The sequence below is a fragment of the Nocardia sp. NPDC005825 genome, assembly GCF_040630175.1.
Taxonomy (GTDB): domain Bacteria; phylum Actinomycetota; class Actinomycetes; order Mycobacteriales; family Mycobacteriaceae; genus Nocardia.
Genome location: NZ_JBEXXC010000005.1, coordinates 115,344 through 230,686, shown reverse-complemented (window position 1 = coordinate 230,686; position 115,343 = coordinate 115,344). Strand labels below are relative to the sequence as shown.

The following is a 115,343-nucleotide window of genomic DNA, read 5'->3' as shown; positions in this document are numbered from 1 at the left end:
TTACCCATGTCCCGTATCTTACTCAAAAGTAAGTTCCACGGAAGTGTCGTGTCGTATCGGTCATCGGATCGGCCGGCGGATTGCCTCGCCGCGCAAAACCAACCGGCTGCCAGTTATCTGGGAAGGCTGCGCCGCGAGCGCGGCTGGGAGCCGGTGCCACTCGGACCGGCTATCGGGGACAAATAGGAGCTCTCGACATCATGCGTATTCGCACCGCGGTGGCCACCGTCGGCATCGCACTCGCGGGGGCGGCCGCCGCCACCGCATCCGCCGGCTCGGCCGCCGCCTTCACGCCGTACTCCAACCCGGGTGAGGGCATCTTCCTCGGCGTGGACCTGACCCACGACGAGACCGTGGCGCTGTCCAACACCTGGATCCCGGCGGCCATCACCCAGATCAACGGCGGTCACAATATGATCGCCCCCGATCCGACCTACTCCGATCTGGTGGTCGACGGCCGCCCGCACGGGAGCATGACCCAGGTCGTCGGCGAGGCCGCCGACGTTCCGGGCGGACAGGTCGGGCTGTACCTGGTGGATCCCGCCCGGTTCCGCGGCGGCAACTTCCTGCTGATCCAGGATCTCGGCGGCTGGGACTATTACCTGCGCCACATGCGCGACAACTGAGGGTGAAATGGCCGGTGCGCGAACCGAATTCCGCACCGGTCCCCGCAGGGCCCGAGCCGGGGGGCTCGACCGGGTGTGACCAGGGCCATTGGCTCGGGGGCGGGGGAGGGGGCGATTTGAAGTGGGGCGGGGGCTCGAGGCATACTGTTCGGGTTGCCCACACCGGGTTGCGTCTTTTCCGTTGGATCGGCGCTGGTGGTGGGTGAGTAAGACCCAATTTTGCACCCCGCTGATTTGCGGCGTGGGTGCGTCCGGAACACTGTTCCGAGGCTTGTAAGGATTTTGGTCCGGGGCCGAGGAATGAGCGGCGGCGCGACACGCCCGACCGCGTGGACCGGATGAACCATGACAGATGAACAGCGGCGATGGATCGGGCCCGAGGGCTCAGGTCGTGTGGTGGCTGATGCGTCTTCGTGTGTTCGGCAGTGCAAATGAGGGTGGTTCGGGAGCGAAAGCTCCTGGGCCACAACGCAAGCGGAGAAAAGGACACTCAGCGTGGCGGGACAGAAGATCCGCATCAGGCTCAAGGCCTACGACCATGAGGCGATCGACGCGTCCGCGCGCAAGATCGTCGAGACGGTGACCCGTACCGGTGCCCGCGTGGTCGGCCCGGTGCCGTTGCCCACCGAGAAGAACATCTACTGCGTCATCCGGTCGCCGCACAAGTACAAGGACTCGCGCGAGCACTTCGAGATGCGTACGCACAAGCGGCTTATCGACATCCTCGACCCGACGCCGAAGACGGTTGACGCCCTGATGCGTATCGACCTGCCGGCCAGCGTCGACGTCAACATTCAGTGACGGGGACTTCGAATATGACTGACAACAAGAGCCGTCCGGCCGCGGGCATCCTGGGCACCAAGCTCGGCATGACCCAGGTCTTCGACGAGAAGAACCGCGTCGTTCCCGTGACCGTCGTCAAGGCGGGCCCGAACGTCGTTACCCAGATCCGTACCCAGGAGCGCGACGGCTACGCCGCCATCCAGGTCGCGTACGGCGCCATCGACCCCCGCAAGGTGAACAAGCCGGTTTCCGGTCAGTTCGCCAAGGCCGGTGTCACCCCTCGCCGCCACATCGCCGAGCTGCGCGTCGCCGACGCCGCCGCCTTCGAGGTCGGCCAGGAGATCAACGCGGATGCCTTCGAAGAGGGCAGCTACGTCGACGTGACCGGCACCTCCAAGGGCAAGGGCTTCGCGGGCACCATGAAGCGCCACGGTTTCCGTGGTCAGGGTGCCTCGCACGGTGCGCAGGCCGTGCACCGTCGTCCGGGTTCCATCGGTGGTTGCTCCACCCCGGGCCGTGTCTTCAAGGGCATGCGCATGTCGGGCCGTATGGGTAACGACCGCGTCACCACGCAGAACCTCTCGGTCCACAAGGTGGACGCCGAGAACGGCCTGCTGCTGATCAAGGGCGCGATCCCGGGCCGCACCGGCGGCATCGTGATCGTCAAGAGTGCAGTGAAGGGTGGTGCCCGGGCATGAGCACCGAGACCAAGACCAACCTGACGCTCACGGTCAAGGCCGCTGGCGGCAAGACCGAGGGCACCGTCGAGCTCCCCGCGGAGATCTTCGACGTGACCGCGAACATCGCGTTGATGCACCAGGTCGTCGTGGCCCAGCAGGCCGCGGCTCGCCAGGGCACGCACGCCACCAAGACCCGCGGCATGGTCCGCGGTGGTGGCAAGAAGCCGTACCGCCAGAAGGGCACCGGCCGTGCGCGCCAGGGTTCGACCCGTGCGCCGCAGTTCGCCGGCGGTGGCACCGTCCACGGCCCGCAGCCGCGTGACTACACCCAGCGTCTGCCCAAGAAGATGAAGGTCGCCGCGCTGCGTGGCGCTCTGTCGGACCGGGCTCGCAACGAGCGCATCCACGTGATCACCGAGCTGGTGGCGGGTCAGACCCCGTCGACCAAGGCGGCCAAGTCCTTCCTCGCCGAGCTGTCGGAGCGGAAGAACATCCTGGTCGTCGTCGGCCGTGAAGATGTCACCACGTGGAAGAGCGTGGCGAACCTGCAGGGTGTGCACCCGATCGCCCCCGACCAGCTGAACACCTACGACGTTCTCAAGAGCGACGAAATCGTGTTCTCGGTCGAGGCGCTCAACGCCTTCGTGCACGGCCCCGCCGAAGCTGCACAGGAGGAGAGCAAGTGACCACCATCGCCGACCCGCGCGACATTCTGCTGGCGCCGGTGATCTCCGAGAAGTCCTACGGACTGATCGAGGAGGGCACCTACACCTTCATCGTGCACCCGGATTCGAACAAGACGCAGATCAAGATTGCTGTCGAGAAGGTTTTCGGCGTCAAGGTGACCAGCGTCAACACCGCCAACCGTCAGGGCAAGCGCAAGCGGACCCGCTTCGGTTACGGCACGCGTAAGAGCACCAAGCGCGCGCTCGTCACCATCTCGGCCGATAGCAAGCCCATCGAGATCTTCGGAGGCCCGGTCGCGTAAGCGGCGGGGACTTCAGAAAGGCAGAAGAACTCATGGCAATTCGTAAGTACAAGCCGACAACCCCGGGCCGCCGCGGTGCCTCGGTCTCGGACTTCGCCGAGATCACCCGCTCGACCCCCGAGAAGTCGCTGCTGCGTCCGCTGAGCAAGACCGGTGGCCGTAACGCGCAGGGTCGCATCACCACTCGTCACAAGGGTGGTGGCCACAAGCGTGCCTACCGTCTGATCGACTTCCGTCGCCTGGACAAGGACGGCATCCCGGCCAAGGTCGCTCACATCGAGTACGACCCGAACCGCACCGCCAACATCGCGCTGCTGCACTTCGCCGACGGCGAGAAGCGCTACATCATCGCGCCCAAGGGCATCGCCCAGGGCACGAAGATCGAGTCGGGCCCCGGCGCCGACATCAAGCCCGGCAACAACCTGCCGCTGCGCTCGATCCCGACCGGTACCACGGTGCACGCCGTGGAGCTGCGTCCGGGTGGTGGCGCCAAGCTGGCTCGTGCCGCGGGCATGTCCATCCAGCTGCTGGGTAAGGAAGGCGCCTACGCCGTCCTGCGTATGCCCTCCGGTGAGATCCGTCGTGTCGATGTGCGCTGCCGCGCCACCATCGGCGAGGTCGGCAACGCCGAGCAGTCGAACATCAACTGGGGTAAGGCCGGCCGTATGCGGTGGAAGGGCGTTCGCCCGACCGTCCGTGGTGTGGTCATGAACCCGGTCGACCACCCGCACGGTGGTGGTGAGGGTAAGACCTCCGGTGGTCGCCACCCGGTCTCCCCGTGGGGCAAGCCCGAGGGCCGCACCCGTAAGCCCAACCGTCCCAGCGACAAGCTCATCGTCCGCCGCCGCGGCAAGAAGCGTTAAGGAGGAGGTTAGACATGCCACGCAGCCTGAAGAAGGGCCCGTTCGTCGACGAACACCTCCTCAAGAAGGTGGACGTCCAGAACGAGAAGGGCACGAAGCAGGTCATCAAGACCTGGTCGCGTCGTTCCACCATCATCCCCGATTTCATCGGCCACACGTTCTCGGTCCACGACGGCCGCAAGCACGTGCCGGTGTTCGTGTCGGAGAACATGGTTGGACACAAGCTCGGTGAATTCGCGCCGACCCGCACGTTCAAGAGCCACGTCAAGGAAGATCGGAAGAGCAAGCGGCGATGAGCACTGAAACTCAGAACCCGACCGCGCGCGCGACCGCCAAGCACGTTCGCGTGACGCCGATGAAGGCGCGTCGCGTCGTGGACCTGGTCCGTGGCCGCAGCGTGCAGGACGCGCTGAACATCCTGAAGTTCGCGCCGCAGGCCGCGAGCGAGCCGGTTGCGAAGGTTGTCGCCTCGGCGGCGGCCAACGCCGAGAACAACCTCGGCCTCAACCCGGCCACCCTCGTCATCTCGACCGCGTTCGTCGACGAGGGCGCGACCATGAAGCGTTTCCAGCCGCGTGCCCAGGGCCGCGCGTTCCGGATCCGCAAGCGCACCAGCCACATCACCATCGAGGTCGAGAGCGTGCCCACCGCCGGCGCTGCCACTCGTAGCCGCCGGAAGGGAGGGGCAAAGTAAATGGGACAGAAGATCAATCCCCATGGCTTCCGCCTCGGTATCACCACCGACTGGAAGTCGCGTTGGTACGCGGACAAGCAGTACGCGGACTACGTGAAGGAAGACGTCGCGATCCGCAAGCTCCTCGCCACCGGCATGGAGCGGGCCGGCATCTCGAAGGTCGAGATCGAGCGCACCCGTGACCGCGTGCGTGTGGACATCCACACCGCGCGCCCGGGCATCGTGATCGGCCGTCGTGGCGCCGAGGCCGACCGCATTCGCGCCGAGCTGGAGAAGCTCACCAAGAAGCAGGTTCAGCTGAACATCCTCGAGGTCAAGAACCCCGAGTCGGACGCTCAGCTGGTTGCTCAGGGTGTTGCCGAGCAGCTGTCCAACCGTGTGGCGTTCCGTCGCGCGATGCGCAAGGCCATCCAGTCGGCCATGCGTTCGCCGAACGTCAAGGGCATCCGTGTGCAGTGCTCGGGCCGCCTCGGTGGCGCCGAAATGTCGCGCTCGGAGTTCTACCGTGAGGGTCGCGTGCCGCTGCACACGCTGCGCGCCGACATCGACTACGGCCTGTACGAGGCGAAGACCACCTTCGGCCGCATCGGCGTGAAGGTCTGGATCTACAAGGGCGACATCGTCGGCGGCAAGCGCGAGGTCACCGCTGTGGCCCCGTCCGGCCGCGACCGTGACGACCGCCCGCGTCGCGAGCGTCCGAGCCGCCCCCGTCGCAGCGGTGCCCAGGGCACCACCGCGACCAGCACTGAGGCCGGCCGCGCCGCCACCGCTGTGGCGGAGGCTCCGGCAGAGAATCAGGAGGGCTGACCTATGTTGATGCCCCGCAAGGTCAAGCACCGTAAGCAGCACCACCCCGGCCGTTCCGGCATGGCGAAGGGCGGCACCGCGGTGACGTTCGGTGAGTACGGCATCCAGGCTCTCGAGCCGGCCTACGTCACCAACCGTCAGATCGAGTCCGCTCGTATCGCGATGACCCGCCACATCAAGCGTGGCGGCAAGGTCTGGATCAACATCTACCCGGACCGCCCGCTCACCAAGAAGCCGGCCGAAACCCGCATGGGTTCCGGTAAGGGTTCGCCGGAGTGGTGGATCGCGAACGTCAAGCCCGGACGCGTCATGTTCGAGCTGTCGTACCCGACCGAGGAGATCGCTCGTGAGGCCCTGCGCCGCGCGATGCACAAGCTCCCGATGAAGTGCCGGATCGTGACCAGGGAGGAGCAGTTCTGATGGCTACCGCCAACCCGACTGCAGAGCTCCGCGAGCTCGACAATGAGGCGCTCGTCGCCAAGCTGCGCGAGTCCAAGGAAGAGCTGTTCAACCTGCGCTTCCAGATGGCGACCGGTCAGTTGCAGAACAACCGCCGCCTGCGCGTGGTCCGCCACGAGATCGCGCGCATCTACACGGTCATGCGCGAGCGCGAGCTCGGCCTGGCCTCCGGTCCTGAAGGCAAGGGAGACGCCGCATGAGCGACGTAAAGGGCCCGGCCAAGACGCCGGCCAACCAGGAGGAGCGGGGCCAGCGCAAGACGCGCATCGGCTACGTCGTCTCCGACAAGATGACCAAGACCATCGTGGTCGAGCTGGAAGATCGCGTGAAGCACAAGCTTTACGGCAAGATCATCCGCACCACCTCGAAGGTGAAGGCTCACGACGAGAACGAGATCGCCGGCATCGGCGACCGCGTGCAGCTGATGGAGACCCGTCCGCTGTCCGCCACCAAGCGGTGGCGTCTGGTCGAGGTCCTGGAGAAGGCCAAGTAGCCTGCTCCATGACTTGAACCAAGTCATTGATCACCGGTCCGCTTCCCTGTGGGGAAGCGGACCGGTGTGTTTTCTGGGGAGAATGCGGGAACCGCTTGCCATTCGGGAAGCGGTTCCTTTCTTTTTGTCCGGGTACTGGCCGGTAATGCCAAACGTGGACGAGTGTGACCAAACTGAAACCCCATATGTCCAAATGGAATTGGCGTGTCGCCCGGCAAAAGCGTTAGCGTGTACGAGCTATGAGGGATGCTGCGACAACAACTTCCGGGGCTTGGCGGATCGACGACCGGACCGCGGTGACTTTCCGCGACGCGGCCGTGGCCTGGTCCCTGGCCGCCCATGAGGTCCTAGCCGAATGTGCTTCCGGTTACGGACATTTCGTCACTGTGAACGAGTTGGCCGAGCGCGTGCAGGAGATGTCGGGCATTCGCACCGACGCCCCGACTCGCACCTGGATGGACGCCATCCTGCGCAAGGTCGCGCGGCGCTGCCACAATGCCGGCGAACCGCCGCTGACCGCCCTGTGCGTCAAGCAGAACCACAAGGTCAGCGACAGCTACAAGTACGTGCTGGAACTCGCGCACCTGCCGGTTCCGGCCGACCTCGAGGTCCATGCGGCCTATGCCCGCTGGCAGTGCTACGCGGCCTACGGCGCGGACATCCCGACCGACGGCGGCATCCCGCCGCTGATCCCGCGCAATGGCGGCGCCCCGCGCCGGGTGACCGCCACGGCCCCGGCCTCGGCCGCCAAGCCGGAGCCCGAGGCGCGCAAGGCCGTCTGCGTCAACTGTTTCACCGAGCTCCCCGCGAACGGCGTCTGCTACTACTGCTGACCCGTTCTCTGCATCCTCGAAAGCCGAAGGCCCGCTCCCTGATTGGGGCGGGCCTTCGGCGTTTCGTCGGTCGACCGGCTACTTCGGTCCGAAGAGGTTCTTGGGCGGACGGTTGGAGGCGGCGCGGCGCGCGGCGTCCTTCTCCTTGACCCGGTCGGCTTCCTTGCGGACGGCCACCAGGTTCTCGCGTTCGCGGACCAGCCATTCCGGCGGGTCGGCGAGGAGGGCCGTGATCTCCTCGGCGGTGAGCGCGTCGGACACCCCCGCGCGGCCCAGGCCGGAGTTGGAGATGCCGAGTTTCCGGGCCACCACGTCGCGCGGGAACGGGCCGTTGGCGTACAGGTCGGTCAGCCACTGCGGCGGGTTGGCGCGCAGTTCATCGAGCTGAGCGCGGGTGATGGGTGAGCTCTGGAACTCCTCCGGGGTAGCCGGGAGGTAGATGCCGAGTTTGTTCGCCGCGGTCAGCGGCTTCATGGTCTGGGTGTTCTTGTCCGGGCTCACCGGTCCAGCGTATCGGGCGGGTGGAGAGAACCCGCTGGCCGGTGCAATAACCTGGACCCCATGACAGGTCAGGGCCGGTTGGAGTCCATCGACGTCACGCGTCTGCGCTGGTTCGTCGCGGTTGCCGAGGAATTGCACTTCGCCCGGGCGGCGCGTGGCCTGGGCATTTCCCGGCAGCGTTTGAGCGGCACGGTCATCGAGCTGGAGGAAGAGCTCGAGACCAAGTTGTTCGTGCCCGGCGCGCAGCCGACCCAGCTGAGCGAGGACGGTCGCGCGGTGCTCGAACAGGCCCGAGCGCTCATCGCGGCCGCGCCGCCGGAACCGGTCGCCGCGCCGGAGGCGGTGGATCGCCTGCGCGTCGGTTTCGTCCCGGGCGTGACCGTCACCAAGTGGGAGCGCATCTGGGGTGAGCGTTTCCCCGAGGTCGCCCTCGACCTGATCCCGGTTCCGATGAAGGAGCAGGAGACGGCGCTGCGCACGGACGCGGTCGACATGTGCTTCGTGCGCCTGCCCATCGACCGTGACGGCATGAGCGCGATCCCGCTGTACCGCGAGGTCCCGGTGGTCGTGGTGCCCAAGGATCATCCGATCGCCCTGTTCGATCAGGTCGCCACCGCCGATCTGGCCGACGAGCGCATGCAGGACGCCGCCGACCTGGACGACGCGGCCATGACCATGGAACTGGTGGCCGCGGTGAGCGGCGCCGCCATCGTCCCGCATTCGATCGCCCGCCTGCACCACCGCAAGGATCTGGTCTATCGCACGGTCACCGATGTGCCCGAGACCGAGATCGCGCTGGCCTGGCCGGCCGCCGCCACCACCGAGCTGGTGGAGGAGTTCGTCGGCGTGGTTCGCGGCCGCTCCCAGCGCAGTTCCCGTTCGCCGTCGGGTCAGCAGCCGGACAAGCAGCAGTCCGCGCCGAAGCGCAAGCCCGCCCCCGCGAAGAAGCCCGCGGCCGCGGCCAAGTCGAAGCAGGGGGCCGCGCGGAAGCCGGGTAAGCGGCGCGGTCGCTGACCGGTTCGGGGGTCGACCTGGAGAAATCTCAGGGTCGACTCAGGGTTGCTCTATACGTATACGTCTACTTATAGTGGCGTAAGGCGGCGTTCCGCCGTCGGGTATCGCTGAGATCGATTGCGGCGCACCGGATGTGAGATCCGGGGTGTCGTGTCGTACACGCATGCCCATATAAGCATCTACGAATGATTCGGAGCGTCTCATGGCCCTCGAAATGGACAAGCCCGACACCGACCTGGTCCCGGATCCCCTGCCCGAGGGCATGCGCGAGATCACCCTCCGCGTCGGCCCGGGCGGCCGCCGCACCCAGCGTTTCGTCGGCCGCCCGCTGGCGGACGGTCGCCACGTCACGGGGGAGGGCAGCGAGACGGTCCAGGTCTTCCTGAGCCGCAAGGGCAAGCTGGTCGTGCACCGCCATTACCTGGAGTGGACCGACTTCGCGCAGGCCTCCAAGGATGTCGCGCGGGAGCGCAAGGAGGAGTTCCTCACCGTCCGAAAGAATTCCGACCAGTCGGATCTTTCTCTGATGGCGGACTGGCTCAAAGGATTCGGGGGGTGGCGAGAATTCCTTCAATTGGATAAGGATGGATACGGCGACTTCACCCTCGACATCGTGGATTCGCTGGGGGAGTTGCGGGATCGTATTCCCGCCAAGGTCTACCGCGTCGTCGCCGACGTGCTGGAGAACCCGGCCTCGCAGGTCCTCGACATCTGAATAGCGCGGCCGAACCCCGAAAGGACTTCTCCCGCATGTTCTCCCGCTTGGGACGCTTCGTCGTCCGATTCCCGTGGCTGGTGATCGGCGCCTGGCTCATCGCCATCGTGGCGGTGGTCGCCACCGCACCGAAGCTCACCGCCACCACCGAACAGTCCGACTTCCTGCCTTCGCACTACGAATCCGTCCAGGCGATGGAGTTGCAGCAGAAGGCCTTCCCGAACAGCAACACCCCGGCCGCGCTGATCGTCTTCGAGCGCTCCGACGGGGCGCCGCTGACCGACCAGGACGCGGCCACCATCGCCGCGACCGCCACCAAGCTGTCGGAGCGGAACATCAAGGACGTCACCGGCGTCCAGGCCCTGCCGCCGTCGGAGACCAAGGCCATCGGCGTGGTCGCGGTCGGCATGACCAAGCAGACCGACGCGGCGGCCAAGAACCAGACCGATGCGGTCAAGGCGCTGCGTGACGCGCTGAAGGAGCAGGTCTCCGGCACCGATCTGAAGGCCGGCGTCACCGGCACCGCGGCCCAGATGCTGGATCAGCAGGACTCCAGCCAGAAGGGCCTGGCCATCATCGGCATCGCGACCGTGGTGCTGATCCTGGTGCTGCTGCTGGTCATCTTCCGCAGCCCGATCATCGCGTTGCTGCCGATCATCGTGATCGGCATGGTGTCCGCGCTGGCGAACGGCGTGATCGCCGCGGCCAGTGCGGCATTCGATCTCAAGATCGACAACTCGGTGCAGTCGCTGCTGGTCGTGGTGCTGTTCGGCGTCGGCACCGACTACATCCTGTTCCTGATGTTCCGCTATCGGGAGCGCCTGCGCGCCGGTGAGGACCCGAAGACGGCCATGGTCAGCTCGGTCACCCGGGTCGGCGAGGCCATCACGTCGGCCGCGGCGGCGGTGATCATCGCCTTCGGCGCGCTCACCCTGTCCACCCTGGGCATGTTCCGGTCCATGGGTATCGCCCTGGCCATCGCGGTGGCGGTGGCGCTGCTGGCGGGCCTGACCCTGGTCCCCGCGATCGTCTCGCTGCTGGGCACCAAGGTGTTCTGGCCGTCGAAGGCGTGGCAGACCGAGCCCGAGGGCGCGCGGTTCCGGGCGGTCGGCAATGCGCTGGGCAAGCGTCCGGCGGTGTTCGCCGCGGTCTCCGGCGGCGTGCTGCTGGTGCTGGGCGTCTTCGCGCTGGGCTTCAACCCGACCTTCGATCTGAGCTCCGGCTCGACCTCCAACGCGGCCGAATCCACCGTGTACGGCAAGGAATTGCTCAAGGGCATGCCTGCGGGCAGCACCCAGCCGTCGCAGGTCTACCTGCGGGCCGAGCAGGGCACGCTGAACCAGGGCGAGCTCGACACCTTCCGGGCGGCGCTCACCGGGGTGAAGGGTGTGGGCCAGGTGTCGCCGGCGACGCTGTCGAAGGACAGCGCGGTGGCCGAGTTCCAGGTGACCCTCGCCGACAAGCCGGAATCCGATGCCGCGCTGGACACCGTGAAGGGTCCGCTGCGCGATACCGCGCACAGTTCGGCCCCGGCCGGGACCACCGCGGTGGTGGGCGGTATGACCTCGGTGTTCGTCGACTTCCAGCACGCCATGAACCGTGACTACATGGTGGTGTTCCCGGTCGCGGGCATCCTGATCATGATCGTGCTGGCGTTGCTGCTGCGCAGTGTGGTCGCGCCCTGGTACCTGATGGCCTCGGTGTTCCTGGGCTTCGCGGCGACGCTGGGTTCCGCGGTGCTGGTGTTCCAGAAGATCCAGGGTGAGCAGGGTCTGATCTTCCAATTGCCGTTGATCATGTACCTGTTCGTGGTGGCGCTGGGCACCGACTACAACATCCTGATGGTGGCCCGTTTGCGGGAGGAGGCCCGGGAGGGCAACGATCCGCACACCGCCGCGGCGCTGGCGGTGCGGCACACGGGTCCGACGGTGGCGGCGGCCGGTGTCATTCTGGCGGGCACCTTCGCCTCGATGATGCTGGCGGGCAATTCGGTGCTCTCCCAGATGGGTTTCGCGATCTCGCTGGGTATCACCATCGCGGCGTTCGTCATGGCGATGTTCTTCACCCCCGCGGTGACGGCTCTGGTCGGCCGCTTCGCCTGGTGGCCGGGGCACGGCGGGGATGCCGAGAACCCGCCCGTGTGGGATGCCGAATGGTCGGAAACCGATGTGGTGAGCGGGCAATCGCGCCACTGAGTTTCGAATAGGTATCCGAATAGGCTGGCCCGCTTCTCCTTTCGAGAAGCGGGCCGCTTCGCTGATACCGTCTTCGTCAGTCGATTCCCGGTGGCAGTGGGATCGCCTGGTGAGGGGATAAATGAATGAGTAAGTCCGACAGTGCTGTTCAGGAGGGGGCCTGTACCGGCAGCGACCGGTATACGGAGGGCTTCCAGGTATTCGAGCAATGGCAGTTGCGGCGATACCACAATGAGCGTCATCTGAAGCATCCGGTTCGCAGTCTGCGTCTGGGCTGGCGGTACCTGACGCTGAGTCACTATTTCGGTGCGGTGCCGCCGATTCGGCTCTGGTGGCGGTCCCGTTTCGGCGGACCGCGCGCCTTGCCCGACTTCACGTGTGTGGGAGCACTGAAGAGCGGAACGACCGATCTGGCAGCCTATTTGATGCAGCATCCGAGCGTGGTGGTGCCGCTGACGAAGGAGATCGGCCACGGTTTTCCGGCCGCGTGGGGGCCGTACCTGCCGACCGAACGGGAGAAGGCCGCGGTCGCCGAGCGCACCGGCCGGGCGCTGGTGGGGCATTTCGATCCGCTGCTGCACGATGTGCCGCTGATCGACAATCTCCGCGAGTCCAGCCCGGGCGCGAAGGTCGTCATCATGCTGCGTGATCCGGCGCGGCGGGCCTATTCGCACTACAAGTGGGATCTGTTCCTCAGTGGTGAGAACGGTTTGCGCAGTGGGCGTTACGGCGAGAACTTCGGCGAGTACGTGTCGCTGGCGCTGGGGGCCTTCCCGGGTCCGCCGCCGCCGACCATGCTGCCGACCATGCCGATGCTGGCGGCCGGGATCTACGTGAATTCGGTGCGGCGCTGGCTGGATACCTACGGCCGCGAGAACGTGCATGTGGTCGCGGCGGAGGACTTCTTCGCCGATGTGTCCACGACGGTGTGCGGCATCCACGAGTTCCTGGGGCTGCCCGCGGTGGAGCCGGAGTTGCACGCGGAGGTGGTGAACCGCAATCCGCTGGAGTATCCGCCCGCCGAGGCCGAGTCGCTGGCCCGGTTGCGGGAGTTCTACCGCCCGTACAACGACGAGCTGTTCGAGTTGCTGGGTCGGGATCTGGGGTGGAACCACCCGGCCTGAGCTGGTCTGACAGAAACACGTTTCACTTTTTTCGCGAAAGTGCCCCGGGGTGAACTGGACAACCGATACAGTTCGGCTCGACGCACAGACTCGGTTCGGCGTGGCCCAACCCGCCGAACCGACCCCGGGCCGGCTGACCATAATCCTCTGTTCCCAGGTCAGCCGGCCTCCTCTTCTTTTGCCGGAGGGGCCGCCGCTAGCGCACGGTCACGTGCCACACCACCGCGGCGGCCAGCGCGCCCGCGCCGTTCACCGCCCAGTGCAGCGCGATCGGCGCGAGCAGGCTCCCGCTGCGCCGCCGCAGCCAGGTGAAGACCATGCCCGCCCCGGCCGTGGCCAGCACCGCGAGCCCGATCCCGAGGATCTGCCCGGCCGGGCCGCTGCCCAGGAATCCGGTGAGGCCCTTGTTGCCGCTGGTCAATCCCAGTGACGAGGCAATGTGCCAGAGCCCGAACAACATCGACCCGGCGGCGAACACGCCGCGCGCGCCGACCACGCGATCCAGGGTGCCGTGCAGCACGCCGCGGAAAGCGAGCTCCTCCGGAATCGCGGTCTGCAAGGGGATGACGATCATGGACGCGATGAGCGCGCCCGAGACCGCGGCGTAGCGGTCGTTCAGGAAGAACGGCCGGGTGATAGGCAGGGCCGCGCCGATGGCCACGGCCGCCAGCACCACGCCCACCGCCGCCAGCGCCCAGACCGAGCCGCGCCGCCACTGGGAGGGGGAGAGTCCCAGCTCCGCCCAGCCCAGTCCACGACGCCGGACCATGGCCACCAGCACCACCGCGGCAATCGGCACCGAGAGGATGCTGGCCCACTGGTTGGTGAAGTGCGCGATGAGGTTGGTGCAGGTCAATACGACGACAACGACGGCAACGTCCACGTAGGCGTGCAGCTTGTGGCCGGGCGGGGTGGGCGCTTCCGGCGGTGTCACCGCCGCGCCGTTATCGTTTCGAGACATCCCGGCCAGTGTACGAGCGAATTCTTGGAATCCGCTTCGATTGTGGTTAATCGCTCGCCCAGCCCGCGGGGTCGTCCCAGGCCCGCAGGGTGCGCGCGGTTTCGAATCGCCGGGGCTCGCGGGTGACGGGGTCGGGGAACTCCAGTGCCGACGCCAGCAACTGCAGCGGCCGCGTGTAGTCGTCGACCGGCTTGTCGGTGAGATCCGGGTAGAAGTCGTCGCCCAGGATCGGGATGCCGAGGCTGTTCATATGGATGCGGATCTGGTGGGTGCGGCCGGTCCGCGGGCGCACCCGGTAGCGGCCCAGCCCGTCCCGGTGGTCGAGGAGTTCGATCAGCGTCTCGGCGTTCGGCTCGCCCTCGGTCTCGTAGGCCTTGAGCACCTGGCGTTCCTTGACGATGCGGCTGATGACCGTGCGCGGCAGCGCCAGATCGGGATCGAAGCGCGCGATGGCCTCGTACTCCTTGTGGACCAGGCGCTTGTGGAACATGGTCTGATACGCCCCGCGCCGAGCCGGATTGATGATGAAGAGGACGAGTCCGGCGGTCACCCGGTCCAGCCGGTGCGCGGGCACCAGATCCGGCAGGTCCAGTTCGCGGCGCAGTTTCACCAGGGCGGTCTGCAGGATGTGCTGGCCGCGGGGGATGGTCGAGAGGAAGTGCGGCTTGTCCACGATCAGGATGTCGTCGTCGCGGTGGACGATGCCGATCGGGAAGGGGACCTCGGTCTCCTCGGGCAGATCGCGGTGGAACCACACCGCGCCGCCGGGCACGTAGGGGGTGTCGAGGGCGATGGGTCCCGCCAGGTCCACGATGCCGCCCTCGCGCAACAGTTCGTCGATGCGTTCGGGCCGGACCCGGGGCAGCCGCTCCACGAGGTGGTCGCGGATGGTCGCCCAGTCACCCTCCTCGGGTAGCCGCAACCGGGCCGGATCCAATCCGTGCCGCTTCGGTAGCGGTGGTTGCTGCCTGCGTCTCACCCCGGAAACCCTAGCCCCCGGGTATGTCCGGTTTGCGGGGTACGGTGGGCCGACGCCTGGAATGTCCGGGTCGGCGCAGTGATCGGGGGTCTCGTGTATCCGAACGACCAACAGCCTCAGGGTGTGCCGGGCCAGCCCGGTCAGCCGCAGCCGGGCCAGTACGGCTATCCGCAGCCCGGGCAGCCGGAATACGGCCAGCCCGACTACGGCCAGCCGCAGCCCGCGTACGGGCAGCCGGATTACGGTCAGCAGGCCGCCTACGGTCAGCCCGACTACGGCCAGGCTCAGCCCGTGTACGGCCAGCCCGCGTATCAGCCGATGCCGCCCGGGTATCCGGTTGCGCCGCCGCCCCCGCAGGGCACCAACGGTTTCGCCATCGCCGCGCTGATCTGTGGTCTGCTCGGCTGTACCAGTCTGCTCGCGATACCGTTCGGGATCATCGCGCTGAATCAGATCAAGCAGCGCAATCAGGGTGGCCGTGGTCTCGCCATTGCCGGCCTGATCATGGCGGGGTTGTGGTTGGTGCTTTCCGTCCTGCTTGTTGTAATCGGCGCGGTGACAGATTCGAACACCACGGCATCGCAGGACAATACGACCCGCACCTCGGCCCTGTCGGATTCGCCGACCTCCATCTCCATCGACGAGGTGAAGACCGGTGACTGCGTGCAGACGGTGGAGGAGAACAACCACATCCGCAAGGTCACCGTGCTGCCCTGCGATTCCCCGCACGACGGCGAGGTGATCACCCAGGTGCACCTGCCGGGTTCGTGGCCGGGTTCGGGTGACGCGTCCTTCGACAAGGCGAGCGAGGCCTGCCAGGTGCAGTTGGACAAGCTGCTGGCCTCGAGCCCGGTGGTCGACAAGCTGGAGTCGTTCATCCTCTATCCGGCGAACGAGACGCAGTGGAACAAGTCGAACGGCCGCGCGACCTGCATGGTGCACAACGCGGACGGTTCGAAGCTGACCACGAAGGTGCCGCGCTGACCCTCGGTGTGGTCGTCAAGCAAAAGTTAGCCTAACCTATCTTCTCGTCGGTGTTCGTGGGAGCGCCGGACGGATGAAGGTGGAAGGCGGACTGATGACGGTCGAGTCACCGCCCGCGGTCGAGGCGGGCCCCGAGCCGAGCGGGCCCGACGCGAAGGCCGAGGCGAAAGCGCGGCGGCAGGCAGAAGCCGCCGCCCGCAAGGAGATCCTCGCGCCGGTGCGCGGGCCGCTCACGGCCGCCGGACTGATCGTGGCCGTGGCCGCCGTCTGCTCGGTGGTCCCGTTCCTGCTGATCGTCTCGGCCTGCCGGGAACTGCTGCGGGAGGTCCCCGACACCGATCGGGTGTGGCGGCTGCTGCTGATCGCGGTGCTGGTCCTGGTGGCCCGCGCGATCCTGCAGGCGGTCGCCTTGACCTGGTCGCACGCCGTCGACGCGCGCTATCAGCTGACCCTGCGCCGACTGCTGGCCGACAAACTGACCCGGGTGCCGCTGGGCTGGTTCGGCGCCCGCGCCTCCGCCGACGTGAAGAAGTACCTGCAGGACGACGTCGAGGCGCTGCACTACCTGGTGGCGCACGCGCGCCTGGACTTCATCGGTTCGGTCACCGCTCCGCTGGTGACCCTGGTGTACCTGGCCACCGTCGACTGGCGGCTGACCCTGGTCCTGCTGATCCCGCTGATCGTGTACGCGCTGTGCATGCGCGCCATGCTGGACGAGCCCGGCCGGGAGCGGCTGCTCGCCTACAACGCCGCCGAACAGCGCACCCGCGCCGCCACCGTGGAATTCGTGGACGGCATCCAGGTGGTGCGGGCCTTCGGGCGAGCGGGCAAGGCGCACAGCGAGTTCCGCGCGGCCGTCGAGGAGCAGACCGACCGGCTGCGACGGCTGAAGCTGCCCGTCATGACGGTGCAGTCGATCTCGGACACCGTGGTCTCCCCGGTGTTCGTCATGCTGCTGGTCGTGGTGGCCGGGCTCGCGGGTGTCGGCCTGGACTGGCTGGAGCCCCTCGACCTGCTGCCGTTCCTGCTGGTCGGGCTGGGCCTGGGCAGTTCGCTGCTGGGCCTGGGCTACGGCACGCAGGCGCTGCGCACGGCCGGTGACGCCGCGCTGCGGCTGCACGAACTCATGCAGACCCCGGAATTGGCCTCCGGCGCCGGGGAATCCGCGGCGCCGGACGCGCCCGCGGGCCTGATCCGTTTCGAGGGCGTGAGCTTCGGCTACCGCGCCGATCATCAGGTGCTGCGCGGTGTCGACCTAGAGCTCGCGCCCGGCACCATGACCGCCCTGGTGGGCCCGAGCGGCTCCGGCAAGTCGACGCTGGCCAAGCTGCTGCCGCGCTTCTACGACGTGGACAGTGGCCGGATCACCATCGGCGGCAAGGATATTCGCGACATCCCGAGCGCGGAGCTGTATCGCACGGTCGGCTTCGTCTTCCAAGATGTGCGCCTGATCCGCGGCACCATCGCCGACAATCTGCGCCTGGCCCGCCCCGAGGCAGACGTGGCCGAGCTGGAACGCGCGGCCCGGGCCGCCCGCATCCACGACCGCATCACGGCGCTGCCGCGCGGCTACGACTCCGAGATCGGTGTGGACGTCGTGCTGTCCGGCGGCGAGGCGCAGCGGCTTTCGATCGCCCGCACGCTGCTGGCCGACACCCCGATCCTGGTGCTGGACGAGGCGACCGCCTTCGCCGACCCCGAATCCGAGGCCGCGGTCCAGGACGCGCTGGCCGAGCTGGTGGCGGGTCGCACGGTCCTGGTGATCGCCCACCGCCTGCACACCATCACCGGTGTGGACCGAATCCTGGTGCTGGAGAACGGAACCCTGGTCGAACAGGGCGATCATGCCGGCCTGCACGCCGCCGGCGGCCTGTACCAGCGGCTCTGGGAAATCAACGCGGCCGCCCTGGCCGATGTCGCGGCCACCGACCGTCCCGCCGCTCCGGTTCGCGCCGATGTCGAGGAGGCCCTCCGATGATCCGCAAGGTGCTCGGCCTGGTGCCGGGCGAATTCGCCACACTGACACCGCGATTGCTGCTGGCCATCGTGGCCCAGGCGCTGTCGCAGGCGGCCGCGTACGTGCTGCTGGTGCCCGTGCTGAAGGCCCTGTTCGCCCAGGATCTGGGCCGGGCCTGGTGGTGGACGCTGTGGCTGGCGCTGGCCGTGGCCGGGGTCGTGGTGTTCGGCTATCTGCAGTCGGTGCTGGGCCTGCGGGTCGGCGTCGGTATGCAGCACGGCCTGCAGGCCCGGCTCGGCGATCATCTGAACGCGTTGCCGCTGGGCTGGTTCGACGATCGGCACGCGGGTGAGCTGTCGCGGGTGATGGTCGAGAACGTCCGCGAGGTGCAGGGCCTGATCGCCTATCTGCTGGCGAAGATGCTGACCGGCGTGCTGGTGCCGCTGGGCGTCGCGCTGGGCATGTTGTTCGTGGACTGGCGGATCTCGCTGGCCATGCTGGTGACCGCGCCGGTGCTGTTCCTGGTGAACCTGTGGGCCAACCGTTCCTATGTGACGGCCGACGAGCGCATGCACGAGGCCGCGGCCGAGGCGAACGCCCGGGTGCTGGAATTCGCTCAGGCGCAGCCGATGCTGCGTTCGCTGGGCGCGGTCGGCGCCGGTAACCGGGCGCTGGACGCGGCCCTGGCGCGCCAGCGCACCGCCGCCAACGGCATGCTCGTCGCGGCGGTGCCCGGTCTGATCGGGTTCGCGCTGGTGGTGCAGGCCGTCTTCCTGGTGCTGGTGTACCTGGTGGTGGGCCGGGCCACGGACGGCGCGATCTCGGCCGCCGCGGCGATCGCCCTGATCGCGGTGAGCGCGCGTTTCATCGAGCCGTTGACGCAGGCCGCCCAGCTGGGTGGTGCGTTGCGCACGGCCGCGGCCGCCGCCGATCGGGTGAGCGCGCTGCTGGCGGAACCGGGACTGGCGCAGCCGGATTCCCCGGTCGAGCACACTGCCGCGCGGGTGGAGTTCGACGGCGTCACCTTCGGTTACGGCCCGGGCAAGACGGTCCTGGAGGACATCTCGTTCACCGCCGCTCCCGGCACCACGACAGCCATCGTCGGTCCCAGTGGCGCGGGCAAGTCCACGCTGCTGCGTCTGGCGGCCCGGTTCCACGACGCGGATTCGGGCCGGGTCTCGGTCGGCGGCCACGATGTCCGCGACCAGCCCGCCGAGTCGCTGCTGAGCCGGTTGGCACTGGTCTTCCAGAGCGTCTACCTCTTCGATCGCTCTGTGCTGGAGAACATTCGGGCGGGCCGTCCGGACGCCTCCGATGACGAGGTCCTCGCGGCCGCGCGCACCGCGCGGGTGGACGAGATCGCCGAGCGCCTGCCCGACGGCTGGCAGACCGCGGTCGGGGAGGGTGGTTCGGCGCTGTCCGGCGGTGAGCGCCAGCGGGTTTCGATCGCGCGCGCCCTGGTCAAGGACGCCCCGATCGTGCTGTTGGACGAGGCGACCAGTGCGCTGGATCCGCACAACGAGGCGGCCGTGGTGCGCGGTGTGCACGAACTCACCCGGGGCCGCACGGTGCTCGTGGTGGCGCACCGGCTGGCGACCATCGCGCACGCCGACCAGATCCTGTTCATGGAGGCCGGTCGCATCGTCGAACGCGGCACCCACGCGGAGCTGATCGCTCTCGACGGCCGTTATGCCTCCTTCTGGAGCGAGCGCACCCGGGCGTCGGGCTGGCGTCTGGCTCCGGTCTCCGCGTAGTCGAAAGGCCCCGGATTCCCTTGGAGTCCGGGGCTGTTCGCGTGGGCGTCCGATCCGTGTGTTCTGTCCGATCTTTTGGTCTCGGGCGCTTCGCAATGGGTGGCGAGCAAGATAAGGTAAGGCTATGCAAACCTAAATTGGTTGGCGGGTTGTGCGAGGCAGGCAACAGTTGAGCAACTGGGACGGAGAACCGGTGGAAACACTTCTGGTGGTCGGAGCGGGGCCGAAAGCCCTGGCGGTAGCGGCCAAGTCGCGGGTGCTGCGGGACCTGGGCCTGCCCGCGCCGCGGGTGACGGTCGTCGAAGCTCAGACGGTGGGCGGCAATTGGCTGCCGACCGGCGGCTGGACCGACGGCCGGCACCGCCTGGGCACCAGCCCCGAGAAGGATGTCGGCTTCCCGTACCACTCCACCTGGGCCCGCGGCCGCAACCGCGAAATCGACGAGGCCATGCGGGCATTCAGCTGGACCGCCTTCCTGGTCGAGCACGGCACCTACGCCGAGTGGATCGACCGCGGCCGTCCCAGCCCGCAGCATCACGTGTGGGCCAAGTACTTGCAGTGGGTGGCCAAGCGCTGCGATATGGACCTGGTCCAGGGTTCGGTGACGGGCATCGCCGCCGCGGCCGACGGCTGGCTGGTCTCGGTCGCCGACGCCGACGGCGGGGTCGACGAGATCGATTGCGACGCCGTCATGATCACCGGTCCCGGCCGCAGCGACCGCGCCCTGGCCCAGCATCCGAAGGTGCTCAGCATCTCCGAGTTCTGGGAGCTGGCGGGCCGCCGCGAGCTACCGCCGTCCTCGCGCGTCGCGGTGATCGGCGGCGGCGAGACCGCGGGTTCGGCGCTGGACGAGCTGGTCAACCACGACATGCTGACGGTCTCGGTGATCTCGCCCAAGGCCACGCTGTACACCCGCGGCGAAAGCTATTTCGAGAACTCGCTCTACAGCGATCCGACCAAGTGGGCCGGGCTGGGCATGGCCGAGCGCCGGGATGTCATCCGCCGCACCGATCGCGGCGTTTTCTCGGTGCGCGTGCAGGAGAGCCTGCTGGGCGACAACCGGGTGCATCACCTGCAGGGCCGGGTCGTGAGCCTGGCCGAGCAGGACGACCGGGTGGCCCTGACCCTGCGCAACGATCTGCGCCCGGATCAGGTGCACACCTTCGATCTGGTGGTGGACGCCACGGGCGGGCAGCCGCTGTGGTTCCTGGATCTGTTCGATTCCGCCGCAACCGATCTGCTGGAGCTGGCCGTCGGCGGCCCGCTCGAGCACGGGCGGCTGGAGGCGGCCATCGGTTACGACCTGGCGGTGTCCGGGCTGGACGCCAAGCTGTATCTGCCGAATATGGCCGCCATGGCGCAGGGTCCGGGTTTCCCGAATCTCAGCTGCCTGGGCGAGCTGTCGGACCGGATCCTGCAGCCGGTGGTGAATCCCGCTCCGCGCTACCGGATCTCGGGCAGGTCCGCCGCGGTCCGCGGCAGCGTGTAGAGCGAGATCCGACGGTCCGGTCGAATGTCGAAGTCGCCGAGGTGCTGCCACCCGATCTTCTCCAACGCCTTCCGCATGGGGGCGTTGCGGTGATCGGGTTCGCACAGCAGCCGGCGGCATGCGGGTTCGGCCGCCAGGACCGCCCGGCCCAGCTGCCGCATCCAGTCCGACATGACGCCGCGGCCCAGCAGATTGGTGTCCGCGGTGGCGATGTGGAAGCCCATGTCGTGGGCGTCGGCGTCGTAGAGGCGGGCGATCTCGTCCTTGGCGGGCCGGTACAACTCCACATAGGCGACCTCGCGATTGCCGAGGTCGGGCCGGTCGAGTGCGGTGAAGTCGTATTCGAGAACGCAGGGGCGGGAGAAGGTTCCGGCCAGCTGGGTCGCGCAGTCGAGGCGGCGGCGGTCGGCGTCCCAGGCCTGTTCCCAGGTCTCGAGCAGGTGCGGCCGGTGCATCCATTCGGTGATGGTCTCCGGATCGCCGGATTCGACGTCCACCAGGCGCAGCGTGAACGGCGCGGGGAACTCGGGCACCACGGGTGCGGGGGCGCGGCGGATGTGGTCCGGAAGGTCCGTGAGTTCGCGCGCGAGGACGTAGGTCGTCCGGTTCATCGCTGTGGCGCTCCGTTCGTCGGTTAGCTTGATCACCCTGGTTGGTAAGGCTAGCCTATACTAACTAGGCGGTGTTACGGTTGCCCGGACATTGCAAGGGGGACAAGCAGAACCGGCGGCTGATGCGGTCGGGTGGGTCGTAGGAGAGATGCGGACATGGCACGGGAACTCGGCTGGATCAGGCAATTTCAGGCCCCGAGTGCGGATTCCGCGCCACCGCTGCTGATCTTCCCGCACGCGGGTGCGGGCGCTTCGGCCTACCGGGTCTTCGCCAAGAAGATGGCCGCGGAGTTCGATGTCGTGGTGTTCCAGTACCCGGGCCGCCAGGACCGCGCCCGCGAGGCCGCGGCGGAGACGCTGCCGGACCTGGCCGCCGGAGCCTTCGCGGCCTTCCGGGAATCCGCGCACGACTCGGGTGCGCCGCTGACCATCTTCGGCCACAGCATGGGCGCGATCGTCGCCTTCGAATTCGCCCGGCTGGCCGAGGCCGCCGGGTTGACCGTGCGGTTGCTGGCCGCCTCCTCGGCCGCCGCTCCCGCGCGCATCGCCGATCTGCCCAATCACCCCACCGACGACGAGGCGCTGCTCGACCACATGTCGGCGCTCAACGGCACCGGCGCCGAGGTGCTGGGCAGCCGCGACGTGCTGCGCATGGCGCTGCCGGTGATGAAGGCCGACTACCGCGCCTTCGACGCCTACTCCTGCCCGGCCGAGGTCGCCGTGGAAGCCCCCATTCACGTGCTCGGCGGCGACGAGGACGAATTCGTCGCGCCGCGTGACCTGTTCGCGTGGGAGGGCCACTCGCGCGCGGGCATCCGGGTCACCCTGTTCGCGGGCGGCCACTTCTATCTGGACCAGCACGTGGACGGCATCGCCGAACTGCTCGTCGCGGAGAAGAGTGTCGTCGCGTGACCGGCGTGGACTCCGGCGATCCGATCGTGATCGTCGGCATGGGTATCGAGGCGCCCGGCGGCGTGGACACCCTCGCGGAATTCTGGTCGGCGCTGGCCTCGGGTCGCGAACTGCTGGGACCGTTCCCGCGGGACCGGGACTGGCCGCTGGCGGAACTGCTGGGCCTGGGCGCCCAGGACGGCTGGGGCGCGGTCCCCGACGCGGGCGGCTTCCTCACCGGCGCGACCGAGTTCGATCCACTGTTCTTCGGCATCACCCCGCGCGAGGCGGTCGCCATGGACCCGCAGCAGCGGGCCGGCATGCGGGTGGCCTGGCGGGCGCTCGAGCAGGCCGGGATCAATCCCGCCACGGTGGAGGGCGATTCGGCGGGCTGCTGGATGGGCGTCTCCGTGATGGAGTACGGGCCCCGGGTGGCCTCGGTCAACGAGCACAGCGGCTACCGGGTCACCGGGACCGCGCTGGGCGCGGTGGCCGGGCGCATCTCGCACGGGCTGGGCCTGACCGGGCCCTCGATCAGCGTCGACACCGCGTGCGCGTCCGCGCTCACCGCCGTGCACCAGGCCGCCGCCGCCATCCGGGCGGGCGAGTGCGAGTGGGCGCTGGCGGGCGGCGTGTGCGTCATGGGTTCGCCGGGCGCGTTCTACGAGTTCTCCAAGAACAACGCCCTGGCCTCCGACGGCCACTGCCGCTCCTACGCCGCCGACGCCACCGGAACCCTCTGGGGTGAGGGCGCGGGAGTCGTTGTGCTGGAACGGGAATCGCGGGCGCGGGCGCTCGGGCACCGGGTGTACGGCCGGCTGCTGGGCTCGCGCGTCAACCACAACGGCAAGGGCGCGCCGATCGCGGTGCCCAGCGCGGCCGCGCAGGAACGACTGATCCGCGACACCCTGGCGGTGTCCGGCATCACCGCCGGGCAGGTCGGGCTCATCGAGGGCCACGGCACCGGGACCCCGGTCGGCGACCCGCTCGAATTGGCCGCTCTCGCCGCGACGTACGGCGTCGAGCGCGCCGACACCCCGCGTCTGGGCTCGGTGAAGTCCAATGCCGGTCACGCGCAGGCGGCCTCGGGTCTGCTGGCCCTGATCAAGGTGCTGCTGGCCGGGATGCACGGGCAGATCCCGCCCACCCTGCACGCCGAGCGCCCGACCGGCGAAATCGATTGGGGCGCCACCAGTCTGCGGCTCGCCACCGAGCTCGAGCCGTGGTCCGCCGTGGACGGTGTGCGCTACGCGGCCGTGTCCTCGTTCGGTGTCGCGGGTACCAACGCGCACGCCCTGGTCGCCCTGCCCGAGCTGGAGGAAAGCGATGTGTAGCCACCGGCTGCCCGATGGCAGCATCCCCGTTCTGCTCTCGTCCGACACCGCCGACGGTGTGCGCGCCGAGGCCGCGGGCATCCTGGACTTCCTGGAGTCGCGGCCCGCGGTCACCCCGGAACGGGTGGCGGACATGCTGTTCCGCACCCGCACCGCCCGCCGGTACCGGGCGCTGGCCATGGTCACCGGACGCGAGGAACTGCTCGACGCGCTGCGCGCCGTCGCCGCCGGGACCGCGCACGCCGCGGTGGTGGCGGGCGAGGGTCCCGCCACCGCGCGCCGGATCGGTTTCGTGTTCCCCGGCCAGGGCAGTCAGCGCCCCGGCATGGGCAAGCTGTACTACGAGCTGTCCCCGGCCTATCGGGCGGCGGTCGACGAATGCTCGGGCCTGCACGCCGAACGCTTCGGCCACGACCAGCCGCTGCACTACCTGCTCGGCTCCGAGGGGCAGTACCAGGACACGGTGTGGGAAGTGCAGCCCGCCTTGATGTTCCACATGGCCGGTCTGGCCGCCATGTGGCGGGCCGCGGGCGTCGAGCCCGCCGCGACCGTCGGGCACAGCCAGGGTGAGCTGGCCGCGGGCGCGGTCTCACGGGTGATGTCGGTGCGTGACGCCGTACTGGTGGTCACCCATCGTGCGCGCCTGGTCGAGCGGCTGTCCCCGCGCGGGTTCTCCATGGCCGTGCTGGCCATGGATCGCGAGGACTGCGAGGCGCTGCTGGCGCGGAACTCCGGCTGGGCCGAGCTGTCGGTGGTCAACGCCCCGCACATCATGGCCATCTCCGGTGACCGCGAGACCATCACCGATATGGTCGCCGCGGCCACCGCCCAGGGCCAGTTCGCCCGCGAGATCGGTGTCGCCTACCCGGCTCACACCTCGATCGTGGCCGAGTTGCGCGAGGACTTCGAGGGCTTCCTCGGCGGCGAGATGAGCAGCGCGACCTTCCTCGACACCGAGATCCCGTGCTACGGCGCGACCTTGGGCGCGCCCATCACCGCCGACCTGATCCAGGAACAGTACTGGTACTGGAACCTGCGCAACCGCGTCCGCTTCGACCGCGCCGTGGTGGCGGCGGCCCGCGACGGCATCGACACCCTCATCGAGGTCGTCGAGCATCCGGTGCTGCAGCTGGCCCTCCAGGAAAACCTCACCCTGGTCCCCCCGGACCCGGCCCGCAGCCCCCGCGACTTCAAGGTCCTCGGCACCTCGCTGCGCACGGCGACCACGCTGCGCGAGTTCACCCGCAACCTGGCAGCCGTCGCGGTCCACGACCTCGGCTACGACTGGAACGCCCTGCGCACCGACGCCGCCCCGGCGCTGCCGCTGCGCGACTTCCCGCACACGGTCATGAACCCCAAGCGCCTGTGGGCGAACCCGGGCTACGCCCCCGACAAGGTGACCGCCCCGGCCCCGGCCGTGCCGAAACCCCAACGCCTGGTGGAACAGTGGACGCCGTGGGAGCGCCGCTCCCTGACCGCCCCGCGCCGCCTGGCCTTCGTCGACCCGAGCGGCCGTTGCGCCGATCGGCTCGCCGCGTTGCTGACCGCCGCCGATCGCTACGGCGCGACCGCTACCGTGCTGAACCCGGCCGGGCCCGCCTCCGGTGGCGACTCGGCTACCACGCCGGACTCGAACGCGTCGGCCGAATCCTTCGACAGCGTGGTGGTCCTGTGGCCCGCGCTGAGCGAGGACTCCAGCGCCGGCGCCATCGCCGAGCTGAGCGAGTTCTTCGCCGGGCGAGCCTGGTTGCCCGCGCTGGACGCGCTGCGCCCGGGCGGTGACTGCTGGCTGGTGACGGTCGGCGGCGAGCACGTGGTGCCCGAGGACCAGCTGCCGCAGCTGTTCCACGGCGCGGTGGCCTCCGGATTCCGGTGTGTCGGTGTGGAGAAGCCCGGCGTGCTGTTCCGGCACCTGGATCTCGCGGCCGACGCCGGGACCGCGGAGTCGAATCGGATGGTGGCGGCGCTGCATACGGCCGGTGAGCCGGAGGTCGCGCTGCGCGGCGGGAAGGTCTTCGCCAAGCGCCTGGTGGCCGACGAGTCCGAGCCGGGCGCGGCCGCCGATCTCGATCACGTGCTGATCGTGGGCGGCACCGGCAAGCTCGGCCTGCTGTTCGCGGAGCATTTCGCCCGACAGGGCGCGGGCCGGGTCACCCTGGTCAGCCGGTCCGGCGAATCCGGTGCGGCCGCCGCGGATGTGGCGCGGGTGCGGGCCGCCGGAGCCACCGAAATCGTGGTCGAGGCCTGTGACGTGAATGCCGCTGCCGACGTGGCGCGCCTGGTGTCGAGGCTGGGGGAGCTGCCGGTGAGCCTGCTCGTCCACGCCGCCGTCAACTACGTGGACGCGGGCATCGAGGAGATCACCGCCGACATGGTGGCCACGGCCGCCGCGTCGAAGGTGCTGGGCCTGGAAGCCGTGCTGGACGCGGTGCCGTTGAGCGCGACCGGCCGGGTGCTGCTGTGCTCGTCCATGGCGGCGACCCTCGGTGGGCGCGGGCAGATCCTGTACGCGGTCACCAACCGGATGCTGGATGTGCTCGCCCGCCGGGTGCGGGAGCGCGGCATCGACTGCTCGTCGCTGGAGTGGGGCCTGTGGAGTGTCGCGGGTCCGCTGGACGAGGCGGGCATGGCGCGGGTCGAGGGCGCCGGGGTCTTCCCGATGCGTCCCGCCGACGCCATCGCCGCCGGATTCACCGGGCAGCCGACGGACGCCATCGTCATCTCCGCGGACTGGCCGTTCCTGCGCGATGTCATGGGCGCGTTCGGTCAGGCGTCGGTGTTGTCGGAAGTGCCGGAGCCGGAACCGGTCCCGGTGATCGTCGCCGCGGAGTCGGAAGCGCCCGTCGTGGCCGAGGCCGAGGCCGTCGCGCCGGAGCCCGTCGCTCCCGCCGCGTCCGCATCCGTCGTGGCCGACCGTCCGCTGGCGGATCAGGTGCTCGCCGAGCTGGAACGCGTCATGGGCATCGACACCGGCGACAGCATCGACCGTTCGGTGCCGCTGGTCGCCCTGGGCCTGGATTCCTTGCAGGCCTTGGACTTCCGCAAGCGCGTGCAGGCGTCGCTGGACCGGGATCTGCCGGTCGCCGCGATTCTCGGCGGCGCGTCACTCGACGATGTCGTGCTGCTCATGGCAGCGAACACCAACTAAGGGCTAGGGGCCAGATTTCATGTCAGACACCGATGCCACCGTGGCCGGAACCTCCGTCGCCGACCGCCGCCGGGAACTGTTGCGGCGCAAGCTGGCCGAGCAGGGCCTGGCCGTCGGCACCGCCGCCCCGGCGCGCCGTACCGCGGCGGGGGAGCGGCGGCCGCTGTCGGCCGGTCAGCGCCGCATGTGGTTCCTGCAGACCCGCGATCCCGAGGACACCACGCTGAACATCTGCGTGGCGTACCGGTTGACCGGCGCGCTGGACGAGGAGCGGCTGCGGCAGGCGGTGGCGTCGGTGTTCGCCCGGCACGACGTGCTGCGCACCACCTTCGGTGTGGACGAGAACGGTGAGCCCTTCCAGGTGTTCACCGACGAGATCACCCTGCCCTGGCAGTCGCACGATCTGACCGACCTGGCCGAGTCCGCCCGCGAGGTGCGGGTGGAGGTGCTGGCCCGCCGCGAGTTCGGCCGCCCCTTCGATCTGGCCACCGAACTGCCGCTGCGGATCACGCTGGCGCGCACCGGAACCCGGGAGTGGGTGCTGCTGCTGTCGGCGCACCACGGCTGCTGGGACGACGACGCCTGGGGCGTGTTCTTCACCGACCTGAACGCCGCCTACAACGGCGCCGCGCAGGCCACCCCGCCCGCGCAGTTCGTCGACCTCGAGGTCCTCGACGCCCCCGCCGACGACGAGGCGGACATCGCCTACTGGCGGAACACCCTGCGCCCCTTGCCCGAACCGCTCGAGCTACCCGGCGCGGCCGTGGCCGCACCGTCCAAGCGCGCCGACCGCTGCACCGTGGCGCTGCCCGCCGACCTGCTCGACCGGGTGGACGCCTTCGCCCGTGAGCACGCGGCCAGCCCCTTCATGGTGCTGCTCGCCGGGTACGCCGCGCTGATCCAGCGCTACACCGCCGCCGAGGACTTCCTGGTGTCCATCCCGGTCACCAACCGCCGCTCGGCCGCCGCCGAACAGCTCATCGGCTACTTCGGCAATACCCTGCTGCTGCGCGAGACCTTCGCCCGCACCGAGACTTTCGCCGGTCTGCTCGAGTCCACCAAGCGCACCTGCCTGGACGCGTTCGCGCATCAGGCCGTCGGCATCGACCGCGTCGTGCGCGAGGTGAACCCGGAGCGGGTCGCCGGTCGCGACGGCATGGATCAGCTGGTGCGCCTGGGCTTCAGCGTCCGCAAGAGCGCCGACGGTTTCGCGCTGCGCGAGGTCTCCACGGTGCAGCTGGACGAGCTGGGCGCGCCGACCGCGCAGGTGCCGCTGGCCCTGGCCGTCGTCACCGAGAGCGCGCACGGCGCGGTGCTCGAGGCCGAGTACCAGGTGGACGTGCTGTCCGAGCCGCTGGTGCGGCGCATGCTGGAACACTTCGTGCGCCTGCTGGATCGGGCGCTGAGCGCGCCCGCCGCCCGCCTCGCCGACCTCGACATGCTGGGCGGCGACGACCGCACCACGATCCTGGAGCAGTCGCGCGGCGCGCAAGTGCCCTCGGACGAGACCACCATGGTCGACCTGTTCGAGGCCGCCGTCGCCGCCGGACCCGAGACCCTCGCCCTGGTGTCGGACGACACCGAACTCACCTACGCCGCCCTGAACCGCCGCGCGAACCGCCTGGCGCACTGGCTGATTCGTGAGGGCCTGGGCGGCGAGGACATCGTCGCCCTGCGCATGAGCAATTCGGTCGAGTTCATCGTGGCCGTCTACGCCGTGCTCAAGGCGGGCGCGGCCTACCTGCCCATCGACCCCGCCTACCCGGACGACCGCATCGACTACCTGGTCGCCGACGCCGCCCCGCGGCTGGTGCTGGGCCGGGTCGAGCTCGACGCCGCGGAGGAGGCCGCCGCCGGGCTGCCCGACACCGACCCCTCCGACGCCGACCGCGTCCGCCCGCTGCTGCCGGCCAACCTGGCCTACGTCATCTACACCTCGGGGTCGACGGGCAAGCCCAAGGGCGTCCCGGTCTCGCACGCCGCGATCGCCGAGCATGTGGTCAGCTTCACCGCCGAATGGGGCATGACGTCGGAAGACGTGCTGCTGCAGTCGTCCTCGGTGTCCTTCGACGCCTCGCTGCTCGACATCTTCGTCACCCTCGCGCTGGGCGCGCGCCTGATCGTGCCCAAGCCGGAGGCGTTCCGCGACATCCGCTACGTCGCCGACCTGATCACCCGCCGCGGCGTCACCGTGCTGCACATGGTGCCGTCCATGCTCAGCACCTTCCTGCTGCTGCCCGAGGTGAGCGAGTGGCGGGCGCTGCGTCACGTCCCGGTCGGCGGCGAGGCGCTGCCGGGCGAGGTGGCCGACAAGTTCGCGACCGTCTTCGACGCCGAACTGCGCAACCACTACGGCCCGACCGAGGCCGTCGTGTGCGCCACCCATCAGCCGGTGTCGGGCCCGCAGGGCACCGGGATCGTGCCGATCGGCGTCCCCAATCAGAACGTGCACGCCTACCTGCTCGACGAGGCCCTGCAGCTGGTGCCCGCCGGTGTGGTCGGCGAGATCTACCTGGGCGGTGCGCAATTGGCGCGCGGCTACCTGGGCCGCCCGGCCCTCACCGCGAGCCGTTTCGTCGCCGACCCCTTCACCCCGGGCGCGCGTCTGTACCGTTCCGGAGACCTGGCTCGCCGCAACGAGTTCGGCGAGATCGACTTCGTCGGCCGCGCCGACGAGCAGGTGAAGGTGCGCGGCTTCCGGATCGAACTCGGCGAGGTGGAGTCCGCGCTGGCCGCGCACCCGACCGTCGGCCACTGCGTGGTCGTGGTGACCGAGGATCCGGCAGTCGGCGCCCAGCTGGCCGCCTACCTGGTGCCCGCCGCCGGCGCGACCGTGGACGTGGAGCAGGTCCGCGCCCAGGCCGCCGCCGCGCTGCCGGAGTACATGGTGCCCAGCGCTTTCGCCGTGATCGACGAGATCCCGCTGACCGTCAACGGCAAGCTGGACAAGCGCGCCCTGCCCGCCCCGGCCCCGGCCGTGGAGCGCGTGCACCGCGCACCCGCCACCGCCACCGAGCGCCGCCTGTGCGGGATCTACTCGCACCTGTTCGGCGTCCCGGTCGTCGGCGCCGACGATTCGTTCTTCGAGCTGGGCGGCCACTCGCTGCTGGCGGCCCGCCTGGTCGCGCAGATCCGCGCGGAGTTCGGTGTCGAGCTGGATGTGCGGATCGTGTTCGACACCCCGACCCCGGCCGGTCTCGCGGCCGGTCTGGTCGCGCGGTTCCGTGACGAGTTCGGCATCGACCTCGACGCCATGGACGACGAGGACGAAACGGCCGAGCCGGTCGAAACCGTGGTCCCCGCACCGGTTTCCGGCCGCCCCGCCGTCACCGAGCGGGAGCGCCCGGAGCGGCTGCCGCTGTCGTACTCGCAGCTGGCCATGTGGTTCCAGTACCGCATGGAGGGCCCCAGCGCGGTCGGCAACCTGCCCTTCGCCGTGCGTTTCGACGGCGGCCTCGACATTCCCGCGCTGCGCGCCGCGCTCACCGACGTGGTGGCCCGGCACGAGGCGCTGCGCACCGGATTCGGTGAGCAGGACGGCATTCCATACCAGGAGATCCGGGCGGCCGGGGAGGTCGCGCTCGAGGTGACCGGTGTCGACCCCGAACTGCTGGCGGACGAACTCGCCGAGATCGGCCGCTACGCCTTCACCGTCGAATCCGAGCCGCTGCTGCGCGCCCGCCTGCTGGTGCTCGACCCGAGCACCCAGGTGCTGTCGCTGCTGGTGCACCACATCGTGGCCGACCACGCCTCGCTGGGCATCCTGCTCGACGACCTGATCGCCGCCTACCGCGCCCGCGTCGAGGGCGGCCGGGCTCCGGAGTGGACCCCGCTCGCCGTGCAGTACGCGGATTACGTGCTGTGGCAGCACGACGTCTTCGGGCCGGGAACGGATTCCGCGGCGCGCGACTACGGCCGGGCGCAGCTCGAGCACTGGCGCGGCGCGCTCGCCGACGTCCCGGACCAGATCGACGTCGCGCCCGACCGGGCCCGGCCCGCGGTGCTCGGCAAGCGCGGCGAGGTCGCCACCTTCGCCGCCCCCGCGGCCCTGCGCACCGGGCTCGCGGCCCTCGCCGAAGCCTGCGGCGCCACGGAATTCATGGTCTACCAGGCCGCCGTCGCGACCCTGCTGCACAAGCTGGGCGGCGGCTCCGACATCGCCCTCGGCACCCCGGTGGCCAGCCGTGTCGACCCGGCCACCGCGCCGCTGGTCGGCCTGTTCGCCAATATGGCGGTGCTGCGCAACGACCTGTCCGGCACGCCGACCCTGCGCGACACCGTGCGCCGGGGACGCGAGGTGGTGCTGGACGCCCACGCGCACCAGGAACTTCCGATCGAACGCCTGGTGGAGGCGCTCAACCCGGCGCGTTCCCGCTCCCGCAATCCGCTGTTCCAGAGCATGCTGCACTTCCGCGGCGCGGACTGGGCCCCGGCGACGGTGACCGTGGCCGGCGCCACCACCGCCACTGTGCTGCCCGTCGACTTCGACGTGTCGTTCCTGGATCTCAATATCTCGGTGAACGTCACCGGCGACGGCGGACTGGCCGTGCGCGTGGTCGCCAATGCCGACCTGTACGAGCCGGAGACCGTGCGGCTCATCGGGTCCGCACTGGTCACCACCCTGGAGGCGTACGCGACCGCGCCCGACCGCACCGTGGTCGAGCTCGAGGTGCTGCCGGTCGCCGACCTGGGACGGCTGCTCGCGCCGCCCGCGCCCGCCGCGCGGACCCTCGCGGTTGCCACCGGCGACCACTCCGCCACCGAGCGCGCCCTCATCGACCTGCTCGAGGAGCTGCTCGAGATCGACGATGTCGAGGCCGACGACAACTTCTTCGCCCTCGGCGGGGACAGCGTCATCTCCATCCAGTGGTCGGCCCGGGCCACCGCGCTCGGCCTGGCGCTCACCCCGCAGCTGGTATTCGAGCACCTCACCATCGCCGAACTGGCCGCCGCGGTCGACGCCGCCGAACCCGTTGCCGCGCAAGCGGAGTCGATTCCACAGGAGGAATCCGCACCGATGAGCGCCTCCGGCCTCGACGCCGACGCCCTCGCCGCCCTGACCGCCTCCTGGGGAGCACGATGACCGCCGCCGCCGGAACCCCGAGCGCCGCCGCCCCGCCGCGGATCGAGGACGTCCTCGCGCTGAGCCCGCTACAGGAGGGTTTGTTCTCGCTGTCGCGGCTCGCCGGCGACGGAATCGACCTGTACACCATGCAATTCGTGGTGGACATCGACGGCCCGCTCGACACCGGCCTGCTGCGCCGCAGCGCCCAGGCCATGCTGGACCGCCACCCCAACCTGCGCGCCGCGTTCTGGGACGAGAACGTGCCTCGGCCGGTGCAGATCGTGCCCGCCCACGCCGAGATGCCGTGGACCGAACAGGACGCGCGGCCCGAGGAATTCGACGACCTCGCCGCCGCCGAACGGCGAGTCCCGTTCGACCTGAGCCGCGGCCCCGCCCTGCGCGTGCTGCTGCTCACCGTGCCCGAGACCGGCGCGCGGCGCATGATCCTCACCGCCCACCACATCCTGATGGACGGCTGGGCGGTGGCGATCTACTTCACCGAACTGCTGGCCGTCTACCAGGCGGGCGGATCCGTCGCGGCACTGCCGAAACCGCGTCCCTACCGCGACTACATCGCCTGGCTCGGCGCGCAGGACACCGCGGCCGTCACCCAGCGGTGGACCGACTACCTGGCCGAGCTGACCGGCCCGCTGCTGCTGGCGGGCGGCGCGCCGATCGCCGCCGACGCGGTGCCGGAGAAGACCCGGCTGCTGCTCTCGGCCGCCGACACCGAGGCCGTCCGGTCCTGGGCGGGCGCCCACGGCCTGACGCTCAACACCGCGGTGCAGTTCGCCTGGACGGTCCTGCTCGGCCGCCTCACCGACCGCCGCGACGTCGTCTACGGCACCACCATTTCCGGTCGCCCCGACCAGCTTCCGGGCGTGGAGGGCATGGTCGGGCTGTTCATCAACACCGTGCCCGTCACCCACCGCCTGGACCGCGAGCTGTCGGTGGTCGAGCAGTGCGCGCGCCTGCAGCGCGAATGCGCGGCCATGCGCGACATCGGCCACGTGAGCCTGTCGTCGGTGCAGCGCGCCGCCGGGCACGGCACCCTGTTCGACACCCTGTTCGTGTTCGAGAACGCGCCCATCGACGACGCCATCCGCACCGTCACCGCCCCCGACGGGGCCCGGTTCCGGCCGGTCGAGATGGAGTCCCTCGCGCACTACCCGCTCACCGTGGTCGCCCACATGAGCGGCGACGAACTGCTGGTCCAGTTCGAGGCCATGCCCGCCGCCCTGCCGTACCTGCCCGCCGACGGCCTCGGCGAGCGGCTGCTGGCCGTGCTGCGTCAGCTGCCCGGAATCGGTACGGCCACACCGGATGCGCTCAGCGTGCTCACCGATGCCGAACGCGCCGCGTTCGCCGCCGCCGAGACGCCGGGCGTGGACCCGGCCGAGCCCGCCGATTCGGTGTGGGAGCTGTTCGAGCGACAGGTCGCCGCGACACCGGAAGCCATTGCGCTCCAGGACAGTTCCGGACTCCGGCTGACCTATCGGGAGCTGCGGGAGCTGGCCGCTCGGCAGGCGGTCGAGTTCGCCGGACGCGGTGTCGGCGCGGAAAGCGTTGTCGCGCTGGTCATGCCGCGCTCGCCGCGCTCGATCATCGCGCTGCTGGCCGCGTTCGCCGCGGGCGGCGCGTACGTACCCGTGGACACCACCTTGCCCGCGTCCCGCGTCGAGTCGATCCTGCGGCAGGCGAACCCGGCGCTGGTGGTCACCGATGCCGCCACCCGCGGCGACCTCGATCCCGAGGGCACCCTGCTGACCGGTTCCGTGCTGGTGCTGGACGATTCCCCTGTCGCGCATGCGCTTTCGGGCGAGCACGTCGCGACCCCACGGGTCGTCCGTCACCCGGATCAGCTCGCGTACCTCATCTTCACCTCCGGCTCGACCGGTGAACCCAAGGGCGTCGCCGGAACCCAGGCCGCGCTCATGGCCTACTTCGCCGATCACCGCGACCGCGTCTACCGTCCGGCCATGGCGCGGCTGGGCCGCCCGCTGCGCATCGCGCACGCCTGGTCGCTGAGCTTCGACGCCTCCTGGCAGCCCATGGTCGGTCTGCTGGCCGGGCAGGCCATCCACCTGTTCGACGCCGTGGAGATGCGCGACGCGCACCGGTTGTGCGCGGGCATGATCGCCAGTGACATCGACATGATCGACACCACCCCGTCGATGTTCGCGCAGCTCAATGCCGCCGGACTGGTCGACCGCGAACTGCCGGTGCTGGCACTGGGCGGCGAGGCCATCGACGCCGCCCTGTGGGCGCGACTCCGCGAACTGGCCCTCAGCGCCAGCAGCGGACGCGGCGGGACCGCGGTGTACAACTGCTACGGCCCGACCGAGACCACCGTCGAGGCCGTGGTCGCCCCCATCGCGGAGTTCGAGACGCCGACCATCGGCACCCCGAATGCCGGAATGTCGGGCTATGTCCTGGATTCCATGCTGCGCCCGGTCCCCGGCGGCGTCGTCGGCGAGCTGTACCTGTCGGGTCCGCAGCTGGCCCGCGGCTACATCGGCCGCGCGGCAACGACTTCGGACCGTTTCGTGGCCGACCCGTTCCGGCCCGGCCGCCGCATGTACCGCACCGGCGACCTGGTCCGGCACCTGCCGCACGGCGGCCTCGGCTACCTGGGCCGCGCCGACGCGCAGGTCAAGGTGCGCGGCTACCGCATCGAGATCGGCGAGATCGAGACCGCGCTGCGCCGGCTGCCCGGTGTGGACACCGCGGCCGTCACCGTGGTCCGCCGGGCGGGCGGGGCGAGCCTGGTGGGCTTCGTGGTCGGCCGGGCGGATCGGGTCGTGGATCCGATGCGCACCCGTACCGCGCTCTCGGAGAGCCTGCCCGCCTACATGATTCCGGCCCGGGTGCTCGCGTTGCCGCAGCTGCCGGTCAACGCCAACGGCAAGCTCGACGGTCCCGCCCTGACCCGGCTGGCCGAGGCCGCCCTGGCCGACACCGGCTCCGACACCGCGCCGCGCACCGCCACCGAGAAGGAACTCGCCGAACTGCTGGCCGAGCTCTTCGACGGCCGCGCACCCGGCGTGGACGACGACTTCTTCGCCCTCGGCGTGGACAGCATCGTCGCCATCTCCCTGGTCAACAAGGCCCGCCGCCGCGGTCTCACCCTCACCCCGCGCATGGTCCTGGCCACCCCCACCATCCGGGAACTGGCCGCCGCCCTCGACGCGGCCGAGACCGCCGCCGCCGAGAAGGTCGCGGATTACGGTGCGGTGCGACCGCTTCCGGTGGTGTCGTGGATGTACGAGTACGGCAACTACCGCCGCTTCACCCAGACCGCGCTGCTGCGCCTGCCCACCGGCATCGACCGGCAGGGCATCGAGGCCGCGCTCCAGGGCGTGCTGGACGGCTACGACACGCTGCGCTCCAGCCTCACCGACACCGAGGACGGCGCCTGCCTGGTCACCGCGCCGCCCGGCACGGTGCGGGCGGCCGACATCCTCACCCACATCACCGATCCCGCCGACACCGCCAAGGCCGTGCACAGCGTGGCCCGGGTCCTGATGGACGAGATCGACCCGCGCACCGGCGATATGGTGCGCGCGGCCTGGTTCTCCGGCACCGATCAGGGCGATGTCCTGCTGCTCACCATCCACCACCTCGCCGTCGACGTGGTGTCGTGGCACCTGCTGATCGCCGCCCTCGGCGAGGGCGCCGCGCTGCCGGAGTCCACCTCGTACCGGGAGTTCTCCCGGCGCATGGCCGAGCGCGCCGAGTCGGCGGAAATCCTGTCCCAGAGCGCGTATTGGCGCGATCAGCTGGATGCCCCCGACCCGGCCATCGGCCGCCGCATCCCGTACCCGGACACCGACACCTGGTCGTCGCTGCGGGTCGCCACGGCCGTCACCCCGGTCCCCGTGACCGAACGGGTGCTGGCCTCCCTCACCCGGGACGAAGGCGTGCGCGAATTCCTGCTCACCGCCCTCACCGTCACCCTGGCGAGCTGGCGGCGCGAGCGCGCCCAGGATCCCGCGCACGGCGCGCTCATCGCGCTCGAGGGTCACGGCCGCGCCGACGACCTGCTCGGCACCGACACCAGCAACACTCTCGGCTGGTTCACGACCGTCTTCCCGGTCCGGCTGGGCGCGGGCGCGACGGTGGACATCGAACGCGCCGAACAGGATCCGGCGGCGGCGCGCGCCCTGCTGGACGCGGTGACCGCGCAGCTGTCCGCCATCCCCAACGGCGGCCTGGACTACGGCCTGCTGCGCTACACCACCGGCGTGCCGGAGCTGGCCACCGCGCGGCACCCGCAGGTCGAGTTCAACTACCTGGGCCGCGTGGACCTCAGCGGCCAGGCCGCCGACTCGTGGTCGCTGCTCACCGGCCCGCTCAACGAGTCGCTGCCGCTGGACCCGGAACCGGAGCTGCCGCTGCGCTACGCCCTCGATGTCATCGCGGGCATCGGCTCGACCCCGGAAGGCCCGCAGCTGACCACGAATTGGCGCTGGAGCGAGACCCTGTTCACCGAGGCGGAAGCCACCCGCCTCACCGAACTGTGGCAGCGCAGCCTGGCCGCGCTGGCGACCGCCGCCCAGCGGTAGACGAGACGAAACCGGCCGCCGACCTCGAAAAGGTCGGCGGCCGTTGGTATCCGAGAAGGAATCAGGCGGCGGCGGATTCGCCGCGGTGACCGTGATGCGGCATGGAGAGCCTCGCCTCGATGGCCGACAGCGCCGCGGGAGCGGCGGATCCTTCCAGATCGAGCAGCAGCCAGCCGTCGGGCGTCCAGCCGCCGTGGATATCGGTCCGCGCCAGGCGTCCGCCCGGCACGAACGGGTCGTTGACGAATCCTTCGGCGGCGTCGTCCAATTCCAGCGCCAGCGCCGAACCGCCCAGGTACACACGGCCGGACCGCCCCGGCGGCACCAGCCGCAGCGCATCGTCCAGCACCAGCAGCCGAGCGCCCGGAATCGGCCGCACCCGCCCCGAACCGTCCAGGGGGCCACGCGCCGCCACGCCCGCGTATTCCGGTGTGGTGTAGGCGAATCCGGTGCAGGAGCCCGGAGCCAGTTCGTGCAGCAGGGCCGACAGCGCGGCCGGGCAGTCGTTCCCGAACACGTCCCAGCGGCGCACGGTGGGCAGCGCGGGGGAGGGGAGGAAGGCCAGGTTGGCCAGGGTATCGGCGTCGGCCACCACGTGGGTGGCCGCGCTCAGCGCGATGAGTTCGGCCAGGGTGCCCGCGTCGGCGCGCTGCGGGGCCGTGGCCAGGACCAGTGTCGCCCCGTCGGCCAGCGCGGCCAGCAGTTCGACCGCGGCGTCGGTGGTGTCCCAGCGGGTGGCCAGCAGTCGCGAATCCGGCGAACCGTAGGCCCGGTCGATCTGGCAGGAGCGTTGATCGGCGGCCACCGCGCGGCGGTCGTCGGCGGCCGCGGCCACCGCGACCGGCTTCAGTCCCGTGCCGGTGGGGCCCAGTTCGGCCAGCACCGTGCCGAATTCGGCGGCGCTCGCGATATCGCAGAGGATGCGGGCCAGATCGTCGAGGGTGGGTCCGGCCGTGCCGGTCACGCCGCCGTCGAGCCGTTCGTAGAGTTCGGCATAGGTGAGGATGTGCCCACCGCAGCGGACGGCGGTGCGCAGTGACGGCACGCGGCGTCCGCAGTCGATGAGCATGGAAACTGAGGGGACGTCGTACAGTTCGACCCCATTGGCCCATTCGTCCGCGAGCCGGTGACGCTCGACGGCGGACAGTGAATCCGGCACCGCACGCTCCATCGTTCCAAACCCCCGGTACTAACTTATGCAACCCTAACCTAATCCATGAAGGGCACGATCGGCCACCCCTTCGGGGATCGAATCGGCGACAACGGTCTGCAACTCGGGAGAAAATTAGGCTAGGCTCACCTACCGCTCGGCCGATTCGGCCGGGCGCGCTCGGTCGATCCGGTCGGGCAGAGCAGAAGGAGAGCACGATGAAGTCGCGGTCGTTCACCGCAAGGGCCGCCCTGGCGGCGGTCGCAGGCCTGCTCGCGCTCGGGCTCACGGCCTGCGGATCCAGCTCCGACGACACCGCCTCCGGCGGCGGCGCCCCGGTCACCATCACCCACGCGCACGGCCAGACCACGGTCGAGGGCACCCCGACCCGCATCGTCGCCCTGGGCAACCAGTGGCTCGACACCACGCAGGCGCTGGGCGTCACCCCCGTCGGCTACATCGACAACATCGCGGTGCTCAGCAAGGGCGCCCCGCCCTGGGAGCCGGCCGCGCTGTCGCAGTCCAAGGCCCTCTCGACCACCGGCAGTCTGGCCGAACAGGTCGCCGCGCTGAACCCGGACCTGATCCTGGCCGACCCGTTCATCGCCGACGCCAAGACCTACGGCGACCTGTCCAAGGTCGCGCCCACCCTGCCCGGCCTCACCAAGGAAGCCGTGACCCCGTGGGCCGACCAGGTGCACGCGCTGGGCCAGGTGCTGCACAAGACCGCCGCCGCCGACAAGGTGGTCGCCGACCTCAACGGCCGCATCGACGGCATCGCCCAGCGCAATCCGGGCCTGAAGGGCAAGACCTTCATCAGCTCCTGGCTGGCCGGGCCGTCGCAGCTGATGGTCCTCACCGACCCGAAGGACGGATCCAGCCGCCTGTTCACCCAGCTCGGCATGACCATCCCGCAGCGCCTGGTGGAGCAGGGCGGCAACGGCGGCCGCCTGGCCCTGTCGCCGGAGCGCCTCGACGAGCTGAACGCCGACCTGCTGCTGGCCGGCTACTCGCCGGGCCTGGACGAGAAGTACCGCGCCCTGCCGGGGTACAACGACCTGCCCTCGGTGAAGAAGAACTCCATCGTCTTCCTCACCGTGCAGGAGATCAGCGCCATCAACCAGCCCACCCCGCTCGCGCTGCCCTACCTGCTCGACAAGCTCGAACCGGCCCTGGCCAACGCCGCCAAATGACCCGCGCCGACCACCGCTACGCCCTGCGCCCCGGCGTCACCTGTCTGACGATGCCGGGCGGCGCGGTCCTGCTGAACCCGCCCCGCAACGAGAAGCTGACGGGCCTGACCGCGCCGCAGAGCCAGGCGCTGAAGACCCTCAACCGCGGCCCGGCGACGCTCACCCAGCTGGAGCCCGAATCCGATTCGGTGACACCGCTGCTCGACCGCCTGACCGGCGCGGGCTGGCTGGAGGTCACCGTCCGTGACGGCGATCGGGACCTCTACACCCTGCGCCCCTTCGCCACCCCGCCGGCCCGTCCGGCGGGCGCGGCGGCGGCCCCGCTCTCGAAATTCACGGTGATCCACCGTGATTCGGAGGGCCTGGTGCTGGAGCACCCCGCCTCCTGGTGCGACCTGCGGGTGCACGACCCGCGCCTGCTGGCCTTGGCGGGCGGTGCGAGCCCGTCCGAACTCGGCCTGCCCGAGCATCTTTCGGCCCGCATCGCCGCCGACCTGGCCTGGGGCGGCTTCACCGCCGACCCGGCCGCCGAGTCCGGCGAGTTCACCACCCGCAGCTGGAGCGCCCCCGACCTGTGGTTCCACCGGCGCAGCACGCTGGGCTCCCGCACGGTCACCTGGGACAACTTCGGCCCGACGGCGTGGGCGAAGGACGAGTTCCCGCAGCTCCCCGCGCACCGTCCGGCCTACCCGGGCGAGCCGATCGCGCTCCCGGCCCCCGATCTGGCCGCGCTGCGCGCCTCGGACCCGTCGCTGACGGCCGTGGTCGAGGACCGCCGCTCCCACCGCGCCTTCGACGACCGCAACCCCATCACCCTGGCCCAGCTGGCGGAACTGCTCTACCGCACCGCCCGCACCCGCTCGGTGGAACGGACTCCGGACGGCGGCGAACTCCCGTCCCGCCCCTACCCTTCGGGCGGCGGCGTCCACGAACTGGAGCTCTACCCGGTGGTCCGCAATGTCGAGGGCCTGCCCCCCGCCATGTACCACTACGACTCCTTCGAGCACGTCCTGCGCCCGGTGGCCCCCGCCGATTCCCCCGAGGTCGAGCGCCTGCTCCGCACCACGACGGCGACCCTGGCCAACGCCTCCGAACCCCAACTGCTGCTGTTGATCTCGGCGCGCGCGGGCCGGGTCATGTGGTCCTACGAGTCGGTCGCCTACGCCAATATGCTCAAACACGTGGGCGTCCTCATGCAGACCCTCTACCTGGCGGCCACCGCCATGGGTCTGGGCGCGGTGGCCCAGGGCTTCTCCGACACCGCCGCCTTCACCGCCGCCACCGGCGTCTCCGAACTGGAGGAATGCAACGTGGGCAGCGTCATCCTGGGCACCCCCGCCGCCTGAACCGGTTGTCGGACCCGCCTGGGAGGATCGATCGCATGACGGTGACCGGGGATGATGTTCGGGCGGTGGCGCTTTCGCTGGCGCGCACCTCCGAGCAGTTCGAATGGCAGACGCCGACCTTCCGGGTCGCGGGGAAACTGTTCCTGACCCTGCCCGAGAACGAGACCTCGATGGCCGTCCGGTGCCCGATCGCCGACCGCGACGAACTGGTGCGGGCCGAGCCGGACAAGTTCTGGATCGCCCCGCACGAGGCGGGCAACGCCTGGGTCCGGGTTCGCCTGGCCGCCTTGGACGATCGCGACGAGCTGGACGCCATCGTCACCGACTCGTGGCGGCAGGCCGCGCCCCGGGAGTTGACGGACCCGGCCTGAGCGGCCGGGTCCGCGCGGGTCAGAAGGTGACGCGCTGGTCCTCGGGCATGAAGAGCTTGTCGCCGGAGGTGACGCCGAACGTGCTGTAGAACTCCGGCAGGTTGCGGACGACCTGGTTGCACCGGAATTCGTCGGGGGAGTGGGTGTCGGAGAGACCCTCGGCGGTGAGCTCGGGGGTCTGCTTCGCCCGCCAGCCCCGGGCCCAGGACAGGAACATGGTGCGGTAGTCCGGGTTGCTGTTGCCCGCGCGCTGCTCGGCGAGCCGGTAGGCGGCCAGGGCGATCTGGAGTCCGCGCAGGTCGGCCAGGTTCTCACCGAGCGTGAGTTTGCCGTTCACCTTGTTGTCGGGTGTCACCCCTTCGGGCACCAGGCCGTCGTACTGGGCGACCACCTTGGCCGCGCGGGCTTCGAAGGCGGCCTTGTCCTCCGGCGTCCACCAGTCCCGCAGATTGCCGTCGCCGTCGTATTTGCGGCCCTGATCGTCGAACCCGTGCCCGATCTCGTGGCCGATGGTCGCGCCGACCGCGCCGAAGTTCACCGCCAGCTGCGCGTCCTTGTCGAAGTAGGGCGGCTGCAGATACGCGGCGGGGAACACGATCTCGTTATTGGTCGCCGAGTAGTACGCGTTGACCGTCTGCGGGCTCATGCCCCATTCGGACTTGTCGACCGGCGTGCCGAGCCGGTCCCAGTCCTTCTTGTTGTTGAATGCGTTGATGGCGAGCAGGGATTGGATGAGCTTGCCGCGGGTGATGGTCAGCTTCGAGTAGTCGTCCCACTTGTCCGGGTACCCGATCTTGACCCGCATCTTGTCCAGCTTGGCCAGCGCCGCGTCCCGGGTGGGCTGCGTCATCCAGGCCGAGTTGCGGAAGTTCTCGCGGTAGGCGGCCAGCAGGTCGTCCACCATCCGCTTGACCTCGTCCTTGGCGGACGGCGGGAAGTGCTTGTCCACGTACAGCTTTCCCAGCGATTCGGGCAGCTGCGACGTGGCCAGGTTGACCCCGTACTTCCAGCGTTCCTGCCGCTCCTGCTGCCCGCGCATGACCCGTCCGGCGAACTGGAAGTAGGCGTCGTTGATCGCGATCGGCAGGTAGGGCGCGTAGGCGCGGACCACCGACAGCTTCAGATAGTCCCGCCAGATCGCGATATCGGTGTCGGCCCAGATCTGCCCGGCCGCGGTGATGTAGGACGGCTGCGCGACAACCACTTCCGCGAACAGGTCCTTGGGCCGGTCGGTGCATCCGGCCAGCCACGGCTCGAAGTCGAAGCCGCGGCCGAGTTCGGTCAGCTGCTGCCAGGTCATGCGGTTGTAGGAGGCGTCGGCGTCGCGGCGCCGCACCCGATCCCAGAAGACGGCCGCGATGCGGGTCTCCAGGTCGAGGATCCGCTGCGCCATGCCGCTCGGATCGGCGAACCCGGCGCCCTTGGCGATCGCTTCCAGGTAGACCCGGTACCCCTTCAGCTTCTCGGCGTACTGCGGCTTGCTGTAGTAGTCCTCCTCCAGCCCGATCCCGGACTGCCCGATCCCGGGGATGTAGGCGTTGGAGTTCTTGCGGTCGATGCTGACGCCGATCCCGATCAGCCCGCCGATCGGCAACGCGCCCATCACCTTCGCCAGGTCGGGCTTGGTCGCGGCCTTGTCGACCTGGTCGAACAGCTCCTGCAGCGGCGACATCCCGAGCTTCTCGACGGTGTCCCAGTCGACGCGCGCGTCGTAGAGGTCGCGGATCTTCTGCGCGTCCGAACCCGGTTCCGGGTCCTTGATCCCGTCGATGATCTCCCGCAGCTGGTTCAGCGTGCGCTCGTTGGCCTCGCTGATCGCACCGAAGGCGGGCTTGTCCGGCGGCAGCTGGTACTCCCGCAGCCACTTGCCGTTGACGTACCGGTACAGGTCGTCCTGCACGCGGGCCGCCTCGTCGGCTCCCGAAAGATCCGGTCCCGTCAGCGTTTTCGCCGCCGAACCCTTGCTGCAGGAGGCCAAGGCGGCCGCGGCCGGAACCAGCCCGAGGGCGAGCAGGAATGCGCGACGATCCAAGCGCGCCGAACCCGACGAAGTCACAGGCACTACCTCTCGTGAAGCTGCATTACCGACGCGAGGCTACCGGGGAAGGCTGCCCCGCGCGGGGTGTCGCGAGCCTCCCGATCGCTCGGGCCGATCGCTCAGAGGGTGACGCGCTGGTCCGGCGGCAGGTACGCCTTGTCGCCTTCCTTCACGTCGTAGGTCGCGTAGAACTCGCCGAGATTGCGCACTACCTGGTTGCACCGGAATTCCGCGGGCGAGTGCGGATCATCGGCGAGCTGCTGTTCCAGCGCCTGGTCGGTCATCTTGGTCCGCCACGTGCGGCCCCAGGATTCGAACATCGGCTTGTAGTCGGGCGTCGCGGTCCCGGCGCGCTGCTGCACCATGCGGTACGCGGCCAGCGAGATCTCCAGTCCGCGCAGGTCGGCCAGGTTCTCGCCGACGGTGAGCGCCCCGTTCACATGCTGATCGGCGGGCAGACCCTCCGGCACCAGCACGTTGTACTGCGCGATGAGCTGCTCGGTCTTGGCCTGGAAGGCGGCCTTGTCCTGTGGGGTCCACCAGTCCTTCAGGTTGCCGTCTCCGTCGAACTTCGCGCCCTGATCGTCGAAGCCGTGCCCGATCTCGTGGCCGATGACCGCGCCGCCCGCGCCGTAGTTCACCGCGGGCGCGGCGTTCGGATCGAAGAACGGCGGCTGCAGGAACGCCGCGGGGAAGACGATCTCGTTGCCGCTGGGGTTGTAGTAGGCGTTCACCGTCTGCGGTGGCATGCTCCACTCCGACTTGTCCACAGGCGTCCCCAGCCGGTCGAACATGCGGTTGGCGTCGAAGGCCGCGGAGGCGCGCAGGGATTCGATCAACCGGCCGCGGGTGACGGTGAGCTTGCCGTAGTCCTCCCACTTGTCCGGGTAGCCGATCTTGGCGTCGATCTTCTCCAGCTTGGCGATGGCCGCCTCCCGGGTGGGCGGCGACATCCAGGTCGAATTCTTGAAGTTGTCCCGATAGGCCGCGCGCAGATCGCCGACCATCTCCAGCGCCCGCTTCTTGGCCTCGGGCGGGAAGTGCTTGTCCACGTACAGTTTTCCGAGGGCCTCGCCGACCGCCCCGTTCACCGTGGACACCGCGGACTTCCACAGGTCGGGCCGCTGCTGCAGGCCCGCCATCTCCCGGCCGAAGAAGTCGAAGTTCGGGTCGGCGATGGCCTTGGGCAGATAGGTGGCGAAGCCGCGCACCAGCCCCAGCTTCAGATATTCACGCCAGGCGGGGATGTCGACCTGAGCCCACAGTTGCGCCGCGCCCGTGATGAACGACGGCACGTCCACATTGACCTTGCCGAACAGGTCCTTGGGCCGGTCGGTGGTGCCCGCCAGCCAAGGGTCCCAATCGAATTGCGGCCCCAGCGCGGTCAGCTCGGCCCACGTCTTCAGGTTGTAGGTGGCGTCGGTGTCGCGCAGTTTCACATTGTCCCAATGGAATCCGGCGATCCGCTGCTCCAGGTCGACCACCCGGTCGGCCAGGGCGGTGGGGTCGGCGAACCCGGCGCCGGCCGCGATGCGCTGCATGTAGGTCCGGTACTTGGCGAGCTTGTCGGCGTTCTCGGGCTTGCGGTAGTACTGCTCGTCCAGCCCGAGCCCCGCCTGCGAGACCCCGGCCAGATAGGCGTTGGAGTCCTTCGGGTCGGGTCCCACTCCGATCCCGATCAGTCCGACCCCGGGCAGCGAGCCCATCACCTTGGCGAGGTCGGCCTTGGTCGCGGCCCGGTCGATCTGCTCGAACAGATCGTTGAGCGGCGTGATGCCGAGTTGCTCGATGACGTCCTTGTCCATGCGGCCGTCGTAGAGGTCGCGGATCCGCTGTGCGTCGGATCCGCCCTTCGGGTCGCGGATCCCCTCGATGATCTCCTTGAGCTGCTGCTCCACCCGTTCCTGCACCTCGTCGAAGGTGCCGAAGGTCGACTTGTCCGGCGGCAGCTGGTATTCGCGCAGCCATTTCCCGTTGACGAACCGGTACAGGTCGTCCTGCGGCCGGATCGCCGGATCCGATCCGGCCATATCGGGCCCGATGAGGCTGGTCGGTTTCCCGGCCTGGGCGTCGTTCTTGTTGCAGGAGGCCAGCACGGCGGCGGCGGGCACCAGCCCCAGCGCGATCAGGAAGCCACGGCGGTCGAGAGCAGGACGCTCGGAAGTCAACGCGAATCTCCTCTACCGGATAATCGGATCGCTCGTACGTTGCTCGAGCCGACGCTAGTGGACCCGGCTGAGGAACCCCTGAATCCGCGCCGAACCCCCTGATTTGGGTACGACCTGGGCCTTCGCTAAACTGTTCCGGTTGCCTGCGGGAGCTATGCCCGCACTTCGGCCGCGAACCCACAGTGGTTGTTCTCCCAGTTTGGTGAAAAACCGCTGGCAGGCGCGCGTTGAGGGGCAACTGACCATGCCCGTCGGGTCGGCAATCCGGCGTGCATTTCGTCCAGGTCTAGGAGGAGCTGAAGTGATTCAGCAAGAGTCGCGACTGCGCGTCGCCGACAACACGGGTGCCAAGGAGATCCTCTGCATCCGCGTTCTCGGTGGTTCGTCGCGTCGCTATGCCGGCATCGGTGACATCATCGTCGCCACTGTCAAGGACGCCATCCCCGGCGGCAACGTCAAGAAGGGCGAGGTCGTCAAGGCCGTCGTCGTGCGCACCGTCAAGGAGCGTCGTCGCCCGGATGGCTCGTACATCAAGTTCGACGAGAACGCCGCGGTGCTCATCAAGGCGGACAACGATCCGCGTGGCACCCGCATCTTCGGCCCGGTCGGCCGTGAGCTGCGTGAGAAGCGCTTCATGAAGATCGTCTCGCTGGCCCCGGAGGTGCTGTAACCATGAAGGTGCACAAGGGCGACACGGTCATCGTGATCTCGGGCAAGGACAAGGGCGCCAAGGGCAAGGTCATCCAGGCCTTCCCGGCGACCGGCAAGGTCCTGGTCGAGGGCGTGAACCGCATCAAGAAGCACGTCGCGGATTCCGCGAACCAGCGTGGCGCCAGCTCGGGCGGCATCGTCACTCAGGAAGCGCCGATCCAGGCCTCCAACGTGATGGTCGTCGACTCCGACGGCAAGCCGACCCGCGTGGGCTACCGCACCGATGAGAACGGCAAGCGGGTCCGCATCTCCCGTCGCAACGGGAAGGACATCTGAGATGACTTCTACCGAGAACAAGGTTCAGCCCCGCCTGAAGACCCGCTACCGCGAGGAAATCAAGCCGGCTCTGAACAACGAGTTCAACTACGCCAACGTGATGCAGATCCCGGGCGTCGTGAAGGTCGTCGTGAACATGGGTGTCGGTGACGCCGCCCGTGACGCGAAGCTGATCAACGGTGCGGTCGCCGACCTCACCCTGATCACCGGCCAGAAGCCCGAGATCCGCAAGGCCACCAAGTCCATCGCGCAGTTCAAGCTGCGTGAGGGCATGCCGATCGGCGCGAAGGTCACCCTGCGCGGCGACCGCATGTGGGAGTTCCTGGACCGTCTGATCTCGATCGCTCTTCCGCGTATCCGCGACTTCCGCGGTCTCTCGCCGAAGCAGTTCGACGGCCACGGCAACTACACCTTCGGTCTCTCCGAGCAGTCGATGTTCCACGAGATCGACGTCGACAAGATCGACCGTCCGCGTGGTATGGACATCACCGTGGTGACCACCGCGACCAACAACGAAGAAGGCCGCGCCCTGCTGAAGGCCCTCGGCTTCCCGTTCAAGGAGAACTGATCCATGGCTAAGAAGGCTCTGATCAACAAGGCCAACGCCAAGCCGAAGTTCGCGGTGCGCGCCTACACCCGCTGCCAGCGCTGCGGTCGTCCGCACGCTGTGTACCGCAAGTTCGGCCTGTGCCGCGTGTGCCTGCGCGAGATGGCCCACCGCGGCGAGCTCCCGGGCGTCCACAAGTCGTCCTGGTGAGCCGAAGCTCCTCGTGAGCTGACAACTCCACACCCGAAGGCCCCCACCGAGTTTCGCACCCGGTGGGGGCTTTCGGCATTGTCGTCAACCCCGATTTCTCGCAGCTGCTCCTCGACCCCGACCAGTTGACCCTTACTCACCTGCCGGTTTTACGGCTGGGCGGTTACCCACGCAGTGACGGCGTCGAGGAACTCCGGGCCGCCTGTCACATATCCGCCGATGGTTGCACCGATCAGCGCACCCACGGGAATGGTGAGCCCCCACAACAGGAACACGCACGCCCCGAGGAGGCCGCCCACAATGGCGCCGGTGGCGACGCCGGGCAGATTTTTGTCGATCTGTTCCTTCAGACGGTCGTAGGAGCTGATGTTCTTCAGTTGCGCAGTATCTTCCGCCGTCGGGGTCGGTGTCAGCGTCAAGGTGCGGCCGTCCGCACCGATGTGCTGCACGAGCGGAATCGAACGCCCGTCGACGGCGAACCGTTGCGGCATTTCGGTCAGCGTCGCTCCATTGCCGGACTCGAGCACCACCGCGCCGTTCCGCGCCATCTCGAACTTGCCATTCTGAACGGTGGTGGTGATGACCTTGTCGACTGGCGAAATGGTGATCTGGTAGCCGATTTCATGATCGACACCGGAAATGGTGTCCGCCGCAGCCGGCTGCTCGGCGACGGCCGGCTCCGCATGGGCGGTTGCCGCAGTAATACCCACGGCCGAGATGGCCATGAATACGACGGCGGTGATCTTCTCGAACTTCACTCTTCGAATCCCTCCACTCAGCTGCCCCTGATGGGGCGGACCGCACCAGACCCTAGGCGTCGAAGTCGCCGGTGTGCGATACGCCACACGCGGTGGGGCACCCTAATCGCCGACGGTGTCCGGAAATACTGAACTGTTCGGATTTGGTCGTTGCCGCGCCTGCGCACTAAATGTGACGATTTATCCGAAAAGGGTGGTTGCGAGCGGGGTTTCGGATGTGTTGAGGGGGTGGTACCGGTTTCGGCGCGACTTTTCGCTCGGCCATCCATCCGTGGCCGGACGCTACACTCGATTCGCCAACCGACCGCGAAATACATGGCCGAGACACAGAATTCCGCGGGTTTCCCGGAATTGTCCGGATTTGCGTTTGACCCGGCCTGATTTCCGCACGGCTGGGTGGTTGGCAGTGGCTCCCGGTGCGATTCGATCTCGACTTGCTGAAAGGTCTTGTCCTCGTGGGTGTTGGAGATCCGTGCTCGATCACGTCCCCCGAGCGTCGCCCCCGAAGTTCGCTGAATGAGGTGTGGGGTGTTGTCGCGACGGTGATCGTCGCCGTGCTCGCGGTCGCGGTGGCCCCGGCTTCGGGTGTCGCGGGCGCTGAACCGGGAGATCCGCTGGCGCGCTTTCACCAGCAACATCTGGACTGGCGTACATGCGAGGATGCGGCCCTGACGGCGGAGGGCGCGGCCTGCACGGATGTCACCGTGCCGCTCGATTACGGCAGGCCGGACGGGCCGAGCATCCCCATTGCCGTCTCGCGGATCTCGGCCCGCGACGTGGCACACCGTCGCGGTGTGCTGCTGACCAACTCGGGCGGACCGGGCACGCCGGGGATCGATGCGTTCGATCTCGTCGGTGATGTTCTCGAACCGGATGTGCTGAGCCGCTACGACCTGATCGGATTCGACCCGCGGGGAGTCGCCCGTTCCGGGCGGCACCAGCGGTGCGGATGGCCGGTCGCCGGCTCGATCCGCTCGGCCGGTGTCGGGTTCCCCGGATTCGTCGCCGAAACAGTCCTGCAGGCACAGCTGGCCGCCGATTGCCAGGTGGGCGATCGGGATTGGATGCGGCAGCTCAGCACTCGCAACACCGCCCGCGACATGGACGTGATCCGTGCCGCACTGAGTGCGGACCGCATCAGCTATTACGGCGTGTCCTACGGGACCTACCTGGGTGCGGTCTACGCCCAGCTGTTCCCCGATCGATCCGATCGCATGGTGCTCGACAGTGCCATCGATCCGCGGCGCTACTGGCTGGGGTTGCAGCAGGACTGGGGGCCGGCGGTGGAAGCGGCCTTCGACGACTGGGCCGACTGGGTCGCCGCTCGTGACCAGCAGTACCACCTCGGCGACTCGGCGACCGCGGTACGTCGTGGAGTCGAGAACCTGATCGACCGTGCGTCACTGTCGCCGATCGTGGTCGAGGGCTTCGGTTTCGACGATCATCTCCTGCCGAACCTGCTGTGGACGATGTTGCGGGACGCGCGATTGAACGAGGCTCTGGCGTCATCGGTACGGGCCGTCGCCGACGCGGCCGACGGCCGCACGCCGCAGGTGCCCCCACAGCTGCACCAGCAGATCGACGCCGAGAAGCAGGGGGAGGATTCGGTCATGGTGCAGATCTGGTGTGCGGACGCACCGATGCCCGCCGACCCCGCCTGGTACTGGAACGCGATCCAGGCGGCGCGTCCGAGCCAGCCGATCTTCGCCGCACTGGCCAACAATATTCAACCCTGCGCATTCTGGTCACCACCCCCCGAACCGCCCACCGTGGTCGACACCGCCGTTCCCGCACTCATCCTGCAGGCCACCGGCGACAACCGAACCCCCTACCCCCAGGCCGTAGCACTCCACCAGCAAATGTCGGGATCGCGCTTGATCACCTTGACCGACACCAGGATCCACATGGTGCTACGCCCGGGCCTGAGCACCTGCATCCTCGACACCACCAACGCTACTTCGGCGACGGAACCTTCCCGGCGGAAGACCGCACCTGCGCCCCCACCACACGCCTCGAGTAGGCACGTATATCCGCCACTGGGCGTCGCCGATAGCAGATATGACACCCGCAGTGACCGATTGCGCGGCCGATTCGAATCGGTGGCGGCGCAGTTAGTTTCGATCCGGACTGGACCGCGAGCCCGCACCGAGGTTCGGCTCGGTGGGGCTCGCGGCGTTCAGGTCTCCGTTGACCCGCACGATTCGGGGACGACCTGGCCCTCCCCTCCAATGGCGGCCAGGGCGCCACCGAGGGTCAATCCTGTCAATCGGCCGATCCAAGGAGCAAGATCGGGAGCTGTCCCAACCTGGTGGTAGCGTCGGGCGCTCTACCCCCAATTCGGGGGAGCTCAATCTCGCACGGCCGCAAAGGGTTCACACATGCAGTTCGACAATGGGGTCGACGTCGAAATGCCGACGCTGGCGGCGTTCGTGAAGCGCCTGCGTTTGCGTCGTGGCTGGACCCAGCGTGAGTTCGCGCAGCACGCCCACCTCGGTATCGGCACCGTGCAGAAACTCGAGCAGGGCGACAAGGTCAGTGTGGGGGACCGCGCGTTGTCGGCGCTGGCCGACGCGGTGTGCGACAACGAGCACGAGCGTGAGCATCTGCGCGCCCTGGGCGGCCGCCCGGGTTTCGCGCTCGGCGAGGCCGCCTCCGCCGCCGACATGTCGGCGCTGCTCGATCAGCTCACCTCGATTCCCGCGGCGTGGGTGGTGGATTGGGGCGTGGAAGCCGCGAACGACCAGTACCGCCGCCTGATGCCCGGGATCGCCGAGGCCCCCAGCATCGCCCACTGGCTGTTCGGCGATCCCCGTTCCCGGCTGGTCTTCCCGGACTGGCAGACCGAGGCCGCGTACATGGTGGGCATCCTGCGCCACTATTACGTCGCCGCGCCGGCCCTCGGGGCCACCGAGAACACCACCGTCACCGCCGGCATCGTCCGGGAGCTGTCCGGCCGGCACCCGGATTTCCGCCGCTTCTGGGCCACCGGCGACGTCTACGTCCGCCGCCCCGACAGCGATCGCCGCGTCTGGTCCCCGGCCACCGCCACCATGACGGCGTGGCGCGAGTCCTTGATCCCCGCCGCCTCGGGCTGGCTGGCCATGTGCTTTCCCACCACCCCCGCGACCTGATACGCGAAGATTCCCGATCCGCGCCCGTTCCCCGACCTACACTCGAGGTCGCTCGAGTGGAAGGACGGACGCGCATGCCGGTCGAAGTTGTTGGGGACGTTCGCAAATGGCTCGAGGAGCCCCGTTTCTGGACGGTCGGCACACTGAACGAGGACGGGTCACCCCAGCTCACCCCCATGTGGATCGGCCTGGAAACCGTCGATGGCACAGAGCACATCGTGATGAACACGTCCGTAGGCCGTATCAAGGAACAGAACCTCCGCCGCGACCCCCGCCTCTCCCTGTCCAGCTTCGACCCCGACCAGCCCTACGACCGCATCGAGATCCGCGGCCGCGCAGTCGGATTCATCGAAGGCCAGGAAGCCGTCCACGTCATGGACCGCCTGGCCCGGAAATACCTGAACGAAGAAACCTTCCCCTGGCTGATCGACGGCGAACAGCGGGTAGCCGTCCTCATCCAACCCGACCGCATCCACCGCACCGTCGGCGTCGAACCCTTCCGCCCGGGCATCCTCCCCGACGGCCGGGTGCTGTAACCCCCTGGCGCCCGCGCGGATTGGCCGTCGCGACCCCCGCACGCTAGCGTGACGTTTCGTCGGAAATGACGGGTTTCTAACGGGGGTGGGTTCCGTATGCGCTGGATCGTGGCCGCGGCGGCTGTATTACTGGCATTGTTCACCGGTGGGTGCGGACTGATCGACGGCGCCGTGAACGGGGTCAGTCAGGGTGACTGCCTGAAGAAGGCGGGCGATGACGGCTTCGACAAGGTGTCGTGCTCGTCGTCGGATGCCGGGTTCGTGGTGCTGGACCGCGCCGGCTCCGGCAAGGCCCACGACAAGTGCGTGGACGTCGCCGGCACCGAATACGTCTACAGCGACAAGGGCGACGGATCGATCTGCGTGGGCATCAAGGGCGCGGATCCGGCCCACGCCGCGAACGCGGCGCACAAGGGTGATTGCCTCACGGACACCGGCAACAACAATCCGTCGAAGACGAACTGCGCCGACGCCACGGCCGTCTACCGAGTCCTGGACCGCATCGACACCTCCGGCTTCATGCCGGAAGCGGCGTGCAAGAAGGTCACGGGCACGCAGACCACCTACAGTTACATCCTGAAGTCCAAGAAGGGCATCAACTCGCTGGGCAGCGGCATCGTATTCTGTTTGATCGCAAAGGATTCCGACGCGACCCGCACGATCGACAACGCGAAGGTCGGCGACTGCCTGAAGAAGACCGGCGCCAACGACGTCGAGATCACCGCCTGCACCGCGCCCGACGCGAAGTACAAGATCCTCAGCTCGGTTTTCGACAAATCCCTCTGCGACCGTGTCGCGGGCTCGATCGCGAGCTACTCCTATCAACAGGCCGGCGAGATCATGCCGAAGGTCTACTGCCTCGGTTCGCCCCGTTGATGTGACGCGGACCTCGATTTGGTCGCTGATCAGGGGTTGTCTACACTAGACCGGTTGCTCGGGCACAGCTGTGTCCGCACGCGTCCTCGCGTGCGGCGTTGCTCCGGGCGCAAGCGATTGATCCGGTCGGGCGTTCCCGGCTGGACCGCCCCAATTGTCGTAGGCCCACGACCGCCGATCTCAGACGGTGCTGAATGGGAACCGCGGCAGGAAGGTACCGGTCAAACACATGACCATGACTGATCCCATCGCAGACTTCTTGACCCGTCTGCGCAACGCCAACTCGGCGTACCACGATCAGGTGAAGGCGCCGCACTCGAAGCTCAAGGTGAACATCGCCGAGATCCTCAAGCGCGAGGGCTACATCGCCGACTTCCGTGTCGAAGACGCGCCCGTCGGCAAGAACCTGATCGTCGACCTGAAGTACGGCCCGAGCCGTGAGCGCTCCCTGCAGGGTGTGCGCCGCGTGTCGAAGCCGGGCCTCCGGGTTTACGCGAAGTCCACCAACCTGCCCAAGGTGCTCGGCGGCCTCGGCGTGGCGATTATCTCCACGTCCTCCGGTCTGCTCACTGACCGTCAGGCCAAGCAGCAGGGCGTGGGCGGCGAAGTCCTCGCCTACGTCTGGTAAGGGAGGTAGGAACAATGTCGCGTATCGGTAAGAAGCCGATCCCGGTTCCCGCCGGCGTCGAGGTGACCATCGACGGCCAGAACGTGTCGGTCAAGGGTTCCAAGGGCACCCTGTCGCACGTGGTCGCCGAGCCGATCACCGTCGTCAAGGCGGAGTCCGGTGAGCTCGAGGTCGTTCGCCCGAACGACGAGCGTCAGAACCGCTCGCTGCACGGCCTGACCCGCACCCTGATCAGCAACATGATCGAGGGTGTCACCAAGGGTTACGAGAAGAAGATGGAAATCTTCGGCGTCGGTTACCGCGTGGCGGCCAAGGGCTCGAACCTCGAGTTCGCCCTGGGTTACTCGCACCCGGTTCCGGTCGACGCCCCCGAGGGCATCACCTTCGCGGTGGAGTCCCCGACCAAGTTCTCGGTGTCCGGCATCGACAAGCAGAAGGTCGGCCAGATCGCCGCGGTGATCCACGGCCTGCGTAAGCCCGATCCGTACAAGGGCAAGGGCATCCGCTACGCCGGCGAGGTCGTTCGCCGCAAGGTCGGAAAGACGGGTAAGTAAGCCATGGCACAAACCGAAAAGCAGAAGGCCGCTCGTAAGCCGATCGGCAAGGACGCCTCGACCTCGCGCCGCCTGTCGAAGACGCGTCGTCACTTCCGTCTGCGCAAGAAGGTCGTCGGCACCACCGAGCGTCCGCGCCTGGTGGTCAACCGCTCCGCGCGCCACCTGCACGCCCAGCTGATCGACGATTCGGCCGGCAAGACCATTGCCGCCGCGTCGACCATCGAGGCCGATGTGCGTGCGCTCGAGGGTGACAAGTCCGCCAAGGGCGCCAAGGTCGGCGAGCTCATCGCCGCCCGCGCCAAGGCTGCCGGCGTCGAGGCGGTCGTGTTCGACCGTGGTGGTCACGACTACCACGGCCGTATCGCGGCTCTCGCCGACGCCGCCCGTGAAGGTGGGCTGAAGTTCTGATGATCAACACTGCGAACGAAGGGAACGTCTGATGCCGGGACGTCAGCGGCGTGACGGCGGAAACAACGGTCCCGCCGGACAGAACAGTGGCAACGACAACCGCGATCAGCGTGGTGGCGGTCGCGGCCGTCGCGACGACAATCGTCGGGACAATGCCGCCGAGAAGAACCAGCTCGAGCGCGTCGTCGCGATCAACCGCGTCTCCAAGGTCGTGAAGGGTGGTCGTCGCTTCAGCTTCACCGCCCTCGTGATCGTCGGTGACGGCAACGGTCTCGTCGGCGTCGGCTACGGCAAGGCCAAGGAAGTTCCCGCGGCCATCCAGAAGGGTGTCGAAGAGGCTCGCAAGAACTTCTTCCGCGTTCCGATGATCGGCTCCACGGTCACCCACCCGGTTCAGGGTGAGGCGGCTGCCGGTGTCGTCATGCTGCGTCCGGCTTCGCCCGGTACCGGTGTGATCGCCGGTGGCGCGTGCCGTGCCGTTCTGGAGTGCGCCGGCATCCATGATGTTCTGGCCAAGTCGCTCGGTAGCGACAACGCCATCAACGTCGTGCACGCCACGGTTGCGGCTCTGAAGATGCTGCAGCGTCCCGAAGAGGTCGCGGCCCGTCGTGGCCTGCCGATCGAGGACGTGGCCCCGGCCGGCATGCTGCGTGCGCGCGCGGGACAGGGAGTCTGATATGGCACAGCTGAAAGTGACCCAGGTCAAGTCCAGCATCGGCGCCAAGGCGAATCAGCGCGAGTCGCTGCGCACCCTCGGGCTGCGCAAGATCCGCCAGTCCGTGACGCGTGAGGACAACGCGCAGAACCGCGGCCTGATCAACGTCGTGCGCCACCTCGTGGAAGTTGAGGAGGTCTAAGCATGACCATCAAGTTGCATCACCTGCGTCCTGCCCCGGGTGCCAAGACCGAGAAGACCCGTGTGGGTCGCGGTGAGGGCTCCAAGGGTAAGACCGCGGGCCGCGGTACCAAGGGTACGAAGGCTCGCAAGAACGTCCCCGTCCGCTTCGAGGGCGGTCAGATGCCGATTCACATGCGTCTGCCCAAGCTCAAGGGCTTCACCAACCCGTTCCGCACCGAGTACCAGGTCGTGAACGTCGGTGACATCGCCCGCGTGTTCCCTCAGGGCGGAACCATCGGCAAGGCCGAGCTGGTCGCCAACGGCCTCGTTCGCAAGAACGAGCTCGTGAAGGTGCTCGGCGAGGGCGAAATCACTGTGGCCGTGCAGGTTTCGGCCGACAAGTTCTCCGGCTCCGCCAAGGAGAAGATCGCCGCAGCGGGTGGCACTGCCACCGAGCTGGCCTGACGGTAACCTGAAGTAGCAACGGCACCGGGCGAGTCGCGAGCTCGCCCGGTGTCGCTGTTAAAGTTCAAGTGTTGTCTGCCAACACCGTCATGGTTCTCGGCGTTCCCTCGCTGAATCCGTGGCCTGACCTATGTCGTTAGCCAGGAGGATCTGTGCTTTCCGCCTTCGTGTCGGCTTTCCGGACCCCGGACTTACGGCGGAAGATTCTCTTCACGCTGGGACTGATCGCGCTCTACCGGCTCGGTGCGTCACTGCCTTCGCCGGGCGTCAGTTACAAGAACGTTCAAGAGTGCGTCAATCTGGTCAACGGCGGTGACTCCGCCGGTATCTACCAGCTGATCAACCTCTTCTCCGGCGGCGCGCTGCTGCAGCTGTCCGTGTTCGCGATCGGCATCATGCCGTACATCACGGCCAGCATCATCATCCAGCTGTTGACCGTCGTGATCCCGCGGTTCGAGGAACTGCGAAAAGAGGGCCAAGCGGGTCAGAACAAGATGACCCAGTACACGCGCTATCTCTCCGTGGCGTTGGCGATCCTGCAGTCGACCGGTCTGGTCGCGCTCGCCTCCCGCGGTCAGTTGCTGCGTGGCTGCCCCAAGGACATTCTCGACGACACCTCTATCTTCGGCATGATCATCATCGTGCTGGTCATGACCGCGGGCGCGGCCCTGGTCATGTGGTTCGGCGAGCAGATCACCGAGCGCGGCATCGGTAACGGCATGTCGCTGTTGATCTTCGCGGGTATCGCCGCCCGTATCCCCTCCGAGGGCAAGATGATCTGGGACAGCCGCGGCGTGGGTATCTTCGCCCTGGTCTGCGCGGCCGCCCTGGTGGTCATCGTCGGCGTCATCTTCGTCGAGCAGGGCCAGCGCCGGATTCCGGTGCAGTACGCCAAGCGCGTGGTCGGCCGGAAGATGTACGGCGGCTCCTCGACCTATCTGCCGCTGAAGGTCAACCAGGCGGGTGTCATCCCGGTGATCTTCGCGTCCTCGCTGCTGTACCTGCCGAACCTGCTGGCGCAGCTGACCCAGAAGAGCACGGGCAATCCGGCCAAGTGGCAGGAGCTGATCCAGAAGTATCTGGTCAACCCGAGCAACCCGGTCTACGTGGCGATCTACTTCGCCCTGATCGTGTTCTTCACCTACTTCTACGTCGCGATCACCTTCAACCCGGAGGAGCGCGCGGACGAGATGAAGAAGTTCGGCGGCTTCATCCCGGGCTACCGGCCGGGCAAGCCGACCGCCGATTACCTGAACTATGTCCTGAGCCGGATCACCCTCCCCGGCTCCATCTACCTCGGTGCTGTCGCTGTTCTGCCGAACCTGCTCCTCGGCATCGGAGCCTCCGGCGGCGTGACGAATCTGCCGTTCGGTGGTACCGCGGTGCTGATCATTGTGAGCGTCGGCCTCGATACCGTGAAACAAATCGAGAGCCAGTTGATGAACCGAAACTACGAAGGGTTCCTGAAGTGAGACTCGTACTGCTCGGACCGCCCGGCGCCGGTAAAGGCACCCAGGCCGAACTGTTGTCGGAAAAGCTCGGTGTTCCGCACATCTCCACTGGAGCCCTGTTTCGCACGAACATCGACCAGCAGACCGCGCTGGGCAAGGAAGCCCAGGGGTACATCGACGCCGGCAACCTGGTGCCGTCGGACGTGACCAACCGCATGGTCGAGGCCCGTATCGCCGAGCCGGACGCCGTCAACGGCTTCATCCTGGACGGCTACCCGCGCACCGTGGATCAGGCCGAGGCGCTGGAGAAGATGCTGAAGGGCATGGGCAAGGAGCTCGACGCCGTGCTGTCCTTCGTGGTCGACGAGGACGTGGTGGTCGAGCGCATGCTGGCCCGTGGCCGCGGCGACGACACCGAAGAGGTCATCCGCAACCGCATGCGCGTCTACCGCGAGGAGACCGAGCCGCTGCTGGTGCACTACGACGGCCAGGTTGTGTCGGTCGAGGGCGTCGGCGATATCGCCGAGGTCAACGCGACCGCGCTGAAGGCCCTGGGTCGCTGAATGGTCTTCGGCCGAAAGAGCAAGCGGGTGGTGCCTTTCCGCACCGCCGGTGAACTGGATGCCATGGCGGCGGCCGGCGCTATCGTCGGCCGCGCGCTGGTGGCGGTGCGCGACGCCGCCAAGCCCGGGGTCTCGACCCTGGAGCTGGACGAGGTGGCCGAGCAGGTCATCCGTGAGGCCAACGCGATCCCGTCGTTCAAGGGCTACCACGGCTTCCCGGGTTCGATCTGCTCGTCGGTGAACGACCGTGTGGTGCACGGCATTCCGTCCAAGGGCGACATCCTGTCCGAGGGCGATCTGGTCTCCATCGACTGCGGCGCCATTCTCGACGGCTGGCACGGCGATTCGGCGTGGACCTTCGGCGTCGGCACCATCATCGAGGCGGACCGCCTGCTCAGCGAGGCGACCAAGCTCTCGATGGAGGCCGGCATCGCCGCCATGATCCCCGGCAACCGGCTCTCGGACGTCTCGCACGCCATCGAGCAGGGCACCTACGCCGCGGAGAAGTTGCACGGCCGTAAGTACGGCATCGTCTCCGGCTACGGCGGCCACGCCATCGGCCGTGAGATGCACATGGACCCGTTCCTGCCGAACGAGGGCGCTCCCGGCAAGGGCCCCGAGCTGCGCGTCGGCTCGGTCCTGGCCATCGAGCCCATGCTCACCCTCGGCACCACGGAAACCCATGAGCTGGACGATCATTGGACCGTCGTCACCGATGACGGTTCGCGCGCCGCTCACTGGGAGCACACGGTCGCGGTGACCGAGAACGGTCCCCGCATCCTGACGCTCCGCCCGGAGTAACCCTCCGCCGCAATCCGCTTCCGCACCCGCCTCGGCCCCGCCGAGGCGGGTGCGGTCGTTTGTGCGGGTTACGATCGGGTTCGCAGTGGTCCAGGGGAGGGGATTGTCTTGACGGGTGTCGGTGTGTCCGGCCCGGCCGCCGGAATCGCTCCGGCCCCGGCGGGTTCGCGGATCGCGGTGGTCGACTTCGGTTCGGCGGCGTTGACCGTCGCGCTACTGACGGCGTCGGCGGATGGCTCGGCCCGGGTGGTCGATTCTCGCGACCTCCCACCGGTTTCCGCCGCGGATCTGACGGAGCCGGGCCTGCCGCCGGTGGTGAGCGCCGCGGTCGATGTCCTGCGCGGCGCCGGTATCACCTCGCCGAACGACCTTCATGCGCTGTATCTCGCGGGGTTTGCCGCGCATAATCCGCTGGTACAGCAGGCATTTCGGCCACTATGCGCGGATCAGCGTGTGAAACAGACAGTGCCGCAGTCTGTTCCGTTCGCGGCCCTGGCGCCGACGACCGCGGTGGGGCGGCCGAAGTCGAGTTCGATTCTCCCGCTGATCATTTTCGCGGTCCTGGTGGTCATCGCGGTAGCTGTCGGAGCCGTGGTCGCCCTGGGGGGTGGTGACCGGCGGGCCGCGCCGGACTACCCCACGGTCCCGGTAGGGCGTGAGGCGGGATCCAAGCAGGGGGTGGTCGACAGCGCGGCCGGACGGCTGTACGTGGCGGACGATATGGCCAAGTCCGTGGCGGTGGTCGATACCGCGAATCGCACTGTGGTCAGCACGATTTCCTTCCCGGACGAGATCGTGGGGATCGCACTCGATCCGGAGCTGCACCGGCTGTACGTCGCGGGGCAGGGCGATCGGGGTCATGCGCATGCCGCGATCCGGGCCGTGCTGTGGGTGGTGGACACCACGACGAACGGCGTGGTCGCCACGATCGAGACCGGTTCGGAAGGGCGGGGTGTGGCGGTCGATCCGGGCACCCATCTGGTGTACGTCACGAATGAGCGGTTCCTCGGGTACCAGCTGGACCCGAAGACGGTGAACGTCAATGCGGCAGCGACGCTTTCGGTGATCGATCCGCGGTCCGCGACCGTGGTCGCGTCGTTGGAGCTCGGGATGTCCGCCGGGCAGGTGCTGATCGATCCGGCCACCCGGGTCGCCTATGTCGCGGGGTCGCGCTACGACCAGGTGCGAGGGAGCGAGAACGGCGTGATCGTGGTCGACTTGGCATCGAATCAGGTTGCGGGACAGATCACCGTCCCGGATAAGGGTCCGGTCGAGATCGCGGCGGATTTCACCGCGAATACTCTCGTCCTGGTCGGCAGTGACGCGATCCGTCTGGCGGATACCGCGACTCGGGAGGTCGCCGCCACCCTTCGTGTGGTCGGTGCGTCCGGTTCGATCGGTGTGGATCCCGTGCGCCATGTCGCCTATGTCGCCGACAGTGGCCGGGACGGTTACGAGTTGCTGACCGTCGAACTCGCGGAACGTCGCCTGAGCGACGCCTCGATCGGGATGGGCGTGAAGATGCTCGTGGGCTCGGCTGTCGATCCGCAATCGCGTGCCGTCTACGCCTTCGTGGCCGGCGCGGTCATGTTCATTCCACCCCCGCAGTAGCCCGGCCGGCGGGCCGGGCGCGGGCCCGCCGGTTGGGCGTGGCGGCCGGGGGACGGGCCCGCGTCCTGGTTCTATGGGGCAATGGCCGAGAAGGTTGTTCTCATCACCGGGACCTCCAGCGGAATCGGACTGGCGGTCGCCGCGGCGGCGATCCGGGCCGGGTACCGGACGGTCGCGACTCTCCGCAACCTGGACAAGGCGGGCCCGGTGCTCGAAACCGGCGCCGACGTGCGCCGACTCGATGTGACGGATTCGGCCTCGATCACCGAGTGCATCGACGGCGTCGTCGCCGATTACGGCCGCTTGGACGCCGTGGTCAACAATGCCGGCGTCTCGGTGTTCGGCACGATCGAGCATCTCCCGATGTCGGAGATCCGCCGCGCCATGGACGTCAACTACTTCGGCGTCGTCGAGGTCACCAAGGCGGCCATGCCGCACCTGCGCGCCACCAAGGGCCACGTGGTGACGGTGACCAGTGTCGGCGGCGCGGTCGGCCAGCCCTTCAACGAGGCCTACTGTGCCGCGAAGTTCGCCGTCGAGGGCTTCATGCAGAGCCTGGAACCGGTGGCCGCCAAGGTCGGCGTCGGCGTCAGCATCATCGAACCCGGCGCGGTGACAACGGAATTCGTCGCCAACGCGCACATCGATCCGGCGGCCGCGATCGCGGAGGCGGGCCCGTACGCCTCCGCCCTCGAGGCCTACATGAACCGCACGCGCAGCGCCTACTCCACCGGCCAGACCGCCGACCAGGTGGCCGCCGTGGTCATGTCCGCCCTCACCGCCTATCCGATCGTCTTCCGCTGGCAGACCTCGGACTACGCCCGCTCCTTCGTCGCCTCCAGTCTCTCGGATCTGGACGGCTCCATCGTCGCGGGCATCACTTCCCACTGGCTCCGCTGACCCGGGTCAGCGCGAGGTCAACCTTCCAGCAACAGCGTGACCGGACCGTCATTGACGAGTTCGACGTGCATGTGCGCGCCGAAACGACCGGTGGCGACGGTCGCGCCGAGTTCGCGCAGCGCCGCGGCGAAAACTTCCACGAGCGGCTCGGCGACCGCGCCGGGCGCGGCCTGATTCCAGGACGGCCGCCGCCCCTTGGCGGTGTCGGCGTAGAGCGTGAACTGGCTGATGACCAGCACCGGCGCGCCCAGATCGGCCGCGGACTTCTCGCCCTCGAGAATCCGCAGCCGGAAGAGCTTGTCCGCCAGCGCCTTCGCCGTGGCCTGGGTATCGGTGTGCGTCACCCCCACCAGCGCCACGAGTCCGTGCGGCGCACCGTGCGCGGCGGGATCGATCCGCCCGGCCACCTCGCCGTCCACCGTTACCTGCGCCGCGCTCGCCCGTTGCACCAGTATCCGCACGGCAACCATCTTGGCAGACCGACCGTGAATTTCATTGCGCGCCATGGCGAGTTCACGAACGTAGGCTGTGCTGGAACCTTCAGCGGGCAAAGGCGGAGTGGACAGTAGTTAACGATGGCACCTGACAACAGTGAGAAGTACAAGGGCAAGGACCACACGGCTTTTCCGAGCCTGTGGGAGAAGGCTGGTACCGGCAAGCTGGAGTTCGAGCCGGGCGCGGCCGAGAAGGGCGCGAAAGCCGCGGCGAAGCTGATCGAAGAGCTGCTGTACTACCAGGGGATCATCGACGGCAATCTCAAATATGTCGGCAACATCGGCAATCTCGACTCGGGGCGCAAGCTGGCCGCGGCCCTCGGGAAGATGGGCGAGCACTACTCGGACGCGATGACCACCCACGTCGCGATCCTGCGGGACATGATCGAGACGTTCAACGCCGCGGGCCGTGCCTACGTCAATACCGACCACCTGTCCGCGGAAGTGTTGGGCCGCCTGAACACCAAAGCGCCGGACGGTCCCGCCAAGGATCAGTCGAAAGACGTGAAGATCGACATTCCCCACAAGTCATCGCCCTATGCGGGCGAGAGCTCCGCCGAGGACAACTACCCGGACAAGCTGAAGAACTGGGTCGGGGACAAGGGCAAGGCCAAGGATCCCGTCTCGGTCACGGCGGAGACCAAGAACTTCATGCAATGGGGAATGCTGTACTCGCTCGGCACCTCGCTGTCCCCGGACCCCTACAACAACGCGTATGAGCTGTACAAGCTGTTGAAGTCGCGCGTCGAGACCTCGCTCAACAACTTCAAGACCGAGGTGCAGGGGCTGCAGGGCGAGTGGCACGGTGAGGGCGCCGCGGGAGCGCAGAGTGCGGTGCAGCGCTATTACGAGGACTTCCAGCCCATGATCGACACTCTCGACTATTCGGCCCAAGTCATGAGGTACGTCAGCCGCTGGATGCTGTGGACCAAACATGTGATGCCGACGAGCCCGACACCTCCGGATCCGGATCGCGCGGTCGGCGATCAGAGTCTCGAGCACAAGCGCGACCTTTACGAGCAGCACTACGGCCACGGCCTCGACCACACCGCCGGCGCACTGCCCGGCGTGCCGTCGCCGCGAACGGTTGATGGGCCCTGGCCGGTCGTCAACCCGCCGGGGGATAAGCCGGGAGACAAGCCTGGGGACAAGCCCGGCGATAAACCAGGCGATAAGCCTGGGGACAAACCCGGCGATAAGCCTGGGGACAAACCCGGCGATAAGCCTGGGGACAAATCGGGCGATAAGCCTGGGGACAAATCGGGCGACAAGCCCGGCGATCGCCAGGGTGGTGGCAACCAGGGCGGCGGCAATCAAGGCGGTGGCAACCAGGGTGGTGGCAACCAGGGTGGTGGCAACCAGGGTGGCGGCAACCAGGGTGGCGGGAACGGCAACCACGACAAGAAGAACGACCAACACAATAAGAACGACCAGCACAACAAAAACGACAAGCACGATAAGAACGGCAACAACAACCAGCAGAAGCCGAACCAGCAGAACCCGAATCAGCAGAATCCGAATGGGAACAACCCCAACGGTTCGAACCCGAACGGCTCCGGTGGCAACGGCGGCAACCCCAATACGAATACGCCACAGGGCACTTCACCGAGCGGCTCGGGCAACTCCGACACGTCGCAGCTGACCAGTGCGCTGACTCAGCTGGCTTCGGGCATGACCCAAGGCATTTCGACGCTCTCTCAGCAGTTGCCGCAATTGGTCCAGCAGTTGCAGGCCGCCGTGCACTCGAGCGACATGTCCACGCTGGCGAATCTGCTGGGTGTGCCGGAGGACAAGGTGACCTCCGCGTTCGCGGCGATCGAGAAGGACCCGACGAAGCTGTCGCAGTTGTCCCACCTGCTCGGTCTGACCCCGGACACGCCTGCGGCGCCCGCCGCCCCCGCGGCCGGGTTGCCCGGCGACACCGCTCGGATGGGCAGTGCCGCGGCGTCCCCGATGGTGGGTCACGCGATGGCGGATCCGTTCGGGGGTCTGACGAATCTGTTCGGCCCGCGGGCTGGTGTCGACAGCGGTTTCGTGATGCCGGAGGCCGGTGTGGCGGCAGGGTCCGCCGAGGGCGCGGTGGCCACGTCCGCGTCCGTGGCCGGTGCCGACCCGGTGCGCGAGGTGGTGGACTTCTTCCGCGAGATCGCGCATCCGGCCGCGCCGGCCGTTGAGGGGCCCGCGGTGGTCGAGCCATGACCTGGCAGTTCACCGACCTCGAGTTCAAGGTGCTGTGCAATCGGTATCGGGAGGGTTCGACGCCCGCACCGTTCGTGTACACCTGCCGGACAAGTGATGCCGACGAATATCGCCGGCAGCTGTGGGCGGCGGAGGACGAGCTCGATCAACGACTCGACTCGACCTTCCGCCCGGTGTTCGAAGCGGTCGCCAACCCCGAGGTGATGGTGGTGGTGTACGGCTGGAACGATGCGGACCTCGACAACCCGGAGGCGTATGTGCGGGTGCACGGGGTCCGTCGTGGTCGCCGCGCCTGTGTGCTCGTGCAGCAGCCCGGTGAGTCGCTCGAGCACAGTACCGGCGTCACGCTGATCGAGTGTGAGCCGGAGGAGTTGGCACAGCTGTTGGTGGCGCAGCTTCCGGAGGTGCCGGGCGGCCGGTCGCCCGCGATCCCGATCGTGGACGAGCAGGTGGCCGTGGATCCCTATGAGGCGCCCCGTGCTTCGGCCTTCGACAGCTTCGAGGAATCCGTCGAGACGCCCGGCCTGCGTTTTCTGTCGAGCCCGACCGATCGGGCCGGGCGGATGCAAATCCTGCAGGCGCGGTCGAAGTACGGTCCGCGAGGTGTCGCCATGTCGCGGCTGGAGTGGCGGGACCTGCCCGGCGACGGACGCTATGTGATCGATCACGACCAGGAGTCGAAGTTCGCGATCGGTATGGACGGCCGAAAGCTCGCGGGCTACATCGATATCAGCATCGCGCGGATTCTCGAGCATATGGAATCCCGTGGTGAACAGGACGAATTCGTGTGATTCAGGTAGGGGCGCGGCAGTTCCGCACCGCCGTGCCCCCACTGGAATCGGCACTCGCCGTTCAGCTTCCGGCTACTACCTGGTTGCCAACGCCTGACAGGGTTTCTTCCCATGAGCGGTCGGCTGGAAGCTTACGAGGATCTGTTGACCAAAGCGGCTGGTCGGACGGACAAGGTGCGCGACGGCATCGAAAAGGTCGTGAGCACACTGACTTCCGCGGCCGACGGGCGGGGAACGCCCTGGGGTGACGACACGCTCGGCGGCAACTTTGCCAATGGTGAGCAGGGCTATCTCGCCAGCCGCAAGAACATCATCGAGGGCGCCGACAATATGGCCGGCACCTTCGGCAACTTCTCGGACGGCCAGCTGAAGGCCGCTGCGGAGCTGAAGAAGATGGATCACGGCAACGGCGACGGGTTCGAGTGACCGATCATGGTGAATGAACGGGCCAAGGCCGACTTCTCGGATATTCTCGACGACTTCCGCGATCAGATGCGCACCATCACCGGGTTGCAGCAGCAGCGGGCGGCGATCACCGCGTCCGCGAGCGTGCGCGGCAAGCGGGTGACGGTCACCGTCAATGCCGATGGCACGGTGATCGAGACCAAATTCGCCTCGGACATAGACGATCTCGACTATCAGGAGATCGCCAAGGCGGTGACCGAGGCGGCGCAGCAGGCGTCGGCCGAGGTGGCGCGGCGCAGCCGGGAGATCATGGCCCCGGTGTCGCAGAACCGCAATCGGCTGCCCAGGCTGTCGGAGCTGGTGCCCGACATGCCGGATCTGTCGGAGGCGCTGCGGATCCCGGAACCGCCGGTGGTGTCGACCGCACCGCCAAAGGCGCCGGAACGTCGTGCGGCGGACCCGGATTCGGATGACGCGCGGCGAAATCGTGGTGGGGCCACCGATTCCGGATGGTGACACCGCCTCTACCGGTGGGTTAGCGGCGTATGACCCTCCACCTGCCTTCGGAACTCGAATGGCTCGGCTACCTCGTGGGCGTGGAATGGCCCGAGGGCGACGAGGACCAGATGTGGGCGCTGGCCGAGGACTGGCGCAATGCCGCCGCCGGCCTGCGCGATCAGATCTCGTCCATCACCGATGCCAAGTCCGCCACGCTGGCCGCCTATGTGAACGGCGACGGTCGCGACGAGATGGCGCAGCTGTTCGACAAGCTGGCCGCGCCGGCGAGTGGCGACGGTACGGGCAATTCGATCCTGGATCTCGCCCAGCATTTCCAGCAGCTGGGTGATTCGGTCGAGGAGACCGGCACCGAGATCCAGTACACGAAGTTGATGTTCTACTCGTCGATCGCGATGGCGGCCGGCGAGATCATCATCGCGTGGTTGTGGCCGCCGACCGCTCCGATGGTGGAGGCGATGATCGTCGCGTTCACGCGGGTGGCGGTGCGGGTGATCGGCCGCGCGGCGCTCGACCGCATCCTCGCCATCGCGGCCCGGATGGGCATCACCGCGGTCGTGAAGTTCGCGATGCGCCACATCGTGATGAACACCCTGCTCGGCACCTTGCAGGACTACGGGATTCAGCAGTACCAGGTCGACACCGGGCACCGGAAGAACGTCAACTGGACGCAGGTCGGCGTGACCGCGATCAGCTCCGCCGTCGGCGGTGCGGTCGCGGGCCCGATCGGCGGCGCGCTCGGCAACGCGCTCGGCGAGCGCGGCATGAACCGTTATCTGACCGGGCTGATCACCGGTACCACCGCCGGATTGGTCGGCGGCGGTGCGGGTTTCGCGGGTGCGACGGCGGCGCAATTCGGCTTCGATGTGGCCCAGCACGGCTGGGACCAGGCCGTCGACAACTTGAAGAACACCCACTTCGATCCGCGCATGCTCACCGGCGGCATGTTCCAGGGCGGGGTGTCGGGCGTGAATCACACCGGGGCGCATACGGTTTGGGAACCGAAAGTCACCCGCATGCAGGCGGGTATCACCCCCGGTGACCTCACCCTGGTGGGTTCGAGCCCGGACACTCCGGGTGTCAACGGCACCGGTGGCAGCCACGATCCGGGAACCAATGGCTCCGACGGTTCTCACTCGCAAGGCCCCGGCTCCGGCGGTTCTCGCGCACCGGGCGGCGGCGGCTCCGACGGCTCCAACGCACAGGGGAGCGGCCCCGGCTCCGATGGTTCTCGCCTGCATCCGTCCTCGGTCGACGGCGGCGAACCGACCGGCGATGCCGGGGCCCGCCCGACCGGCGACGGCAGCACCGCGCACCCCGACGCCAACGGCCAGAACGGCGGCGGCGTCACCACCGATTCCCGCACCACCGATCGCAACACCCCCACCGACCAGGGCAGCGCCACCCAGACCGCCCCGTCGAACACCTCCGGATCGGCCCCGCAAACCCATGTCGGCGCCGACACCAACGGCGCAGGCGCCGCACCCGCCGGCCACCCCCAGGCGAGCGCACCCGAATCCTCGGCCCCGGTGCAGAGCGGCATCCAAGGCGGCGGAATCCACGACACATCCTCCGCTGCACCGACTTCCAACGCCGGTGCAAACAGCGGAAGCTCGACCGCCCCTGCGTCCTCGACATCGGGCGGCGGGTCATCCAGCGCAGGTGGCTCCTCCAGCGCCGGTGGCTCCTCGAACGTCGGTGGCTCCTCGAACGTCGGTGGCACGTCGAACGCTGGTGGTTCGTCGAATAGTGGTGGAGCCCCGGCGAATACCGGCGGCGGCTCTTCGAATGCCGGTGTAGCCCCGGCAAATACGGGTGGCGGTTCTTCCGCCGCGGGCGGCAGTTCGTCGCCCGGAGCCAATGGAGCCGCTACCCACGCGGCGTCCGCCCCGGGTGGCAGCTCGCCCGCTTCCGACACGTCCGCGCGCGCGGGATCGACCGGCGGGCCGGCAGATCCGTCCGCCACCGGATCCCGCGCCGGTGCCCCCTCCGCAACACCTGCCGGAGCGACTCCGGGCTCGGGGGCCTCGTCTCCCGCCGGTGCGACCGCCGCGAGCGGCTCACCGTCGTCCTCGCCCGTCGCCGCCTCCGCCGGCGGCAACGCCGCCCCGGGCTCGACCACCCAGCACGCCGGCGGCGCACAGCAATCAGCCACCGCCACACCGGACCAGCGCGCAGCCGCCCCCCGTGCAGGCGAGGCGGCCACAGCCCCGAAGGCCGACGCCCCGCGCGCGGACGCCCCGCGCGCCGACGCCCCGAAGTCGGATGCGCCCCGAGCCGACACTTCCAAGTCTGATGCCCCACGGTCGGACAACCAGCGCTCCGACTCCGCCCGCCCCGACGCTCCGCGTTCCGACGGCCGCGCCGGTGCCTCGGACAGCCGCACTGGCACCCCGGAATCGCGCTCCGAAGCTCCGCGCTCCGAATCCACCGGTGAGGATTCCCACCCCGGTACGCGGTCCGAAGGCGACTCGTCCGAAGCGACCATCACCCGCCCGGGCGACCACGACATCGCCCCGGAATCGGAAAAGCCCAGCGGGGATTCGACCCATCCCTCCGACCGTCCTGCCGACACCACGCCGCCGCGCGAAGGCGCAGACCCGACCGCCGACCACCCCGCCGACAAGCCGGACGTCCCCGACGACCACCGTGCCGGCGAGCCCACGGAATCCCGGAAGCCGGTCGACGACCAGCCCGCCGAACCGCCCGCTGAAAGCAACCACCCGGAGTCCCGCCGTCCAGCCGACGAGCCGACCGAGGCGCCCCACGAGGACCAGCCTGGTGCGCGTCGTGACGAAGACACCCCTGGTACCCGCCGCGACGACGAGCCGACTACACGCCGCGAGGATGAGCCTGCGGCCCGCCGTGACGACGAGCCCAACACTCGCCGTGAGGATGAGCTGACGGTCCGTCGCGAGGATGAGCCCAACGCTCGCCGTGACGATGGGCCCACCACGCCGCGTGGGGATGAGCCGGAAGTTCGGCGTGATGACCCCGATGCCCGGCGTGATGGTGAGCCGGAAGCCAATCGCGGTGACGAGCCTGTCGTCCGGCATGAGGATGATCCGGCGATCCGGGACAACGATTCGGTGCGTCCCCGTGATGAGGACGCACCCTCGGAAACTGCGGATCGCCCACTGCGGGATGGGCGGGAGCCGACCGCCGACGAGCCGGTGCGTGAACCGGATTCGAACCGCCACGAGGATGTCCCCGCCGAGGAGAGGCGGCCGAGCGGGGAGAAGTCGCCGTCGGACACCTCCGAACCGGTGCACGACGACCCGGCGCACCGCGATGCGGACAGTCGGGATCGGGGCACGCGGCCGCAGTCGGAATCCGCTGACCCCGAACGTGATTCACACCCGTCGGATCGGGATCGGCGCGCAGGCGATGGATCGACGCCCGAAGACGGCTTCGTGGTCGCGCCGATTCCGCTGGGCGACGGGCCGGAGGTTCGCTCGCACGAGGGCGAGCGCCGCGCACCCGGCGAGCGCCCCGTTGGAGACGAAACCTCGGCCGCGGCCAAGGCTCGCCCCGAGCCAGCCGATCGTGGCGAGTCGCGGCGCGGAGCCCCGCCGGAGCGCACCGATGGTCACAAGCCGCACCCCGGCACCCTGGACGACCCGTCGAATACTCATGTCCGCGAAGAGGATTCGACCGAACCCTCGCCCGGCGATCCGGACGCAGTCCGGGAGAAGTACCGCGGCCGCTGCGGCGAGCTGGCTCTGCGCCTGCTGCGCCAGATCACCGGCAACGAGTCCATCCACCCGCCGCAGCGCCGGGTCGGTCCGGAGGGCATGCGCCTCGAGGAGCTGGTGGCCGGTGCGGGCGGCAAGCTGGAGGACTTCCCCAAGGGCCACGAAGGCATCGCGAACCGCCTCCGCAAACTCGGTGACGGCGCATCCGCGCTGGTCGTCGACCGCTATGCCGGACCCGTCGACGAGCACGGTGTGGGCGCGCACGCCTATCTGCTGGTCAACGAGGGCGGCACGATCGTCGTCAAGGACCCGGCCGCCGGGCTCGATCACGGTTTCCCGCCGCGGGTGCCGAAGGAGACCCAGGGCGTCCACGCCATCCTGTTCGACAGCGACGGCAAGGCGGTTCACCCGCTGAAGGCGGCGGTGCGAGCCGGCCTGCTGCATCTGGCGGACGTGCACGTCGGTGAGGCGCATCCGCCGCGCGGTTCGGACGACGCGGATCCCGACAATCCGGTGCGGTTCCTCCGCGAGACCGACGAGGTGCCCCCGCAGTTCTGGCGCGCCCCAGCTGAATACGGCCGGGAGGTCTGGTCGGACGCGCATTCCAGGATGTCCGACGAGCAGCGGGCGGCGATCCGCGCCTACGCCGATGACGCCCCGCAAGGGGAGGGTTCCCGTCCGAGCGCCTCGGATATCGAGGCCGCGCTGCGTGGCGATCGCGAGATGACTCCCGAGATCGCCGCCGCGATCCGGGATATCGACGACGCCCTCGGCCTGCACCCGCTGCCGGAGCCGGTCATGGTGACCCTCAACTCCGGCGCGAATCCGTTCGGCGCGCACCCCTCGGAGCTGCCCGGAACGGTCCACCACCTGTCCGGCTACCTCGACGCGATGCTCGGCATGGTGCCGTCGTACGACGGCCATCAGCACCACATCGAACTGGTCGTGCCCGCCGGAACCCCCGCCCTGCACTTGGGCGACCTCTCACGACTCGGCACCACCCTCCCGATGATGCTGCTGGCCCATGGCCTGGACATCCGCATCGATTCGGTGGAATCCCGCGGCCCCAACCACTTCGGCATCCGCGGCACGGTCGTCCCGGCCGAGCCCGTCGCCACCCCGCACCCCACCCGCCCCGACGCGGGTTCCGACCGCCCCGGCGCCACCCGCCCGGACCTGCTGCCGCGCCCCGAGGTGCCTCGCCGGGAAGTCCCACGACCCGAAGTCACCCGACCGGACTCGTCCGCTCCCGAAACACGCAGGCCGACAGACGATTCGACCACGGTCGAGGACCGCTCCGCCGATCTGGCGGTCAACGACGATCGCACTCGCCCCGACGTCCACGCCCGTGACGATGAGCCGACTCGTCCCGATGAGCGTCCGGCCGCCGAGGGCCCCCGTGACGCCGAGCAGCCGCACGACACCGAGAACCGTTCTCCCGCCGATGATTCGCCCCACGTCGACGACCCGGCCAGGACGGAGGCCACCCCCGAACCCCGTCCGGACCGCCCTGCTACCAAGGAAACCCGCCCCGACGCCCCACGCCGCCCCGAGGACGCCCGCGAAGCGACCGCCCGCCCCGAGCCCCACGAGGCCGCCCGCCCGCAGGACACCCGCGAGGACGTCGCCCGCCCGCACGAAACTCGCGAAGACGTCACACGGCCGCAAGAAACACGCGAGGAGACGCTGCGCCCGAAGGACTCCCCCCAGGAGTCGCGCGAGACCGTCCGCCCACAGGACACCCGAGAAGAAGCGGTCCACCCCCAGGACACGCGAGACGACATCGTGCGCCCGCAAGATACGCGGGAGGACGTTGCGCGCCCGCGGGAAACACGGGAAGACCCAGCCCGGCCGCGGGACGCGCAGGCACAGGAAGAACGCGAGAAGCCCGTCCACCCGCAGGACACGCGGGAGGATGTTGCGCGGCCGCAGGAGTCGCGCGAGGACGTTGCGCGGCCGCAGGAGACGCAGGAAGACGCCGCGCGGCCGGAGAATGCTCGAGCCGAGGCCGCCGAGACTCGCACCGATACACCCCATCGGGAAGAGGGTGTGGTGCGACGGGTGCTGCGCCGGTTGAAGGTGCGGCAGCGGGAGTTGCCCGCACCCGGTGGTGAGGGGTCGGAGCGCAGGCCGCAGCAGCGTCAGGACGCGGACAACGGGCGCCGCGACGCCGACAATGATTCCGGCGCAGGGCATCCCGGGGATGAGGCGGCGTCCGACTGGTCGCACCGCCCACAGGACGACTGGGCGAAGCTGAATCGCGAGCGCATCATCGAGCGGCTGCACGAGGAATGGGATCTCGTGGTGACCGGCTTCGACAACACGCATGTCGATGTCGAGGTGCTGCGCGAATTCGCCCGTGCCATCGAGGACATGTTCGACCGGTTCCCGGACACCGAGTTGATGGAAGTCCGCATCGCCCGCCTCGATGACGACTCCGTGTTCGCCGAGGTGGATCCGGGCAAGGACGAGAACGGCCACTTCGCCGACATCCTCACGCTCAACGAGCGTTTCGCCCGCAGACCCGAAGACCTCGCCCGGCGGGTCCGGCTCAGCGAGGAGAACGGCCACCTGGTCCCGGGTTCCGGTGACCGCCCGGTCTATTCGACGATCGTGCACGAGTTCGCGCACGCCATCGACTTCACCACCCAGATGAAAGCCCGCGTCGACGCTTTCGAAGCGCTGGAACGCCACTTCGAGCGCACCGACGGCGGCGACACCGAGGATTTCCTGGATTGGCTGCACGACGAGCTGAGCGGTTACAGCTTCGACGAGCACGACATGTACGACCACGCGGAGGCTCTGGCCGAGGCCTTCACCGACGTCGTCCTCAATGGCGAGCTGGCCTCGGAGCCCGCCCAGATCCTCTACAAACACCTGGAGCAGATCTACCGCGCGCACGCCGCCGACAACCCGGTCTACGAGCGCGAGGCCCCCGAGCATCGGTCCCGTCCCGTCGACGAGGATCCGGGCCCGGCCGCCCGCCGCGCCCGTGAGCCGGAACCCCAACCGCAGCAGGTGGATCGCCTGATGCCGCCCGAGGCCGCCGGCCACGACGCGATGTCGCCGGACAGCCTCGAGCACTCCGCGGAGCCGATCCCGCACGACGCCCTACCGCAGGACGAGCCGCCGGGGGACTGGTCGCCGCGCCCGGACGACTTCTGGTCCGGGTTGGATCGCGACCGGATCATCGGGGAACTGCAGGCCGCGCACGATCTCACCCTCCTGGGTTTCGACGATCCGGCCATCCACCCGGAGGTGTTGCGCGAGTTCGCCCGCGGACTCGAGCGGGTGCTGGCCGACCATCCGCAGATCAACGTGCGGATGCTCGAGATCGGCGAGCCGATGAACCCGAAGGCATTCGCCGAGACCAGGCCCGTGACCACGCACGACGGCCGGCTGGTCACCGAGCGGATCGTGTTCAGGCAAGAGTCGATCTCGAAACCGCAGGTCTTCGCCGAGGCCATCCGGGGTGCGGAGAGCCGGGGTCACTTCCCGCCCGGAACCGGTGACCGGCCCTTCTATTCGGTCATCGTGCACGAGCTCGGTCACGCTCTCGACAACGCGGGTGCTCAGGGCGCCCGCCAGATCGCCGAGCTGACGCTGATCGATCACTTCATGCAGGCCGACGGCGACCTCGTGGGGGGTTACGACCGGTGGGTCGAGCAGCTGTCCGGCTACAGCTTCGACGGCGACGGGCTCAATGCCGCCGAGGCGCTCGCGGAGGCGTTCCTCGACGTCAAGCTGAACGGTGACAACGCCAGCGAACCCGCCAAGATCCTCAACCGCCTGCTGGAGGAATACGCGGCGAGCGACCGCCGGGTCGACCCGGAGTCCACGCGGGAACCGGGATTCGTGCTGGAGCCGCCGGAGCCGATCGAAACGCCCGCGGTGGTGGATCATTGGACCGAGCTCGATCGCCAGCGCGTGCTGGATCGGATCAATATCGACCTCGGGATCGAGACGGTCGGCTTCCATCTGGTCGGCGACGTGGAGATCCTGCGCGAGTTCGGCCGGGCTCTGGAGGAGGGGATCGCCGACAATCCGGGCATCAAGCCGCGGCGCGCCGAAATCGGTGTGATTCCCAAGGATCCCGACGCCTACGCGATCGCGATCGGTGTCCGGAACGAGGATGGCAGCGGCCCGTGGCGCCCCGATCGGATCGTGTTCAACGACCGGTGGGCCATGGATCCCGAGGGGTTCGAGCGGAACGTCCGCGCGGCAGGCGCCGCCGGATTCCATGTACCGGGCGCCGACGCGCGGCCGGTGTATGCGGTGATCGTGCACGAATACGGCCATCTGGTCGACCATTACGGCCAGATGGAGGCTCGCGAGGGCCTGTTGCAGGCGTTGGCCGAACGGTACGTGGAGACCAATCCGGGCTCCGACTTCGCCGAGTTCACCCGCTGGCTGCGCGGTGAACTGCCCGGCTACGCCTTCGACAAGAATGGGCTGCTCGATCCGGGGGAGGCGCTGGCCGAGGCGTACCGCGATGTGAAGCTCAATGGCGACAACGCTTCCGACCTGTCGAAGATGATGGTGGACCGGCTGCACGCCGCCGCGCGCGACGCCGCGGGTCTGCACGCGCAGGACCCGTCCGTGCCGCCCGAGCACGGCTCCGGAGAGAATCGTCAGGACCGGCTGGGCTCGCACGAAGAATCCGCGTCCCCGCCGGAAAAGCCTGCCACCCATACTGATTCGGCCGAAACCGAACGCTCCGCACCGCCCGAGGATGCGGCAGATCAAGCTTCGGCCCACCCGCCCGCGGATTGGTCGCCGCGTCCGGACGACTTCTGGTCGGAGCTGGATCGCGGCGGGATCATCCGCGAGATGCGGGACCTGTTCGGCATCAAAAGTTTCGAGGGCCTGGACAACACGTCCGTCGATCCGGAGGTGTTGCGCGAGTTCGCCCGAGCGCTCGACGATGCCACCGCCGGAAACAAGATCACCTTGCGCGGCATCGAGATCGGTGAGCCGGTCTTCGAGGACTCCCTCGCGGAGGCGACCAGCGTGCGCAACCCGGACGGCAATCTGGTCACCGAGAAGATCGTGGTGCGCCTGGAACACGCGCTGGATCCCGCCGAGATGGCCCACATCGTGCGGAACGGCGAGGCGGGCGGGTCGTTCCCGCGGGGAGCCGGCGAGCGCCCGATGTACTCGGTCTTCCTGCACGAACTCGGTCATGCGATCGACCACGCCGGAAACCGCGCGGCCCACTCCGAACTCGCGAACGCGCTGCTGGACCACTACGTGCGCACCTACGGCGACACCACGCCCGTCGAATACCTCGGCTGGCTCTCGCAGCTCTCCGACTACAGCTTCAATGCAGACGGCTCGATCAACCACTCCGAGGCGCTGGCGGAAGCCTTCGTCGACGTCACCCTGAACTTCGACCACGCCAGCGAACCCGCCAAGGTCCTGCACCGCCTGCTGACCGACCGCGCCGCGGACAACGCCCACCTGGTCCGTGATCCCGCACCGTCGGCCGAACCGGTGAAGCAGACCGGCGAGGCGCCACACGACACCCCGCCCGCCGATGCGCACCCCGAAGCCATCCGTGGAGATCACCGCCCCGACGCGATCCGTGCCGACGATCGCCCCGAGCCCGTGCGGGCCGACGACGGAAAGCCTGCCCCCGAACCGGATCTGGTGCTGTCGCCGCCGGAGCCGCCCGAGGTTCCGGCGATCGTCGACCACTGGACCACCCTGGACCGCCAGGGCGTCATCGACCACATCCAGAACGAGCTCGGCATCCCGACCGTCGGCTTCCATCTGGCGAGCGATGTCGAGACGCTGCGCGAGTACGGCCGTGCGCTCGAGGACATGATCGCCCAGCATCCGGGCGTGAAGCCGAAGAGCGTCGAGATCGGGTTCATTCCGGAGGATCCCGACGCCATCGCCGTCGTCTACCCGGGATACGAAGGCGACATCCCGGTCGCGAAACGCATGGTGTTCAACGACAAATGGGTCATGGGCACCTCCCGCTTCGAGGAGGTCATTCGCGCCAACGTCGAGCAGGGCAAGCACGTGGCGGGATCCGATGCGCGGCCGGTGTATTCGGCCATCGTGCACGAGTACGGCCATGTGCTGGACCTCGCCGGTGAGCACGAGGCCCGCTACGAGCTGATCGACGTCCTCCAAGCGCATTTCGAGGCCACCCACAGTGGTCCGCTCGATGCCGACGCCTTCACCGTGTGGCTGCACCAGCTCCCGGACTACGCGTTCGACAAGCAGGGCGCCCTCCATTACGGCGAGGCCCTGGCCGAGGGCTTCCGCGACGTCATGCTGAACGGCCGGAACGCCGCCGAGCCGTCGCAGGTGATGTACCAGCTGCTCCGCGTCGCCGCCCAGGACTCGGGAATCCTCCAGCCGCACGGCTCGGCGGGACATCAGGGCCCGGCCGGACACCAACCCGCACCGACCGAACATCGTTCTACGCCTTCCGAACTCCGCTCCGCGGCGTCCGAGCAGTCGGGGTCGACGGAGCGTCCGCCCGCGGCGTCCGAGCGCGAATCTGCCCCCACCGAGCATCGGTCCAAGTCGTCTGAGCGTGAGTCCGCGCCGACGGAGCGTCGATCCGAACAGCCCGAGCGCGAGTCCGCGTCTACCGAGCGGGGTGCCGCGCCCGCCGAGCGTCAGCCCGCGCCCGGCGAGCGTCGGTCCGCGCCCGTCGAGCGCGAGCCCGCGATGGCCGACAACAAGCGTCGGTCCGGGGTGGACGCCCGCCCCGACATGCTGGGATCCCGTGACTCGTCCGGGAATTCGTCGGATTCCCACGATCCGAACCGGCCGGAGCGTCCCGACCCGAACCAGCCCGACCCGCGCGAATCCAACGACCCGCCCGCCGGTGCCCAGGAACCCGTCCAGCCCATGCTCCCGGGTGCGGAGCGACCGGCCCTCGAATCCGGCACTCCCGCAACGGAACCGGCGGTGGGCGACGCCCGCTGGTTCGACCAGCGGATGGCCGAGCATGCCGATTTCGCGGCGGACATGGAGGCCAAGCACGCCCGCTTCCTGCACGAGATGGCCGATTCCGCGCCTCCCGGCAGCACCGAGGAACGCCTGTTCCGCGAGCAGGCCCGCGAAGTCGACGAGATGGCCCGCAGCTCCGCCGAACGCGCCGACCGTCTCTGGGCGGACCTCGGCGGCCGTCCCGATCCGGCCCCGGCCACCCGCCCCGTCGGTGAGGAAGGCGCCGCAACCGGCCCGCGGAACGGTCAGGACCACACGCCTGAGACCGCCGCGGCGGGCGACGGTCAGCCGCCGAACGACGGTCCGCCCCGCCGGTCCGCCGCCACCCCGGACGATCCGGACGCGTGGTTCAACGAACAGCGCGCCATCCAGGCCGACTGGGTGGCCGGCATGGATGCCAAGCGCGCCAAGTGGTTCCACGACATGGCCGACCAGCTCGAACCCGGTAGCCAGCTCGAGCGCGAGGCGCGCTTCGAGGCCCGCATGGCCGATGCCGAGGCCCGCCTGTCGGCCTTGCGCGCCGAGTACATGTGGGACTTCGCGGGCGGCCGCCCCGAATCCACCCCCGGCGAAGCCGCAGCCAAACAGCCCGCGAGCAGCTCCGCCGACGATCCGTCCCGCTCGGCTCGTCCCACCCCTCCCGGCCCGTCCACCCCCGTGCCGCCCTCCACGACCGCCCCGCGCTCCGGCGACGGCGCCGGATCGGAAGGCACCGGCCCTCGGTCGAAACCGCTGGGCACGAACCCGGATGAGACGCCGACCGTTGAGGTGAAGCGTCCGGACGGGTCGAACCCCGACGAGACTCCGACGGTCGAAGTGAAGCGGCCGGCAGAGTCGAATCCGGATGAAACCCCGACGGTCGAGGTCAAGCGGCCGGAACAGACCAACCCCGATGAGACACCGACCGTCGAGCTGAAGCAGCCCGAGCAGTCCAACCCGGATGAGACTCCCACCGTGGAGCTTCCGCGCCAGGAGGCGGAGGCGCCCAAGCCGCCCGCCGATCCGGCCGAGGCCTCGCCCGGATTGCAAGCCGCCCTCGAGCGCCTGCGCGCGGCGGATGCGGAGGCCGGGGAGCGTCCTCGCAGCCTGGAGGACCAGGTCTACGGCGCGCGCCTGACCGACGCGCTCGGTGTGGTCGAGGCGCTGGCCAAGCGCCCGGACGCCCTGTCTGCATTGCGGCATCTCGCCGAAACCGCTGCGGCCGAGGGCTTCTTCCACGATCCGGCGAATGGTCTCAACACCCGTCCGCACGCGCCCGAGGGCGGTGAGCCGCGCACGCTCACCCTGGAGGAGCTGCGCACCGAACTCCTGCACCGCCTCGGCCTCCCCGAGTCGACGCCGGACGATCAGCTGCCGCGCATCGTGGGTGACGAGCAGCTGCGGAACCTGTTGCGCGCGGGCGGAATCGAAGCCCTCCGCGACGCGGTCTTGCGTCACGACACCGCGACCGGCCCGGAGCGCGAGCACACCGCCCGCACCCGCGACGGCTGGGCGGACTTGCTCGGCGTCGACAAATCCCTGCTCGACCCGGCCTCCACCACCCCCGAGCAGCGCCGCGCCGTCCTCGACGAACTGCGCGCCGAAACCCTGCGCCACGCCGCCGACGCCGCGGATCTCATGGTCGCGAGCTTCCACCACCCGACCTCCGACCACACCCACGTGGTCCTGGAGGCCGACGGCGAGCGCGTCCACATCCGCGTGACCGAGGACGCTGACGGCAACAAGCGCGCCGAGATCATCCAGCGCCCCGACCTTCCGCGTGAAACTCCCGCGGAGACAAAGGAACCCGAGAAGAAGCCGGGCTGGCTGAAGCGCATGTGGCGGCGCATGATGCACGGCTATCACGGTCAGTCGCCGAAGTACCCGTCCGGTTCGGGCAATGACTCCAAGGGCCAGACCATGCTGGCCATGGAGATCGGCTACGTCACCCACGACGAGGCGCTGCTGCACCTGAAGGACAAGTTCAACCCCGCGCGCATCCTCAAGGAGACCGCGACCCTGTGGAAGGAGCGCGAGCGCCTGCCGCTGGTCAAGCATCTGACCGCCCGGGTGGCCGATGTCGCCGGGACCCTGATCCCCATGCGCACCCGCGACGGCGGCGAGTACCGCCCGTGGGTCACCGAGGCCGATCCGCGGATTCGCGCCGAGGTGGAGGAGACCCTGCGCGGCGCGAACATGCCGATCGAGTCGGAAATGCCGGAGCCGCAGCACGAACCGCTCGATCGCGGCCCCGTCCTCGATCCGCCCGCGCCCCGCGAGTGGAGCGCCGACCTGCCGCAGCCGCTGGTCGACGCGGTCACCACTCGTGACGCCGCCCTCGGCGATCTGGTCCGCCTGGCCCGCGAACTGAAGATCGACATTCCGGACGACAGCCCGGAAACCCTGCGTCGCGTGGTGAACGAGGCCGTCTACAAGCTGATGCGCCGCGCGGGCGCGATCGAGGCGTTGCGCGATGTCAGCGAGCGCTGGCTGATGGAGGATGCGCAGATCCCGTTCAGCCGCGAGGTCAGCATCTTCGACAAGGATCCGCTGGGCCGCTACCTGCGCGAGTTCGCGCACGCGGAGGCGCTCCGTACCGAGGAGGAGAAGGCCGCGCGCCGCCGCGCGGAGGCGGGCGTCGGCCCGGACGACGATTCGCTGGAGTTCCGGCCCCGCCGCCCGCGGGCCTCCTTCCTGGATCTGCAGGGCGTCAACAATGGCGGTGAGTGGCCGCGCCACTTCGACGACGCGGACGAGGAACTGTCCAACCGGCGTGAGGGCCGCCTGTTCGAGGACGCGTTGCGCCGCGACCAGATTCAGGACGAGCGCTCGAACTGGGCGCAGCTGCTCGAGATCGAATTGAAACGGCTCGAAACCGAGGCGGGGCTGCGGCGCGCCATCACCGAGGCCCGTATGGGCGTGCGCGATGAGGCGCACGGGATCGCCGAACTCGACACGGCCGTCAAGCATTTCATCGATCTGGACGCCCAGGCGCGGCAGCATGCCGCCGACTTGGCCGACTCCGCCGCCCACGACTGGGTGAACGAGCACGGCGGCGTCATGCTCGACCCCGAGCGCGGGCTGGCGGTGCTCCCGGGCGAGCCGCGCCGCCTGGTGGTGATCCGCGGTGAAGCCGATCACGATGTGCGCCTGATCGATTCGCTGTCCGCGCACCCGGAGATCCGGGAGCAGCTCAATCGTGGCGAACTGCGGCTGGACTACCGTGTGCTGGGCCTGGACGCCAATGACCGGGTCCAGGTCATCGAGGTGGATCCGCCGCAGGTCCGCTTCCACGACGTCGAGGTCGACGGCGAGCGCACGCCGGTCGCGTTGTTGCGCAACGGTCTCGAGCCGTGGCGCATCGTGCAGCCCACCCCGGAGGCGCGGGCCCCGCACGCCGAGCCGGCCACCGAGCCCGCCGCGCCGCGCGATCCGGCCGTGGTGCGCGCCGAACGCAACGCGGTGGCCGCCCGCCTATCGGTCTACGACATGGATCTGGGCAAGAACCTGGCCCAGACCATCCAGGACCTGCACCACGACAACGCGTTGCGCGCCGCCCAGATCGAGGGCATGGCCGACTTCATTCGCAGCTCGGATGCCATCGACAGCTTCCACGACCTGGATCGCACCCTCCAGCAGTTGGCGCACCGCCTGGACCTCGACCCGGACACGCTGACGCCGCGGAAGCTGGCCGAGGCCATGGCCGATCCGAACGTGCGCAAGGTGCGCCGTCTGCAGGCCGTCGACGACTTCATCAAGTACGCGAAGGCGCTGCGCGAGAACATCGATGAGAAGGCGGTGCTCGCGGCCCGTAAGGAGCTGGCGAGCCGGCTCGGCGTGGAGCCGGACGACTTGGCCCCGACCAAACCGAAGACCGAGAACGGCGAGGTCGTCGGGACCAAGACGGACTCCAAGAACACCGACAAGCACGCGCTGCTGGATGCGATCAACAACCTGCTGAGCGACTCCGCCAAACGCCCGGAACTGCTGGCGGCCCTGGTCGAATACAGCAGTGTGCTGGGCGACCTGGATCCGTTCCGCCAGAACCTGCGCTACGACCCGCTGACCGACCCGCGTGCCGTCGACGGCGAACTGCCCATCCACGACGGCGACGCCCCGGCGATGCTGCGCGCGTTCATGAACGACTCCATCGGTGAGCCGCCGCTGTCCGACAATCCGTCGGCGGCGGCCACCGTATGGTCGCGTCTGCTCGGCGTGCACATGAACGACTTCGCCCGCACGGTGAAGATCTACACAGAGCAGCTCGGCGGCCTGCACGACCGGGTGACCCCGAAGCAGTTCGCGGATGTGTTGACCACGCTGCGCGAGACCGGCGACTCGACGGTGGCCTACGAGCGCTACCGCGACAGCGCCGCCGACCCGGCCAGGATCCTGTCCAAGGACCAGCTCTCCGATCTGGTGCGCGGTGTCCGCAGCGCGCGGTACGCCGAGGTGTACGAGGCCTACCGCGACGGCAAGATCGAGAAGCACGAGCGGCTCAGCGCCAAGGAACTGGCCGCCACCATCGACGAACTGCGCGCCGATGTCCGCAACCGCGAGGCCGACATCAAGCTGCTGGAGAGGCTGGCCGCCGAGCACGACGAGCTGACGAAACCGCGTCCGCCGGCGGGCCCGCCGCGTGACCCGCGCGCGGTCGCCGCGGATCTCGCCGCCGCCCGCCACGAACTGCAGATCGCCGCCGAGGGCCGCGACTACGCGCAGGGCCGGGCCTACCGCGAGAACCCGGGCCCCGGCTTCCGGCCACTACGCGAGGGCGATCTGACCCCCGAGCGGATGCCGGGTACCAACGACTATCTCAGCAACCGTCCCGCCGAAGAGGGCGGAAACCTGACGGGCCTGGAGCAGCGTCTCACCGATCTGACCGCGGCCGTGGAAGAACACGACGGCGCGCAGTCCCGGGTCCACGACCTCGAGGCCGAAATGCGTCGCGCCGTCGAGGCCGGTGCCGGTCCGGACGAGTCGCCGGTGGACGCCTGGAAACGCGAAGTCGAGACGGCGCGAGCGGAATTGGAAGAGCTCATCGCCGCCGACCCCGGCTGGGCGCGGCAGGGTGTCGACCGGACGCTCGCGGACCTCGAACGACTGTCCCGCATGCCCCAGCAGTGGGGCGATGTGTTCACCGACGAGTTGGTCCCGCTGCGCGACGCGGCCCACCGCTACGAGCAGGCCCGAGAATTCCTCGCCGCCGCCGAGTCCGACGCCGCGGCAGCGGCACGCGCCGCGGAAACCCCGGAACAGACCGCTGCCCGCGAATTGGCCTCGGCCCGAGATGATCTCGCGAACGCCGCCCCGGATGACCGTCAGGCCGCGCAGGACCGCGTCTCCCGATGGGAGGCCGAGCACCGTCTCCTCGAAGCCCGAGCCGCCCACGCGGCCGACACCCCGCACCAGGCCGCCGAACGCGCCCGCACGGCCGCGCACGACGACCTCACCCGAGCCATCGACGACTTCCGCCGCGCCACCGGCCTGGACGTCACCGAAGCCGAACTCGCCCCGGAACACCTGCGCGACACGGTGAACCGCCTGCTCCCCGAGGCGCACGGTACCGTGCCCGAGGTGGTCGGAGCTTTCCAGCGACTCGAGGCCGCGGCCCGCGCCCTGCACCGCGCCGACGCCCTGACCGAGTGGGTCGACGCCCACTTCCCGGAATCCGGCCACCCCGGTCGCGAGGGCGAGGACCCCGGCGCTTCGGGCGCCCCGACCCGCCCGCAAGGCCCGACCCAGCCCAACTCCGACCCGTCCTCCGCAGCCCGCAATCCGGAGGGCGACGGCCAGGACGGCGGCTCTCATGCGGTGACGCACAACGACTCCGGCGAGACCGACGTCAATCAATCCTTCGCGCGGCGCGTGGAGGACGCGATCGCGGCCGGTGAGGCCGAGGTGGTGGTCCTCAGCACCGGTATGGGGCGGATGGCCGAGCGGGTCGAGTTGGTCACCTTCGCCACCGAGCCGCCGACGCAGCTGATCCGGAAGATCGTCACCAATCCGCAGCACTCCCACGCCGAGGCGCTGGTCTCGCTGGTCGGCCGGGCGGTCGGGGCGAATGTGCCGCTGGTGCACCGGGTCGAGGACCGCGTGGTGTACATGGAGGTGATGCCCGGCGAGGTCGGGGCGGACCGTTTCACGACGCCCGAGGACGCGGGTCTGGAAGCGGCGCTGGCAACCCCCGACGGCCGTCGGCTCGGCCTGCTCGACGTGCTCGTCGGCATCCCCGACCGCAACCTCGTCAACTGGCTGATCACCGCGGACGGGCACATCAGCGGAATCGACCACAGCCTCGCCTTCGGTGGCGGTCGCCGTGGTGACGAACTGTCGAGCAGCCTGTTCGCCCGCCACTACGCGACCCAGGGCGCCGACGGCGAAATCACCTGGCACGACCACGATCTGAGCGCCGGAGACATGTCCGGCATGCGTACCCGCCTGGAGGGCCTGGCCCCCGAGTTCGCCGCCCTGGGCCGCGACGACTGGCACCGCGCCCTGATGGATCGCTTCGACGAGGTCCAGCGGCATGGCCGCGCCTCCGACGAGGGACGCACCGGCGACGAAGGCGACCCGGGCCCCACCCCGGCACGCCCGAGCAACCCGAAGCCGCCCGGCTCCAGCCCGGCCGCGGCCACCCCTCCCGTCGGCGCGACCCCGCCCGGCGCGGGCGGCGGCGGCAAGGAGCCCCCGAGCCGGAACTCCTCCACCCCACCGAATCCCGACCCGGACGAGCCGGGCAACTCCGGTCGAAACGGCGACCAGAACTCCACCCCGCCGTCGAAGCCCGGCGACGGGCAGACCGCGAAACTGCCGGAGGGCAGCGAAGACCCGACGGTCAACCTGTCGGCGAGCGGCGAGGATTCGACCAAGAAGCTGCCGGAGGGCAGCGAGGACCCGACCGTCAAGAACCCGCCGCCGGGCGAGGCGTCCTCGTCGAAGACGTTCGAGGGCAACGACGACCCCACGGTCAACCTGTCGCGCGAGAACGCCTCGAACGAGCAGACCTTCGAAGGCAACGACGATCCGACCGTGCAGATGGAGCGGGGCAGCGAGGCCAAGCCGCCGGGCAGTGAGGATCCGACGGTCGAGCTGCCCAAGCCGCCGGGCAGTGAGGATCCGACCGTCGAGCTGACCCCGCCGAGCGAGGCCGCGACGCTCGAACTGCCGCGAGTGGAAGAGGAAGAGCTGCCGGTGGATCCGGTGGCGGACTCGCCGTCACTGCAGGCGGCTGCCCGCTTCCTGCGGGACGCCGTCAACGACCCGCTGGCCCCCGGCCGTGAGGTCAATGCGGTGCTGTTCACCGCGCGACTGATGGACGCGCTCGGCCTCGATACCGCCGCGGCCCACCTCAACGATCCACTCGCCCATTTCCGCGAGATCGCCGAGATGGCCAAGGCACGCGGCTTCTTCGGCGACCCCGATGACGCCGCCCCGCCGCTGCCCATGCGCGAGGCCGACGACTATCGGCCGCTGACCCCCGAGGAGCTCTACGGTTCCGAGGAGTACTGGCGCACCGAGGCGGACCCGGAGACGCTGCGCGCCATCGAAGCGCATCTGCGTGAGACCGGTCTGGACCGCCGGCTGGCCGAGCTCGGGTCCGAGGAGCCGACCCGGGCCCTCGACCCCGCCGCCACCAGGCGCGAATTGCCTTCGAGCGCAGCGCATCCCGAAGGCGGCGGCGAAACGGTCCGGGAACGCCCGCTGGAAACCTGGTCGCAGCGCCCGCACGATCCGGAAGGCGCCGAATCCCGCGTCTTCACCCTCGAGGAGCTGCGGAACCGCCTCGCCGGTGAGTTCGGCCTGTCGGAGGAGCACCTGCAGCGGCGGAACCTGCCGGAGCTCGCGGGTGACCTGCAGTTCCGGAACATGCTGCGGATCGGCGGACTCGAGGCCCTCGACCATGTGCTGAGCCTGCACGACGCCGCCACCGGCGCCGAGCGCGAGCACCTGGCGCGGGTGCGCGACGAGTGGGCGCGTCTGCTCGGCATCCCCGAATCCGTCCTGGATCCCCTGCACACCACCGTCGAGCAGCGCGACGCCGTGCTCGCCGCCGCCCGCACCGAGACCCTGCGCCGCGCGATGGATGTCGCCGACCTCATGGTCGCCGCCCTGCACGTCCCGAATTCCGAACACGCGCATGTGGTCCTGGAGACCGACGGCGAACGCCTGCACGCTCGCATCGTCGAATCGCCGGATGGCACCAAGCGTGTCGAGCTGGTCCCGCGGCCGGAGCTCGGTCCGCTCCGTCCTGCGGCGAAGCCGTCGCCGAGCTGGATCGACAACCTGCTGCAGCGCCTGCAGAAGGGCTACCACGGGCAGTCGCCTAAGTACCCGTCCGGCTCGCGCCTGGATTCCTCCGGAATCTCCCTGCTGACACTGGAGTTCGGCTACCACGTCCTGCACGACAACGACTTCCTCGGGATGAAGCCCAACTTCAACCCGGTGCGCATCGGCAAGGAGATCCTGACCCTGTGGGAGGGTCGCGAGCACCTGCCGTTCGTGCGTCGCCTCTCCCGCCGGGTCGCCGACATCTCCCCGCCGCAGATCCCCATGCGCACCGCGGACGGCGGCGAATACCGCCCGCACGTCACCGAGGCCGATCCGCTGCTGCGCGCCGAGGTCGAGGAGTCGCTGCGCGTGGCGGAGATGACGATCGAGTCGGAACTGCCCGAACTGCGGCATGAACCGGTCGATCCGGTGACCGCCGGGCCCGAGCCGCACGAGTGGGGCGCCGATGTCCCGCAGCCGCTGGTGGACGCCGCGGACGCCCGCGACGCCGCGCTGGTGGATCTCGTGCACATGGCCCGGGAACTCCGCATCCCTCTCGCCGACGCCGAACCGCAGACCGTGCGGGCCGCGGTCGAGGAGGCTCGGTACCGGCTCATGCGTCGCGGCGGTGCGGTCGAGGCGTTGCGCGACGCAGGGCAGCGCTGGCTGGTCGAGAACAAGGTCATCCCGTTCAGCCGCGAGATCAATATCTTCGACAAGGATCCGCTGGGCCGCTTCCTGCGCGAGTTCGCCCATGCCCGCGGCCTCGAGCTGGAGGAAGTGAAGGCGCGGGTCCGCCGTGAGGAGGCGGGTGTCGGGCACGACGATCCGCCGCTGGAATTCCGTGCGCGCGAACCCCGCCCGTCCCTGCTCGACGTGGAGGGCGTCAACAATGGCGGCGAATGGGTGCCGCACTTCGACGATGTCGACGAGGATCTGCTGGATACCCGCGAGGGCGCGCTCTTCAAGCACGCGCTGCGCCGCGACCAGATGCTGGACGAGCGCTCGAACTGGGCGCAGCTGCTCGAGGTCGCACTGAACCGGATCGAGACTCAGGCGGACCTGGATCACCTCGTCTCCGATATGCGCATGAGCGTCCGCGACGGTCGCGCCCGGATGCTCGAGTTCGCCGCTATGGCAGACCGTTTCCTCGGCGCGGACGAGCAGCTTCACGGACGCGTTCACGAGGTCTCCGATCTAGCGGCCCGGGAATGGGCCGACGCCAACGGCGGCGTCATGCTCGATCGCGACCACGGTGTGGCACTGCTCCCGGGCGAGAACGGCGGCCCGGAACGCCTCGTGGTGATTCGCGGCGACGGTGAGCACGACATCCACCTCGTGGACGCGCTCGCCGCGCACCCCGACGTGCGGCGGATGCTGAATCACGGTGAGCTGCAACTGGATTACCGCAGTGTCGACCTCGACGTGCACGGCAACGTCCGGCTGGCCGAGGAAGCCGCGCCCAGTGTGAAGTTCCACGACGTGGAGGTCGACGGCCACCCGCGACCGGTCGCGGTCATGCGTGAGGACGGCAGGGGCCTGCGGCTGGTCGAGCCCACGCCGGAGCCGGTCACCGCACCGCACGAGGCGGGCGATGAACCGGCCGTCCCGCGCGATCCGGACACCCTGCGGGAGGAGCGCAACAAGTTGGCGCGCCGCCTGCTGCTCGAGGTGGATTTCGACCTCGGCGAGAACCTGGGCCGCACCATCGAGTCGCTGCGACAGGAGCTTTCGCTGCGCGCCTCGCAGCTGGAAGGCATGGCCGATTACATCCGCACGGCGGATGCCATCGACACCTTCAACGATCTGGACCATGCGCTGGGCAATCTCGCCAACCGGCTCGGCCTGGACCCGGATCAGTGGTCGCCGCGCGCGGTGGCCGAGGCGCTCGGCGATCCGCGGTTCCGGATGGGGGAGCTGCGGCATCAGGCGTTCGCCGACCTCATCGAGTACGCGGACGTGCTGCGCAAGAACGGGCACGAGACGGCCGTGCTCGCCGCCCGGGACCGGCTGGTACGGCTGCTCGACGTCGATCGCGAGAACCTGCATGCCCTCAAGGGCGTCAAGGACGCCGAGAAGGTCGAGATCGTCGGCTTCGAGGAGGACAAGAAGACCACGGTTCCGGACGCCATCGCCAGGGCCTTCGAGAACATGGCCTTCCGGCCCGACGAGCGCCGGGCGCATGCCATCGACGCGCTGACCGACTACATCGAAGCGATCGCCGCGCTCGACCCGCATCGTGAGGGGCTGGTCTACGACCCGAGCACGGACCCGCGGGCCGTCGACGGTGAACTGCCCGTGCACGATCCGAAGGGGCGCGCGCTGCTGAGCTCGTTGTACGGCGACTACGTCGGCGAGCCGCCGCTGGCGAACGAGCTGATCCAGGCCGGCGAGGTCTGGTCGCGCCTGCTGGGCGTGGACACCTCCAATATCGACAAGACCGTCAAGATCTACCAGGACCGCCTCGGCAGCCTGCACGATCGGATGAGCCCGGCGCAGCTGCGGGACGTGCTGCAGACGCTGACCGACACCGCCGGCAAGCGGGACGCGGCCTATCAGGTCTACCGCGACAGCGTGACCGATACCCGGAACCTGCTCAGCCCCGACCAGGTTTCGGAGATCGTGCGGGTCGTGCGCAAGGCGCGCGATATCGAGGTGTACGAGGCGTACCGCGACGGCAAGATCGAGAAGCACGAGCGGCTCAGCCCCAAGGAGTTCTCCGCGGCGGTCGAGACCATGCGCGGGGAGATCCAGGCTCGCAAGGCCGAAATCGACCTGCTCGAACAACTCGCGACCGAGCATCACAACCTCACCAACCCGCCGGAACCCGAAGCGCCGCCGCGTGATCCGCGCACGGTCGGAACCGAACTCGCGGCGGCCCGCCACGAGCTGCAAATCGCCGAGGAGGGCCTCGACTACGCCAAGGGCCGCATGTGGCGCGAGCGCGAGGGCGAGGAATTCCGCCCACTCGGCAACAGCGATCTGACCCCCGACAATCTGCCGGGCACACGGGACTACCTCGCCAACCGCAATCGTGCCGAGGGCGGTGAACTGCCGGGCAACGAGCAGCGCGTCGACGACCTGTCCACGGCGGCAGCGGAATTCGACCGCGCGCAGAACCGGGTGTCGGAGCTGGAGACGGAACTGCGTCGCGGCATGGAAGCGGCCGCCGAGCCCGGCGAGACGCCCGCCGACGCCTGGCAGCGCGAGGCCGAGGCCGCCCGCGCGGACCTGGAGGCGCTGGTCGCCACCGATCCGGCCGCGCCGCACGGCATCGACCACGCCATCGACCAGATCGAGCGCCTCTCGCGAATGCCGCTGACCTGGGGCGATGTCTGGACAGACGAGCTGGTCCCGCTCCGCGACGCCGTGCACCGCTACCAGCGGGCCGAGGAGTTCCTGGCCGCCGTCCGGGTCGAAGAAGCCGATGCCGCCGCCGCGGCGGCCCGCGCCGCCGAAACGCCCGAACAGACCGCTGCCCGCGAACTCGCGACCGCCCGAGACGAACTCGCCGACGCCGAGGCCCAAGGCGACACCGCTCGGCGCGACGCGGCCGCCGAACGCGCCGCCCGCTGGGAAGCCGAGCAGCGCCGCCTCGCCGATGCGGCAGCCGCCGACGCGGACACGCCCCAGACCGCCGCGCACCGTGCTCGCGACGAGGCGCACACCGAGCTGCGCGCGGCCATCGAGAACTTCCGGCGCGCCACCGGGTTGGATGTCACCGAACCCCAACTGGCCCCGGATCGCCTGCGCCCCACCATCACCGACCTGCTCACCCGAGCGGCCGGCAACCTCCCCGCGACGGTCCGTGCCCTCGACCGCCTCCAGTCGGCCGCCGAGTCCTTCCACACCGCCGACGCCGTCGCCCACTGGGTCGACAACCACTACCCCGACCCGGTGCGCGCCATCGACCCCGGCGCAGGCGAACCCGGCGGCGGCCCGAAGCGCCTCGGCCCCGGCGCCCCGCCCACCGACCCCACCGGCGGCGCCCCCGCCCGCCCGGGCCCCACCAAACCCGGCACCGACCCTGCCACGACAGCCAAGCAGCCCGAATCCGGCGCGCAACCGGTTACACCGATCACGCATTCGTCCACCACCACAACCCATTCCGGGTCGGAGGAGTCCACCGGCCCGCGCCAGGACGGCTCGGATCAGTCCGGTGCGAAGCAGCAGGAAACCGGGACGAGCGAGACCGGCGCGAGGCAGCCGGACAACGGTACGAACCAGACGGGCGAGCAGACCCACACCGAGCAGGAACAGAACGCCGCGCAGGAACCGAATGCCAGCGCACCGACCGGGTCGAACTGGGTGGTCGTCGAGCCAGGAACCGTTCACACCTGGTCGGATCCGCGGTTGGCGGCGTGGGCCGACGACCAGATGACGCAGGCCCGCGCCGCGATCGAACGGCGTGACCGAGCCCTGGCCGAACTGCACGAGATCGCCCGGAACCTGGGTGTGGAACCGGCCGGGCGCGAGGCGCGGGTGCTGCGTAAGTTGCTGGTCCCCTTGGCGCAAGAGGAGATTCGGCGTCAGCACGCGCTCATGGAGACGACGCCGCTCGGCCTGAGTGCCGACGAGGCCATGACTCACCTGCGCGCCGCCGAGCAGGCCGAACAGGCGGCGAGTCAACTACTCATGAGGATCGAGACTCTCCCTCAGGAGGCCGCGGCGGCGAGAACCGAGGCGGAGCGCCTGCACGGCGCCGTGCAGGACGAGGCAGTGAACGACATCCTGCGGACCGCTGGAGCCGAAATCCGCGGCCGCGGCATCGGCATGCTGCACAACCCGGACATCGTGCTCGTCGTCTCCCCGCGCATGGATCCGATCGCGGTCCTGGGCGAGGAGAACGTGAACATCATTGTCGCCCGCGACCTCCCGCTCCTGCCCCGCTTCGTCGTTCTGGATTTCGACGGCACCGTCCACGTCCACGACCTCACCCCTCCGCCCCCGCCCCCGGCCCCCGAATCCACCCCACACTCGGGCCCGCCGACCAAGCCCCCGACCACCCCCGGCGATGTCAACGGTGCCGTCATGTTCGAGGGCAACCTGCCCTCGAACGCCGATTCCCGTCCGCTCTACCGCGGTGTCCCGCGCCTGCTGCCCGACGGTTCGGTGAGTCCCGCATACCTCGACGGCCTGCGTGGAGTCGTCGCGGCCCGCGGCGACGCCGATTTCGACTACGAAGGCCACATCTCCCACCCCTCCAGCGAGAGTGATGCCACCTCCTGGACCCGCGATCGCGCGATCGCCGAACACTTCGCCCATGACGACGGTCTCATCATGGAATGGCGTACCGGCGCACCCCCCGAAGACGCCACCTGGCGCTTCAAGCCCACCTACGACCTCGACGACCTCCTCCACCAGGTCCTCGTCCAGGGCACCCTCAACGACGCCCGCGCCATCCGCCACCTCCCGTCCGCCCCAACTTCCGAAGCACCCACCCCACACACCCCCGAACCCCCGAGCCCCCCGGCCGCCGTCACCACGGCCAGCCCATCCCTCGGCATCGACCCGCCCACCCCCGCAAAACCCCACGCGGACAACACCACCCCGCCTCCGCCCGCCCACGCCCAGGCGCCCTCCGGCGACACGAGCGCGCCCGCGACCCCCACGCCCGCGAAAACCGGTGACTCCGCCGGTGTGGAAGTTTCCGGCACGGTGGAGGACCCGGCTCACTCTGGTGCGGAGAAGCCCAACGCCTCGGAGGACGCGACCAAACCGCAGGGCGACAACACGTCTCAGCCCCTTCCGCCCGAAGAATCGGAAGCCTCCAGCAATGCGGTCGCGCCGACGCCGAAGCCACTGGACGGCCCCGCAGAACTTCAGCAGGACAACGGCTCCTCGCTCCCGCCCACCCAGCCTCCGGCGAAGTCCGGCACTACGGACGTGCCCGCGGACTCGGGTGGTGCGAACGAATCGGGTAAGCCTTCTACGTCAAGCGATCCGGCACACCCGGATATGGGCGAGTCCGGTGAGTCGGGCCAATCTGTGCGCACCGGTGAAGGTGATTCCGGCGAGGCGGCCGCATCGGGTGACCCGGTGCAGTTGGGCCAGGGTGACTCTGACAGCGCCGGTGATGGTTCCGAGCCCGCGGGTGCGGGGGAGTCCAGTGGTTCCGGCGACCGCTCCGACGACGACGCCTCGACCGACGACGCCACCCCATTCCGCTACAGCCCGAACTGGCGCTCGCACCTGCCCCTCGTGCCGCACCAGTTCGACCCCGAGTTCCCCGACTACACCCCGAAGCCCCCGGAGCAGCCGGCCCCATGGACCCTGCCCCCGGACCCCAACCCGCCCCATACTCCGCAGCCGCACCAGCCGCAGCCGACGCCCCACCAGCCGACGCCGCAGCCCCATCAGCCGCAGCCGACCCCGCATCAACCGTCGCCGCAGCCGTATCAGCCGTCGCCGCCGCAGGTGCCGGTCCCGCCGAATATCCCGCAGCCGCCCCACATCCCGCAGCCGCCGACCCCTCCGCACATCCCGGTGCCGCCGAATATGCCGACTCCGCCGCATATTCCGTTCCCGCCGAACCTGCCGGAACCCCCGCATATCCCGGGTGCCCCGCAGCAGCCGACCCCTCCGCAGTGGCCGCAACTGCCGCCCAACCCGGGCGTGCCGCAATGGCCGACGAATCCGGGCATGCCCCAGGTCCCGACGAACCCGGGCTGGCCGCAGCAGCACCCGCAGCAGCATCCGCAGCCGGGTTCGCCTCAGCAGCAGGGGTATTCGGGTGCGCCGCAGTGGCCGTCTGGATCCAACGTGCCGCAGCACCCGGGCGTGCCGTCGCAAACGGGTGCGCCGGGGCAGATGCCGAATCATGGTGTGCCGCAGTGGCCGACTGAGGCTGGCGGGCAGAATGGTTCGCAGCCTGCGAGCCCCGGTGGGTCGCATCTGCCGCAGTGGTTGACGGATGCGATGGGGTCTCGGATGCCCGTGCAGCCGGAGGCGCCGCAAGGGCATCCGCATACCGATCCGGGTATGCCGCGGTGGGTGGCGGATTCGTCCGATGCCGGGAACGCGGGTGTGAATGGCGGCGGCCATGCGGGCGCCAACAGTGCCAACGGCGGCAATGGGATCGGCGGTGCCGGGCAGGGGTTCCCTGGTGGCGCGCCGATGATGCCGCCGCAGGGCGCGCCGGGTGGCGGGAACGGAAATGGTTCTCGTGGGAACAGCCGGTTCCCGCGGGCGTCGGGGCGGCCTGCTGCCGGTGGGCAGATTTATCTGCGGTCGCATTCCGGGTTCGGCGAGTACGCGTTGATGGATCCGATGACGGGCCAGTTGAGTGCCGCGCCGGTCGGGACCGGGGCCCCCGCGGGTGTGTTCGATGAGCTGGATGGTTTGCGGGTTGTTTTCTACCGCGATCCGACGGCGGGGCTGGTCTTGCGGGTCGGTGATCAGGTGATCGAGTTGGATCGGATGGCGGCGGGGGCGTTGTGGGAGCGTTCGGGGCAGGGCTTCGTGCGCCTGGTGATCGGCAGTCCGGGCGATGTGCGGTGTGAGCTGCGGTACAGCGAGCGGCCGGCGGACTCGGACCTGGGTTTGCTGATTCGCGATGTGCTGTCGGATTCGACGCGCCGGCTGGGGATCTTCGGGTGATCGCCGGTGAGGTGTTCGCCGATTTTTACGGTTCCGGCAACCGCGCGGTTGCCCCAGGTATGTGATGCTGACAGTTGGTTTTCGGAACGGATGAGGGAGGTTCGACGTGCGCGGTGAGCGCCCGAGCGAAGAGCAGTTGCGGCGGAATTTCGACACGATCCTGGCCGATGTGCAGGAGGGGCGTGGCGTCCGGACCGCATCTGGTCTGGATTCGCCGACCGAGGACGCCCTGTGGGCGATCGCGAAGGCGTACCCGAACGTGTCGGAGGACCTGGTGACCGCCGCCCGCGAGTCCTTCGCGGGTCAGCTCGACGGCAGCAATGCCGCCCGCTGGCGCGCGGATCTGGAGCGCCGGTTCGCCGAGCGCAAGCGGACCTCGGACAGTTAGCGACGATCCCGCGTGACCGTATCCCGCGAGTTCAGCGAAAACCGTTCCGGCACTCCGAATTCCGATCAGCAGCCCGAAACCGGCATTCCCGCCACCGATTCCGACTCGGCCGCAGCCGATTTCGGCGTCGACAAGGCCGCCGATTACGACGGCCCGCAGATCCACCCGCTGTCCGCGGTTCTCGGTGAGGACCCGGCTCAGGACGCGAACGAAACCGCGGACGCCCCAGGGGAACCCAGCCCTGACGTCGGCTTCAGCATGGACGCCGAGGAACTCGACGTCCCCGAGCGCGCCCGCCGCCTCGCCCACCGCATAGCCGCCGAACTCCAGGAGCTGGCCCCCGAGGGCTGGACCCGGGTCCGCGCCGCCTTCGCGCTGGCCGCGTCCGGCCAGCGTTCCCGCATCCTGTACTCCGACGACGATCAACGCCAGGCCCTGGTCCCCGCGACCGACACGATCATGACCCTGGTGGTCTCGCACCGCCGCCTCTCCGCCGAACTCGGCGACCCGTGGTGGCGTCTGGAACTGGACCTCACCTCCGAGGGCGCGCTGAGCGTCGACCACGATTACGGCGACGACCCGTTCCCGGACGACCAGCTGTTCTCTCCGCAGGAATACCTGGCCGACCTCGAGGCCGCCCCGCGCGAGTCGCTCCCCACCTGGCTGGCCGCCTATGTCGGCCACGGCAACCGCCAGTCCCGTTCCCCGCGTCAGGCGGCCGAGCAGGCCCGCGCGGATCGCGAATCCGGTTATCTCCCGGTGGTTTCCGAGGACGACTTCCCCCCGTTCCCCCTGCTGTGGTCGCGCTGGTCGGCCATCGCCGCCGCATTCGTGGCGGTCGGCTCGGAGTGGGGCCCACGGGTCCTGCCGTCCTTCGGCTGGTTCGAGGGCTCCCGCCGCTCCGGTTCCTCCCTGTACGAGCTGCCCGGCGGCCGCGCTGTGCTGTCGGGCGGCGTCTGGAACGCCCCGGAACTCGATGTGGCCTACAACGGCAAGACCCCATTGCCCCGCTTGTACGCGGGCGCCCCCGAATGGGTGGCGAACCCGGTGCTGAACACCCGCGCGGGCGGCGGCCTGCTGAGCTTCTGTTACTGGTGGGAGCGCGGCCGCTGGTACCGCGGCGAGTCCCCGTCGGGCGTCGATGTCGCGGTCGCGGTGCCCGGCATCTGGACCGCCGGCACCGTCGCCGACGTGATCTGCGACCTGCTCACCGAGCACCCCTCAGAGGAATTGCGTTCGGCCGTCGCGAGTTTCGTCGATGCCGCGCAGCGCCGTGATGTCACCCACGCCCAGCTGTACGAGGTCTTCGGCGACGCGGCCGATCTGGACGCCGTGCACTACCAGCTGGCGCTGGCGGGCGTGGCGCGCCTGGGCCCGGAACCGATTCCGCAGTCCGAGGCGTTGGAGATCGTGCGCCACCACCTCACCACCGAGGGCATCGACCCCGCCGCCTTCCCGCCGGATCGCCTACGCGCGGAACGGCTTACGGTCGGCTGGCTGGTGTACGTTCCGGTGGAGCCGGAGGAGGTCGTGCTGGATCGCGCGCTCTTCTATGTCGCCGATGACGGTGTCCTGGAAGCGGCGACCTCCAGCACTCCGGCGTCGGTGTATCTGTCCGGTTTCGAACAGCGTTTCCGCCAACGGCATTCGTAGCGGGATCGCGGCCGACGAGTGGAGTATCGGTGGTGTCGGGCCTTATCGTCGGGATGTCGCGCGAGTTGGGAGTGAGACGTGGGCAATGATGACGGCAACAACACGAACAATCGTTGGCTGGCGCTGGTTCCGCAGGCTCAGGCGGACCAACTCCAGTTGGGCCACGCGGTAGCGCTCGACGCCGCGAAAGTAGCCGCGGCGACGGCGAATGCCCTCGCGTTCGCCAAGAGCTACGTGGAGCTCCTCACCAAGCACAAGGGGTTCAGCGACAACGGCCGACTGGAACAGCTGCTGAGCCTCAAGGCGCGTTTCAACGACCAGGGCGGCCGCCTCGGCACCATTCTGGATCACTACATCGATCTGGTGAATGCCATGGCCGACACCATGATTCAGGCCGACAAAACCTACGACGCGCACGAGGAGGACGCCGCCGCCATGTTCACCCGCTTGAAGCGGGAGGCCGGTGGCGGCGCGGTCGAACCGGTCATGACCGGTGGCTCGATTCTCAAATTGTCCGGGGATTCCGCGCCGCGCATCGACGAGGACAAGAAGGGTCATCCGAACCTCTACGACATCGCCCACGAGAACGGCCATTACGAGGCGATCGACCCGGAGAACCCCTACGCCCACGATGACCTGGACTGGTTCTACGAGGCGGGCGCGGGTATGCAGCCGCAGACGGTGGCGGATTTCAGCGCGACCTGGAACACGGTCGCCGAGAAGGTCGACACGAGCTTCGGCGCGCTGAACAAGCAGCTCGGCAAGATGGTGACCGACAAGGCCTGGACCGGCGCGGGCGCGCAGGGCGCCGTCGACGCCGCCAATGCCTTCAAGGATCAGGCGAGCGCGCTCACCGACGACCTGCGTGCGATGGCGGCCAACCTGAACTATGTGGCGAGCTGGCTGGACAACACCAAGACGATGATGCCCCGCAACAAGCCGAACGACTTCGACTACGACCACTACCAGCGCATGCAGAACATCATCAAGGCCGCACAGCTGGCCTTCCAGCACTGGTATGTGCCGGGTTTGATCGGTGCGAGCCAGGCGGTCCCGAAGTTGTCGGACGCGACGGTCGCGAAGCCCAATCTGGCCCCGCCCGATCGGCGTTCGGATGTGGGTGGCGGCCAGAACAACAACAATGGCGGCGGTGGCGCGCAGAACCGTTCCGGTGGCGGCGGCATGCCGAACCTCGGCAGCATGCCGAACAACAACAAGATCAACCCGAACGGCGTCAACCCGAACGGCACGAACCCCAATGGAATCAATCCGAACGGATCGAACCCCAACGGAACGAACCCGAACGGCACGAATCCCAACGGCGTCAACCCGAATGGGACGAACCCCAACGGGACAACTCCCAACGGCACCAATCCGCAAGGGACTCCGTCCGGAACCAACCCGAACTCGAACTCCGGCCAGTCCAGCCAGGGCATGTCGCAGCTGTCGAGCGCGCTGCAGCAGGGCATGCAGGGCCTCACGGGTCTGCAGACCACCGAGCAGCAGAAGAAACAGCAACAGGAGCTGAAGGACAAGCTGAAGGACTCCCCGCTTGCGGGCATGCCCAACCTCGAGGACCTGAAGAAAGGCCTGGGTGGCGGTGGCGGCGGTGGTGGCGGCGGTGGTGGCGGCGCGCCCAAGCCGATGCTCGAGACCTCGCGCCTGTTCCCGCGCGCCGCGCTGGCCGAGACCGCGGAAGCGACCTCGATGGGCGTGGCCCGCGCGGGTGTCGCGGCAGGCTCGACCGGTATGGGCGGTATGGGCGGCGGTGGCGGTATGGGCCCGATGGGTCACGGCGCCGGCGGTCAGGGTCAGGGCGGCAAGGACCACAAGCGCCCCGAATTCCTGGATTCCAGTGAGTATCTGGACGAGGCGATGGGCACCGCGCCGGTGGTGGCCAAGCCGGTGGTCGAGGGCTGACGGTGCGGTCCTGGTCCTTCACCGATCTGGAGTTCCTGGTGCTGTGGGAGGCGCTCGGCGAGGAGCATCTGCCCGAGCCGCTGTTCTTCACCAGCCGCGCCCCTTTGTGGAGCGCGTTCCAGGACAGCAAGGTTCACGCCCGCGACAGCCTGCGTGCCCGCCACGACCCGGAATTCGACGAGGTGCTGCGCGCGCTGCACACCCCCGACGTCCGGGTGGAGCTGCGCGGCTGGGACGGCGCGGATTGGCGTGCGCCCGAGTCGATCATCCGCGCGATCGGGGTGCGTTCCGGCGACGCCGGATACCTGGTCGTACAGGAGCCCGGTGAAACCATCGGCCGGGCAGCGGGATTCACGGTCACCGAGTTCTGGGCGAGTGATCTCGCCGAGCGGGTCGTGGGCCTGCTGCCGGAGGTCCCGGCGGGCCGCGGCGGCGACCTGGTGCTCGCCGAGGCCGAGGATGTGGTCGACACCGACTACGGTTTCGGCCTGTCCCCGGCGCACGAGACCCTGGAGGGCGGGGTGGTGGACCGCGCCGCCGATTTCCTGGCCGTCGCCGCCTCCACCCTCGGCACCATCGATGTGGTGCAGGGCCGTTCGCGTTTCGGCCCGCGCGGCATCACCCGGCATCACCTGCAATGGCGTGATCTCGCCGAGGACGGCCGCTATCTGATCACCGCCGACCAACCACCCGTGGCGATGGCCGCCGATCATCGCCGCGTGGTCACCGAAGTGAACACCCGCATCGCCGAAGTGGTCCTGGCGGTCGCCGACGAATGGGAGACGAACCGATGACCGCCGACGAATTCCCGAGCGAGTTCACCCTGTCCTCACGGACCGGGGCGATCGTGGTCACCACCACCGAACAGGGCCTGCCCCGGGCGATTTCGGTGGAACGGGACCGCTTGCGCCAGGATCCGGAGCTGCTCGCGTCGGAGATTCTGCGCCTGTGCAAGCAGTCCGCGGCCCGCGCCGGTGTCGAGCGGCACGCCCAGCTGCGGGCCGCGGGGCTGTCCCCGGAACTGCTGGCACTGACCGGCTTGCCGACCACCGACGATGTGACCAGGCAGGAGTACGCCGAGGAACAGGACTACGAGACCGAGCCCGACAGCTGGCTGCGCCCGATCTGAGCACGTGTGAATACGCGTGTGAAATATACAGTGCGGCAAGTTGATCCGCCGCACCTTCGATCACCTGGGGAATACCCGGTGTTCACCGGGCTGTTGGTCAATTAGTGAACTCTTCGTTATGCCGGGCGATTCACCGCTCTGTATAGTTCGAACCGAAATGATCTTCCTGATGGGGGTCTCATGAGCCATCTCGTTGCCACTCCGGACGCGATTCGCGCATACGGCGATGCTTCGGCCGCCATGGCCACCGCGGTGGCGAGCGCCGCCGCGGTCGACCAGGTTGCCACGGTCGCCGCACTGGTACCGGTTTTCGGCCTCATCGGCCAGGACTTCCTGCTGAGTTACGCGGGCGCGCAGGGCAATCACCTGTCGTCGGTGGCGGAGCTGGCGGCCGTGCACGCCGGGACCGCGGTCACCGCGCACGAGGCCGCGGCGTCCTACGAGGCCGTCGACGGCGCCGCGGGCGTCGACTTCCTGTCGCTATCGCGGGACCTGTGAGTACGCCCTTCGACCAGGGTTCGACGGGAGCCGCGCAGGCCGCTCCCACGGTGGCGAGCGGGCAGTCGGTGGCGGATGCCCTGCGCGACACCGCTTTCGCGCCGCTGCTGGACTCGCCGGTCGCGGAGGTGCTGTCGACGCTGGGATTGCCGGCGCTGCCGCAGATTCCGGCGCTGCCCCCGATGCCGGACATGCCGCCGCTGCCGACCCTGGATCTGACCGCGCTCACCAAGCCGCTCACCGATCTGGCCTCCACGTTCGGCACCGGCCAATTGGGTCAGGGCCTGGATGCGTCGCAGATGCTCTCGGGTGTCTCCTCGGCCTTGCAGCAGGTGATGTCGATCGCGCAATCGGTGATGTCGCTGGCCAATTCGAATTCCTGGGAGGGTTCGGGTGCGGCGGGCGCTGCCGAGAAGGGCGCGGCCGCCCAGACCAACGCCCTGGAACTGGAAACCCAGAACGGGCACCAGAAGACCGTCATGGCCGGCGCCGCGGGCTCGGTGGCGGTGGGCAGCGCAATGATGTCGGCCATCATCACCAAGTTCGTCACGGGCGTCACCTTGGCCGCCCCGTTCATCGCCACTCCGCCGGGCCAGGCGTTCCTGCTGTCACTGGCCAGTGAGACGGCGGCCGAGGCCACCGCGGTGGTGACCAAGACCCGCACCGAGATGACCGTGCACAGCGCGAACATGACCACCGCCGGGCACAAGGTGAAGGTCACCGACGCGCCGAAGGGCGTGGACTCGCTCTCGCAGGTCACCCAGCTGCTGAGCGCGATCGCGCCGTTGAGCAGCGTCGCGGGCCAGGGCGCGCAGACCTTGCAGCAGTTGCAGTCGATCAGTCAGCCCTCGACCGTGCAGCCGGTGCCGGAGACCGAGCCGAAGACCACGCAGCCGGGTCCGGGCGGACTCGGTGGCGGCGGCGGGCTCATGCCGATCGGCGGCCTGGGCGGCGGCGCGGGCGCGGCCCCGCTCGGCCAGACCAGCCCCCGGACCATGAGCGCGACCACCACCCCGCCGGTCGCGGTCCCCGCGCCGGTTCCCGGGGTCGGCGGCGCCGGTATGGGCGGCGGCATGGTGCCGCCGCCGATGGGCGCGGCGGGCGCCGGCGCCGGGCTGGCCGGTGACGCCGACGAGGAAGTGCGCACCAATCTGGTCACCGGCGAACACGGTGACGAGGTCGTGGGCGAGCTGGGCTACACGGGCGTGCCGGTGATCGGCGCGGTCGGCACCAACGGCCCGCGCCCGGCACAGTGATCCGGTGATCGACACCGCGGAAACCGGCTCGGTGTCCGTCGGTGCGACACGGTAGGATTCGCGGCGAAAGGGAGGGACGATGAGCGAATTCAACTTGGGCGGTGTGCGTTTCGACGCGGACACGGTGCTGGCCGCCGCCGCCGACCTGGAAGCCGTGGCCGATCGCCTGGAGGCCGCGCTCGGCGCGGACGCTCAGGCCCTGGCCGTGCCCGCCGCGGGCTCGGACAAGGTGTCGCTGGCCGCCGCCGAGACCCTCAGCGCCGTCGGCGCGTCCTTCGTGGACCAGAGTGGCGGCGGTATCGACGAATTGCGCAAGCTGGCCGCCGTCGTGCGGCAGCAGGCCGCCACCTTCGGCAAGGTCGAGACCGACAACTCGACCGACTTCACCAACCTCTGACCGGATCGCGGTGAACGCCGCGGGATCACTCCGATTCGCGTGAGCGAGACTCCATCTCGCTCAGCATCTGGTCCGACTGCGCATGCCAGCGGGCGGCATTGCTGCCGTCCAGTTGACCGGCGAAGGCTCGGCGCGCGGCCTCCACGAGATCATCGGTGGCATTCGGATGGGCGCGGGCGACAGCTCGGAGGGCGGTCCGGGTCTCCTCGTCGAGCCCGGTCGAGCTGCGCAGCCCCTGCCCGGCCAGCGCGCGGGCCAGCATGCTGTCGAAGTTCAGCTTCAGTTGTTCCTGGCTGGGACGGCCATGCCGCACGTCCGTCTCCTTCTGCTTCGGCGTCCGGGCCATCGTATCGAGCTGTCCGATACCCGCGTGGTGCCCGGCTCGCGTTCCGGGATCTCAGAGTTCGAAGTGCCGGGGCTTGCCGGAGGTCAGCTGCCAGTCGTCGGCGAGCAGTGCGTTCAGTGCCGCTTGGAGCAGCGCGTGCTCCGCGCTGCCCGCTTCGAGCCACCGTCCCCAGTTCACATCGAGTGTGAGGACCAGGATGCTGTCGAACCAGATTCTGAAGGTGACCGGTGGCAGGTAGGGGGCGGCGTCGGGGAGCGGGCCGAGCCATGTGGTTCCATCCGCCTCGGTGATGACGGTGAGGTTCAGGGTGTCGTCCCACAAAGTGACCGGGAGGACGTCCGAGCTCGGCGATTCGCCGGTCCGCACGAAGCGGGTAGCCGTCCGCAGCGGGGCGATGCTCTCGAACATCACGAAATACCCCGGCGGGCAAGTGATCGTATTCAGCGCCTGCCGGTAGGTGCCGGCCAAGTCCGTATCGGTGAGGACCGGAAACCGTGTGACGACAGCCGGTTGCGGGCCATCGCACTGCGGCGCCGTCGTATCCGCCCGCAGGACTTCCCAATACTGGTCGGAGGGCTGCGGGTCGTCCACATTGATGAAGGTGTCTTCGATCGCGCAGGTGAACCACAGGTCGAAGCCCGTGGGGCGCACGACATTCGCGAGATGGTCGCGTACTCGCAGCGCATCCGCGAACAGCACCTCGGAGCTCTCGACGTCCACGGGAAAGCTGCGGGTGAAGGTCAAACTCTCACCGTGCGGCCGATACTCGCTGAATCCGATCACTGGACCTTTCTCCATACATCACCTTCTCGGACGATCTGTCCGAGCAGGTTGCCATTCTCGTCCACGAAGCGAACGGCATCGAGGTTCGCCAGGTTCGGGTGCAACTTCTTGTTGACGGTGAACCCCCGGGCCAGCTCGTCGAGGAGGTTCCCCGTCTTGCGGACATTGCCGTTCGGGTCGACGATTTCATAGTCCCATCCGTTCGCGCCGAACCGCCGTTCGTTGCCGCCGCCCAGCGGCTGGACGCGACCTTGCGATGGACTCTCGGGCATGACCACCGTGGTCTCGGCGGAGGGTATCCGGTCCGGCACCGGCGCTACGGCCTTGTCCGCGCCGTGCAATGCGGCGCCGTGCAGGCTTGTCGCCTGCTCGGGCAGGTGTTTCATCCGTTCGATCTCGACGCGTCGCTCGACGGTCGTCGACCCATCGCTGGTGGTGCGTTCGACGAGGATGTCGAACGACCTGTCACCGGATACACCGGGATTGAACCGGACGCTCAGCTCCGGGTCGTTTCGGACCTCGAGGGACAAGCGGTCGAGTTCGGTGAGCTCGGCGGCCTTGTCGAGAACCTGGTCCATATCGCCGACTCGGGCCCGCGGGGCGGTCTCTCCCATCCAATCCTCGAGCCCTCCCACATTGCCGCCGTCGACTTCGCGGTTCACCAGGTCGGTGAACTTCTGCGCCAGGTCGGGACGTCCCGCGTTCTGGAGCGCGCTCGAAATGTCCTGGGCGTCCTGGTGGAAGTTGCCTTGGTATCCCGGGAGCGGCTTGATCGGGTCGGGCGCGGGCGGGTTGAGATCCTCGGGCCGGGGTAGCAGATGGTCGTGGTTCTGCTCCACGTACTCGGCCAGTGCCGCGTCGTGCTCGGTGAACGACTGCCACGCCGGGCCCCGGTTGCCCTGGTCGCGCAGGCCGATGCTGTCGGCGAGTTCACCGAATTTCGCACGTAGTTCGGGCAATTCGTGAGCTCGGGCGGGATCGTTGGTGGCCGCGAAGATGTCGTTGATGTGCGCGCGGACCTGCTCGAATCGACCCTTCAGCTGCTCGTGACCGGGAGCGGCTTCCGCCGCGGGAGGCAGGAAGTCATGCGAGTATTCCGCGAGATAGGTGGACAGCGCTGGGTCGTGTTGGTCGAACAGCTGCCATCGGTCGCCGCCGTTCTCGGAGTCACGCAGGCCGAGACCGTCGAATTGTTCCGCGAATCGCTCACGAAGGTTCGTCAATTCGTCGGCTCGGGCGGGATCGGCGGCGGCGCGATCGATTTCCGTTGCCAGGCTGCGCAGGTTATCGAAGCCGTAGCGAAGTTCCGGTGTCAGCTCGCCACTGTCTCGCGCCCCTGCGCCGATCGGCTGTTCGGGCCGGTTCGGGTCGGAGGGCGTCGCCCCGGGGTCTCGAGGTTCGTCGGGGATGCCGCTGCGGGCCCTGCCGCGTCTTTCCGGGGGTTCCGGTCTCGTCGGCGCGTGCTCTTCCGGGAGCCCCTGCTGCGTCGCTTCCCAGAATCGGCCGCTCACAGTGCGTTTGAGTTCGGTGCTGAGCGCCGCTTCCTCCGGGTGCATGGCGCGGTTCTCGTCCTTGGCCAGCGCCTTGAAGTCGCGTTGCACCTCGTAGAGCGCGTGCTCATACTTGGCGACCGCGTCGATGTGGCTCAGATGCAGGCGCAGTTCGGCGATGTGGCCGTTCTCCAGCTGGACTTTCATCTGCAGGTCGCGGTAGCCGGAGGGCGTGGGCCGATCGAAGCGGTCCTCGAATTCGACGATCCGCACTCGGGGATCGTTCTCGATCATCTCGAGTGCGCGGTAGGCGTCGGAGACGTGGTCGAAGACGATCTTCGCGCCGACCAGGTCGGTCAGACGGGAGACGTCGCCGTCGTATCCCTTGATCTTGTCCCAGGCGCGGGTCTCGTCCTTCGGGGCGTCGCGCCACCCGGGCGTGCCCTCGGTCTCCTGGGCGATGTCCCGGACGACGTCATTGAGCGCGTCCTGCGAAGCCCGCCAGATGTCGTACTGCTTCCGCAGGAACTCGCCCTGGTATTCCGGGTCCTCGATTCTGCCGTAGTCGAATTCGGGCTGCCTGCGGCTCGATTCGGGCACGTCGGCGATCGCGTCCCGGATCTCGTGCGACATCGCCCGTTCCGCCGGGGTCAGCGGGGTCGGCTCGATGTGGACCGGTTCCGCCAGCGCCGATTCCGGTCCACGCTCCGCGACCGCCTTGACGGCATCGTGCAGGACGGGCAGGCCATCGGGGTGGGTGAGCAGTGACGCCAGCGTCTTCGGTCGTTCCAGCAGCGAACGTTCGAGATGCTCGTTGCTCCGGAGCATGTCGGCCAGCTCGGGATGCTGGGGGAGCAGATCCCGGATGACGGCGCTGACCGGTGTGTCGACACCGTCGATCGAGGTGGTGATGCCGAGTTCGTCCGCGCGGTCCAACGCCGCCGAGACGCGAGGCTGCTCCAGATAGCTCTCGACATCGGGTGCGGAGGGACCACCGGCCTCGGGTGAGTCGGGCGCGCCGGCGGGGCCTTCGCGCTCGCCGCTCGGCTCGGATGGACTGGGGGACTTTCCTTTTCGTAGACGCGGATCCTGGATCGCGTCGTCGGGACGATGCTGGAAGCCGTCCGGCTTGCTCCCGTGGTCGCGGGCGCTGTCGAGGAGGTGGTGGTACAGGACTCGGGCGGGCTCGGTGGCGCCTTCACCGTGATACTGGACGTCGGTGAACGCCTCGGCCACGGCCTCGGGGCCGTCGAATCTGCCGTTCTCGTCGAAGCTGTAGCCGCTGAGCTGGTCCAGCCACTCGTGGAACGCGTCCTTGTCCATTCCGCCGCGGGTGGCCTCGAAATGGTCCGCCAGCGCCTTGTAAGCGGTCAGCTCGGCGTGTTCCTGGGACTCGATCGCGAGCACATGGCCGAACTCGTGCACCAGGGTGGAGTGGATCGGACGGTCGGCGGATCCGGGGACCAGATGGCCGTCCGCCTCGTCCTCCGCGATCTCGCGGGCCATCCGTTCGGGATCGAGCGCGTAGTCTCGGTCCAGGACCACCTCGTCGGTGTACATGCGGCCCGACGGGCTGTGCCCTTCGTAGGTCGCGGCGTAGGTGCCGGGGTCGCCGATCGAGTCGATCGACACCTTGCGCAGATCCACGTCCGGGTAGCGGGTCAGCATCTCGTCGATGGCGCGGGCGAACTCGCGCGCTACCTCGGGGTCGAGTAGTGGATGGTCGAACCCCGATACTTCGAGGTTCCACCGCTTCGCCAGTTCGTCCGCGACCTGGGTGCTGTCCCGGTGCGACCACTCGTCCTCGGGGCGTGGCGACCAATCACCCTCTGCTGGATCAGGTTTCGATGAGTCCGGCGGCGCGTGTGGATCCTGCGCGTCGGTGGGTTTCGAGTTCTCCTGGGCGCGGGCCCGCGAATTGTCGCGCGCATCGGGGGAATGCGTCTTGGCCTCGTGGCTCCCCGGCTCACCCGGCAGTGTCACGACGAGTCCTGGCGCGGGCGTCTCCGGTGCCGCGTCGCCGCTGTCGGGGCGTCCGCTGTCGCGGTGTTCGTTCTCGCGCCGACCCTCCGCCGCCGGCTTGTCGCGCGGTTCCTGCTGGGCCTGAGTGTCTTTCGGTGTCTGCTCGGCGCGATCGGGTGACGAGTCCTCGGGGCGGGTCCCTTCGGGCTTGTGATCCCTCCGCGATGCGTCCGCTTCGGGAGACTTGCTCGTGGGGTCGGTGCGGTCGGTCGGCTTCGCCGGGGACTGCTCGGTCTTCGCAGAGGATTCCGTGGGGGTAGCGCGGGTTTGGGTATCCGAGGCGGCTTCCACAGGCCGGGCCTCGGGAGTGCGGCTCACCGGCGCGGCTCGGTCCTGGGTGCCCGAGACCAGATTGCCGCGATGTTCGGTCGGAGCCGTTGTGGCGCGCGGTCCTTCACCTGCCGGTGTTGCGGGGGTGCCGGCACGTGGTGCGGCCGGTTCGGACACCTTGGGGGACGAGTCGCCGAGTTTCGTGCCCGCGTCACCGACTTTCGGGCCTGCATCGCCGAGCTTGGTGCCCGCGTCCCCGAGTTTCGTGCCCGCATCACTCAGCTTGGTGCCCGTATCGCCGAGCTTCGTGCTCGTATCGCCGGGCTTGGCGCCCGCGTCGCTGAGTTTCGTGCCCGCGTCGCCTTGCCGCGGTCCGCCCTCGCCCGAGGTCGAGCCATTGGTCCCGAGATCGTTGCGCGGGGCCTCCGAGCCGGGCGCGTCCCGCTCTCGGGTCGTGCCGTCCGCCGGTTCGTGGTTGACCGGTTGATCGGTCGCCGCGGCGGGGTGAACATCGTGCGGCGCATCGTGTTCGGGCTGGGCGCCGTGTTCGGGCTGCTCCGCCCTGACCTCCGGTTCGCGGGTATGCGGGGTACTGCCGTCGGGACCGCTCCTGGCCGGGGCCGCGGTGTCGCCGGGAGCGCTGTGGCCGTTCTCCAGTCCATGGTTCGCCCCGCCGCCGACACCCATGGCCAGGCCGCCGATCAGCAGCTCGGTGTGGAACGTCTTGTCGACCTTGCTCCAGTCGCCGCCGTTGTCGTACAGCTGGACCCCGAGTCCGGTGCCGTACATGCCGACGGCGCCCATTCCGCCGCCGACACCGCCGGCGATGGCTCCGCCCAGCTTCGACGGGAGCCGCGTATCCCGCAGGAGGTCGCCCACTTTCGCGTGGAACGGCGCACCGACGGCGCCGCCCACGCCCCACTGGAGACTGGTCTGGAAGGTCTGCTTCAGGTTGAAGCCGTCGTCGCGGTGGCCCTCCAGGATCTGGAGGAACTGCGTACCGGCATCGAGCCCGGCCCCCATAGCGCCCGCGCCGAGGCCCGCGGTGAGGGATTTTCCGCCGTACTTCAGGGCGGTTTCGAGCAGTGGCTTCGTCGCGGCCTGGGCGGCGAGCTTCTCGCCCAGCGGCACCGCGATCTCGCGAAGCAGCGGCTGCGCGAGGGTTTCCAGGGCGGCCCGGGCTCGGAGCAGCCCGATCCGCTCCATCACCTTCTCGGCGAAGATGCGCAGGATTCCTCGCGCGGTGAGCAGCACTTCCGGAACAAGCGCCTCGCCGAACAGGGTCGCGCTCAGCTGGAGCACGGTGTAGAGCGTGAGGAGCGCGAAGATCTCCGACTGGATCTTGGCGTACTCGATTTCCGTTGCGGTGGCGCGCGTATCGTGGCCGAGCTGGTTCAAGCATTCGACCAGCTTCTGGACGGAATAGTCCTTGCCGTCGAACAGCGTCGCGAGCTCGGCGCTGACTTTCACCGCGCCGTCGCTGTCGTAGAACTGGGGTAGTTTGCCGGTGACGGCCTTCAGGTCGGGTTCGAGCTTCTCCAGGTCGGCCGCGGCCTTCTTCCAGGCGTCACCCAGATCGAAGAGTGCGTCCTGATCGCCCTTCGGATAAGACATTCCGAAGTTGAGGGCCGCCATCAGCCAGTTCGGTAGGTGGTCTCCGACCCAGGTCCATCCGGACAATCATCGGCCTCCACTTCGCGGCTGATCGTAAGGTCCGGGCTCCCAACCGGATTGGAAGATTCTTCGATTCACCCTACCCAGAGTGCTTCTGCCGGTCCAATTCTCGCGACACTACCGGGCGTCGCCCACCCAGGTGTAGTGGAAGGTCGGAGCCTCACCCGCGCTGCGCCGGGCGAATTCCTCATCCCAGGCCCGGAAAGTCGTGCGATAGAGGTCTGCGATCCGGTCCCGCTCCTCGGGAGTGAGTCGCCGCCGCCCCTGCTCCGCCTGCTCGAATATCGCGTCAGCCTGGCGGTACATATCGAAAATCGGGCCGTCGCCGCGGAGATAGGTGCTGCGTTCTTCTTCGGTCACCCGGATGAAGCGCTCTTCGCTCAGTGCCGAGAAGTCCAGGTCCGCACCAGATTTGAGGACGGCATCGATATCCTCCTCCGACGCCGGTTCGAAAGCGCCGGTCCGGATGTTCAACCGCTGCCCGATCACGTTGCCGTGCTCGGGCTCCTCGAGGCGAATGGTGCCGTTGCGGAACCGGAAGAAGGATGGCGACTCATTCAACCAAAGCATGGTGCCTGCCTTTCGGGATCTTCCGCGTGGTCGAGGCACATCATCGCATCGGCGGGCGCCGTCCGATCATTCGCCGGTGCCAATTCACCAGCCGGGCGTCGCGGCATCCGTGCGCGCTCGGGCTTCGGGATCGTGCTCGAACTCCTCGACATTCTCGAATCGCGGACCCTCATCGGCGTCGGGTGCCCGGCGTTCGGCGGCGTTCGGCGGCGCCATCGAAACCTCAGGGGGAGTCGGCATCATGGCCTGGATATCGGGCATGAGTGGGAAGACCTCGGACAGTGTCGGGATCTTGGCCTGCTCCGCCTGCAAATCCGCCAGGATCTCCTGCGACTTCTGCTTTACCTGCACGGCGGCTTCCTGCGCCGCAGCGGTAATAGCGGTGGCGATCTCGGAATACGTCAGTTCGCCGATGTCCGCGGAGAATTCGGTCTTGATCACGACACCGTCGGCATTCACGGTGACCGTGACTCGCCGACCGCCGGCACGTGCGCTCGCCGTCAGCCGGGCTCGGTCCCGCTGTGCCCGCGCCACGGCGGCGAAACTGCCCTGCACCATCTCGACCAGGTCGGCCAACTGCGCTTTCGCGGTCTCGTTCGTCATGGATCAGAAACCGTTCTTGTTGGCTTCTTCCATGTTCTCGAACTTGGTCGCGGCGTCACGCAGGCCCTTCGAGTACTGGCCCAGCAGTGTCGTCTTCGACCCGAGCGCGGCCAGCAGACCGGGCTTGCGCGCGTCGTATCCGCTCTCGCCCTCGGCGAACTGGTCGCCGAATTCGTCATGACCCCAGACGCCCTCGTGAGCGTCCGCGGCCGCGGTGATCGCGTTGAGAATGCCTGTGACCTTGGTGTTCACGTCATCGAGTCCACCTGCTACGGAACGCATTCCGGCGATCTCGACCTCTACCTTGCTCACGTGGAACCCCCAATGTTCACCCGACCATCAGGTTGCGATCATATACGCGTTTACTCGGCGACACCCGCCAAGATCAGCTGAAAATAGGCGCTGTCGAGATTGATATCGGCGCCCACCAGTGATCGGGACAGCAGCGTGCGCGTCACGGTGCCGGTCTCGGCTGCGGCTATCAGCGCTGTGAGCCAGGACGACGCATTGCCGTCGAATACCAATGTCAGCACGTCGTAGACGGCATCGTCATTCCACACGCCGGGGAGCGCGTCCTGTACGCCGTTCGCGTCCGGGGACTCACCGCGATACCACGCGTTTCCATCCCACCAGTAGCAGAACGACATCAAACCGTTTGCCGCCCTGGGGCTCAACACCGGATCCGCGACCCAATCAGGAGCTCCCCGATAGAACTCCGGCATCGACGCGCCGCCGTTGTACACGGCATCCAACTCCGGTGCGTTCCATATCCCACCGGAAAGCACCGCTCTCCCGTGTGGCAGCCGATGCAGCGTCGAACCGCTGCGGGTTCGGCCCTCGAACCAGCCGAGAGCACTCGTAACCCGCGGTCCGAGCGGAGATTTCACAGCCACGAACGCCGCGGAGATCAATGCCCACCGCGCCCATAGGACCGGGAGCGGCGGAAGTCCCTCGCCGGCCGGAACGGCCGCCGTGGTGTCGGCGTGCGCCGCCGCGAAGGCGGCATTCGGAGTCCGCACCTGCCGACCGCCGTGTCCGATGTACGCGGCCAGCCACACCGGTAGCCGCTCACGCGGATACTCCAGCAGGTCTGCGAGGTACGCCTGGGGTGGGAACAACTGCTGATCGGGGAAAGGCTCAGTGCCATAGTCGTATTCGACCCGAGCCGGACCTGTCGTGGTGACAAAGGCGAGCAACCGCCACCAGGGACCTTCAGCGGCCGTCGCTGCCAGATGCCGGGCCTCTCGCAGCAATTCGACCGCACGCCTCGACAGCGGCACCTGCGCGGCGCGCTCTCCGTCCGACACGATGACCTGCGCGGTCTCGTCCGTGACGGTCATCGCGACGGCCGCTTCCAGCCGATCGAACCCGTCCGGAATCAGCGCGAGAAGCTCGTCGACCACCTGGTCGACCACGTGGTCCGCGGTGATGTCCGATTCGGCCGCGGCGATTGTCGCGGCCATCCGGAAACCGACATCCGGCGATTCAGCAGTCGAATTGTCCTGACTCACACTGTCCCTCGTTCTCCACTCAGCTTCCGGTGATCACCTGAATAGCCGCCTGCTGAGCCGCCTCGCCGATCTCGCCGACCCGAAACCCACGATTCGCGATGTGCTGTACCAACTCCGGCTCCGGCGCGAGCCCATGCTTGTGCAGATAGTGCGGCACCGCCCCCGCCCACACCCACACCCCATCGGTCCGGAAGTTCAACGGCACATCCCGATCCCCAGGCACGAACTCATCCTGCTCGAAACTCCGCGCCGCCAACACGATCGGCGCCGACTCCAGGTACGCCAACACCGCCGTCCGCGTATTCCCCTCCACCACAGGCCGATCTGCGACCGGGCGCCCGTCGCCATCCTTGCCGTCATAAACGCGAGCCATCCGGGGAGGCTGCACGGCGGCCGGTGTCGGCTCGATCTTTACGGTCGCCTCCACCGCAGACGAGGGTTGCGCAGGTGCGAAAGGATTGGCCGGGGGAGTGGATGCGAACGGATTCGCCGGTGGAACGGGTGCGAAGGGATTCGCCGAGGGAGCGGGTGCGAAGGGATTCGCCGGTGCGAATGGGTTGGGCGCGGCATTCATCGGTGTGTAGCTCGCCTGAGGTGTGGCCGCCACCCGTGGCCGCGCCGACTGCGCCGCCAGCCCCGCAACGGTCGCGCCGGAGGACAGCAACAGTGCCAACACCATCAGCACGAGGCCGAGACCCAGGTACTCCCAGAAGTTGATCCCCATCACGGCGAAGGTGGAAGTCAGCCCGGTGAGTTCGCCGGTGAAAATGAGCGCGGCGGCGGCCGCACCTGCCGGGCGCACCGCCGGATTCCGCACGCCCGAACCTGTGAGCAGGGCAATCGCGACCACGACCACGATGATCAGAACAAGTACGAAATGCGCCAGGAGTAGCGGCGCCGAGCCGTTCGAGCTCATACGCCAGATGGACCTGAAGTTCGAGCTGTCGCTGACCGCCGGCTTGAACGACCCCGCCAGTTCAACTACCGCCGCGAAAAGCAAGAACACACCGGTGACCCGATCCGCCGCCCCGCCGGCCGCCGCATTGGCCTCGTGCAGGGCACCGCCTTTCGAAACCACGGTGTCGCGCAGCCCACTCACCAGCGCCGCGATCGCGACCAGCATCGCCAGCACGAGCACCCAGAATCCCGAAGCCGGCGAGATGTTCTCCTTGAACCCCTGGGCATAACCCATCACGTCCCCCGACGCGATCGACAACACCATCCCACCCGCGAACGCCGCGACCCAGAACAGAACACTCCGCCGAGCACCCATCCCCACCACGAGCGATATCCCCGTCACACCCGCCACGAGGACGACGAGCACGTACGGAACAGCACACATCCAGTCAGGAAACGTGGTTGTTCCGCGCTCTTTCCACACAGAGGTTTCCCACGAACGGTCATAGAACCGAACGTTCGCCACAGGCACCCACAGCACCGTGAACACCAACACCGCCGCCCCAACCAACAAGCCCCCGGTGACCCGACCCGCCCCGGCCTCACCCGCAACGCCGTCATTCCGCATATAGCTCATAGCTCCGCCCATCCCTCCCCGCGTGATGCTGCGACCCTAATTGCCTCGCACTCCCGACGCCAACGAGAGCCTCAGCCGCGCGGAGTCAGCGTTCGATCACCGACATCGAATTGCCGCGGTTATTGATGACGTAGAGAGTGTGGGTGGACGGATCCACAGCCGCGTCACACGGCGATTCGCCTACTCCGATTGTGGACATGACCACATGGGAAAGGCCGTCGATCACAGAAACCGTGCTGCTGCCAGAGGTCACGTAGACAGTGTGGGAGTCCCTGTCGAAGGTGACTGCCTTGGCTGACTCGGGCCCTCCATGGCTGACATCCCCTGCGAGGTTGATGGTGGCGATGACAGCGCGGGACGCCGTGTCGATCACCGACACCGATCCGTCCTCGTAGTTGGTCACATACGCGGTGTGGGTGGCGGGATCCGCTGCTACCTGCCGGGGACTCTTCCCGACATTGATGGTGGCTGTGACCTTCTGGGATGCCGTGTCGATCGTCGAGACAGTATTGCTCCTCGTATTGACCGAATACAGCGTGTGGGCATTCGCGTCCAGCGCCAACTGATCTGAATAGTCGCGGACGGGAAAGGATGCCCGTACGGTACGAGCCGCGGCGTCGATGACGAATATCCTGACACTGCTGCTGGTGTAGAGCGTGTGGGTGTCCGGGTCGACTGCTATGCCCTGCAGAAACGACGCATCCTTGACGGCAATTCCATTGATGACGGTTCTGGAATCGGTATCGATCATCGTGATGAACCCGGATCCGAGGGTGAAGAGCGTGTGGAGGCCCGGATCCAGGGCCATGCCCCACACATTCGATTGCCCAACGTTGATCGTGGCGGTCACGGCATGAGAGACCGTGTCTACAGCCCAGACCAGCCCGAGTCTGTTGTTGCCGACGAAGGCGGTATGGGTGGCTGCGTCTACTGCCACGTATTCCGGCATATCCCCTACCTTGTAGGTCGGGACCTGCGGCGGGTGCGCCAGAGAGTAGTCCTGCGGTGGTTCTGGACGTGTTGCGTACCAGCTGACCGGCGCGATGACCGCAGCGGCGGCGGCCAAACCGAGCAGGATACGACCACGGCGCACCCTCGGTCCGCCTGCGTCCGGCGCCTGGGTGGTTTCACGCGCATGCTCGCTGTGCGGCGAGTCCGGAACAGACTCGACGACAACGGTTTCCGGTTCCCACCAACGGTCGTGATCGATGTGCTCCGGTTCCGAGGGCAGCGGTGCCTGGACTGTCGGCGCGGCGGGTGGTCTCAGGTCTGTAGCAGAGGCCAGCGCGTCGCGGGCAGCCGTCGCCAGTTCGGCGGCCGTCTGATACCTCTGGGCAGGATCCTTGGACATGCCCCGGGCGATGACCTCGTCGAACACCATGGGCACGTCCGGCCGGACCGCGCTGGGCCGAGGTGGAGGGCTGGTCAGGTGCGCGGTGATCTGTTGTTCCAGACTGGTGCCGGGGAAAGGCTGTGAGCCGGTGAGGCATTCGTGCAGGACGCATGCCAGCGCGTACACATCCGACCGAATGTCGGCCACACCGGCCAGGCGTTCCGGGGACATGTAGGCGAAGGTGCCGATTGCGGCGCCGGTGCTGGTCAATCCGGCCTCGGCGGCGGAACGCGCGATACCGAAGTCGATGAGGTACACGAAGTCGTCCGCGCACAACAACATGTTGGAGGGCTTCACATCCCGGTGTACGAGCCCATTCGCATGCGCGGCAGTCAACGCAGCCGCGACCTGTCCTACGACGGACACCGCCATCTCCGGTGGCATCGGACCGCGCTGGGCGAGCACAGTATCCACGCCCTGCCCCTGCACCAGCCGCATGTCCAGATACATGCGCCCGTCGATTTCACCGTACTGATGGATCGGAATCACGTGCGGGTCGTTCAACCCCGCCGCCGCGCGTGATTCGCGCCGGAACCGCTCCCGGAATTCAGGATCGTCAGCCGAGTGCGGTGGCAGAACCTTCAGCGCGACGATCCGGTCACTACGGGTGTCGAACGCCTCGTAAACCTGCCCCATCCCACCTTCGCCGAGCAGACGGCGTAGCCGGTAATGCCCGAACGGAGTCCCTTTGTCCACGACCGCCCACATCCCCCGTTGTCCTGCCTGATTCGCGTCGCAAATGGTATCGGCCACCAGCCATCTGCGCAGATCCGGCCCGATGTGCGTTTCGTACGGAGCCTGTCAGTCTCCCGGCAAGTGGTGGTCAGCTGCGGGCCAGGACTTCGGCCAGACATTGCAGCAGCCAGGATCGGAAGACCGTGTAGTCGGCGGAACGGGTAAGGGAGACCTGGCATTCGCCGGGGATCATTCTTCCGATCTCATCGAGTTCCACGCCGAGACGACTGGTCCGAAGGAAGGAGCGGCCCACGGCCTGGGCGAGAGCCATCGCGTCGTGCTGCATGGTGCCCGGGTAGAAGTTCGCGAACCACTGATCCAAGTGTGAACGGATCAGTTGGCCCGCAGGGCCGGACTCGGCAAGCAATCCGTATTCGGGTGAGCCGGAGGTGATTTCATTGGCGGGGTGGAACGTGACCTCCGAGGGCACGATCCACGTTCGCAACCCGGCGTGCAATACGCTCCGCGCTGCGGCCACATCGAGTCGAATGTTGTGCTCGGCTCGATCGGTATGCCGGTAGTTCAGACCACCGCCCATCTGCGTGACGATGAGTCGTCCAGTGACATCAGGAATCTCGGTGACCACGGTCGAGAGGTTCGACAGTGGTCCGATGCCGAGCCATCGCACCTTGCCGTCGGTCGCCGCCATGACCTTCCGGACGCCAGTGAGAACGTCTTTGCTCTGACTCGGCACACCGTGTGGGACGAGGCCTTCTGCGGCCCAGTACTTCTCATTCCCCAGGTCGATGCCCGCGACTACCGGTACCTCGGAGCGACCCAGCAGATCCAGCAGATATCGCGCGAGCCGTGCACGCCTCCCACCGTGTTCATCGCTGGTGATGACGAGAGCCAACTCCGGTCGCCCCGCCGCGACGGCTACGGCGATGGCATCATCCGGGTCGCCTCCGATATCCGAATCGACAATCATCGGCATGGTCGACAGCGGTGGAAGCATGTCCGGCAAGTCAGACAGGGCGTCGGCCCTATCGTGTAGTCCGACGCTTCTGGCCTGATCGACCAACGCATCGCGAATCCGATTCGGAGCCAACTCCGGGTGGTCGTTCACCAGTCCTCGGCGCGGATTCGGCCCGGGGTGATGTCGTCGAGTTCTTCGACGTCGGTGAAGGTCATGGCTGGTTCGTTGAGATGCCGGTCGGGGGAGTTCGGGGGAGCGGTGGAGGCGGGGATGGGTTCGGGGATGCGTTCGGTGAGGTCGGGCATGCCTTCGATGAGGTCGGACATCTTGGGCATGCGGCCGCGGCGCTCTTGGATCGGGCTCAGGAGTTCGGAGCTTTTGCGGGCCAATTCGGTGGCCGCGGCTTGGGCGGCCTCGGTGATGGCTTTGGCGAGCTCGGGGAGTGGGAGGTCTTCGAGTTCGGGGTCCAGGCGGGTTTCGATGACGGTGCCGTCGGCGTTCACGACTACGGTGACCTGCTTCTGCAGGGCGTAGCCGGTGGCCATGAGTTGGGCACGCTGCTGCTGCATGTCGCCGAGGACCCGCATTTGCTGCTGGAACTCGTCGATCATCGACGCCAGTTCGGCTTTCGCGCTCTCGTTCGCCATGGTTACTTGAACGCGCCGGCGCTGTTCTCGTCGGTGCCGCCGAGCTGCTTGCCGGACTTGGTCTGGCCGTCGGAGTTGTCTCCGGCGTTCTTGGCCAGGGTCTCGGAGAGCTCCTTCAGCGTCTTGCGGGCCGCTTTGTAGCCGGAGCCGTTCTCGGCGCCCGCGAATTGCTCACCGTAGGTGTCGTTGCCCCACGGTTCGCCCTTGCCGCCGAGGGAAGCCATGAGGCTGTCCACCACGGTGCGTAGTCGCTTGTTGACGTGGTCGGTCTTGACGGCCGCCTGCCGCAACAGCTCCGGATCGACCTCGACTTTGTCCGTCATCTGGTACTACTCCTCCCCGTACAACACTGGCGCCGACACTAATTGGGCATCGGCATCGATACCACCGCGATATTCAGCCGCGCTGCCGCATCCGCTCCTGGAAACGCTGCGCGAAGCCCGCGATGTACACGTTCGGCGGCACCGAGGACGACGATGCCTCGATCACCCCGTCGTCGGCCATGTAGTAGATGGCGCGTCCGATCATGATCTCCCCGGGCCGGGTGGGCACGAAAACCATCCAGCCGTTGTCGATTCGCTCGGCGGTCAGCTGGTCGAGGGGGTATCCGCTGGTATCGGTTCCGCGCGCGAGGATGAATCGACGGACCTGTTCGATGGCGTCGATCCGGCTCAGCGGCGGCGCGGTGACGAAGGTCCGCAGGCCTGCCAGCGTGAACTGGTTCAGCGCCGAATCCACGTCGTGCTCGGCGGGATCGAAGACCGCGGCCACCGTCTCGTAGGTCACGACACCGGCCTGGGCCGCCGAAACCAGGTTCGCGACAGCGGATTTCGTGGCTTCGGTGATCGTCTTGCCGGCCGAGGTCATGACCTGCAGGATCGTGTCGATGGTCGCGCCGGTCGTCCAGATCCCGGGCACCGCGGCAGCCACCCCCGGGCCGAGCGGAGATTCGCCGCGGAACCACTGCCCGTCCTCCCACCAATAGCAGAAGGTCAGCTGCCCGGTGGCCGCGCGCGGATTCAGCACCGCGTCGGTGACCCAATCCGGTGCGCCCGCATACAGATTCGGCAGGGGAGCGCCATCGTTGTAGACGGCATCGAGCTCGGGCGCGTTGAGCACCCCGCCCGAGATGACGGCCCGATCGCCGGGCAGCGTGTACAGCGTGCTCCCGCTGCGGTTCGGGCCTTCGAACCAGGCCAGTGCGGGCAGCATCCGCGGACCGTGCGGAGCGTCGAGGGCGACGAACACCGCCGCGAGGGCGGTCCAGTTGGACCACATCACCGGCAGCGGTGGGAAGACTTCGGTCGTCGCCTGCCCGCGGATCTCCTTGGCACGGTCTGATCGTGCCTGCTGGGCAGCGACCCGCGGCGATCGCAGCAGCCGCTCGCCGTGACTCACATACGCCGCCAGCCAGACGGGTAGTCGTTTGCGGGGATACTCCCGCAGGTCCGCCAGGTACGCCTCGGCCGGAAAGAGCTGATCGTCCGGGAACGGCTCGTCGCCGTAGTCGTAGTCGGTCTGCACCTGGCCCGCGGTGTTGAGGCTGATTCGCATTCGCCACCACGGGCCTTCGCTCATCGCGGCCGCGATCTCGCGCTGTTCCTGTACGAGCAGCAGGACGGTCTCCGGCGGCTCGGCTCGAAACGCCTGGTCCCCGGCGGAGTACACCACGCTCCAGGACTTGGCGGTGACGGTCCACGCGAAGGTGGCGTCGACGCGTTCCCATCCTTCCGGCGCCGCGGCCGCGAGTTCACGGGCGATGCGGTGGGTCAATTCCCGCGCTTGCTCGACGATCCGGCCCTCGTCGGGAACGGCTTCCGATCCGGGGTGTGACACGACGCTGAACCCGATGTCGGATTCCTGATTCGCCTGCTCGAATCCGGCCATGAACGACCGCATGAATTCGTCGTCCGGATTCCCCGCCTGAGGCCTGTCCACGTCTCGAGCTCCCCTCCTCGACCGCCGCACGTTCCACCCGGTCGGATACCTGTGCGACCTTACACATTCGAGGTGCTCGTGTCGGCCTCGGCCGAGGTTCGCTCAGTGTTCGCGGGGACCGATGTGACCGTCGTCGGTGATGTGCAGCGCTTCCAATGCCGTGGTCGGCCCGCCGGTGATGGCGACGTCCCAACCGTCCTCCGTGCGCTGCGGCGCGAAGGACATGGCGTCGGTGTCGACGCCCGCGCCGATCAGGTACAGCCGGATCCGGTCGTCGGCCTCCGATTCCAGCAGGCCGCCCGGGGGAGCGTCATGGACCGGCCAGGGGCGACGCCGCCGGAAGCCGAGGCGTTCGATCTCCCGGGCCTGCTGTTCTTCCAGGTTCTCGCCGCGCCCGCGCGCCATAATGCTCCACACCGCGTCGCGCTTGTCCCAGCGGTAGAAGAAGGCGCGGCTGGTCACCTGCAACCGCGCCGAGATCAACCCGGAGTCGATGCGCTGCTGCACGTCGATGCGGGCGCTGTGCCCGTATCGGTCATCGAGCAATACCTCCAGGTCGCGGGTCTTGGCCGACGAATCCTCCCGGGCCCGTGTCACCACGGTCGACGGCATGGCCGCGAATCGCCGTACCAGGTCGTCGAATTCGGTCGGCGGGCCGGAGAATCGGGCGCTGATCTGGTGAATCCGCCCGTTGAAGCCCTTG

At 68.6% G+C, this 115,343-nt stretch carries 85 protein-coding genes (2 of these 85 cut by a window edge); 61 read left to right on the top strand and 24 right to left on the bottom strand.

All coding sequences use genetic code 11. The features are described from left to right. On the bottom strand, nt 1-8 hold the 5' portion of the coding sequence (locus ABZ382_RS16175) for a hotdog fold domain-containing protein (RefSeq protein ID WP_357089182.1). It extends 469 nt beyond the left edge of the window; the window shows 8 of its 477 coding nt (coding positions 1-8); it begins with the start codon at nt 6-8; its stop codon lies off the left edge, out of view. A 192-nt stretch (nt 9-200) separates the two neighbouring features. Between ABZ382_RS16175 and ABZ382_RS16170 the strand changes: the two genes are divergently transcribed. The 13 genes from ABZ382_RS16170 to ABZ382_RS16110 all read left to right on the top strand — a co-directional run bounded on the left by ABZ382_RS16170 (nt 201) and on the right by ABZ382_RS16110 (nt 7,226). Beyond that, on the top strand, nt 201-626 hold the full coding sequence (locus ABZ382_RS16170; RefSeq protein WP_357089179.1) for a hypothetical protein: 426 nt from the start codon (nt 201-203) through the stop codon (nt 624-626). Nucleotides 627-1,121: 495 nt separating this feature from the next. Beyond that, nucleotides 1,122-1,427: a 30S ribosomal protein S10 gene (gene rpsJ, locus ABZ382_RS16165; protein ID WP_040804197.1), complete on the top strand. Its 306-nt coding sequence runs from the start codon at nt 1,122-1,124 to the stop codon at nt 1,425-1,427. 14 nt (nt 1,428-1,441) lie between these two features. Beyond that, nucleotides 1,442-2,107, top strand: a complete 666-nt coding sequence (gene rplC / locus ABZ382_RS16160; RefSeq protein WP_357089177.1) for a 50S ribosomal protein L3 — start codon at nt 1,442-1,444, stop codon at nt 2,105-2,107. Next, complete coding sequence (gene rplD, locus ABZ382_RS16155) at nt 2,104-2,775, top strand: 50S ribosomal protein L4 (RefSeq protein WP_357089175.1); 672 nt, start codon at nt 2,104-2,106, stop codon at nt 2,773-2,775. The genes rplC and rplD overlap by 4 nt, the downstream gene beginning before the upstream one ends. Beyond that, entirely contained in the window at nt 2,772-3,077 is a 306-nt protein-coding gene (gene rplW, locus ABZ382_RS16150) for a 50S ribosomal protein L23 (protein WP_067712168.1), read from the top strand. Before rplD ends, rplW begins: the two co-directional genes overlap by 4 nt. Nucleotides 3,078-3,109: 32 nt before the next feature. Further along, on the top strand, nt 3,110-3,940 hold the full coding sequence (gene rplB, locus ABZ382_RS16145) for a 50S ribosomal protein L2 (protein ID WP_213558070.1): 831 nt from the start codon (nt 3,110-3,112) through the stop codon (nt 3,938-3,940). 14 nt (nt 3,941-3,954) lie between these two features. Then, nucleotides 3,955-4,236: a 30S ribosomal protein S19 gene (gene rpsS, locus ABZ382_RS16140; RefSeq protein ID WP_019931198.1), complete on the top strand. Its 282-nt coding sequence runs from the start codon at nt 3,955-3,957 to the stop codon at nt 4,234-4,236. After that, nucleotides 4,233-4,634 carry a 50S ribosomal protein L22 gene (gene rplV, locus ABZ382_RS16135; RefSeq protein ID WP_213558069.1) on the top strand — a complete coding sequence of 134 codons (402 nt, stop codon included), beginning with the start codon at nt 4,233-4,235 and terminating at the stop codon, nt 4,632-4,634. The genes rpsS and rplV overlap by 4 nt, the downstream gene beginning before the upstream one ends. Further along, the gene (rpsC, locus tag ABZ382_RS16130; protein ID WP_033091021.1) at nt 4,635-5,441 is read left to right on the top strand and encodes a 30S ribosomal protein S3; all 807 of its coding nucleotides are present in this window, start codon (nt 4,635-4,637) and stop codon (nt 5,439-5,441) included. Nucleotides 5,442-5,444: 3 nt separating this feature from the next. Continuing rightward, the gene (gene rplP, locus ABZ382_RS16125; protein ID WP_213558068.1) at nt 5,445-5,861 is read left to right on the top strand and encodes a 50S ribosomal protein L16; all 417 of its coding nucleotides are present in this window, start codon (nt 5,445-5,447) and stop codon (nt 5,859-5,861) included. Beyond that, the gene (gene rpmC, locus ABZ382_RS16120; protein WP_040804215.1) at nt 5,861-6,100 is read left to right on the top strand and encodes a 50S ribosomal protein L29; all 240 of its coding nucleotides are present in this window, start codon (nt 5,861-5,863) and stop codon (nt 6,098-6,100) included. Before rplP ends, rpmC begins: the two co-directional genes overlap by 1 nt. After that, nucleotides 6,097-6,393 (top strand): 30S ribosomal protein S17, encoded by a 297-nt coding sequence (gene rpsQ / locus ABZ382_RS16115; RefSeq protein WP_213558067.1) that lies wholly within the window; start codon nt 6,097-6,099, stop codon nt 6,391-6,393. The genes rpmC and rpsQ overlap by 4 nt, the downstream gene beginning before the upstream one ends. A 239-nt stretch (nt 6,394-6,632) precedes the next feature. Then, the gene (locus ABZ382_RS16110) at nt 6,633-7,226 is read left to right on the top strand and encodes a hypothetical protein (RefSeq protein WP_357089169.1); all 594 of its coding nucleotides are present in this window, start codon (nt 6,633-6,635) and stop codon (nt 7,224-7,226) included. Between the two features lie 78 nt (nt 7,227-7,304). Here the strand turns inward: ABZ382_RS16110 and ABZ382_RS16105 are convergent, their stop codons facing one another. Then, entirely contained in the window at nt 7,305-7,727 is a 423-nt protein-coding gene (locus tag ABZ382_RS16105) for a DUF5997 family protein (RefSeq protein ID WP_357089166.1), read from the bottom strand. A 60-nt stretch (nt 7,728-7,787) separates the two neighbouring features. Here ABZ382_RS16105 and ABZ382_RS16100 point away from each other — a divergent pair, with 60 nt between their 5' ends. The 4 genes from ABZ382_RS16100 to ABZ382_RS16085 all read left to right on the top strand — a co-directional run bounded on the left by ABZ382_RS16100 (nt 7,788) and on the right by ABZ382_RS16085 (nt 12,775). Further along, nucleotides 7,788-8,741: a LysR family transcriptional regulator gene (locus tag ABZ382_RS16100; RefSeq protein WP_357089165.1), complete on the top strand. Its 954-nt coding sequence runs from the start codon at nt 7,788-7,790 to the stop codon at nt 8,739-8,741. Nucleotides 8,742-8,943: 202 nt separating this feature from the next. Beyond that, on the top strand, nt 8,944-9,456 hold the full coding sequence (locus ABZ382_RS16095; RefSeq protein ID WP_357089163.1) for an EXLDI protein: 513 nt from the start codon (nt 8,944-8,946) through the stop codon (nt 9,454-9,456). A gap of 35 nt (nt 9,457-9,491) precedes the next feature. Further along, entirely contained in the window at nt 9,492-11,651 is a 2,160-nt protein-coding gene (locus tag ABZ382_RS16090) for an MMPL family transporter (RefSeq protein WP_357089162.1), read from the top strand. A gap of 125 nt (nt 11,652-11,776) precedes the next feature. Beyond that, nucleotides 11,777-12,775, top strand: coding sequence for a sulfotransferase domain-containing protein (locus ABZ382_RS16085; protein ID WP_357089160.1), 999 nt, complete (start codon nt 11,777-11,779; stop codon nt 12,773-12,775). 196 nt (nt 12,776-12,971) lie between these two features. On the opposite strand, the gene ABZ382_RS16080 is transcribed toward ABZ382_RS16085, so the two are convergent. Continuing rightward, the gene (locus ABZ382_RS16080; protein ID WP_357089158.1) at nt 12,972-13,736 is read right to left on the bottom strand and encodes a CPBP family intramembrane glutamic endopeptidase; all 765 of its coding nucleotides are present in this window, start codon (nt 13,734-13,736) and stop codon (nt 12,972-12,974) included. Nucleotides 13,737-13,782: 46 nt separating this feature from the next. Further along, complete coding sequence (locus ABZ382_RS16075; RefSeq protein ID WP_357089156.1) at nt 13,783-14,715, bottom strand: pseudouridine synthase; 933 nt, start codon at nt 14,713-14,715, stop codon at nt 13,783-13,785. Nucleotides 14,716-14,838: 123 nt separating this feature from the next. Between ABZ382_RS16075 and ABZ382_RS16070 the strand changes: the two genes are divergently transcribed. The 4 genes from ABZ382_RS16070 (at nt 14,839) to ABZ382_RS16055 (ending at nt 20,899) form a co-directional block, all read left to right on the top strand. Further along, nucleotides 14,839-15,699, top strand: a complete 861-nt coding sequence (locus tag ABZ382_RS16070; RefSeq protein WP_357089154.1) for a DUF4190 domain-containing protein — start codon at nt 14,839-14,841, stop codon at nt 15,697-15,699. Nucleotides 15,700-15,793: 94 nt separating this feature from the next. Then, complete coding sequence (locus ABZ382_RS16065; RefSeq protein WP_357089153.1) at nt 15,794-17,677, top strand: ABC transporter ATP-binding protein; 1,884 nt, start codon at nt 15,794-15,796, stop codon at nt 17,675-17,677. Continuing rightward, a complete protein-coding gene (locus tag ABZ382_RS16060; RefSeq protein WP_357089151.1) occupies nt 17,674-19,410 on the top strand; it encodes an ABC transporter ATP-binding protein in 1,737 nt (578 codons plus the stop codon). The genes ABZ382_RS16065 and ABZ382_RS16060 overlap by 4 nt, the downstream gene beginning before the upstream one ends. A gap of 193 nt (nt 19,411-19,603) precedes the next feature. After that, complete coding sequence (locus tag ABZ382_RS16055) at nt 19,604-20,899, top strand: SidA/IucD/PvdA family monooxygenase (protein WP_357089149.1); 1,296 nt, start codon at nt 19,604-19,606, stop codon at nt 20,897-20,899. Here the strand turns inward: ABZ382_RS16055 and ABZ382_RS16050 are convergent. After that, nucleotides 20,854-21,510, bottom strand: coding sequence for a GNAT family N-acetyltransferase (locus ABZ382_RS16050; protein ID WP_357089147.1), 657 nt, complete (start codon nt 21,508-21,510; stop codon nt 20,854-20,856). The genes ABZ382_RS16055 and ABZ382_RS16050 overlap by 46 nt on opposite strands. A 156-nt stretch (nt 21,511-21,666) precedes the next feature. Between ABZ382_RS16050 and ABZ382_RS16045 the strand changes: the two genes are divergently transcribed. From ABZ382_RS16045 to ABZ382_RS16025, 5 genes are read left to right on the top strand one after another with little or no spacing between them, the layout of a single operon-like run. Continuing rightward, nucleotides 21,667-22,422: an alpha/beta fold hydrolase gene (locus ABZ382_RS16045; RefSeq protein ID WP_357089146.1), complete on the top strand. Its 756-nt coding sequence runs from the start codon at nt 21,667-21,669 to the stop codon at nt 22,420-22,422. Between the two features lie 5 nt (nt 22,423-22,427). Next, nucleotides 22,428-23,735: a polyketide synthase gene (locus ABZ382_RS16040; RefSeq protein WP_357089913.1), complete on the top strand. Its 1,308-nt coding sequence runs from the start codon at nt 22,428-22,430 to the stop codon at nt 23,733-23,735. Continuing rightward, a complete protein-coding gene (gene nbtC, locus ABZ382_RS16035) occupies nt 23,728-26,883 on the top strand; it encodes a nocobactin polyketide synthase NbtC (RefSeq protein WP_357089144.1) in 3,156 nt (1,051 codons plus the stop codon). Before ABZ382_RS16040 ends, nbtC begins: the two co-directional genes overlap by 8 nt. Before the next feature lie 19 nt (nt 26,884-26,902). Next, the gene (locus tag ABZ382_RS16030) at nt 26,903-31,966 is read left to right on the top strand and encodes an amino acid adenylation domain-containing protein (protein ID WP_357089142.1); all 5,064 of its coding nucleotides are present in this window, start codon (nt 26,903-26,905) and stop codon (nt 31,964-31,966) included. Beyond that, nucleotides 31,963-36,513 (top strand): amino acid adenylation domain-containing protein, encoded by a 4,551-nt coding sequence (locus ABZ382_RS16025; protein ID WP_357089140.1) that lies wholly within the window; start codon nt 31,963-31,965, stop codon nt 36,511-36,513. The genes ABZ382_RS16030 and ABZ382_RS16025 overlap by 4 nt, the downstream gene beginning before the upstream one ends. A 61-nt stretch (nt 36,514-36,574) precedes the next feature. Here ABZ382_RS16025 and ABZ382_RS16020 read toward each other — a convergent pair whose 3' ends face one another. Next, complete coding sequence (locus ABZ382_RS16020) at nt 36,575-37,672, bottom strand: AMP-binding protein (RefSeq protein ID WP_357089137.1); 1,098 nt, start codon at nt 37,670-37,672, stop codon at nt 36,575-36,577. Between the two features lie 209 nt (nt 37,673-37,881). On the opposite strand from ABZ382_RS16020, the gene ABZ382_RS16015 reads away from it, so the two are divergent. Genes ABZ382_RS16015 through ABZ382_RS16005 form a run of 3 tightly spaced genes read left to right on the top strand, consistent with a single transcriptional unit; the run spans nt 37,882 to nt 40,573 of the window. After that, nucleotides 37,882-38,856 (top strand): ABC transporter substrate-binding protein, encoded by a 975-nt coding sequence (locus ABZ382_RS16015; protein WP_357089136.1) that lies wholly within the window; start codon nt 37,882-37,884, stop codon nt 38,854-38,856. Continuing rightward, the gene (locus ABZ382_RS16010) at nt 38,853-40,202 is read left to right on the top strand and encodes a SagB family peptide dehydrogenase (protein ID WP_357089134.1); all 1,350 of its coding nucleotides are present in this window, start codon (nt 38,853-38,855) and stop codon (nt 40,200-40,202) included. The genes ABZ382_RS16015 and ABZ382_RS16010 overlap by 4 nt, the downstream gene beginning before the upstream one ends. 35 nt (nt 40,203-40,237) lie before the next feature. After that, a complete protein-coding gene (locus ABZ382_RS16005) occupies nt 40,238-40,573 on the top strand; it encodes an MmcQ/YjbR family DNA-binding protein (RefSeq protein ID WP_357089132.1) in 336 nt (111 codons plus the stop codon). Nucleotides 40,574-40,592: 19 nt separating this feature from the next. Here ABZ382_RS16005 and ABZ382_RS16000 read toward each other — a convergent pair whose 3' ends face one another. Together ABZ382_RS16000 and ABZ382_RS15995 are read right to left on the bottom strand one after the other, a co-directional pair. After that, nucleotides 40,593-42,629 carry a M13 family metallopeptidase gene (locus tag ABZ382_RS16000; protein ID WP_357089131.1) on the bottom strand — a complete coding sequence of 679 codons (2,037 nt, stop codon included), beginning with the start codon at nt 42,627-42,629 and terminating at the stop codon, nt 40,593-40,595. A gap of 101 nt (nt 42,630-42,730) precedes the next feature. Beyond that, complete coding sequence (locus tag ABZ382_RS15995) at nt 42,731-44,779, bottom strand: M13 family metallopeptidase (protein ID WP_357089129.1); 2,049 nt, start codon at nt 44,777-44,779, stop codon at nt 42,731-42,733. A gap of 301 nt (nt 44,780-45,080) precedes the next feature. Between ABZ382_RS15995 and rplN the strand changes: the two genes are divergently transcribed. From rplN to ABZ382_RS15975, 4 genes are read left to right on the top strand one after another with little or no spacing between them, the layout of a single operon-like run. Further along, nucleotides 45,081-45,449, top strand: a complete 369-nt coding sequence (gene rplN / locus ABZ382_RS15990; RefSeq protein ID WP_033090674.1) for a 50S ribosomal protein L14 — start codon at nt 45,081-45,083, stop codon at nt 45,447-45,449. A 2-nt stretch (nt 45,450-45,451) separates the two neighbouring features. Then, nucleotides 45,452-45,766, top strand: coding sequence for a 50S ribosomal protein L24 (gene rplX, locus ABZ382_RS15985; protein WP_357089127.1), 315 nt, complete (start codon nt 45,452-45,454; stop codon nt 45,764-45,766). 1 nt (nt 45,767) lies between these two features. Then, nucleotides 45,768-46,334 carry a 50S ribosomal protein L5 gene (gene rplE / locus ABZ382_RS15980; protein ID WP_040855261.1) on the top strand — a complete coding sequence of 189 codons (567 nt, stop codon included), beginning with the start codon at nt 45,768-45,770 and terminating at the stop codon, nt 46,332-46,334. Between the two features lie 3 nt (nt 46,335-46,337). Beyond that, on the top strand, nt 46,338-46,523 hold the full coding sequence (locus ABZ382_RS15975; protein ID WP_029923637.1) for a type Z 30S ribosomal protein S14: 186 nt from the start codon (nt 46,338-46,340) through the stop codon (nt 46,521-46,523). A 149-nt stretch (nt 46,524-46,672) separates the two neighbouring features. Here the strand turns inward: ABZ382_RS15975 and ABZ382_RS15970 are convergent, their stop codons facing one another. Continuing rightward, complete coding sequence (locus tag ABZ382_RS15970) at nt 46,673-47,281, bottom strand: hypothetical protein (RefSeq protein ID WP_357089125.1); 609 nt, start codon at nt 47,279-47,281, stop codon at nt 46,673-46,675. A 521-nt stretch (nt 47,282-47,802) separates the two neighbouring features. Here ABZ382_RS15970 and ABZ382_RS15965 point away from each other — a divergent pair. From ABZ382_RS15965 to ABZ382_RS15895, 15 genes are all read left to right on the top strand, one after another. Then, nucleotides 47,803-49,596: an alpha/beta fold hydrolase gene (locus ABZ382_RS15965; RefSeq protein ID WP_357089122.1), complete on the top strand. Its 1,794-nt coding sequence runs from the start codon at nt 47,803-47,805 to the stop codon at nt 49,594-49,596. Between the two features lie 63 nt (nt 49,597-49,659). Then, nucleotides 49,660-50,412: a helix-turn-helix transcriptional regulator gene (locus ABZ382_RS15960; RefSeq protein WP_357089119.1), complete on the top strand. Its 753-nt coding sequence runs from the start codon at nt 49,660-49,662 to the stop codon at nt 50,410-50,412. 74 nt (nt 50,413-50,486) lie between these two features. Continuing rightward, entirely contained in the window at nt 50,487-50,948 is a 462-nt protein-coding gene (locus ABZ382_RS15955; RefSeq protein ID WP_357089117.1) for a PPOX class F420-dependent oxidoreductase, read from the top strand. 96 nt (nt 50,949-51,044) lie between these two features. Beyond that, complete coding sequence (locus tag ABZ382_RS15950) at nt 51,045-51,824, top strand: hypothetical protein (RefSeq protein ID WP_357089114.1); 780 nt, start codon at nt 51,045-51,047, stop codon at nt 51,822-51,824. A 229-nt stretch (nt 51,825-52,053) separates the two neighbouring features. Next, nucleotides 52,054-52,452 (top strand): 30S ribosomal protein S8, encoded by a 399-nt coding sequence (gene rpsH / locus ABZ382_RS15945; protein WP_213558035.1) that lies wholly within the window; start codon nt 52,054-52,056, stop codon nt 52,450-52,452. 14 nt (nt 52,453-52,466) lie between these two features. Further along, on the top strand, nt 52,467-53,006 hold the full coding sequence (rplF, locus tag ABZ382_RS15940) for a 50S ribosomal protein L6 (protein WP_357089111.1): 540 nt from the start codon (nt 52,467-52,469) through the stop codon (nt 53,004-53,006). A 3-nt stretch (nt 53,007-53,009) separates the two neighbouring features. Continuing rightward, entirely contained in the window at nt 53,010-53,417 is a 408-nt protein-coding gene (rplR, locus tag ABZ382_RS15935; RefSeq protein WP_357089108.1) for a 50S ribosomal protein L18, read from the top strand. 31 nt (nt 53,418-53,448) lie between these two features. After that, nucleotides 53,449-54,093, top strand: coding sequence for a 30S ribosomal protein S5 (gene rpsE, locus ABZ382_RS15930; RefSeq protein WP_357089105.1), 645 nt, complete (start codon nt 53,449-53,451; stop codon nt 54,091-54,093). A 1-nt stretch (nt 54,094) separates the two neighbouring features. Beyond that, nucleotides 54,095-54,274, top strand: coding sequence for a 50S ribosomal protein L30 (gene rpmD, locus ABZ382_RS15925; RefSeq protein ID WP_040804320.1), 180 nt, complete (start codon nt 54,095-54,097; stop codon nt 54,272-54,274). 2 nt (nt 54,275-54,276) lie between these two features. Continuing rightward, a complete protein-coding gene (gene rplO / locus ABZ382_RS15920; RefSeq protein WP_357089102.1) occupies nt 54,277-54,720 on the top strand; it encodes a 50S ribosomal protein L15 in 444 nt (147 codons plus the stop codon). Nucleotides 54,721-54,872: 152 nt separating this feature from the next. Then, the gene (gene secY / locus ABZ382_RS15915; protein ID WP_357089100.1) at nt 54,873-56,192 is read left to right on the top strand and encodes a preprotein translocase subunit SecY; all 1,320 of its coding nucleotides are present in this window, start codon (nt 54,873-54,875) and stop codon (nt 56,190-56,192) included. Continuing rightward, entirely contained in the window at nt 56,189-56,734 is a 546-nt protein-coding gene (locus tag ABZ382_RS15910; RefSeq protein WP_357089098.1) for an adenylate kinase, read from the top strand. The genes secY and ABZ382_RS15910 overlap by 4 nt, the downstream gene beginning before the upstream one ends. Next, a complete protein-coding gene (map, locus tag ABZ382_RS15905) occupies nt 56,735-57,535 on the top strand; it encodes a type I methionyl aminopeptidase (RefSeq protein ID WP_357089095.1) in 801 nt (266 codons plus the stop codon). A 108-nt stretch (nt 57,536-57,643) separates the two neighbouring features. Continuing rightward, a complete protein-coding gene (locus tag ABZ382_RS15900; RefSeq protein WP_357089093.1) occupies nt 57,644-59,146 on the top strand; it encodes a YncE family protein in 1,503 nt (500 codons plus the stop codon). Nucleotides 59,147-59,227: 81 nt separating this feature from the next. Then, nucleotides 59,228-60,046: an SDR family NAD(P)-dependent oxidoreductase gene (locus ABZ382_RS15895; protein WP_357089090.1), complete on the top strand. Its 819-nt coding sequence runs from the start codon at nt 59,228-59,230 to the stop codon at nt 60,044-60,046. Nucleotides 60,047-60,063: 17 nt separating this feature from the next. On the opposite strand, the gene dtd is transcribed toward ABZ382_RS15895, so the two are convergent. Continuing rightward, complete coding sequence (gene dtd, locus ABZ382_RS15890; protein ID WP_357089088.1) at nt 60,064-60,507, bottom strand: D-aminoacyl-tRNA deacylase; 444 nt, start codon at nt 60,505-60,507, stop codon at nt 60,064-60,066. A gap of 114 nt (nt 60,508-60,621) precedes the next feature. Between dtd and ABZ382_RS15885 the strand changes: the two genes are divergently transcribed. From ABZ382_RS15885 to ABZ382_RS15825, 13 genes are all read left to right on the top strand, one after another. Beyond that, on the top strand, nt 60,622-62,739 hold the full coding sequence (locus ABZ382_RS15885; protein WP_357089085.1) for a hypothetical protein: 2,118 nt from the start codon (nt 60,622-60,624) through the stop codon (nt 62,737-62,739). Then, complete coding sequence (locus tag ABZ382_RS15880) at nt 62,736-63,530, top strand: ESX secretion-associated protein EspG (protein ID WP_357089082.1); 795 nt, start codon at nt 62,736-62,738, stop codon at nt 63,528-63,530. The genes ABZ382_RS15885 and ABZ382_RS15880 overlap by 4 nt, the downstream gene beginning before the upstream one ends. Before the next feature lie 111 nt (nt 63,531-63,641). Beyond that, on the top strand, nt 63,642-63,956 hold the full coding sequence (locus tag ABZ382_RS15875) for a hypothetical protein (protein WP_357089080.1): 315 nt from the start codon (nt 63,642-63,644) through the stop codon (nt 63,954-63,956). Nucleotides 63,957-63,962: 6 nt separating this feature from the next. Beyond that, nucleotides 63,963-64,451 carry a YbaB/EbfC family nucleoid-associated protein gene (locus tag ABZ382_RS15870; protein ID WP_357089079.1) on the top strand — a complete coding sequence of 163 codons (489 nt, stop codon included), beginning with the start codon at nt 63,963-63,965 and terminating at the stop codon, nt 64,449-64,451. 29 nt (nt 64,452-64,480) lie between these two features. Continuing rightward, nucleotides 64,481-90,967: a hypothetical protein gene (locus ABZ382_RS15865; RefSeq protein WP_357089078.1), complete on the top strand. Its 26,487-nt coding sequence runs from the start codon at nt 64,481-64,483 to the stop codon at nt 90,965-90,967. Nucleotides 90,968-91,073: 106 nt separating this feature from the next. After that, on the top strand, nt 91,074-91,355 hold the full coding sequence (locus tag ABZ382_RS15860) for a hypothetical protein (RefSeq protein WP_357089076.1): 282 nt from the start codon (nt 91,074-91,076) through the stop codon (nt 91,353-91,355). A 12-nt stretch (nt 91,356-91,367) separates the two neighbouring features. Next, nucleotides 91,368-93,008: a hypothetical protein gene (locus ABZ382_RS15855; protein ID WP_357089074.1), complete on the top strand. Its 1,641-nt coding sequence runs from the start codon at nt 91,368-91,370 to the stop codon at nt 93,006-93,008. A 78-nt stretch (nt 93,009-93,086) separates the two neighbouring features. After that, nucleotides 93,087-94,928, top strand: a complete 1,842-nt coding sequence (locus ABZ382_RS15850) for a hypothetical protein (RefSeq protein WP_357089071.1) — start codon at nt 93,087-93,089, stop codon at nt 94,926-94,928. Between the two features lie 2 nt (nt 94,929-94,930). Beyond that, on the top strand, nt 94,931-95,722 hold the full coding sequence (locus ABZ382_RS15845; RefSeq protein ID WP_357089068.1) for an ESX secretion-associated protein EspG: 792 nt from the start codon (nt 94,931-94,933) through the stop codon (nt 95,720-95,722). After that, on the top strand, nt 95,719-96,057 hold the full coding sequence (locus tag ABZ382_RS15840; RefSeq protein ID WP_357089066.1) for a hypothetical protein: 339 nt from the start codon (nt 95,719-95,721) through the stop codon (nt 96,055-96,057). The genes ABZ382_RS15845 and ABZ382_RS15840 overlap by 4 nt, the downstream gene beginning before the upstream one ends. A gap of 180 nt (nt 96,058-96,237) precedes the next feature. Beyond that, the gene (locus ABZ382_RS15835; protein ID WP_357089064.1) at nt 96,238-96,555 is read left to right on the top strand and encodes a type VII secretion target; all 318 of its coding nucleotides are present in this window, start codon (nt 96,238-96,240) and stop codon (nt 96,553-96,555) included. Beyond that, nucleotides 96,552-97,811 carry a hypothetical protein gene (locus tag ABZ382_RS15830; RefSeq protein WP_357089062.1) on the top strand — a complete coding sequence of 420 codons (1,260 nt, stop codon included), beginning with the start codon at nt 96,552-96,554 and terminating at the stop codon, nt 97,809-97,811. The genes ABZ382_RS15835 and ABZ382_RS15830 overlap by 4 nt, the downstream gene beginning before the upstream one ends. Before the next feature lie 79 nt (nt 97,812-97,890). Next, complete coding sequence (locus tag ABZ382_RS15825; protein WP_357089060.1) at nt 97,891-98,208, top strand: PE family protein; 318 nt, start codon at nt 97,891-97,893, stop codon at nt 98,206-98,208. 25 nt (nt 98,209-98,233) lie between these two features. On the opposite strand, the gene ABZ382_RS15820 is transcribed toward ABZ382_RS15825, so the two are convergent. The 14 genes from ABZ382_RS15820 to ABZ382_RS15755 all read right to left on the bottom strand — a co-directional run. Further along, nucleotides 98,234-98,521 (bottom strand): hypothetical protein, encoded by a 288-nt coding sequence (locus ABZ382_RS15820; protein ID WP_357089057.1) that lies wholly within the window; start codon nt 98,519-98,521, stop codon nt 98,234-98,236. Between the two features lie 84 nt (nt 98,522-98,605). Beyond that, nucleotides 98,606-99,352 (bottom strand): hypothetical protein, encoded by a 747-nt coding sequence (locus ABZ382_RS15815; protein ID WP_357089054.1) that lies wholly within the window; start codon nt 99,350-99,352, stop codon nt 98,606-98,608. Beyond that, a complete protein-coding gene (locus ABZ382_RS15810) occupies nt 99,334-104,799 on the bottom strand; it encodes a hypothetical protein (RefSeq protein ID WP_357089051.1) in 5,466 nt (1,821 codons plus the stop codon). The genes ABZ382_RS15815 and ABZ382_RS15810 overlap by 19 nt, the downstream gene beginning before the upstream one ends. A gap of 111 nt (nt 104,800-104,910) precedes the next feature. Beyond that, complete coding sequence (locus ABZ382_RS15805; protein WP_357089048.1) at nt 104,911-105,354, bottom strand: hypothetical protein; 444 nt, start codon at nt 105,352-105,354, stop codon at nt 104,911-104,913. A 93-nt stretch (nt 105,355-105,447) separates the two neighbouring features. Next, nucleotides 105,448-105,966, bottom strand: a complete 519-nt coding sequence (locus tag ABZ382_RS15800) for a YbaB/EbfC family nucleoid-associated protein (RefSeq protein ID WP_357089045.1) — start codon at nt 105,964-105,966, stop codon at nt 105,448-105,450. 3 nt (nt 105,967-105,969) lie between these two features. Continuing rightward, nucleotides 105,970-106,278 carry a hypothetical protein gene (locus ABZ382_RS15795; RefSeq protein WP_357089042.1) on the bottom strand — a complete coding sequence of 103 codons (309 nt, stop codon included), beginning with the start codon at nt 106,276-106,278 and terminating at the stop codon, nt 105,970-105,972. A gap of 50 nt (nt 106,279-106,328) precedes the next feature. Continuing rightward, entirely contained in the window at nt 106,329-107,381 is a 1,053-nt protein-coding gene (locus ABZ382_RS15790) for a hypothetical protein (RefSeq protein ID WP_357089040.1), read from the bottom strand. A 115-nt stretch (nt 107,382-107,496) separates the two neighbouring features. Further along, nucleotides 107,497-109,011, bottom strand: a complete 1,515-nt coding sequence (locus ABZ382_RS15785; RefSeq protein ID WP_357089037.1) for a hypothetical protein — start codon at nt 109,009-109,011, stop codon at nt 107,497-107,499. 85 nt (nt 109,012-109,096) lie between these two features. After that, entirely contained in the window at nt 109,097-111,112 is a 2,016-nt protein-coding gene (locus tag ABZ382_RS15780; RefSeq protein WP_357089911.1) for a protein kinase, read from the bottom strand. Nucleotides 111,113-111,227: 115 nt separating this feature from the next. Beyond that, on the bottom strand, nt 111,228-112,205 hold the full coding sequence (locus ABZ382_RS15775; RefSeq protein ID WP_357089034.1) for a nucleoside hydrolase: 978 nt from the start codon (nt 112,203-112,205) through the stop codon (nt 111,228-111,230). Next, complete coding sequence (locus ABZ382_RS15770) at nt 112,202-112,702, bottom strand: YbaB/EbfC family nucleoid-associated protein (protein WP_357089031.1); 501 nt, start codon at nt 112,700-112,702, stop codon at nt 112,202-112,204. The genes ABZ382_RS15775 and ABZ382_RS15770 overlap by 4 nt, the downstream gene beginning before the upstream one ends. 2 nt (nt 112,703-112,704) lie before the next feature. Next, nucleotides 112,705-113,025, bottom strand: a complete 321-nt coding sequence (locus ABZ382_RS15765) for a hypothetical protein (RefSeq protein WP_357089028.1) — start codon at nt 113,023-113,025, stop codon at nt 112,705-112,707. Between the two features lie 73 nt (nt 113,026-113,098). After that, complete coding sequence (locus tag ABZ382_RS15760; RefSeq protein WP_357089026.1) at nt 113,099-114,640, bottom strand: hypothetical protein; 1,542 nt, start codon at nt 114,638-114,640, stop codon at nt 113,099-113,101. Between the two features lie 102 nt (nt 114,641-114,742). Continuing rightward, nucleotides 114,743-115,343: the 3' portion of a hypothetical protein gene (locus tag ABZ382_RS15755; RefSeq protein ID WP_357089024.1), read on the bottom strand. It continues 254 nt past the right edge of the window; 601 of the gene's 855 nt are visible here — the last part of the coding sequence; its start codon lies off the right edge, out of view; its stop codon occupies nt 114,743-114,745.

Excerpts from the sequence above, each read along its gene's own strand:
- ABZ382_RS16170 (WP_357089179.1), top strand. The coding sequence starts at position 201 with ATGCGTATTCGCACCGCGGTGGCCACCGTCGGCATCGCACTCGCGGGG.
- rplC (WP_357089177.1), top strand. The coding sequence starts at position 1,442 with ATGACTGACAACAAGAGCCGTCCGGCCGCGGGCATCCTGGGCACCAAG.
- rplD (WP_357089175.1), top strand. The coding sequence starts at position 2,104 with ATGAGCACCGAGACCAAGACCAACCTGACGCTCACGGTCAAGGCCGCT.
- rplB (WP_213558070.1), top strand. The coding sequence starts at position 3,110 with ATGGCAATTCGTAAGTACAAGCCGACAACCCCGGGCCGCCGCGGTGCC.
- rpsS (WP_019931198.1), top strand. The coding sequence starts at position 3,955 with ATGCCACGCAGCCTGAAGAAGGGCCCGTTCGTCGACGAACACCTCCTC.
- rplV (WP_213558069.1), top strand. The coding sequence starts at position 4,233 with ATGAGCACTGAAACTCAGAACCCGACCGCGCGCGCGACCGCCAAGCAC.
- rpsC (WP_033091021.1), top strand. The coding sequence starts at position 4,635 with ATGGGACAGAAGATCAATCCCCATGGCTTCCGCCTCGGTATCACCACC.
- rplP (WP_213558068.1), top strand. The coding sequence starts at position 5,445 with ATGTTGATGCCCCGCAAGGTCAAGCACCGTAAGCAGCACCACCCCGGC.
- rpmC (WP_040804215.1), top strand. The coding sequence starts at position 5,861 with ATGGCTACCGCCAACCCGACTGCAGAGCTCCGCGAGCTCGACAATGAG.
- rpsQ (WP_213558067.1), top strand. The coding sequence starts at position 6,097 with ATGAGCGACGTAAAGGGCCCGGCCAAGACGCCGGCCAACCAGGAGGAG.
- ABZ382_RS16110 (WP_357089169.1), top strand. The coding sequence starts at position 6,633 with ATGAGGGATGCTGCGACAACAACTTCCGGGGCTTGGCGGATCGACGAC.
- ABZ382_RS16100 (WP_357089165.1), top strand. The coding sequence starts at position 7,788 with ATGACAGGTCAGGGCCGGTTGGAGTCCATCGACGTCACGCGTCTGCGC.
- ABZ382_RS16095 (WP_357089163.1), top strand. The coding sequence starts at position 8,944 with ATGGCCCTCGAAATGGACAAGCCCGACACCGACCTGGTCCCGGATCCC.
- ABZ382_RS16090 (WP_357089162.1), top strand. The coding sequence starts at position 9,492 with ATGTTCTCCCGCTTGGGACGCTTCGTCGTCCGATTCCCGTGGCTGGTG.
- ABZ382_RS16085 (WP_357089160.1), top strand. The coding sequence starts at position 11,777 with ATGAGTAAGTCCGACAGTGCTGTTCAGGAGGGGGCCTGTACCGGCAGC.
- ABZ382_RS16080 (WP_357089158.1), bottom strand. The coding sequence starts at position 13,736 with ATGTCTCGAAACGATAACGGCGCGGCGGTGACACCGCCGGAAGCGCCC.
- ABZ382_RS16065 (WP_357089153.1), top strand. The coding sequence starts at position 15,794 with ATGACGGTCGAGTCACCGCCCGCGGTCGAGGCGGGCCCCGAGCCGAGC.
- ABZ382_RS16060 (WP_357089151.1), top strand. The coding sequence starts at position 17,674 with ATGATCCGCAAGGTGCTCGGCCTGGTGCCGGGCGAATTCGCCACACTG.
- ABZ382_RS16050 (WP_357089147.1), bottom strand. The coding sequence starts at position 21,510 with ATGAACCGGACGACCTACGTCCTCGCGCGCGAACTCACGGACCTTCCG.
- ABZ382_RS16045 (WP_357089146.1), top strand. The coding sequence starts at position 21,667 with ATGGCACGGGAACTCGGCTGGATCAGGCAATTTCAGGCCCCGAGTGCG.
- nbtC (WP_357089144.1), top strand. The coding sequence starts at position 23,728 with ATGTGTAGCCACCGGCTGCCCGATGGCAGCATCCCCGTTCTGCTCTCG.
- ABZ382_RS16030 (WP_357089142.1), top strand. The coding sequence starts at position 26,903 with ATGTCAGACACCGATGCCACCGTGGCCGGAACCTCCGTCGCCGACCGC.
- ABZ382_RS16025 (WP_357089140.1), top strand. The coding sequence starts at position 31,963 with ATGACCGCCGCCGCCGGAACCCCGAGCGCCGCCGCCCCGCCGCGGATC.
- ABZ382_RS16015 (WP_357089136.1), top strand. The coding sequence starts at position 37,882 with ATGAAGTCGCGGTCGTTCACCGCAAGGGCCGCCCTGGCGGCGGTCGCA.
- ABZ382_RS16010 (WP_357089134.1), top strand. The coding sequence starts at position 38,853 with ATGACCCGCGCCGACCACCGCTACGCCCTGCGCCCCGGCGTCACCTGT.
- ABZ382_RS16005 (WP_357089132.1), top strand. The coding sequence starts at position 40,238 with ATGACGGTGACCGGGGATGATGTTCGGGCGGTGGCGCTTTCGCTGGCG.
- rplX (WP_357089127.1), top strand. The coding sequence starts at position 45,452 with ATGAAGGTGCACAAGGGCGACACGGTCATCGTGATCTCGGGCAAGGAC.
- rplE (WP_040855261.1), top strand. The coding sequence starts at position 45,768 with ATGACTTCTACCGAGAACAAGGTTCAGCCCCGCCTGAAGACCCGCTAC.
- ABZ382_RS15975 (WP_029923637.1), top strand. The coding sequence starts at position 46,338 with ATGGCTAAGAAGGCTCTGATCAACAAGGCCAACGCCAAGCCGAAGTTC.
- ABZ382_RS15960 (WP_357089119.1), top strand. The coding sequence starts at position 49,660 with ATGCAGTTCGACAATGGGGTCGACGTCGAAATGCCGACGCTGGCGGCG.
- ABZ382_RS15955 (WP_357089117.1), top strand. The coding sequence starts at position 50,487 with ATGCCGGTCGAAGTTGTTGGGGACGTTCGCAAATGGCTCGAGGAGCCC.
- ABZ382_RS15950 (WP_357089114.1), top strand. The coding sequence starts at position 51,045 with ATGCGCTGGATCGTGGCCGCGGCGGCTGTATTACTGGCATTGTTCACC.
- rpsH (WP_213558035.1), top strand. The coding sequence starts at position 52,054 with ATGACCATGACTGATCCCATCGCAGACTTCTTGACCCGTCTGCGCAAC.
- rplF (WP_357089111.1), top strand. The coding sequence starts at position 52,467 with ATGTCGCGTATCGGTAAGAAGCCGATCCCGGTTCCCGCCGGCGTCGAG.
- rplR (WP_357089108.1), top strand. The coding sequence starts at position 53,010 with ATGGCACAAACCGAAAAGCAGAAGGCCGCTCGTAAGCCGATCGGCAAG.
- rpsE (WP_357089105.1), top strand. The coding sequence starts at position 53,449 with ATGCCGGGACGTCAGCGGCGTGACGGCGGAAACAACGGTCCCGCCGGA.
- rpmD (WP_040804320.1), top strand. The coding sequence starts at position 54,095 with ATGGCACAGCTGAAAGTGACCCAGGTCAAGTCCAGCATCGGCGCCAAG.
- rplO (WP_357089102.1), top strand. The coding sequence starts at position 54,277 with ATGACCATCAAGTTGCATCACCTGCGTCCTGCCCCGGGTGCCAAGACC.
- map (WP_357089095.1), top strand. The coding sequence starts at position 56,735 with ATGGTCTTCGGCCGAAAGAGCAAGCGGGTGGTGCCTTTCCGCACCGCC.
- ABZ382_RS15895 (WP_357089090.1), top strand. The coding sequence starts at position 59,228 with ATGGCCGAGAAGGTTGTTCTCATCACCGGGACCTCCAGCGGAATCGGA.
- ABZ382_RS15885 (WP_357089085.1), top strand. The coding sequence starts at position 60,622 with ATGGCACCTGACAACAGTGAGAAGTACAAGGGCAAGGACCACACGGCT.
- ABZ382_RS15880 (WP_357089082.1), top strand. The coding sequence starts at position 62,736 with ATGACCTGGCAGTTCACCGACCTCGAGTTCAAGGTGCTGTGCAATCGG.
- ABZ382_RS15875 (WP_357089080.1), top strand. The coding sequence starts at position 63,642 with ATGAGCGGTCGGCTGGAAGCTTACGAGGATCTGTTGACCAAAGCGGCT.
- ABZ382_RS15870 (WP_357089079.1), top strand. The coding sequence starts at position 63,963 with ATGGTGAATGAACGGGCCAAGGCCGACTTCTCGGATATTCTCGACGAC.
- ABZ382_RS15865 (WP_357089078.1), top strand. The coding sequence starts at position 64,481 with ATGACCCTCCACCTGCCTTCGGAACTCGAATGGCTCGGCTACCTCGTG.
- ABZ382_RS15840 (WP_357089066.1), top strand. The coding sequence starts at position 95,719 with ATGACCGCCGACGAATTCCCGAGCGAGTTCACCCTGTCCTCACGGACC.
- ABZ382_RS15835 (WP_357089064.1), top strand. The coding sequence starts at position 96,238 with ATGAGCCATCTCGTTGCCACTCCGGACGCGATTCGCGCATACGGCGAT.
- ABZ382_RS15825 (WP_357089060.1), top strand. The coding sequence starts at position 97,891 with ATGAGCGAATTCAACTTGGGCGGTGTGCGTTTCGACGCGGACACGGTG.
- ABZ382_RS15815 (WP_357089054.1), bottom strand. The coding sequence starts at position 99,352 with ATGGAGAAAGGTCCAGTGATCGGATTCAGCGAGTATCGGCCGCACGGT.
- ABZ382_RS15800 (WP_357089045.1), bottom strand. The coding sequence starts at position 105,966 with ATGACGAACGAGACCGCGAAAGCGCAGTTGGCCGACCTGGTCGAGATG.
- ABZ382_RS15785 (WP_357089037.1), bottom strand. The coding sequence starts at position 109,011 with ATGAGCTATATGCGGAATGACGGCGTTGCGGGTGAGGCCGGGGCGGGT.
- ABZ382_RS15780 (WP_357089911.1), bottom strand. The coding sequence starts at position 111,112 with ATGTGGGCGGTCGTGGACAAAGGGACTCCGTTCGGGCATTACCGGCTA.
- ABZ382_RS15770 (WP_357089031.1), bottom strand. The coding sequence starts at position 112,702 with ATGGCGAACGAGAGCGCGAAAGCCGAACTGGCGTCGATGATCGACGAG.
- ABZ382_RS15765 (WP_357089028.1), bottom strand. The coding sequence starts at position 113,025 with ATGACGGACAAAGTCGAGGTCGATCCGGAGCTGTTGCGGCAGGCGGCC.